At 67.2% G+C, this 113,094-nt stretch carries 112 protein-coding genes (1 of these 112 only partly in view); 61 read left to right on the top strand and 51 right to left on the bottom strand.

What is annotated here, in order from left to right:
* Nucleotides 1-150: 150 nt before the first annotated feature.
* A complete protein-coding gene (locus KO481_RS15915; RefSeq protein WP_215917940.1) occupies nt 151-489 on the top strand; it encodes a VOC family protein in 339 nt (112 codons plus the stop codon).
* Between the two features lie 30 nt (nt 490-519).
* On the opposite strand, the gene KO481_RS15920 is transcribed toward KO481_RS15915, so the two are convergent.
* Nucleotides 520-1,998, bottom strand: coding sequence for an FGGY-family carbohydrate kinase (locus tag KO481_RS15920; protein ID WP_215917941.1), 1,479 nt, complete (start codon nt 1,996-1,998; stop codon nt 520-522).
* Nucleotides 1,999-2,353: 355 nt separating this feature from the next.
* Entirely contained in the window at nt 2,354-3,277 is a 924-nt protein-coding gene (locus tag KO481_RS15925; RefSeq protein ID WP_215917942.1) for an NADP-dependent oxidoreductase, read from the bottom strand.
* 141 nt (nt 3,278-3,418) lie between these two features.
* Here KO481_RS15925 and KO481_RS15930 point away from each other — a divergent pair, with 141 nt between their 5' ends.
* A complete protein-coding gene (locus tag KO481_RS15930; protein ID WP_215917943.1) occupies nt 3,419-4,411 on the top strand; it encodes an NADPH:quinone oxidoreductase family protein in 993 nt (330 codons plus the stop codon).
* Here KO481_RS15930 and KO481_RS15935 read toward each other — a convergent pair.
* Nucleotides 4,400-5,422, bottom strand: a complete 1,023-nt coding sequence (locus tag KO481_RS15935; protein WP_215917944.1) for a sigma-70 family RNA polymerase sigma factor — start codon at nt 5,420-5,422, stop codon at nt 4,400-4,402. The two genes, KO481_RS15930 and KO481_RS15935, sit on opposite strands and share 12 nt — an antisense overlap.
* A gap of 358 nt (nt 5,423-5,780) precedes the next feature.
* Between KO481_RS15935 and KO481_RS15940 the strand changes: the two genes are divergently transcribed.
* On the top strand, nt 5,781-6,374 hold the full coding sequence (locus KO481_RS15940) for a hypothetical protein (RefSeq protein WP_215917945.1): 594 nt from the start codon (nt 5,781-5,783) through the stop codon (nt 6,372-6,374).
* Between the two features lie 6 nt (nt 6,375-6,380).
* Here the strand turns inward: KO481_RS15940 and KO481_RS15945 are convergent, their stop codons facing one another.
* The 4 genes from KO481_RS15945 to KO481_RS15960 all read right to left on the bottom strand — a co-directional run bounded on the left by KO481_RS15945 (nt 6,381) and on the right by KO481_RS15960 (nt 10,356).
* Nucleotides 6,381-7,271 (bottom strand): Sco1979 family transcriptional regulator, encoded by an 891-nt coding sequence (locus KO481_RS15945; protein ID WP_215917946.1) that lies wholly within the window; start codon nt 7,269-7,271, stop codon nt 6,381-6,383.
* Nucleotides 7,272-7,435: 164 nt separating this feature from the next.
* The gene (locus KO481_RS15950; RefSeq protein WP_215917947.1) at nt 7,436-8,332 is read right to left on the bottom strand and encodes an aromatic prenyltransferase; all 897 of its coding nucleotides are present in this window, start codon (nt 8,330-8,332) and stop codon (nt 7,436-7,438) included.
* Nucleotides 8,333-8,399: 67 nt separating this feature from the next.
* Complete coding sequence (locus KO481_RS15955) at nt 8,400-9,422, bottom strand: alpha/beta hydrolase (protein ID WP_308166635.1); 1,023 nt, start codon at nt 9,420-9,422, stop codon at nt 8,400-8,402.
* 145 nt (nt 9,423-9,567) lie between these two features.
* Nucleotides 9,568-10,356: an SAM-dependent methyltransferase gene (locus KO481_RS15960; RefSeq protein WP_215917948.1), complete on the bottom strand. Its 789-nt coding sequence runs from the start codon at nt 10,354-10,356 to the stop codon at nt 9,568-9,570.
* Nucleotides 10,357-10,551: 195 nt separating this feature from the next.
* Between KO481_RS15960 and KO481_RS15965 the strand changes: the two genes are divergently transcribed.
* Nucleotides 10,552-11,028, top strand: a complete 477-nt coding sequence (locus KO481_RS15965; protein WP_215917949.1) for a winged helix-turn-helix transcriptional regulator — start codon at nt 10,552-10,554, stop codon at nt 11,026-11,028.
* 159 nt (nt 11,029-11,187) lie between these two features.
* Here KO481_RS15965 and KO481_RS15970 read toward each other — a convergent pair whose 3' ends face one another.
* Together KO481_RS15970 and KO481_RS44770 are read right to left on the bottom strand one after the other, a co-directional pair.
* Nucleotides 11,188-13,152 (bottom strand): putative alpha/beta hydrolase, encoded by a 1,965-nt coding sequence (locus KO481_RS15970; protein WP_215917950.1) that lies wholly within the window; start codon nt 13,150-13,152, stop codon nt 11,188-11,190.
* Nucleotides 13,145-13,537: a DUF2563 family protein gene (locus KO481_RS44770; RefSeq protein WP_372452046.1), complete on the bottom strand. Its 393-nt coding sequence runs from the start codon at nt 13,535-13,537 to the stop codon at nt 13,145-13,147. Before KO481_RS44770 ends, KO481_RS15970 begins: the two co-directional genes overlap by 8 nt.
* A gap of 277 nt (nt 13,538-13,814) precedes the next feature.
* Here KO481_RS44770 and KO481_RS15980 point away from each other — a divergent pair, with 277 nt between their 5' ends.
* Together KO481_RS15980 and KO481_RS15985 are read left to right on the top strand one after the other, a co-directional pair.
* On the top strand, nt 13,815-15,257 hold the full coding sequence (locus KO481_RS15980) for an MFS transporter (protein ID WP_215917952.1): 1,443 nt from the start codon (nt 13,815-13,817) through the stop codon (nt 15,255-15,257).
* A 116-nt stretch (nt 15,258-15,373) separates the two neighbouring features.
* On the top strand, nt 15,374-18,169 hold the full coding sequence (locus KO481_RS15985) for an ATP-binding protein (RefSeq protein WP_215917953.1): 2,796 nt from the start codon (nt 15,374-15,376) through the stop codon (nt 18,167-18,169).
* Nucleotides 18,170-18,286: 117 nt separating this feature from the next.
* On the opposite strand, the gene KO481_RS15990 is transcribed toward KO481_RS15985, so the two are convergent.
* Nucleotides 18,287-19,171: a helix-turn-helix domain-containing protein gene (locus KO481_RS15990; RefSeq protein ID WP_215917954.1), complete on the bottom strand. Its 885-nt coding sequence runs from the start codon at nt 19,169-19,171 to the stop codon at nt 18,287-18,289.
* Nucleotides 19,172-19,274: 103 nt separating this feature from the next.
* Between KO481_RS15990 and KO481_RS15995 the strand changes: the two genes are divergently transcribed.
* From KO481_RS15995 to KO481_RS16010, 4 genes are all read left to right on the top strand, one after another.
* Nucleotides 19,275-20,705: a hypothetical protein gene (locus KO481_RS15995; protein ID WP_245401038.1), complete on the top strand. Its 1,431-nt coding sequence runs from the start codon at nt 19,275-19,277 to the stop codon at nt 20,703-20,705.
* A 98-nt stretch (nt 20,706-20,803) separates the two neighbouring features.
* Nucleotides 20,804-21,826: an iron ABC transporter substrate-binding protein gene (locus KO481_RS16000; RefSeq protein ID WP_215917955.1), complete on the top strand. Its 1,023-nt coding sequence runs from the start codon at nt 20,804-20,806 to the stop codon at nt 21,824-21,826.
* Nucleotides 21,823-23,397 (top strand): ABC transporter permease, encoded by a 1,575-nt coding sequence (locus KO481_RS16005; protein WP_215917956.1) that lies wholly within the window; start codon nt 21,823-21,825, stop codon nt 23,395-23,397. The genes KO481_RS16000 and KO481_RS16005 overlap by 4 nt, the downstream gene beginning before the upstream one ends.
* Nucleotides 23,394-24,407, top strand: a complete 1,014-nt coding sequence (locus KO481_RS16010) for an ABC transporter ATP-binding protein (protein ID WP_215917957.1) — start codon at nt 23,394-23,396, stop codon at nt 24,405-24,407. Before KO481_RS16005 ends, KO481_RS16010 begins: the two co-directional genes overlap by 4 nt.
* 108 nt (nt 24,408-24,515) lie before the next feature.
* On the opposite strand, the gene KO481_RS16015 is transcribed toward KO481_RS16010, so the two are convergent.
* The 4 genes from KO481_RS16015 to KO481_RS16030 all read right to left on the bottom strand — a co-directional run bounded on the left by KO481_RS16015 (nt 24,516) and on the right by KO481_RS16030 (nt 27,476).
* Nucleotides 24,516-25,343, bottom strand: a complete 828-nt coding sequence (locus tag KO481_RS16015) for a sterol desaturase family protein (protein WP_215917958.1) — start codon at nt 25,341-25,343, stop codon at nt 24,516-24,518.
* A gap of 6 nt (nt 25,344-25,349) precedes the next feature.
* Nucleotides 25,350-26,063 carry a FadR/GntR family transcriptional regulator gene (locus KO481_RS16020; protein ID WP_215917959.1) on the bottom strand — a complete coding sequence of 238 codons (714 nt, stop codon included), beginning with the start codon at nt 26,061-26,063 and terminating at the stop codon, nt 25,350-25,352.
* 163 nt (nt 26,064-26,226) lie between these two features.
* Nucleotides 26,227-26,589: a hypothetical protein gene (locus KO481_RS16025; RefSeq protein WP_215917960.1), complete on the bottom strand. Its 363-nt coding sequence runs from the start codon at nt 26,587-26,589 to the stop codon at nt 26,227-26,229.
* A gap of 155 nt (nt 26,590-26,744) precedes the next feature.
* The gene (locus tag KO481_RS16030) at nt 26,745-27,476 is read right to left on the bottom strand and encodes an SDR family oxidoreductase (protein WP_215917961.1); all 732 of its coding nucleotides are present in this window, start codon (nt 27,474-27,476) and stop codon (nt 26,745-26,747) included.
* Nucleotides 27,477-27,583: 107 nt separating this feature from the next.
* Here KO481_RS16030 and KO481_RS16035 point away from each other — a divergent pair, with 107 nt between their 5' ends.
* Nucleotides 27,584-28,396 (top strand): helix-turn-helix transcriptional regulator, encoded by an 813-nt coding sequence (locus tag KO481_RS16035; RefSeq protein WP_215917962.1) that lies wholly within the window; start codon nt 27,584-27,586, stop codon nt 28,394-28,396.
* An 84-nt stretch (nt 28,397-28,480) separates the two neighbouring features.
* Here KO481_RS16035 and KO481_RS16040 read toward each other — a convergent pair whose 3' ends face one another.
* Nucleotides 28,481-29,407, bottom strand: coding sequence for an SDR family NAD(P)-dependent oxidoreductase (locus KO481_RS16040; protein ID WP_215917963.1), 927 nt, complete (start codon nt 29,405-29,407; stop codon nt 28,481-28,483).
* 79 nt (nt 29,408-29,486) lie between these two features.
* Here KO481_RS16040 and KO481_RS16045 point away from each other — a divergent pair, with 79 nt between their 5' ends.
* Nucleotides 29,487-30,152: a TetR/AcrR family transcriptional regulator gene (locus KO481_RS16045; RefSeq protein WP_215917964.1), complete on the top strand. Its 666-nt coding sequence runs from the start codon at nt 29,487-29,489 to the stop codon at nt 30,150-30,152.
* Nucleotides 30,153-30,211: 59 nt separating this feature from the next.
* On the opposite strand, the gene KO481_RS16050 is transcribed toward KO481_RS16045, so the two are convergent.
* Nucleotides 30,212-30,916 carry a DUF2306 domain-containing protein gene (locus KO481_RS16050; protein ID WP_215917965.1) on the bottom strand — a complete coding sequence of 235 codons (705 nt, stop codon included), beginning with the start codon at nt 30,914-30,916 and terminating at the stop codon, nt 30,212-30,214.
* Nucleotides 30,917-30,979: 63 nt separating this feature from the next.
* Between KO481_RS16050 and KO481_RS16055 the strand changes: the two genes are divergently transcribed.
* The gene (locus KO481_RS16055; protein ID WP_215917966.1) at nt 30,980-31,555 is read left to right on the top strand and encodes a TetR/AcrR family transcriptional regulator; all 576 of its coding nucleotides are present in this window, start codon (nt 30,980-30,982) and stop codon (nt 31,553-31,555) included.
* Between the two features lie 15 nt (nt 31,556-31,570).
* On the opposite strand, the gene KO481_RS16060 is transcribed toward KO481_RS16055, so the two are convergent.
* The gene (locus KO481_RS16060; RefSeq protein ID WP_215917967.1) at nt 31,571-32,374 is read right to left on the bottom strand and encodes an oxidoreductase; all 804 of its coding nucleotides are present in this window, start codon (nt 32,372-32,374) and stop codon (nt 31,571-31,573) included.
* 53 nt (nt 32,375-32,427) lie between these two features.
* On the opposite strand from KO481_RS16060, the gene KO481_RS16065 reads away from it, so the two are divergent.
* The gene (locus KO481_RS16065; RefSeq protein WP_215917968.1) at nt 32,428-32,736 is read left to right on the top strand and encodes an ArsR/SmtB family transcription factor; all 309 of its coding nucleotides are present in this window, start codon (nt 32,428-32,430) and stop codon (nt 32,734-32,736) included.
* A 110-nt stretch (nt 32,737-32,846) separates the two neighbouring features.
* Here KO481_RS16065 and KO481_RS16070 read toward each other — a convergent pair whose 3' ends face one another.
* Nucleotides 32,847-33,872: an NADP-dependent oxidoreductase gene (locus tag KO481_RS16070; RefSeq protein WP_215917969.1), complete on the bottom strand. Its 1,026-nt coding sequence runs from the start codon at nt 33,870-33,872 to the stop codon at nt 32,847-32,849.
* Nucleotides 33,873-34,184: 312 nt separating this feature from the next.
* Between KO481_RS16070 and KO481_RS16075 the strand changes: the two genes are divergently transcribed.
* Together KO481_RS16075 and KO481_RS16080 are read left to right on the top strand one after the other, a co-directional pair.
* The gene (locus KO481_RS16075; protein ID WP_308166636.1) at nt 34,185-35,042 is read left to right on the top strand and encodes an alpha/beta fold hydrolase; all 858 of its coding nucleotides are present in this window, start codon (nt 34,185-34,187) and stop codon (nt 35,040-35,042) included.
* 4 nt (nt 35,043-35,046) lie between these two features.
* Nucleotides 35,047-36,132, top strand: a complete 1,086-nt coding sequence (locus tag KO481_RS16080; protein WP_245401041.1) for a GlxA family transcriptional regulator — start codon at nt 35,047-35,049, stop codon at nt 36,130-36,132.
* 31 nt (nt 36,133-36,163) lie between these two features.
* On the opposite strand, the gene KO481_RS16085 is transcribed toward KO481_RS16080, so the two are convergent.
* Both KO481_RS16085 and KO481_RS16090 read right to left on the bottom strand, forming a co-directional pair.
* On the bottom strand, nt 36,164-36,790 hold the full coding sequence (locus KO481_RS16085) for a hypothetical protein (protein ID WP_215917970.1): 627 nt from the start codon (nt 36,788-36,790) through the stop codon (nt 36,164-36,166).
* A 33-nt stretch (nt 36,791-36,823) separates the two neighbouring features.
* The gene (locus tag KO481_RS16090; RefSeq protein WP_215917971.1) at nt 36,824-37,180 is read right to left on the bottom strand and encodes a hypothetical protein; all 357 of its coding nucleotides are present in this window, start codon (nt 37,178-37,180) and stop codon (nt 36,824-36,826) included.
* A gap of 61 nt (nt 37,181-37,241) precedes the next feature.
* Between KO481_RS16090 and KO481_RS16095 the strand changes: the two genes are divergently transcribed.
* Nucleotides 37,242-37,694, top strand: a complete 453-nt coding sequence (locus tag KO481_RS16095; protein WP_215917972.1) for a MarR family winged helix-turn-helix transcriptional regulator — start codon at nt 37,242-37,244, stop codon at nt 37,692-37,694.
* Nucleotides 37,695-37,794: 100 nt separating this feature from the next.
* On the opposite strand, the gene KO481_RS16100 is transcribed toward KO481_RS16095, so the two are convergent.
* Nucleotides 37,795-39,213: an MFS transporter gene (locus tag KO481_RS16100; protein WP_215917973.1), complete on the bottom strand. Its 1,419-nt coding sequence runs from the start codon at nt 39,211-39,213 to the stop codon at nt 37,795-37,797.
* A 61-nt stretch (nt 39,214-39,274) separates the two neighbouring features.
* Nucleotides 39,275-40,474: a M20 metallopeptidase family protein gene (locus KO481_RS16105; protein WP_215917974.1), complete on the bottom strand. Its 1,200-nt coding sequence runs from the start codon at nt 40,472-40,474 to the stop codon at nt 39,275-39,277.
* Nucleotides 40,475-40,599: 125 nt separating this feature from the next.
* Between KO481_RS16105 and KO481_RS16110 the strand changes: the two genes are divergently transcribed.
* Nucleotides 40,600-41,658 (top strand): Lrp/AsnC family transcriptional regulator, encoded by a 1,059-nt coding sequence (locus tag KO481_RS16110; protein WP_215917975.1) that lies wholly within the window; start codon nt 40,600-40,602, stop codon nt 41,656-41,658.
* A 94-nt stretch (nt 41,659-41,752) separates the two neighbouring features.
* On the top strand, nt 41,753-42,361 hold the full coding sequence (locus tag KO481_RS16115) for a TetR/AcrR family transcriptional regulator (RefSeq protein WP_215917976.1): 609 nt from the start codon (nt 41,753-41,755) through the stop codon (nt 42,359-42,361).
* A 47-nt stretch (nt 42,362-42,408) separates the two neighbouring features.
* Here the strand turns inward: KO481_RS16115 and KO481_RS16120 are convergent, their stop codons facing one another.
* Together KO481_RS16120 and KO481_RS16125 are read right to left on the bottom strand one after the other, a co-directional pair.
* Nucleotides 42,409-43,158 carry a DUF8020 domain-containing protein gene (locus tag KO481_RS16120; RefSeq protein WP_215917977.1) on the bottom strand — a complete coding sequence of 250 codons (750 nt, stop codon included), beginning with the start codon at nt 43,156-43,158 and terminating at the stop codon, nt 42,409-42,411.
* A 27-nt stretch (nt 43,159-43,185) separates the two neighbouring features.
* Nucleotides 43,186-43,902, bottom strand: coding sequence for a DUF8020 domain-containing protein (locus KO481_RS16125; RefSeq protein WP_215917978.1), 717 nt, complete (start codon nt 43,900-43,902; stop codon nt 43,186-43,188).
* A gap of 399 nt (nt 43,903-44,301) precedes the next feature.
* On the opposite strand from KO481_RS16125, the gene KO481_RS16130 reads away from it, so the two are divergent.
* From KO481_RS16130 to KO481_RS16140, 3 genes are all read left to right on the top strand, one after another.
* A complete protein-coding gene (locus KO481_RS16130) occupies nt 44,302-45,240 on the top strand; it encodes a formylglycine-generating enzyme family protein (protein WP_215918408.1) in 939 nt (312 codons plus the stop codon).
* Between the two features lie 38 nt (nt 45,241-45,278).
* Nucleotides 45,279-46,724: a sulfatase family protein gene (locus KO481_RS16135; protein ID WP_215917979.1), complete on the top strand. Its 1,446-nt coding sequence runs from the start codon at nt 45,279-45,281 to the stop codon at nt 46,722-46,724.
* Between the two features lie 89 nt (nt 46,725-46,813).
* Complete coding sequence (locus tag KO481_RS16140; protein WP_215917980.1) at nt 46,814-47,479, top strand: DUF3159 domain-containing protein; 666 nt, start codon at nt 46,814-46,816, stop codon at nt 47,477-47,479.
* Between the two features lie 51 nt (nt 47,480-47,530).
* On the opposite strand, the gene cyaB is transcribed toward KO481_RS16140, so the two are convergent.
* Nucleotides 47,531-48,097 carry a class IV adenylate cyclase gene (gene cyaB / locus KO481_RS16145; RefSeq protein ID WP_215917981.1) on the bottom strand — a complete coding sequence of 189 codons (567 nt, stop codon included), beginning with the start codon at nt 48,095-48,097 and terminating at the stop codon, nt 47,531-47,533.
* Between the two features lie 9 nt (nt 48,098-48,106).
* A complete protein-coding gene (locus KO481_RS16150; protein WP_215917982.1) occupies nt 48,107-49,027 on the bottom strand; it encodes a hypothetical protein in 921 nt (306 codons plus the stop codon).
* Nucleotides 49,028-49,506: 479 nt separating this feature from the next.
* On the opposite strand from KO481_RS16150, the gene KO481_RS16155 reads away from it, so the two are divergent.
* The 5 genes from KO481_RS16155 to KO481_RS16175 all read left to right on the top strand — a co-directional run bounded on the left by KO481_RS16155 (nt 49,507) and on the right by KO481_RS16175 (nt 54,897).
* On the top strand, nt 49,507-49,806 hold the full coding sequence (locus KO481_RS16155; protein ID WP_215917983.1) for a hypothetical protein: 300 nt from the start codon (nt 49,507-49,509) through the stop codon (nt 49,804-49,806).
* A 371-nt stretch (nt 49,807-50,177) separates the two neighbouring features.
* Nucleotides 50,178-50,735 carry a hypothetical protein gene (locus tag KO481_RS16160; RefSeq protein ID WP_215917984.1) on the top strand — a complete coding sequence of 186 codons (558 nt, stop codon included), beginning with the start codon at nt 50,178-50,180 and terminating at the stop codon, nt 50,733-50,735.
* A 25-nt stretch (nt 50,736-50,760) separates the two neighbouring features.
* Nucleotides 50,761-51,192: an NUDIX domain-containing protein gene (locus KO481_RS16165; protein ID WP_281066118.1), complete on the top strand. Its 432-nt coding sequence runs from the start codon at nt 50,761-50,763 to the stop codon at nt 51,190-51,192.
* Nucleotides 51,193-51,383: 191 nt separating this feature from the next.
* On the top strand, nt 51,384-53,453 hold the full coding sequence (locus tag KO481_RS16170) for a thioredoxin domain-containing protein (RefSeq protein ID WP_215917986.1): 2,070 nt from the start codon (nt 51,384-51,386) through the stop codon (nt 53,451-53,453).
* Between the two features lie 838 nt (nt 53,454-54,291).
* Nucleotides 54,292-54,897: an LGFP repeat-containing protein gene (locus KO481_RS16175; protein ID WP_308166638.1), complete on the top strand. Its 606-nt coding sequence runs from the start codon at nt 54,292-54,294 to the stop codon at nt 54,895-54,897.
* A gap of 202 nt (nt 54,898-55,099) precedes the next feature.
* Here KO481_RS16175 and KO481_RS16180 read toward each other — a convergent pair whose 3' ends face one another.
* Nucleotides 55,100-56,632, bottom strand: coding sequence for an adenylate/guanylate cyclase domain-containing protein (locus KO481_RS16180; protein ID WP_215917987.1), 1,533 nt, complete (start codon nt 56,630-56,632; stop codon nt 55,100-55,102).
* A gap of 121 nt (nt 56,633-56,753) precedes the next feature.
* Entirely contained in the window at nt 56,754-57,455 is a 702-nt protein-coding gene (gene trhA, locus KO481_RS16185) for a PAQR family membrane homeostasis protein TrhA (RefSeq protein ID WP_215917988.1), read from the bottom strand.
* A gap of 124 nt (nt 57,456-57,579) precedes the next feature.
* Between trhA and KO481_RS16190 the strand changes: the two genes are divergently transcribed.
* Nucleotides 57,580-58,368 carry an isoprenyl transferase gene (locus tag KO481_RS16190; RefSeq protein WP_245401042.1) on the top strand — a complete coding sequence of 263 codons (789 nt, stop codon included), beginning with the start codon at nt 57,580-57,582 and terminating at the stop codon, nt 58,366-58,368.
* Here KO481_RS16190 and KO481_RS16195 read toward each other — a convergent pair.
* The 9 genes from KO481_RS16195 to KO481_RS16235 all read right to left on the bottom strand — a co-directional run bounded on the left by KO481_RS16195 (nt 58,356) and on the right by KO481_RS16235 (nt 67,859).
* A complete protein-coding gene (locus KO481_RS16195; RefSeq protein WP_215917990.1) occupies nt 58,356-59,324 on the bottom strand; it encodes an adenosine deaminase family protein in 969 nt (322 codons plus the stop codon). The genes KO481_RS16190 and KO481_RS16195 overlap by 13 nt on opposite strands.
* Complete coding sequence (locus KO481_RS16200; protein WP_215917991.1) at nt 59,324-60,748, bottom strand: aldehyde dehydrogenase family protein; 1,425 nt, start codon at nt 60,746-60,748, stop codon at nt 59,324-59,326. Before KO481_RS16200 ends, KO481_RS16195 begins: the two co-directional genes overlap by 1 nt.
* Before the next feature lie 29 nt (nt 60,749-60,777).
* The gene (locus KO481_RS16205) at nt 60,778-61,551 is read right to left on the bottom strand and encodes an SDR family oxidoreductase (RefSeq protein WP_215917992.1); all 774 of its coding nucleotides are present in this window, start codon (nt 61,549-61,551) and stop codon (nt 60,778-60,780) included.
* 1 nt (nt 61,552) lies between these two features.
* Entirely contained in the window at nt 61,553-62,443 is an 891-nt protein-coding gene (locus KO481_RS16210; protein WP_215917993.1) for a dihydrodipicolinate synthase family protein, read from the bottom strand.
* Nucleotides 62,440-63,237, bottom strand: coding sequence for an enoyl-CoA hydratase-related protein (locus tag KO481_RS16215; protein WP_215917994.1), 798 nt, complete (start codon nt 63,235-63,237; stop codon nt 62,440-62,442). Before KO481_RS16215 ends, KO481_RS16210 begins: the two co-directional genes overlap by 4 nt.
* Nucleotides 63,234-64,433 carry a CaiB/BaiF CoA transferase family protein gene (locus KO481_RS16220; protein WP_308166639.1) on the bottom strand — a complete coding sequence of 400 codons (1,200 nt, stop codon included), beginning with the start codon at nt 64,431-64,433 and terminating at the stop codon, nt 63,234-63,236. The genes KO481_RS16215 and KO481_RS16220 overlap by 4 nt, the downstream gene beginning before the upstream one ends.
* Nucleotides 64,430-65,809 carry an FAD-dependent oxidoreductase gene (locus tag KO481_RS16225; protein ID WP_215917995.1) on the bottom strand — a complete coding sequence of 460 codons (1,380 nt, stop codon included), beginning with the start codon at nt 65,807-65,809 and terminating at the stop codon, nt 64,430-64,432. The genes KO481_RS16220 and KO481_RS16225 overlap by 4 nt, the downstream gene beginning before the upstream one ends.
* Before the next feature lie 7 nt (nt 65,810-65,816).
* Entirely contained in the window at nt 65,817-67,106 is a 1,290-nt protein-coding gene (locus KO481_RS16230; protein WP_215917996.1) for an MFS transporter, read from the bottom strand.
* A gap of 114 nt (nt 67,107-67,220) precedes the next feature.
* Entirely contained in the window at nt 67,221-67,859 is a 639-nt protein-coding gene (locus tag KO481_RS16235) for a helix-turn-helix domain-containing protein (RefSeq protein WP_245401043.1), read from the bottom strand.
* Between the two features lie 249 nt (nt 67,860-68,108).
* On the opposite strand from KO481_RS16235, the gene KO481_RS16240 reads away from it, so the two are divergent.
* The gene (locus KO481_RS16240; RefSeq protein ID WP_215918412.1) at nt 68,109-68,663 is read left to right on the top strand and encodes a hypothetical protein; all 555 of its coding nucleotides are present in this window, start codon (nt 68,109-68,111) and stop codon (nt 68,661-68,663) included.
* On the opposite strand, the gene coaA is transcribed toward KO481_RS16240, so the two are convergent.
* Nucleotides 68,664-69,596: a type I pantothenate kinase gene (gene coaA / locus KO481_RS16245; RefSeq protein ID WP_215917997.1), complete on the bottom strand. Its 933-nt coding sequence runs from the start codon at nt 69,594-69,596 to the stop codon at nt 68,664-68,666.
* 220 nt (nt 69,597-69,816) lie between these two features.
* Between coaA and KO481_RS16250 the strand changes: the two genes are divergently transcribed.
* Together KO481_RS16250 and glyA are read left to right on the top strand one after the other, a co-directional pair.
* On the top strand, nt 69,817-71,013 hold the full coding sequence (locus KO481_RS16250) for a DUF885 domain-containing protein (RefSeq protein ID WP_215917998.1): 1,197 nt from the start codon (nt 69,817-69,819) through the stop codon (nt 71,011-71,013).
* Between the two features lie 449 nt (nt 71,014-71,462).
* Nucleotides 71,463-72,758 (top strand): serine hydroxymethyltransferase, encoded by a 1,296-nt coding sequence (gene glyA, locus KO481_RS16255; protein WP_215917999.1) that lies wholly within the window; start codon nt 71,463-71,465, stop codon nt 72,756-72,758.
* A gap of 3 nt (nt 72,759-72,761) precedes the next feature.
* Here the strand turns inward: glyA and KO481_RS16260 are convergent, their stop codons facing one another.
* The 3 genes from KO481_RS16260 to KO481_RS16270 form a co-directional block, all read right to left on the bottom strand.
* Nucleotides 72,762-73,070, bottom strand: a complete 309-nt coding sequence (locus KO481_RS16260) for a glutaredoxin family protein (protein WP_215918000.1) — start codon at nt 73,068-73,070, stop codon at nt 72,762-72,764.
* 81 nt (nt 73,071-73,151) lie between these two features.
* Complete coding sequence (locus tag KO481_RS16265) at nt 73,152-73,418, bottom strand: YciI family protein (RefSeq protein ID WP_215918001.1); 267 nt, start codon at nt 73,416-73,418, stop codon at nt 73,152-73,154.
* 68 nt (nt 73,419-73,486) lie between these two features.
* Nucleotides 73,487-74,203: a GbsR/MarR family transcriptional regulator gene (locus KO481_RS16270; RefSeq protein WP_215918002.1), complete on the bottom strand. Its 717-nt coding sequence runs from the start codon at nt 74,201-74,203 to the stop codon at nt 73,487-73,489.
* 224 nt (nt 74,204-74,427) lie between these two features.
* Between KO481_RS16270 and KO481_RS16275 the strand changes: the two genes are divergently transcribed.
* The 5 genes from KO481_RS16275 (at nt 74,428) to KO481_RS16295 (ending at nt 78,387) form a co-directional block, all read left to right on the top strand.
* Nucleotides 74,428-75,615, top strand: a complete 1,188-nt coding sequence (locus KO481_RS16275) for a cytochrome P450 (protein ID WP_215918003.1) — start codon at nt 74,428-74,430, stop codon at nt 75,613-75,615.
* A gap of 14 nt (nt 75,616-75,629) precedes the next feature.
* On the top strand, nt 75,630-75,827 hold the full coding sequence (locus tag KO481_RS16280) for a ferredoxin (RefSeq protein ID WP_215918004.1): 198 nt from the start codon (nt 75,630-75,632) through the stop codon (nt 75,825-75,827).
* Between the two features lie 214 nt (nt 75,828-76,041).
* Nucleotides 76,042-76,974 (top strand): fatty acid desaturase family protein, encoded by a 933-nt coding sequence (locus tag KO481_RS16285; protein WP_215918005.1) that lies wholly within the window; start codon nt 76,042-76,044, stop codon nt 76,972-76,974.
* Between the two features lie 239 nt (nt 76,975-77,213).
* Complete coding sequence (locus KO481_RS16290) at nt 77,214-77,573, top strand: nuclear transport factor 2 family protein (protein ID WP_308166640.1); 360 nt, start codon at nt 77,214-77,216, stop codon at nt 77,571-77,573.
* Between the two features lie 34 nt (nt 77,574-77,607).
* Nucleotides 77,608-78,387 carry a helix-turn-helix domain-containing protein gene (locus KO481_RS16295; RefSeq protein ID WP_215918006.1) on the top strand — a complete coding sequence of 260 codons (780 nt, stop codon included), beginning with the start codon at nt 77,608-77,610 and terminating at the stop codon, nt 78,385-78,387.
* Nucleotides 78,388-78,642: 255 nt separating this feature from the next.
* On the opposite strand, the gene KO481_RS16300 is transcribed toward KO481_RS16295, so the two are convergent.
* From KO481_RS16300 to KO481_RS16310, 3 genes are all read right to left on the bottom strand, one after another.
* Nucleotides 78,643-79,629 (bottom strand): LLM class F420-dependent oxidoreductase, encoded by a 987-nt coding sequence (locus KO481_RS16300; protein ID WP_215918007.1) that lies wholly within the window; start codon nt 79,627-79,629, stop codon nt 78,643-78,645.
* Nucleotides 79,630-79,767: 138 nt separating this feature from the next.
* Nucleotides 79,768-80,040: a DUF4276 family protein gene (locus KO481_RS16305; protein WP_215918008.1), complete on the bottom strand. Its 273-nt coding sequence runs from the start codon at nt 80,038-80,040 to the stop codon at nt 79,768-79,770.
* Nucleotides 80,037-80,309: a hypothetical protein gene (locus tag KO481_RS16310; RefSeq protein ID WP_215918009.1), complete on the bottom strand. Its 273-nt coding sequence runs from the start codon at nt 80,307-80,309 to the stop codon at nt 80,037-80,039. The genes KO481_RS16305 and KO481_RS16310 overlap by 4 nt, the downstream gene beginning before the upstream one ends.
* 68 nt (nt 80,310-80,377) lie before the next feature.
* Here KO481_RS16310 and KO481_RS16315 point away from each other — a divergent pair, with 68 nt between their 5' ends.
* The 4 genes from KO481_RS16315 (at nt 80,378) to KO481_RS16330 (ending at nt 84,647) form a co-directional block, all read left to right on the top strand.
* On the top strand, nt 80,378-80,749 hold the full coding sequence (locus KO481_RS16315; RefSeq protein WP_215918010.1) for a DUF488 domain-containing protein: 372 nt from the start codon (nt 80,378-80,380) through the stop codon (nt 80,747-80,749).
* 861 nt (nt 80,750-81,610) lie between these two features.
* Nucleotides 81,611-82,903, top strand: a complete 1,293-nt coding sequence (gene phoH2, locus KO481_RS16320; RefSeq protein ID WP_245401078.1) for an RNA 5'-3' helicase PhoH2 — start codon at nt 81,611-81,613, stop codon at nt 82,901-82,903.
* 261 nt (nt 82,904-83,164) lie between these two features.
* Nucleotides 83,165-83,695, top strand: a complete 531-nt coding sequence (locus tag KO481_RS16325; RefSeq protein WP_245401044.1) for an LGFP repeat-containing protein — start codon at nt 83,165-83,167, stop codon at nt 83,693-83,695.
* 94 nt (nt 83,696-83,789) lie between these two features.
* On the top strand, nt 83,790-84,647 hold the full coding sequence (locus KO481_RS16330; protein ID WP_215918013.1) for an acyl-ACP desaturase: 858 nt from the start codon (nt 83,790-83,792) through the stop codon (nt 84,645-84,647).
* Nucleotides 84,648-84,756: 109 nt separating this feature from the next.
* Here the strand turns inward: KO481_RS16330 and KO481_RS16335 are convergent, their stop codons facing one another.
* Both KO481_RS16335 and KO481_RS16340 read right to left on the bottom strand, forming a co-directional pair.
* Nucleotides 84,757-85,200 (bottom strand): limonene-1,2-epoxide hydrolase family protein, encoded by a 444-nt coding sequence (locus KO481_RS16335; RefSeq protein ID WP_215918014.1) that lies wholly within the window; start codon nt 85,198-85,200, stop codon nt 84,757-84,759.
* 165 nt (nt 85,201-85,365) lie between these two features.
* Nucleotides 85,366-86,115, bottom strand: a complete 750-nt coding sequence (locus KO481_RS16340) for a TetR/AcrR family transcriptional regulator (protein WP_215918015.1) — start codon at nt 86,113-86,115, stop codon at nt 85,366-85,368.
* 95 nt (nt 86,116-86,210) lie between these two features.
* Between KO481_RS16340 and KO481_RS16345 the strand changes: the two genes are divergently transcribed.
* Nucleotides 86,211-87,401 carry an FAD-dependent monooxygenase gene (locus KO481_RS16345; protein WP_215918016.1) on the top strand — a complete coding sequence of 397 codons (1,191 nt, stop codon included), beginning with the start codon at nt 86,211-86,213 and terminating at the stop codon, nt 87,399-87,401.
* Nucleotides 87,402-87,756: 355 nt separating this feature from the next.
* Here KO481_RS16345 and KO481_RS16350 read toward each other — a convergent pair whose 3' ends face one another.
* Genes KO481_RS16350 through KO481_RS44775 form a run of 3 tightly spaced genes read right to left on the bottom strand, consistent with a single transcriptional unit; the run spans nt 87,757 to nt 90,763 of the window.
* Nucleotides 87,757-89,163, bottom strand: a complete 1,407-nt coding sequence (locus KO481_RS16350) for a class II fumarate hydratase (protein WP_308166641.1) — start codon at nt 89,161-89,163, stop codon at nt 87,757-87,759.
* A 26-nt stretch (nt 89,164-89,189) separates the two neighbouring features.
* Nucleotides 89,190-90,557 (bottom strand): tyrosine-type recombinase/integrase, encoded by a 1,368-nt coding sequence (locus KO481_RS16355; RefSeq protein ID WP_215918017.1) that lies wholly within the window; start codon nt 90,555-90,557, stop codon nt 89,190-89,192.
* Nucleotides 90,539-90,763 carry a helix-turn-helix transcriptional regulator gene (locus tag KO481_RS44775; protein ID WP_215918018.1) on the bottom strand — a complete coding sequence of 75 codons (225 nt, stop codon included), beginning with the start codon at nt 90,761-90,763 and terminating at the stop codon, nt 90,539-90,541. Before KO481_RS44775 ends, KO481_RS16355 begins: the two co-directional genes overlap by 19 nt.
* Before the next feature lie 369 nt (nt 90,764-91,132).
* Here KO481_RS44775 and KO481_RS16365 point away from each other — a divergent pair, with 369 nt between their 5' ends.
* From KO481_RS16365 to KO481_RS16400, 8 genes are all read left to right on the top strand, one after another.
* Entirely contained in the window at nt 91,133-91,294 is a 162-nt protein-coding gene (locus KO481_RS16365) for a hypothetical protein (protein ID WP_215918019.1), read from the top strand.
* Between the two features lie 352 nt (nt 91,295-91,646).
* Nucleotides 91,647-92,861: a cutinase family protein gene (locus KO481_RS16370; protein WP_215918020.1), complete on the top strand. Its 1,215-nt coding sequence runs from the start codon at nt 91,647-91,649 to the stop codon at nt 92,859-92,861.
* The gene (locus tag KO481_RS16375; protein WP_215918021.1) at nt 92,858-94,738 is read left to right on the top strand and encodes an MFS transporter; all 1,881 of its coding nucleotides are present in this window, start codon (nt 92,858-92,860) and stop codon (nt 94,736-94,738) included. Before KO481_RS16370 ends, KO481_RS16375 begins: the two co-directional genes overlap by 4 nt.
* A complete protein-coding gene (locus KO481_RS16380) occupies nt 94,735-95,619 on the top strand; it encodes an acyl-CoA thioesterase (RefSeq protein ID WP_215918472.1) in 885 nt (294 codons plus the stop codon). Before KO481_RS16375 ends, KO481_RS16380 begins: the two co-directional genes overlap by 4 nt.
* 337 nt (nt 95,620-95,956) lie before the next feature.
* A complete protein-coding gene (locus KO481_RS16385; RefSeq protein WP_215918022.1) occupies nt 95,957-96,865 on the top strand; it encodes a hypothetical protein in 909 nt (302 codons plus the stop codon).
* Nucleotides 96,866-96,876: 11 nt separating this feature from the next.
* Nucleotides 96,877-97,248 (top strand): hypothetical protein, encoded by a 372-nt coding sequence (locus KO481_RS16390; protein ID WP_215918023.1) that lies wholly within the window; start codon nt 96,877-96,879, stop codon nt 97,246-97,248.
* 40 nt (nt 97,249-97,288) lie between these two features.
* Nucleotides 97,289-98,647 (top strand): FAD-dependent oxidoreductase, encoded by a 1,359-nt coding sequence (locus KO481_RS16395; protein ID WP_215918024.1) that lies wholly within the window; start codon nt 97,289-97,291, stop codon nt 98,645-98,647.
* A 1-nt stretch (nt 98,648) separates the two neighbouring features.
* The gene (locus KO481_RS16400) at nt 98,649-99,860 is read left to right on the top strand and encodes an oxygenase MpaB family protein (RefSeq protein ID WP_215918025.1); all 1,212 of its coding nucleotides are present in this window, start codon (nt 98,649-98,651) and stop codon (nt 99,858-99,860) included.
* A 4-nt stretch (nt 99,861-99,864) separates the two neighbouring features.
* On the opposite strand, the gene KO481_RS44350 is transcribed toward KO481_RS16400, so the two are convergent.
* Entirely contained in the window at nt 99,865-101,094 is a 1,230-nt protein-coding gene (locus KO481_RS44350) for a cytochrome P450 (protein ID WP_215918026.1), read from the bottom strand.
* A gap of 658 nt (nt 101,095-101,752) precedes the next feature.
* Here KO481_RS44350 and KO481_RS16410 point away from each other — a divergent pair.
* Entirely contained in the window at nt 101,753-102,187 is a 435-nt protein-coding gene (locus KO481_RS16410) for a hypothetical protein (protein WP_215918027.1), read from the top strand.
* Between the two features lie 55 nt (nt 102,188-102,242).
* Here the strand turns inward: KO481_RS16410 and KO481_RS16415 are convergent, their stop codons facing one another.
* Nucleotides 102,243-102,716 carry a helix-turn-helix domain-containing protein gene (locus KO481_RS16415; protein WP_215918028.1) on the bottom strand — a complete coding sequence of 158 codons (474 nt, stop codon included), beginning with the start codon at nt 102,714-102,716 and terminating at the stop codon, nt 102,243-102,245.
* Nucleotides 102,717-102,982: 266 nt separating this feature from the next.
* Between KO481_RS16415 and KO481_RS16420 the strand changes: the two genes are divergently transcribed.
* The 11 genes in view from KO481_RS16420 to KO481_RS16470 are tightly spaced (at most 41 nt apart) and all read left to right on the top strand, a layout consistent with a single transcriptional unit that may run on beyond the window.
* Complete coding sequence (locus tag KO481_RS16420) at nt 102,983-104,764, top strand: hypothetical protein (RefSeq protein WP_215918029.1); 1,782 nt, start codon at nt 102,983-102,985, stop codon at nt 104,762-104,764.
* Nucleotides 104,765-104,800: 36 nt separating this feature from the next.
* Nucleotides 104,801-105,892 (top strand): hypothetical protein, encoded by a 1,092-nt coding sequence (locus KO481_RS16425; protein WP_215918030.1) that lies wholly within the window; start codon nt 104,801-104,803, stop codon nt 105,890-105,892.
* A gap of 21 nt (nt 105,893-105,913) precedes the next feature.
* A complete protein-coding gene (locus KO481_RS16430) occupies nt 105,914-106,594 on the top strand; it encodes a DUF8176 domain-containing protein (RefSeq protein ID WP_215918031.1) in 681 nt (226 codons plus the stop codon).
* Between the two features lie 31 nt (nt 106,595-106,625).
* Nucleotides 106,626-107,279 (top strand): hypothetical protein, encoded by a 654-nt coding sequence (locus KO481_RS16435; protein ID WP_215918032.1) that lies wholly within the window; start codon nt 106,626-106,628, stop codon nt 107,277-107,279.
* On the top strand, nt 107,279-109,108 hold the full coding sequence (locus tag KO481_RS16440; protein ID WP_215918033.1) for a cutinase family protein: 1,830 nt from the start codon (nt 107,279-107,281) through the stop codon (nt 109,106-109,108). Before KO481_RS16435 ends, KO481_RS16440 begins: the two co-directional genes overlap by 1 nt.
* A gap of 9 nt (nt 109,109-109,117) precedes the next feature.
* Nucleotides 109,118-109,783: a hypothetical protein gene (locus tag KO481_RS16445; RefSeq protein WP_215918034.1), complete on the top strand. Its 666-nt coding sequence runs from the start codon at nt 109,118-109,120 to the stop codon at nt 109,781-109,783.
* Nucleotides 109,780-110,061: a hypothetical protein gene (locus KO481_RS16450; protein WP_215918035.1), complete on the top strand. Its 282-nt coding sequence runs from the start codon at nt 109,780-109,782 to the stop codon at nt 110,059-110,061. The genes KO481_RS16445 and KO481_RS16450 overlap by 4 nt, the downstream gene beginning before the upstream one ends.
* A complete protein-coding gene (locus tag KO481_RS16455; RefSeq protein ID WP_215918036.1) occupies nt 110,058-110,306 on the top strand; it encodes a hypothetical protein in 249 nt (82 codons plus the stop codon). The genes KO481_RS16450 and KO481_RS16455 overlap by 4 nt, the downstream gene beginning before the upstream one ends.
* An 18-nt stretch (nt 110,307-110,324) precedes the next feature.
* The gene (locus KO481_RS16460; RefSeq protein WP_215918037.1) at nt 110,325-110,912 is read left to right on the top strand and encodes a DUF8175 domain-containg protein; all 588 of its coding nucleotides are present in this window, start codon (nt 110,325-110,327) and stop codon (nt 110,910-110,912) included.
* Between the two features lie 41 nt (nt 110,913-110,953).
* The gene (locus KO481_RS16465; RefSeq protein WP_215918038.1) at nt 110,954-111,760 is read left to right on the top strand and encodes a DUF8175 domain-containg protein; all 807 of its coding nucleotides are present in this window, start codon (nt 110,954-110,956) and stop codon (nt 111,758-111,760) included.
* Between the two features lie 29 nt (nt 111,761-111,789).
* On the top strand, nt 111,790-113,094 hold the 5' portion of the coding sequence (locus tag KO481_RS16470; protein ID WP_215918039.1) for a hypothetical protein. 456 nt of this gene lie beyond the right edge of the window; the window shows 1,305 of its 1,761 coding nt (coding positions 1-1,305); it begins with the start codon at nt 111,790-111,792; its stop codon lies beyond the right edge, outside the window.

A 113,094-nucleotide genomic window follows, 5' to 3' on the forward strand; every position in this document is an offset into this window, starting at 1 on the left:
CATCCGGTGCGAGACTTACGGCCCCCGCACCGGCCCGACAGATCAAATTAAGGACAACCCAGCAGGGCGTCAGTCGGACCCAGAGTCACGACCAGCGCAGGAACACGCCTTACATCATCAATGTCGGTCCCCCTGGTTATCCTCTGGTCCATGTTCACCATCGATTTCGTGGAGTTCCCGTCCGGATCGGCGGGCGCGTCGAGCGCCTTCTTCGAGAAGGCCTTCGGTTGGACTGCCACCGCCTACGGACCCACCTATGCCGACGTGCAGGGCGGCGGCATCACGCTGGGCTTCCAGGCCGATGCGGCCGAGCAGGCCGCCGCACCGCTGGTCACCATCCGCACCGATGATCTGCCGGAGGCGCGCGAGACGATCGAGGCCGCGGGCGGCGTCGTCACGGTCGAACCCTTCGACTTTCCCGGCGGCCGCCGGTTCCACTTCCGCGAACCCGGCGGCGCCGAGTTCGCCGTATGGTGCCCCGCTTCCTGACGGGCGCTTACGGATTCGGCGCGGAGCCGCTCAGCCGAATGCGGCCAGCCGATGTATCTGCTCGCGGGTCGCCGGGTACAGCTCCCGCCAGGTCGCGTAGAGCTCGTCGTAGCGCGCGCGGGCGGCCGGATCCGGCGCTACCTCTCGCGCGATGCGGGCCCAATCCGTCTCGGGGGCAACGAGTCCCACCCCGATCGCGGCGAGCAGCGCGTCGCCGTAGCTGGCGCCGATGGTCTGCTCCGGCAGCAGCTGGGTCAGTCCGGTGATATCGCTGAGCGCCTGCGTCCATACCGTGCTGTGCAGCCCGCCGCCGACCCCGACCGCGCGGACGGCCGGTGAACCCGCGTCGTCGAACATCTCGAGGATCTGGCGGATGCCGAACGAGATGCCCTCGTACGAGGCGCGGAAGAGATGACCGCGCCCGTGCCGCAGTGTCAGCCCGGCGAACACACCGCGGGCGTCCGGATCGAAGACCGGGGTGCGCTCGCCGGCCAGGTACGGCAGCACCATCAGGCCCTCGGAGCCCGGTGGCACCGCCTCCGCCTCGGCCATCAGCTCCTCGAACGGCGCCCCGCCGGTGACCTTCTGCAGCCACTGCGTGAGGCTGCCCGCGGTCGAGGTGCCGGCCGCGAACGTGAACGTGCCCGGTTCGACGCCCGCCGTCGTCCACAGCGCCGGATTGGTGTGGTACTTCTCCAGCACCTGCACCAGGAACATGGTGGAGCCGTACATGAGCATCAGATCGCCGGGATTGCGCACCCCGACGCTGAATGCCTCGGCGTAGGCGTCGACCGTGCCCGCCACGACCGGGGTGCCGGCGGGAATCCCGGTGTGCGCGGCCGCGTCGGGGGTGAGGGCGCCGACGGTCTCGCCCGGCCACACCAGCCGGGGCAGCGGCAGACTGCCCAGGATGCGCCCGGACCACTCCGCGTGCCAATCGAAGTCGCGCAGGGCGTAGAGCGGATCGCACTGGCTGGCGGTGTGATGATCCTGGATGTATTCACCGGTCAGCTTGGCCACGATGAAGGAGTTGGAGCCGTACCAGCGCCGGGCACGCGCCATCGCCTCGGGCTCGTGGCGGCGCACCCATTCGATCTTCGGTCCCACCGCCTGGCTGGACAGCGATTTGCCGGCCGACCGCAGGATCTCCTGCGCGCCGAACTCCGCGGTGAGGGCTGTGATCTCGGCCGAGGCCCGGGAGTCGATGCCGTACAGGATGGCCGGCCGTACCGGATCGAGGTGCTCGTCGCAGAGCACCAGGCAGGGGCCGACGCCGCTGACGCACAGTCCGGCGATGTGTGCCGCACGCGGCGCGGCGGCCACCAGGGCCCGGCTGATCGCGCCGACCTCGGCCCACCACATCCCCACCGGATCCACCTCGGCCCATCCTGGCCGGGGAAGCGAAATCTCGTGCGCTATTTGATGTTCGGCGACCACGACCCCATCCGGCCGGACCAGGACCCCCTTGCTGCTTCCGGTCCCCAGATCGATACCAACCAGCAAGTCCACGGTCGCCAGCGTATGCGCTCGCTCCGGATCTCACGCCCGATACGTGAATCGCACACGATCCGAGAATTCCGGCGAGACCGGACGGCCGCGCCGCGACCAGCGCCGCACATGCAGCGGCCGATCAGGCGTGGCACGGTGCGGCCGGCCGGGGTGCCCGCGGCCCTCGCGATGAACCCCGCGAGGGTGGTCGAGCGGGTCGATCGGGGTGCAGCACGGTCTGCTGGCTGGGTGCCCGCGGCCTTTGCGATGAACGCCGCGGGATGGTCGAGCGGGTCGATCGGGGCGTGTCACGGTCTGCTGGCTGGGCGCTCGTGGCTTTCGCGATGAACGCCCCGACGGCGGTCGAGCGGGCCGATCAGGGACGCAGTACGGTCCGGCCGGGCAGGCCGCCCGCCGCCTTCGCCGTGAACGCGGCGACGGCGTCGGCCAGCGGGTACACCGAGCCGGGCTGCGGGCGCAGGTGCCCCTCGTCGATCAGGCGGGCGAGCTCGCTCAGCTGCGCGCGGTCGGCCACCTGGACGAAGACGACCTTCGTGATGTCGTCCCGGTCGGTCGGGAACTCCGCGGCGGCCTTGATCGTGACCAGTATTCCGCCGGGGCGCAGCAGGACCGACGAGCCGGTGAGCACCTCCCCGCCGACGGTGTCCACGACCAGGTCGGCCTCGCCCGCGACATCTTCGAGGCGATCGGCGGTGTCCAGCGCGAGGTAGCGGTCGGCGCCGAGTTCGATTGCCAGGGAACGGGAATGCTCACGTCCGGTGCCGATCACCCGCGCTCCGGCCCACCGCGCCAGCTGCACCGCCATCGACCCGACCGCGCCGCCCGCGCCGTGCACGACCACGGTCTTGCCCTTGGTGAGGGCGCCGTGATCGAACAGGGCCTGCCACGCGGTGAGGCCCGCGCGCGGAACCGCCGCGGCCTGAACGTGATCCAGGGTGCGCGGCTTGCGGGCGAGGTTGCGGGCCTCCACCGCAATGTATTCCGCGGCCGCGCCGTCGCGCAGCTGGTCGGCCAGCCCGAAAACCTCGTCGCCAACCGCGAATCCGGCCGTGCCGTAGCCCAGCGCGGCCACCACTCCCGATACCTCGTGGCCCGGAATGATTCCCGCGCGCGGGTGACCGGCCCGGCACTTCCATACCGGCCAATCGAGCTCGTTGTGCGTGATGCCGCACGCCGCGACCTTGATCAGCACGTCGTTGAGGCCGGGCTGGGCGTCGGGCACGTCCTCGTAGACGAGTCCCTCGATGCCCGTCGGTGCGTGCAGGCGAATGGCCTTCATCCCGGATCCTTTCGCGTCGTTCGTGGCCCGGCCGCCGCCGGAACCCTTTTGTAGTGTCGTCTGTACGACGCACCACGAGGGCCGAAATCGACAATCGGCTCGGCGTCGATTCCTTTCGGGGACGGTTCGGGTCCATACGTCATGAGCATCCCCACCACCATGCGCGCCCTGCGGCAGATGTCGCTGCACGGCCCGCAGGACATGCAGCTGATCACCGACGCCCCGGTACCGGTCCCCGGACCGGGCGAGGTGCTGATCCGCGTCGCCGCCGCCGGAGTCAACTACCGCGACGTCTCCCAGACCCGCGGAGCGTCCGGGAACAACCCCCGGCCGCCCTATCTGGCGGGCTTCGAGGCCGCCGGTGAGGTCGTCGCCGCGGGCGAGGGAGTGACCGGAATCGGGCCCGGCGCCCGAGTCATCGGCATCGGGTACGGCGCCTTCGCCGAGTACATGACGATGCCCGCCGCCGCGGCGGTGCCGGTGCCCGCGGGCTGGACCGCGGAACAGGCCCTGGGCCTGACGGTGAGCTGGCCCACGGCGCTGGCCGCGCTCAAACCGCTGGGCGGCATCGCCGCCGGGCAGACCGTGCTGATTCATGCCGCGGCGGGCGGAACCGGCCAGGTCGCGGTGCGCCTGGCCAAGCACTACGGCGCGACGGTCATTGCCGCCGCATCGGCGGGCAAGCACGAGATCGTGCGGGCGTTGGGTGCGGACCACGTAGTGGATTCCCGCGCAGGCGATCTTGCCGCCGAGGTGTCGCGGCTGACCGGCGGCGCCGGCGTCGATCTGGTACTGGCCTCGGTGGGTGGCTTGGGCTTTCATGCGAGTCTGGTCGCCGCCAAGCCGGTGACCGGGCGCGTGGTGGTGTTCGGCGCGGCGGGCGGTGACGCCGCGCTCACCAACTGGGAACTGGTGTACGAGTACCAGGTTCACATCATCGGCCTCAATATCGGGACGCTGATCCGGGCCGCGCCACAGGTCTTCGGCGAGGTGATGACCGAGCTGTTCGCGCTCATCGCCGCGGGGGTGATCACCCCCGGGCAGCCCACCGGATACGCCCTGGCCGACGGCCCGAAGGCACTGGCGGAGTTGGAGAGTCGCGCGACCGTCGGCAAGCTGGCCCTACTGCCCTGACCGGAGGGGCTCGACGGGATCGGCGAGCACGTCCGGGAGGCCGAACGCCGCGGCCAGCGAGCGATGGTGGAAGGCGATCACGCGGGATATGCCGGTGGCGGTGGCGGCGAGCACCACCGCCCCGTACCCGCGCAGCACGCCGTCCGGATCCCGGCGGTAGGTGAGGGCGGCGGGCTGGCCGTTGGCGGTGGTCGCGACCATGCGCCAATCGCCGGGTGCGCCGAGTACGTAGCTGTCGAGTATGTGGATGCACGCCACCCGGCCCGCCTGCCAATCGCCGAACGGCGTCGCCTCCAGGGTGGCGTCCGCGCGCAGCACGTGCTCCAGCAGGGAGGCGTCGGAGCGCTCGAAGGCGGCGATATACCCATCGAGCAGCGCGCGGGCCCGCGGGTCGGCCGGTTCGAGCAGGGTGTCGGGCTCCGGCCCGAGCTCGTCCAGCCGGGCGCGGGCGCGCTGCAGGCCGCTTTTGACCGCCGCCGTGGTCGTGTCGAGCACCTCGGCGGTCTCGGCCGCCGAGAACGCCAGCACGTCGCGCAGGATGAGGATCGCGCGCTGGCGGGCGGGCAGATGCTGCAGGCTCGCGATGAGGGCCAGCCGCACCGACTCGCGGGCGACCGTCACCGCCTCTGGATCGTCCTGCGGCGGGGCGATCCAGACGTCCGGCAGCGGCTCGAGCCACGAAACCTGTTCCTGTGCAAGAGGACTCGGTGCGCGCTCCGGGCCGTCGTACGGGCCCGCCAGCCCCGAGGGCACCATCCGGGGCCGCTGTGACCCCAGTGCCGTCAGGCAGACGTTGGTGGCGATGCGGTAGAGCCAGGTCCGCATCGATGCGCGGCCCTCGAATCCGGCATAGGACCGCCATGCCCGCAGATAGGTCTCCTGCACCAGATCCTCCGCGTCGTGCGCCGAGCCGACCATGCGGTAGCAGTGCGCCAGCAACTCCCGGCGGAACCGCTCGGTGTCGGCCGCGAAGCGGTCCCGGTCCGATGCCGCCCGCGGATGTGACGTCATGCGACCGCCTCGTGCATCGGGGCCGCGCCGGTCTCGTCCCTGTCCATGCCGTCTCCGATCGTCCGGTCCGTTCCCTCATCTTCCTCCCGTGGAAAACTGTGCGGCAGCCGGGAAATGCATATCTCGGGCGCCATCTCGACGGCGCGCGGGGTGATCGCACTGTTCGGTTGGTGCGTGAGGTCCGGGCGCACCGGGATGTGCTGCGTGTTGTCGAGCAGGCGTGGCTCACCGAGATGTGGCCGACCTGCGTGCCGGACGGCCGGCCCGTCGCGTTGCCGGGGTAACGATGCGGTTCGGTGGTGCGAAATCAGGACAATGATCCACGCGGATCTCACGCCGAACCGACCGGGGGTACACCATGACCGACCGAACCGACCGCCTTCTCGGCCGGTTTTCGCATCGAGCGGCGGCAATGCTGGTGGGAGTGTTCGCCGGTGCGGCGGTGCTGGGCGGATGCTCGACCACAACGACGCCGGCGTCCACCACGTCCTCGACCGCCGTCACCTCGTCGGATACTCCGTCCGGGCCGAATGCCTCACCGGCACCGGAGACTTCGCCCGGGCCCCCCTCGCAGGACCAGGCAATTCCCTCGGATTCCGTTGCCCCGCAGCCGATCACGTCCGTCCCGGCGACCACCTCGCAGCAGCCGGTCACGGGTCGTCCCGCGCCCGGAACCACCTTCACCGGTGAGGGGTTGACCGCCGCGCAGGCCGCCGATCTGCAAACTGCCGTGAACGGTGGCCATCAGCCGTGGCGCCTGGATCGCGTGCAGGTCGCAAAGTCCTTTGTGCAGAACCGATTCGGGTGGACCAGCGTGCAAACCAGTACCGGCGCACCGATGGTCGTGTTCGTCACCAATCAGGACGGCGGCAAGGTCGCGCTGCATCTAGTGCAACCCGCGACCCAGGGCGACCACGGTATCTGGATGGTCGACAGCGGCGTCTGGAGCTGAGCGGCGTTACTTCAGCTGCTCGGCCGCGGCGGCCAGCAGCGCGCGCGACGCGACCGGCGAGGCAGCCTCGATGCTGAGGCAGTCCATGACGTGGCGGTACGTCTCGAGATCCTGCGGCCGGTCGAGGTACAGCGCGCTCGAAATCTGTTCCAGGTAAACGATATCGGGGAGCTGTTCCTCGGCGAAGCGCAGGATGGCGAACGAGCTGGCCACGGCGGCCTGGCTGCTGTCCGCATACGGGAGCACCTGAATGGTGATATTCCGCTGATGTGACATCTTCAGCAGATGTTCGAGCTGGGCGCGCAGCACGGCCCGCCCGCCGACGGGCCGGCGCAACACCGATTCGTCCAGGATCGCCCACAGCGAGGGACCACCCGGGATGTCGAGAATGGCCTGACGCTTGCGCCGCAGCTCGACGCGGCGGATCACGTCGTGGTCGTTGTGCGCCATCGTGACGACCGCCCGCGCGTAGTCGTCGGTCTGCAGCAGGCCCGGAACCAGTTGTCCCTCATAGGTTCTGATCCATTGCGCGGCGCCCTCGAGCCCGAGATAGTTCTCGAACCAGGAGGGGAGCAGGTCGCTGTAGCCGTGCCACCAACCCTGGTCGTTGGCCATGCGAACAAGCTTCAGGAAGGACTCGCGCTGCTCGGGGTCGACGACGCCGTACAGGGTCAGCAGATCGCTGACATCGCGTTCCTTGTATCCGGTCCGGCCGAGCTCGAGCCTGCTGATCTTGGCGTGCGAGCCGCGAATACGGTCGCCGGCTTGCTGCGGCGTAATCCCGCGGGCCTCGCGCAGTTTGCGTAGCTGACCGCCGACCATGATCCGCAGTGCCGTCGGGCCGCGCTGAGCTACGGGTGAGGTGGCGATCTCTTTCCACGCCGGATCTGCCGTCATGGGACCTTCTCCGCTGTGTCCTGTGGCTACCGGCGCATGTCAGACCGGCACTTGCGCAGGCACTATCGCCTACAACATCTGTGACCATGCTAGCCTGCCGGGCCCGAAATCAGCCAACTCACCAGGCGAGATCCTCTGTCCAGTTTGTGCCGTAACGCGGCGCCTCATTGCATCGGCGGACGCGTGCCGCCGGGGAAGGTCGCGTTCAGCGCGGAGGTGTAGTCGGCCTGCACCTTGTAGTACCGGCCGGTCGGACCGTAGGCGGTGTAGAACACAAATCCGCGGGGGCCGGTGTCCGCATACGGGGCTCCGGTGACGAAGCGCTCGAGTACGGGGTCCAGGTGGGTGGGGAAGCCGGCGGCATCGCTGCGCACCGGGAAGCAGATGCGCTGGATGTCGGGCGAATTCCAGGAGAAGGTGCGATAGGCGTTGAACGTCCGGGCGAACAGGGCCAGCTCCTCATCGGCGGCCGGGGCGAAGTTCAGCTCGCGCAGGATGGTGACGATGTCGGACGGCGTGAGCTCGCCCGGGGTGAGCACGCGGGAGTACCAGTTCATGGTGTGGCTGACGAAATCTATTGCCATCATGCCGATGTCGCCGCCGTAGCGGGTCAGATGCTCGGCGTGCGTGCCCGCGGCGGCGGGTACGCCGGAGAACCCGAGCATCCGCCGCACGGTGAGCAGTTCGGGAAACACCAGCCAGATCTTCTGCACGCCGGTCGCGACCGCGAGATCCACACCCCAGCGCACCGGTACGGCGGCGGGGATCTCGGTCAGCAGTTTTTCCATCGGATGCCCGGTGAAGGTGAGCAGCCCGGCGTCGCGCAGGGTGCCCACCGGATCGGCGGTCGGACTCGAATTCATCAGCCGGGCACTGACTTCGCGCTGCCCCACCGGATGCGTGGTGGTTCGCACTCCGATCCACGAGCTGGTCCACAGCTCGGCCAGGGCGTCCAGGACCGGATCCACCGCCGCGGGCACGTAGCGCGCCTCGGACAGGCGCGCGAACTCCCGCAGATCCTGCCGGAGCCGGTCGAGTGTCAAGTCAGCGGACGTGCTCATATTTCCTCCGACCTCCAACGGTGTGATTGCGTCTTGTGCTGTGCCACTGGGGAACACCAGCCCGAGACTACTTTCCGATGGTGGAATTCGCCCAGTCGACGACGGCGGCGTGATAGGCCTGGGTGTTGCGCGCTAGGTTCACCCCGTGGCCGCTGCCGGGCAGCACGAACGTGCGCAGCCGCGCCGCGGGACCGAAGAACGGTGCCTCCTCGGCCTGCATGGTGGCCGAGCTCGCGCAGCTGGCGTAGTTCGCGCCGCAGAGCATCCGGTCCCGTGCGCCGACGACGATGAGAACCGGAACGGTGATGAAATTGGACATGCCGGGCAGTGTGGAGACCATTCCGTCCGGATATTCGGTGAGGGAAAAGACCTCTTTATCCTTTTCGTCCAGTGCGAGCACCGCCGGGTCGATATCGCCGGGATCGAAGAAGTCGTGCACGCGCGTACCAGGTCGCGTCGTCAGATAACCCGGATCCAGTCCGCGCCCGGCGAATTCGGGATCGCCGGCGGCCGAGTGATAGGTGGCGATCACGCTCAGGGTCTCCGGGACGTTCACCGCGTGCGAATAACCGGTCAGCAGTAGGCCGTCGGCATCGTGGTATGCGGTGGACTCCATGATGGAGGTGCCGGAGGTCAGCGAGTGCCCGACGGTGACGACCTTGCCGAACGGCGCGGCGCCGTCGAGTCCGTGCTTGGCGTCCTGGACGATGACGTGCAGGTCCTGCGCGGTGCCGGTGGCCGTCAACGTCTCGCTCTGCGGATGGGTGCTCGCGCCGTTGCCGAGCCGGTCCACCACGAGCGTGGCGTACCCGGCCGCGTTCATCGCCCGGCGGAAGTTGTAGATCTGCGGCTCGTACGGGAAATCCCAGTAGGTGCCATTGAAATTGGAGCCCGACATCAACACCATGACGGTGTGCGACCCGCCCGGTGGCGTGCACAGGGTCGCGGCCAATCGGCCCTGCGGCACCGCGATCGGAAAGGAGCGGCAGGAAGCCGGGGCCGAGCCGTTGTCGGCGGCCGCCACGCCGGTTGCGAAGCAGCACAGCATGATTGCGGCGAATATGGTCCGTGCCCATCTGAAGACTCGCACGCGCAGCGCTCCCTGTGATGAGATGCGAAAGAGTGAGGCCCCACCGGCGCGGGCCGCATTGGATTGTCAGGGCGCAGGCTATCGGTAGGCGGAGCGTCGTGCAACTACTTCGGCAATTTCCGGGCGTATCGATAGCGTTCGGGCCCTACGACTTTCGGCAGATACCGCCGAGTACCACCATCCGGGTGTCGGGAAGGTCGTCGCTGAGCCACTGCTGGACCGGCACGATCCCGGGGTCGAGCAGGTCGAAACCCTTGAAGATCGTGGCCACATCGGCGCGGGAGCGGAAGACGAACTGGGCGGTGCTGCCCACGGTGTCGGTCACGGTCTGCTGCACCCACGTCTTGTCGCTCTCGGTGGCGCCGTGCGTGAATGCCACGTAACTGCCCGGCGCCATCACCTCGTGGAGTCGGGCCATCACCTCGGCCGGCTTCTCGTCCTCGAGCACGAAGTGCAGGAGGCCGACGAGCAGTAGCGCGATCGGCTCGGACAGGTCTATGCCCGCCTCGGGCAGCCGCGCGATGATGTCGTCGGGCTCGCGGAAGTCGCCCAGCATCGGCGTGACACCGGGCAGATCGCAGAACATCGCGTTGGTGTGCGCGATGACGACCGGGTCGTAATCGATGGAGGCCAGTCGGGAGTCGGGATCGACCGCCATGACCGTCTCGTACACGCTGGGCGAGGCCGGTATGCCGGACCCGATATCGACGAACTGCCGAATTCCCGTCTCGGCGGCCATCTTTGCCGAACCCGTCAGAAACGCGCGGCTGAGCGTGGCCAGTGTCCGATTGTCCGGCGCGATGGACAGCATGCGCTGCGCCACCATCCGGTCCGCCTCGTAATTGTCCTTGCCGCCCAGCAGATAGTTGTAGATTCTGGCGGCGTTCGGCTTGGTCGGATCGACACCCTCCGGTGCCGGCCGGTCGTTCGACACCAAACCTCCTCGATATCCACGCCCTTCGGGTCACGACGCACCGAGAATAGCCGCCGGGATCATGCGACGTACAGTCACCGGAGGGCCTCGTTTTTCCCTGTCGCGAGGGGTGCGGTGCGCACGGTCGGCGCCTCCGGCGCGGTACTGCCCGGCATGTCACATTCATGATGCAAGTGTGCTGGTAGACTGTCGGGTGTGCTAGGGAAGATGTATGACTCGCAGGTGTGCTCGATCGCCCGCTCGCTCGAGGTGATCGGCGAACGCTGGAGCCTGCTGATCATTCGCGATGCGCTGTTCGCCGGGGCGACCCGTTACGGCGACTTCCAGCGCAGCCTCGGCATCGCCACCAATATCCTCAAGTCCCGGCTCGACGGCTTCGTCGAATCCGGAATCATGTACCGCCACAAGTATTCCGAGCAGCCTGAGCTATACGAGTACCTGCTCACCGAGAAGGGGCGGGCGCTGGCGCCCGCCCTCGTCGCGCTCACCGAATGGGGTGACCAGTGGGCGACCGACGGCGAGCCGCCGATCCTCTACACCCACTCGGTGTGCGGGGCTGGAATCACGCACCAGACCGTGTGTGCCCACTGCGGTCGCGTGGACGACCCATCCGAGATCCGGGCCACCATCGGCCCGGGTATGCCACCGGAACGAGTCACCGGAAGGGTCTGAAACCCGTTCTGCTGCACGAGGGACGGGCCGAGCGGGCCCTGGCGGAACCGGTGGCCGAGCCCGATGACCTGGACGAGCGCGCCATCTGGATCTGGCGGCACTGGTACCTCGCCCTGCATCCCGATGGCCGCCGCACGGAATTCGCCACTGAGAGTCGGCTCATTTCTCGGGGTGGTAGTGATCGTCCGTAACACCGGCCGTGGTCTCGCCCGGCACCACCACCTGCCGGCCCTCCCATCCGGCTCGGCCCGGCAGATGAAGCTGGACGACCTTGTCGGGAGTGGCGACCATGCCGTCTTGGGCCAGGTGGCCGTTGTTCGACACGATGTCGCCCATGGAAAAGAGTGACTCGCTGCCCGGATCGAAGTAGGCCAGATGGGCGTTGGGGTTGTAGTAGTGCCACGAGTTGAAGCTCGGCGGAGTTTCCGCCTTGAAGCGTGTGGCACCGTATCCCGCCGCGGTGGGGTCGGCATCACCGCCCTGGCCGAGAACGTGGCTCATTACATTCAGATAGGCGTGGGCGGGCCGCGCGAGTCCGTCGATGGATGATTCGCCGACATAGACGTGTCCGGGGGGCAGGTGGAAGTCGGCCGCCTTGTGTGCCAAGTCGGTGCTGACGGGGCCGGCAAGCACAACGTCGTTGACGTGTTGACGTGCGATGCCCGAGACCGCCGCGTCGGCGACGACGATGGCCCCGGCAGAGTGTCCCACCCAGGTGACATGGGACGGCGAGCCCTGGTGGGTGGCCGCGAGTCCGTTGGTGTCCTGAGCCAGTAGAATGCCACCGGCGCGTTCGGCTGCGGCCCCGTGGTGGGGTTCGAAAGGGGCAAACGCGACAGCGGTGAGCCCGTTGGGTGGGTCGTCATAGCCCATCCAGGCCACGACCGCGGTCTGCCCCGCGTTGGCTCGGTTCGACTCGACGTACAGATTCTGCGCCTCGTGGCTCTGCACGGCCAACCAGCCCTTGTCGGATGAGTCGCTGGCTCGCACGCTCTGACTTGCTCCAGGTACCAGAATCGCGGTATTGGCCGCGGTGTCCGGGTTGCCGATAGCGATTGCGGCGCTGCCCTTCCCGCCGAACGCGAGGGGCTGGTACTTGAACAGGTAAACCGGCGGAGTCTCCGAGGAATGCATGGCCGTGTCCGCACTGCCGTCGGCCTTCAACCCGTCCAGGACGTTGAGGGCATTGTGGGCGCGCGTGGCTTCGTCAGCCGTCAGGCCGAGCTTCGTGTAGGCGTTCGGGTTTTCCACCAGTGCCCTGAGGGCGCTGGTGTCGTCCATCGGGTTGCCGACCTTGACGCCATGGACGTTTGCCGCATCCTCCGCCCTGTGGATGTCGTTGTTCATGACCTGCTCGTTCGCGGCGCTGCGATCGACCACAGGTATTCCGTTCAGGTTCCCGATCACATCCGGATGTGTGGCCAGGATCGCCTGTTGCGCACCGGCGCCGAGTGAGTTCCACCAGGCGTTGACGTGTGCCGGGTTGGTATCGGCCGGTGGCAACTGCGTCGTCGCGGCACCGTCATCGAGATTGACCGACGGGATGTAGCCGGTCGACTCGATATCCGTCATCCGGGCGTTCAGCACGTTCTCGTAGTCGTTGACGATGCCGTTCAACTGCTCGCCGACCGTGTGCACCACTTTGGCCGCGTCCTGCTCGATCCCCTGACGCGTTTCCTCGTAGACGAGGTGGCTGTGCTTCGGTAGCGCGACGATTTCCGAATCGAACTGCTGTACTGAGCGATTGAGCGCCTCGATCGGACCGTACGTGTTGTTCTGTGCGTCTGCCAGCGCCCCCGCGATCTCCTCCAGATTGACGCCGATTCGATTGAGATTGTCCGCAGTCGGCTTCAGTTCGGTTATCGTGTCGCTGACAACACGCGAATCATTGATCGCATTACATCCGTTATCGGAGGCGTGCGCATTCTGAAAATGCTTATACGCCTGGGTGAATGCATCATCCGCTTCTTTTGTGTGCGACCCGCTCACATAGAACGTCTGCGCCAGCAAGCTGATCTGATTCGGCTTGCCCGACAGCAACTGATCCTGCAGCTTCCACGGATCTATTCCCGCGGCAGCGGTCAGCCCAGGCACGGACAGAGCAACCAGTGTCGGCTCATTCATGTTCGGCGATCGACCTCATCCGCGTGTAATCAGCCGCTGCCCGATCCGTCTCTCTGAAACCACTTCTGGAGCTGGTTGCTTTCTCGTAGATACTGGTCAGGTTTTGAAGATGACCGCCGAGCTCACCGATCTGCTGTTTGTGAGCACCGTGTACGACAACGTGGGCACGCGGGGCGGACTCGGTCTGCCCGAACATGCCGTTCATCGCTTCGGACGATTCGAGATGCTGACGGGCTGCTCGCACATGGTCAGCGGCCGTATCGGTGTGATAGCTACCGAGGGCGAGCCGATCCAGATCGGCATACATATGCGTCCTTACATCTCGGAACTCGGGCGGAAGCAAGCACGGTAGTGAGCCCCTCCGAACTGCGCATCTACACGCCATCCACCCCTGGGAGGCCCCGAGCTGCCGCCGACGTGACCAGCGAACTTCCCGCTATTGGAAGTACTTAAGACGTTCGCGTCGATCGACCAGCTCGTGGTCGTCGGTTCGCCGTTTCGTACATGGACGGAACATGCGGCGCGGCAATGCAAGTGGTGAACCACCTGTTGATGACAAGTCATCGGTACCTAACCGCGACAGATTCCCCGCCGTCCGGATCTTCCTAGCGTCGTGGTTGTCATTCACAAGCAGCCGATTTCGAAGATTCAGGACAGCCGTCATGTCGTCATCCACTCTCCAGAGCCCGGTCGCCGTACCGGCCCGGGCCACCTCCGACCACGCATCGTGGGGCACCCTGCTGGTTCTGCTCGCCGGAATCTTCATGGCAACCCTCGACTTCTTCATCGTCAATGTCGCGATTCCCGGGACGCAGGCCGATCTGCACGCGAGCAGCGCCGCCATGCAGTGGGTGGTCGCCGGGTACGGATTGGCCGTTGCGGCGGGTCTGATCACCGGCGGCCGGCTGGGCGACATGTTCGGGCGACGCCGCATGTACGGGCTCGGCATGGCGCTGTTCACGGTGGCGTCCATCGTGTGCGCGATGGCGGGCGGCGCGGGTGAGCTGATCGCCGCGCGGGTCGTGCAGGGCGTGGGCATGGCACTGGTCACGCCGCAGGTGCTCGGCATCATCAGCGTGGTCTTCGCGGGGGCACGGCAGGCCCGAGCCTTCGCGGCCTACGGCCTGACCATGGGCCTGGCCGCGGTGTTCGGCCAGCTGATCGGTGGCGCGCTGATCCAGGCCGACCTGTTCGGGCTCGGATGGCGGACCATCTATTGGATCAACGTGCCGGTGGGTGTGATCGCGCTGGCGGTGCTGCGGCGATCGGTGCCCGAGTCGCGCGGTAATGCGGGAACCCGCCTCGACCCCTATGGCGTGGGCCTGATTCTGGCCGCTCTGGTCGCGTTGGTGCTGCCGCTCATCCAGGGCCGTACGCAAGGCTGGCCCCTGTGGACCTGGCTGTCGCTGGCCACCGCGGCGGTGCTGCTGGGTGTATTCGCTTGGTACCAGCGGCGATTGGCCGCCCGCGGCGCCGCGCCGCTGGTCGATCCGACCTTGTTCCGGGACCGTGCGTTCAGCGTGGGCGTGGTGCTCTCGCTGGCCTATCAGATGACGATGGGTTCGTTCTTCCTCTTCCTGGCGCTGTACCTGCAGCAGGGCCGCGGCATGACGCCGCTGTCCTCGGGTGCGCTGTTCCTGTCGATCGGCGGCCCGTACATGCTGACTTCTTCGGTGGCCGAACGTCTGGCCGCACGCCTCGGGCGCCAGGTGATCGCGCTCGGCGCGATGATGCAGGGCGCGGGATTGGTACTGCTGGCGGTGGCTGCCGAGCGCGCGGGCGGGCAGGTGGCTCTGGAGTGGTTGCTGCCTGGTCTCGTAATCGCCGGTGCGGGAATGGGTTTGGCGTTGGTGCCGGTGCCGGGCGTCGTCCTGGCGGGTGTGGCGCCCGAGCACGCCGCCGCCGCGGGGGGTGTCCTGGCCACGGCGCAGCAGGTCGGTGGTGCACTGGGCATCGCGGTGGTAGGGATCGTGTTCTACGACCGTCTCGGCGGCACCGGGAATCCGGGACCGGCCTTCGTAGCGAGCCTGGTGCCGATGAGCCTGCTCTGCCTGATCACCGCGGGACTGGTGCAGCTGCTGCCGAGATCGCGCAGGAAGAGCTGAACCACGGCAACCGATTCACCCCGGACCCGAAAGGGCTCCGGGGTGAAGGGCTTTGGTGAGCCGCACGGACGGTCACCGGCGTACGGTTCGCTCCGGTGGCTCCGACCGTGGGAAAGATGGGTGAGAATTCCGGCACGGTCGTGCATGATGCGGTAGTGGAGCTGCTCGGCAGGCAATCGGAGCTCAGCGCGATCGGCGCAGTGCTGGACCGCGCTCGCGAGGGCGGCAGCGCGGCGCTGGTGCTGCGGGGGGAGCCCGGCATCGGCAAATCGGCCTTGCTCGACCATGCGGCGGCGTCGGCGGGATCGCTGCGGGTGCTGCGGGGTGCGGGCATCGAGGTCGAGGCCGAATTGCCTTTTGCCGGACTGCAATTGCTGTTGCTCCCGGCAGTGCGAGCGTCGCGGCCGCAGCCGGGCGCGGGCGGCCTGGCGGGGCTGCCGGAACCGCAGCGCGCCGCGCTGGAGACAGCGCTGGGGCTGGGCGCGGGGGCCGGTCGGGATCCGATGCTGATCGGGCTGGCGGTGCTCTCGCTGCTCGCGGAATACGCGGGCGAGTCCGGCGTGGTTGTGCTGGTCGACGATGCGCAATGGCTGGACCACGCATCGCGCGAGGTCATGCTGTTCGCGGCTCGGCGGCTGCATGCCGAGGGCGTGGTGATGATCTTCGCGGCTCGGGACGGCGAGGGGGCCTTCGCGGCGGACGGTCTGCCCGAGCGTCGTCTCGCCGGTCTGCCGCCCGAGGCGGCGGCCGCGCTGCTCGATGCCCACGATCTTGGACCGGCCCTGCGGTACGGACTGCTGGCTGTGGCGCGAGGAAACCCACTTGCCCTGCGGGAGTTGCCGATTGCGATGGCGGCCGAGCCCTCCCTGGACCTGCGTGCCACCGCGTTGCCCCTGACCGATCGGCTGCGCCTGGCCTTTCACGGCCAGGTCAGTCGCCTGCCCGCGGCGACCCAGGGCGCGCTGCTGGTCGTCGCGGCGGAGGAGACCGGGGAACCGGCGGTGGTGTTCCACGCGGCGAAGGTGCTCGGCGTCGATATCGACGATTTCGCCCCGGCCGAACGCGCGGGGTTGATCGGGCCGGTCGTCGGTGGCGGCGCCGATGCGGTAATTGCGTTCCGGCATCCGTTGATTCGCGCGGCGGTCTACGCACGGGCGCCGCTCGGTCGGCGGCTGGCGGTGCACCGCGCCCTCGCCGAGGCCCTCGTGGCGCCCGAATACGCCGACCGGCGCGCGTGGCATCTGGCCGCCGCGGCCGCCGGGCCCGATGCGGAGGTTGCCGATCTGCTGGAGGGCACCGCCACCCGGGCCCGCGAGCGCGGCGGGTATCAGGCCGCGGCCGCGGCCTATGAGCGGTCCGCCAGATTGACCGCGCAACCCGAGCTACGCGCGCGCAGGGAGGCACTGAGTGCCCAATCCGCGCTGGAGGCAGGGGATCTGGAGCGCGCCCGACGGCTGGCCGATCGCGCGGCCCGGCATACGGACGATATCGCCGTGCGCGCCAACCTGCTTCAGGTGCAGGCGTTGGCGAGCTTCTGGCAGCGGGACCTTCCCGCCGCGCACCGGATGCTAGTGAACGCCGCGGACCTGATCGCCGACTCGGATCCCGGACAGTCCGCGGCCCTGCTGCTTCAGGCCGTTCACCCAGCGTGGCATCTGGGCAATCCCGCGGTGGTCGAGGTACTGGAACGCCTGCGGAAGCTGACGCTGCCGCCGGAGCATCCGATCACCCCGGCCGCGGCATTCGTCGCACAACTGCTGGACACCGGGCCCGGTGCACCACCGCTGTCGCTGACGCACACCCTGGCGGAAATCCGTGTCCGAGGGCAGATTTCGGACTATCTACTGGTCTTGCTGTGTGGTGCGGCGATGGCTCGCGGGCAGGACGGTGAGGCCTACACGCTGGCGACCGCGATGGTGAGGCAATGCCGGGAAACCGGTGCGGCAGGCAGGTTGCCCACCGTGCTGGGCTTCGTCGCCGACATAGACGGATTCACCGGCCGTCTCGATGCCGGGCTCACCGCCGCGAGTGAGGCCTTGGAACTGGCTCGCGATACCGGGCAGCGGCAGTGGGGCGGCCACCTCAGTGGTGTGATCGCCTACCTGCAGGCGATGGGCGGACAGGAACAGAGCTGCCGGGACTCCGCGGCCGCCGGACTGGCCGGGGACTGCATGGGGGCCGGCGCACCCGTCACGCCGTGGGCGCATTGGGCGCTCGGCGTGCTCGAACTCGGGCTCGGGCGCGCCGAGGCCGCGCTGACCCGGCTCGAGCGCCTGACCCGGGAACCGTTCAGCCATCAGTTCAGTGCCCTGCGATCCGTCCCGGACCTGGTCGAATCGGCGGTGCGGGCGGGAGCGCCCGAGCGGGCCGCCGCTCCGCTCGCGCGGTTCGAGGCCTGGGCCGAGTCGGTGCGGCAGCCGTGGGCCGACGCGCTGGTCTTGCGATGTCGCGCACTGCTCCACGACGAGGCGGCCGAACAGCTGTACATCCGAGCGCTGGCGGCACACGATGCCGACGGCCGTCCGGTCGAATATGCCCGCACCGCATTACTTTTCGGGGAGTGGCTGCGTCGAGCGCGGCGTAAGGCCCCGGCGCGGACGCAGCTGTCCGAGGCGCTGACGATCTTCGAACGGCTCGGTATGGAGCCATGGGCGCGGCGGGCCCGTCACGAACTCGTCGCAGCCGGAGCTCCGGACAGCAGTGAGGTTCCCCGCGATCGTGCGGTAGCGGGGTTGACCCCGCAGGAACTGCAGATCGTGCGTTTGGCCGCACAGGGTCTGTCCAATCGGGATATTGCCGCGCAGCTGTTCCTGAGTCACCGCACCGTCGGCTATCACTTGTACAAGGCCTATCCGAAACTTGGTGTGACCTCCCGTGGTGAACTCAAAGGCATTGCTGCACAACTAGAATGAGCTTGTCCGGCGCTGGTCGAGCAATATGCGGATGGGGGGCATCTGTGCAGACTTCATGACATGGTCGAATCACAGTGTCCGACAATCGAATTGACAGCGCGCTCGTCGAGCGGGGGTTTACGGCAGCGGGAGCTGCCGAGCGGCGTGCGTGATCGCGCTGAGGTAGTGGTCCCGTTCGTCCCGGGTGACCGCGCTCCGGAGCGGTCCGATCAACAGTTCCGCCAGCGGCTTTCCGGAGTCGTCCAGGACCGGCGCGGAGATGTAGCTGATCGGCAGGGCGATATCGGCATCCAGGTCGGCGGGGCGGTAGGCGGCGCCGCTGATGCCACCGAGCAGGGTGACCACTCGTTCGCGAAGGGCATGGTCGGCCGGATTGTGCGTCAGGTGCTCGACGACGTCGGCGAGGACGTCGAGGGCGGCGACGCTGTGTGCGTCGACTCCCCAGACCGCGGCCCCGAGGCTGTGGATATCGGCGAGCGCGGTCCGGAATTGCTCGGCATCCGCGGGAGCCGCGTCGAGCCACTCCTGCCGGGTCCGGGCATCGGAATGCGCGATGATCGTGGCCGCCGCGGGCGGGATCAAGGGCAGGCGGGTGCCGACGGATATCCCCGCCGGGATCCGGCCCCGGTTCTGGACGACGGCGGTGAACCGGATCTCCCGCCCGTCGATATGGACAAGGGCCGCACCGCAATCGACCTCACGGGCGAGTCGCTGCAACGCAACCTGGAGTGGTGCGGGCCCGGAGAGCTTGCGGCGCTGTTGATCCGAAGTGCGCAGCAGTGCGGGCCCGATGTCGTAGGTCAGGTCGGCGTTGCGGTGCACCCAGTCCCGGGCCTGCAGGGTGGACAGGATGTTGCCGATCGTGGACCGGCTCAGCCCGAGGCTGTCCGCGATGTGGGCCGAGGTGAGGGGCCGCGGCGCCGCGGCGAGCAACTCCAGCACCGAGACGACCCGCTGAGTAGGCGGCGAGGCTTCCGCCGATTGCGTCTTGTCAGCTGGCACTCGGCCTCCTACAGTCTGTGAGCCCAATATTCGGATCTCACGATACGAGTATCTGCATCGGGGCCGTGCGACTTCGCGGGGCCCCGGAAACGAAGGGACACCCTTGCTCGCGACCTTCCGCCGAACCGCCGTCGCCGCGGGGCTGGGCCTCACGCTGCTGCTGGCCGTTGCCACCGGCACGGCATCGGCATTCGGGCCGGTGCCGCCCGCCAATCCCTATCTCGGGCCGGAAGGTACCGCGACGATGCACGGCGACTCCGAGGCCTCCGACACCACCGCGCTCCCCGGTGTCGGCGCCGGTGGGGCGCATGTCGACTTCCACGAGCAGGCCGCCGCCTGTCCGACGATTCTGCAAGGCGCGGACGGCTTTCCGCAGGCGCTGTGCACCAAGGTCATCGACCGCGCGCCCAAGGTACTGCTGCTGGACCCGAGCACCGGCAATACCCTCGCCCACCTCGATCTCACCAAGGGCAGCCTGCTCGGCGGCGTCTACGCGTATCTCGACAACCACGACGAGATGGTCACCGTCGACGGGTCGGACAACCTACTACGCATCGGGCACCAGCGCGGCGCGCTCGGTATCTGGACGCTGTCGATCAACTCGAAAACCGATCTGACACAGGCGGTTACCGCGCACTGCGGCGGCGGCTCCTGCGATGCGGTCAGTTCCGTGTCCCCCGACTACCAGGGCCGGGTCTGGTTCGCCACCGACAACGCGGCCGCCGGATTCGTCGCCACCGACGGCACCGCGCACTCGATCGTGCTCGCGCCCGGTGAGATCGTGGCCAACAGCATCGCCACCGCGCCCCAGGGCATGGCCGTGGCCACCGACCACGCGTTGTACCTGCTGAACGTCGACGGCAGTGGCAATCCGCACGTGGTGTGGCGTCAGCCCTACGACCGCGGACCCGGGCGCAAGCCCGGCCAGCTCAGCTGGGGCACCGGCGCGACCCCGACCTTCTTCGGTCCCGGTGACGGCACCCGTTACCTGACCATCACCGACAACGCCTTGCCGATGGAGAACCTGCTCGTCTACGACACCGTCTCGGGTCGCCAGATCTGTTCGACACCCGCGATCAACGGCACGGAGAACTCGCCGATCGGCTCGGGCAACAGTGTGTTCGTGGCCAGCACCTATGGCTATCCGTATCCGGCGCTGCCCCCGAACGCCGGGCCGAGTAAGCCCGCCAGCGCACCCATTTCGGGCGGCATGACCCGCATCGACGTCACCGATACCGGCTGCCACGTGGTGTGGACCAACACGGTGCCCTCCGCGGCGGTGCCCCGGCTGTCGGTGGCCGACGGCAAGATCTACACCTTCACCCGCCACGCCCTGCTCGGCAGCGGCACCGCGGGGCTGAGCGACAGATTCAGCTTCGCCGTCGTCGACCCGAACACCGGCCAGCTCGACACCGAGCAGTTCGTCGGCGCGACCACGGTGGACGACACCCTGCAGATGGTCGGCACCATCGCCCCGGGCCCGGTCCAATACCAGGGCACCACAACCGGATTCTTCCGAATCACACCGAAATAGAACTGAAGGTCGGGCCGCACTTTCCCGATGTTTTAGGTAATGCTAACCTCCGCTTGTGCGGTGATACTGCCGCGGAGCAGTGTCCATCGGAGGTTCTCATGTCCCGCTCCCTTCGCACCGTCGTGGCGCTCGCCGCGGCCTCGGCGGCGGTGCTGTCCATCGCCGGATGCTCCAGCAGCAAGTCCTCGTCGGACTCGATCACCCTCTACAGCGGCCAGCACGAGCAGACCGTGACCGCACTGGTGAAGGACTTCCAGCAGCGCACCGGCGTGACGGTGAACGTGCGCTCCGGCGATGAGGCGGAGCTGGCCAACCAGATCCTGCAGGAGGGCGACGCCTCCCCGGCCGACGCCTACTTCGCCGAGAACCCGCCCGCGCTGACCCTGCTGGAAGGGAAGAACAAGCTCGCCAAGGTCGACGGCGCGACACTGTCGGCCGTCCCGGCCGAGGTCAGCTCCGACAAGGGGGATTGGGTCGGGGTGTCGGCGCGCTCGGCCGCGTTCGTTTACAACACCGGCAAGGTCCAGGCCGCGCAGGCGCCGACCTCGGTGAAGGATCTGGCCGGACCCGCATGGAAGGGCCGGCTGGGTGTCGCGCCGAGCGAGACCGACTTCGCCCCGATCGTATCGCGCATGATCGCCGCCTCGGGTGTCGATGCCACCCGCACCTGGCTGCAGGGGCTCAAGGACAACGGCAAGGTCTACCAGAGCAACGAGGACCTGATCGCCGCCGTCGATCGGGGCGAGGTCGAGGGCGGTGTGGTGGACCACTACTACTGGTACCGGCTGCGCGAGGAGAAGGGCGCGGCCAACATCCACAGCGCGCTGTCCTACTTCGCGCCGGGCGATCCCGGTGCGCTGGTCGATATTTCGGGCGCGGCGGTGCTCGCGTCGAGCAAGCACCAGGCCGCGGCGCAGAAGTGGCTGGCCTATTTGGTCAGCCGGCCCGCCCAGCAGATCATCGCCACCTCGGAGAGCTTCGAATACCCACTGGTCTCCGGCGTCAGCGATGCGCGGCTGACTCGTTCGCTGCAGGACTCGGGCCCGATCGCCAAGGCGAGCGATCTCGGCGACGGCAAGCAGGCCATCGAGCTCATGCAGGAAACCGGTCTGCTGTCGTGACCCTCCCGGTGGTCGAGCGAGCGCGCGCATTCCCGCTCCGGGGATGGGCGCGCCGCCCGCTGCCCGGACTCGGTCTCACCGCGGGCCTGATCACGCTGCTGGTCACCAGTCCGCTCATTTTCGTTGCGCTGCAGGCATATCAGTCCGGCTGGCCCGCCGCACGCCGACTGCTGCGGCGGCCGCTGATGGTGACGCTGCTGTGGCACACGGTCAGCCTGGCGGTGGTCGTCACACTGATCACGATGGTGATCGGATTCGGTGCCGCCTGGCTGGTGGAGCGCACGGATCTGCCCGGAAAGCGGTGGTGGACAGTCGTTCTGACGATGCCGCTGGCGGTTCCGGAATTCGTCCACGGCTACTGCTGGGTGTCGCTGTTCCCTGCGGTGCACGGCTTCTGGGGCGCGGTGTTGATCGAATCCGCGCTGTATCCCTTGGTTTTCCTGCCCGTCGCCGCGGTGCTGCGCCGCGGCGACGGCTCGGCCGAGGAGGTCGCACGCAGCCTCGGTCACGGGCCGCTGTCCACGATGTGGCGGGTCACCCTGCCGCTGGCGCGACCCGCGCTCACCGGTGGCGCGCTGTTGGTCTCGCTGTATCTGCTGGGGGAGTACGGGGCGTTCGCAATGGTGCGGTTCACGACCTTCGCCACCGCGATCTACACCCAGTACGCCACCGCCTTCGATACCGCGTCGGCGAGCATGCTCACCCTGGTCCTCGTCGGGCTGGCGCTGTTGGTGGTGGCCGCCGAGGCCCGCGTCGGGCGGCGTGGACGGGTCGTGTCCGGGGGTGCGACCGGCCGCCCGTGCCCGCCGGTTGCCCTGCGGCGAGCCAAGATTCCGGCGTTGCTCGCGCTGCTGTCCGTGGTGGCGATCACCCTCGGCGTGCCCGTCTACGCGCTCGGATACTGGCTGGTGCAAGGCAATTCGAGCACGCTGCCACCCGGGTCGATCTGGGCGCAGACCGCGACGACCATCGGCTATGCGCTCGCTGCCGCCGTCACCGCGACGCTGGCCGCGGTTCCGGTCGCCCTGTATGCCTGGCGCCGCGACACCAGGCTGGCGCGGGGTGTCGAACGCGTCGCCTATCTGACCCGGGCGCTGCCGGGTATCGCCGTCGCACTGGCGGTGGTGTACTTCGGCATTCGCTACGCCGAGCCCCTGTACCAGCAACCGCCCATGCTCGTCGCGGGATACGTCATCCTGTTCTTTCCCCTCGCGCTCACCGCGGTCCGGGCGTCCCTGGCGCAGGTACCTCCCGGCGTCGAGGAGGTCGCTCGATCGCTCGGTGTCCGATGGTGGGCGGTGCTGGCGCGAGTCACGGTGCCACTCATCGTTCCCGGGCTCGGCGCCGCGTTCGCGATGGTGGCGCTCACCGCCACCACCGAGCTGACCGCGACGCTGCTACTGCGACCCATCGGAACCCAGACCCTTGCCACCCAATTCTGGGTCTACACCACGGGATTGGCGTGGGGCGCCGCCGCGCCCTACGCCGCGGTGATGACGGCGCTGTCGATTCCCGCCGTCCTGATGGTGGCCACCCGCACCCTGCGCTCGGCGAACGGAGGCGCTCGATGACCGGCGTGAAAATCACGAATCTCACTGCGACCCATGGACGCAACCACGTCCTGCACGGCGTGGACCTCGCCGTCGACGACGGGGCGCTGGCCTGTGTGCTCGGGCCCTCCGGCTGCGGCAAGTCCACCCTGCTGCGCGTGATCGCCGGGTTCCATCGTGCCGAGCAGGGGACGGTCGCCGTGGGTGGCCGGGTGCTCGACGACGGTCGCACCCATATCCCCGCCGAACAGCGTCGCATCGGTTACGTTCCCCAGAACGGTGCGCTGTTCCCGCATCTGAGCGTCGCCGCGAACATCGGTTTCGGCCTGCCCAGGGCGGGACGGAAGACCCGCGTCGCCGACATGCTGGATCTGGTCGGCCTCAACGGATTCGGCGATCGCCACCCCCATCAACTCTCCGGCGGCCAGCAGCAACGCGTCGCGCTTGCTCGCGCTCTCGCGCCGCGACCGGACCTGCTGCTGCTCGACGAACCGTTCTCCGCGCTCGACGCCGCCCTGCGCGCCGACCTGCGCACCGAGGTCGCCGACCTGCTCCGGCAGGCCCGCGCGACCGCGATCCTGGTCACCCACGACGTGGACGAGGCACTGGCCTTCGCCGATCTCGTTGCCGTCCTACGCGACGGACGCATCGCCCAGGCCGGTGAGCCGCACGAACTGTTCCAGCGTCCCGTCGACGCCGGCGTAGCTCGAGCCCTCGGCGAAGCCAACCTGATCCCCGTCGAGTCCGCGGGCGCGCTCGGCCTCGAATCGCCCTCCGTGTCAGGGGGATACGTGCTGGTGCGCCCGCAGCAGCTCCGATTCGTCACCGAGCCGGCGCCGGCTTCGGTCCCCTGCCGCATCGTGCGCAGCCACTTCCGCGGGTACGACCACCGCGTCGAACTCGCCCCCGACGCCGGGAACGGGCTGCCGGACAGGCTGATCGCCTACACCAGCGCCGAGGACGCGCCACCCCCGGCCGACAGCGTTGTCCATGTCGGCGTCGCCGGGAGCGGACACCTGCTTCACAACTGAAACTGTTTGTGTCGTAATCATTTCGGCCACAGGACGCCGGGCGCCGAAATGCGCAGGGGCCGCGGGCAAGCGGGATCCCGAGACCGGTACCCGAGCCGGCGCGGTGCGCTATGGCTCTGGACTCCAGCCGGGCCCGCGGAACACGTAGCCGAATGCGGCGCCCCAGCTGTGCGCGCGGCGGAGATCGCCGAGGATCGCTGCGAATTCGTGGGTCGCCACGCGCAGCGGATTGAAGGTCTCGATGTTCTTCGTCAGGCCGTAGACGACGCGCTCGCCCTCGGGTTCGAACGTGCCGAACAACCGATCCCAGATGATGAGGATGCCGCCGTAGTTCTTGTCCAGGTACTGGGTGTTGGAACCGTGGTGCGCGCGATGGTGGGACGGGGTGTTCATGACGAATTCCAGCGGGCGCCACAGCATTCCGACCCGTTCGGTGTGGACGAAGAACTGATACAGCAGGCTGATCGACTGCTGCAGCAGGATCATCCAGGGCGGGAAGCCCAGGAGTGCGAGCGGCGCCCAGTAGGGCAGGGCCGTGAACGGCGTCCAGGGCTGCCGCAGCGCGGTCGAGAGGTTGTAGCGCCGGCTCGAATGGTGCACGACGTGACTGGCCCAGAACAGCCGAATGGTGTGATGCGTGCGGTGGTACCAGTAGTAGGCGATTTCGTCCGCGAAGAACAGCCCGACCCAGGTCAGTGGATTGTGCGTCGGAAGATGTACCGGCGCAAGCAGATACAGTCCGGCGTAGGTGGCCACCACCACCAGTTTCCAGCCGATGTTGATGATGGAGCTGCCGATGCCCATGGCCAGACTGGTTCGGGTGTCACGGGATTCGTATCCGAGTTCGTCGTCGTCGGCGAGATATCGGAACGACAGGGCTTCCAGTACGACGCAGAGCACGAAAACGGGAATGGCGTGCAGGATGAGGTCGAACATGATCGATCAATTCTCCGGGGCCGACTGGTTCGATCTGGCGACGAAATGGGTGAGCAGGCTCTCGGCCTGCCGATAGGCGCCTTCGCTGTCTCTCGCGGCGATCAGGTCGGCGAGCGCGATGCGGCCGGCGCGATCGGTGTACTCGTCGTCGATCCATTCCGCGATGAGCGGCAATCCGAGATCGTCGAAGGTGGCCACCAGTGAATTGAGCGCCAGCCGATAGGCGAGATTTCCCGAGCCGTCGATCACCGCGATCCAGAATTCGAGGTCCGCCTCGCCGTACTCGGCGGCCGTGCCCTGTTCGGGGAAGGTGTGCGCGATATCCGCGATCCGCTCGAGCCGCTCGCTCGGGGCGTTCACCGCGCACAACCGCGCCGCGTCGGCGCCGATTGAGCGGCGCATGACGGCGACGTCGCGGACGATCTCGAGTGGAGGAACAACACCGGCGGCAACGATGTCGCTCAGGGTTTCCAGGCGCGCGTTCTCGCGCCAATCCAGCACGCGGGTCTTGCCGCCGTGGGTGATCCGAATCAGGCCGGCCTGCTGAACCCGCTTGAGCGCCTCGCGGATCGCGTGCCGGTTCACCTGGAACGCCAGCGCGAGTTCGCGTTCCGCGGGCAGCGCGTCACCGGGCGTCACCCGGCCGCTGAGGATCTCCTCGACGATCCGAACGTACGCGGCATCGGGGACGGCCACGCGGCTGATGGGTGCGATATCCACGCGTCGACGGTAAGTCATCAACTGGATACATATCAACTGGTTTGACCAGTTTTGTGCAGATGACAGCGCGGATGGACGCTTCACCACCGACGGTGAGGTCGGGCCCCACCGAACGACAGCGGCGCCCGGGTCTCCGACAGGACCCGGGCGCCGCCGTACGAAATCAGCCCGGGATCTGCGCGCCGATGGCGCCGCCAACGCCCGCACCCACCGTCGCGCCGACGACCGCACCCGTCGCCGCGCCGATGCCGATACCGATGCCGATGCCGGCGACCGTCCCGACGGGGCACGCGACCGTCGTCGCGACGCACCCGGCCGCGCCGCCTACCACCGCACCGAGACCCGCACCCGCAACCGTGCCGACCGCCCCACCGACGACGCCGCCGACCGTCTGCCCGGGAAGCGCCTGGGTCTGTCCGGCGGCAACCGGCTGCACGGGCACCGGCGCCGCGGCCTGGGAAATTCCGGCCCCGGCGCCGATCATCGCGGCCGAAACGGCCACGGTCATGGTGAATGTACGAATCATGGTGTTGCTCCCTCATCTAGCAGAACCGCATACGCGCTTCCCCGAACAGCCTGACAGAATCCCGCAATCCTCGCTGGACGGTCCACCGGAATCGCTGGCGGCCACCCTCGGATACCACGTCGGCGGCACCACGACAGTGGCCGCTTTCCGGGTACTCAGGCCTGAGCGGTAGGTCTGATGACGAGTTCGCTGACATCGACCGATTCGGGCTGATCGATGGCGAAGGCGATGGCCCGGGCGACCGCGTCGGCGGGCAGGCCGATACGGTCACTGGTCTGCTTGATCGCGGCGCGCACGCGGGGGTTGGTGGACGCCTCGGCGAACGGGGTGCGGACCGGTCCCGGGGAGACCAGTGTGACGCGCAGGTCCGCACCGGCCTCCTGGCGCAGGCCCTCGCAGATGGCCCTGACGGCGAATTTCGTTCCGGCGTAGACGGCCATATCGGGAACGATCCGGTAGGCGGCGGTGGAGGCGATGGTCACGAAGTGCCCGCTGTGCTGGGCACGGAAAATCGGTAGGGCAGCGGCGATTCCATGTAGCACGCCCTTGATGTTGACGTCCACCATCGCATCCCAGTCGTCGACGCGCAGATCGTCCAGCGGTGAGATGGTGCCGAGTCCGGCATTGTTCACCAGCACGTCGAGGCGCCCGAAGTGATCGGTGGCGAGCGCGGTCAACGCCCGCAGGTCCGCGGCCGCGGTCACGTCGGTCGGCAGGAAAACGGCGCTACCGCCATCCCTTTCGATGTCCGCCGCGACCTGGGCGAGGCGGTCGCCGCGGCGTGCGCCCAGCACCAGTCGCGCACCGCGGGTGGCGAGCAACCGCGCTGTCGCCTCGCCGATCCCGCTGCTCGCTCCGGTGATCGCTACGACCTTTTCGTCCGGCATCGGAAGTCCCTTCGTCAGGGGAGCGGTCGCCCCCGGCAACGAGTCTGCGCGCCATTTACCCTGGTATCCAGAATCTGCTTATTCTGGAATCCGAGGTGCCACCGAGCATGACCGACTCCGCCGATCGACGTCGTGAACTGGGCGTATTCCTGCGCAGCCGACGGGAACGAGTCGCGCCCGCGGATGTCGGCATGCCGAGCACGGGCCGCCGCCGCACGCCGGGTCTGCGCCGGGAGGAACTGGCCCTGCTGGCCGGCATCAGCGCGACCTGGTACACCTACCTCGAACAGGGCCGTGACATCGGGGTATCCGATCAAGTGCTCACAGCCCTGGCCAGGGCGCTGCGCTTGACCGATCAGGAATCGAATCATCTCCTCCGTCTCGCGGGCCGGGTCGTCGCGGCCGATATCGATGCGGGCGAACGACTTCCGGCCGAGGCGGCGGCCGTACCCGGCCTGCTGCAACCGCATCCCGCCTACATCATCGACGCCACCTACGAGGTGCTCGCCCACAACAAGGCGGCCGAGGAGCTGTTTCCGAATCTCGTGTCCCGGCAGGAAGATCCGGCCAATTTCGTGCGCTGGGTCTTTCTGGAGCCGGAGGCCCGTCGCGTACTTGTCGACTGGGAATCCGAGGCGCGAGGACTGCTGGCGCGACTGCGTGCCGTCGCCGCGCGCCACGCCTCCGACCCGCGGTTCGACCGGCTCATCGACGACCTGAACGCCGGCAGTCCGGAGATGCGCGCCTGGTGGCCCCGCTACGACGTGCAGTCCCGCCGAGGCGGGCGAAAGCGCCTGCGGCGCGGGAACGGCGCGGTGGTCGAGTACGCGTACACGGCTTTCCACCTCGCCGAACATCCGGACCACACCCTGGTCATCTACTCGGCAACGCGGCAGGAAGGCCGCGACGGCGGATCATGAGCGAGGGAACCGCCTGCCAAGTGGTGTACACCGGTTCGAATCCTGTTGCGGCCTCAGGGAAATCCCTCCGCTGGAGTCACCGCTTTACCGCACGGGAAACGTTACCCCGGTGAGCTCCTCGGAGACGGCCCACAGGCGCTGCTGGGTGGCTTGGTTGTGGGAGTCGGGGCTGGAGGTGACCAGCTTCGGGTAGCCGCGGATCTCGCCGCGGTTGCCGGGGCCGTAGTACTGGCCGCCGGTGACGGCCGGATCGGTGGCGGCGCGCAGGCTGGGCAGGGCGCCCATCTCGGCCTTCTGGGTGAGCAGCGGCGCGAGCCAGGTAACGGGCACCCGGATCGCGGCGGGCGTGTTGCGGATGAGTTCGGTGTTGGACACGCCGGGATGGGCGGCCACCGCGATCGTGGTGCTGTGCGGGGCGAGCCGGCGCTGTAGTTCGTAGGTGAACATCAGGTTGGCGAGTTTGGACTGGCCGTAGGCGGCGGCGCGGCTGTACGAGCGCTCCCACTGCAGGTCGTCGAAGTGGATGGCGGCCCGGATGCGGTGGCCGGTGCTGCTGACCGTCACGACGCGGGAGCCGGGAACGGGCAGGAGCCGGTCCAGCAGCAGGCCGGTCAGGGCGAAGTGGCCGAGATGGTTGGTGCCGAACTGCAGCTCGAAGCCGTCGGTGGTGGTCTGCCGCGGGGTGTACATCACGCCCGCGTTGTTGATCAGGAGGTCGATGCGCGGGTGGGCGGCGCGCAGGTCGGCCGCCGCGGACCGGATCGAGTCCAGGGAGGTCAGGTCGAGGGCCTGGACGGTGACGTCGCCGGTGATGCGGGTGGCTGCCTGCTTGCCCTTCTCGACGTCGCGGACAGCCAGGACCACCGCCGCCCCGCGTGCGGCGAGCATCCGGGCGGTCTCGAAGCCCAGCCCGGTGTTGGCGCCGGTCACGATCGCCACCCGGCCGTGCTGGTCAGGGATGTGTTGCTCGGTCCAGTTGTCGCTCATGGCGTACTCCTCATTAAGAACCATCGGTCTTTTATGAGGACCAACATAAAAGACCGCCGGTCTTCTGTCAAGGGACCGGTGGTCTTTAAGCTAAAGTGAGGGCGTGACATTTCAGCGGGCGCGCAGCGAGGAGCAGCGGGAGATCCGCCGCCGGGCGATCCTGGACACGGCGGCGGCGATGCTCGACGAGATGCCCGTGGCCGAGGTGAGCCTCAACGAGCTCAGCCGGCGGGTGGGCCTGGCCAAGTCGAACGTCCTGCGGTATTTCGAGTCGCGCGAGGCGGTGCTGCTCGAACTGCTGGACGTCTTCCTGGGGAGCTGGCTCGCCGATCTGGCGGACGAGCTGGCCGCGGGCGTCGAGGCGCAGGCGGCGCCGGAAGTGCGGGCGGGTCAGCTGGCCGAGATCCTCAGCCGGTCGCTGGCGGAGCGGGTGGTGCTCTGCGACCTCTTGGGCGGGCAGGGTGGCGTCCTCGAGCACAACGTCTCGGTCGAGGTGGTCAAGCGGCACAAGCGTTCCTCCCTCATGAGGCTCGCGGTCATGGCCGATCTCGTGCGCCGTCACCTGCCTGAGCTCGGCGACGGCGCGCAGCTGTTCTGCCTGATGAGCCTGGTCTCGGCGGGTGCCCTGTCGGCGTATGCCCCGCCGTCGCCCAGCCTCGTCGCCGCCTACGCGGACGAGCCCGCGCTCGGCGTGTTCCACATGGAGCTGCGCGACGCCCTGCGGTACTCCTTCACCGCGGCGCTCGTGGGCGTGCTGCCGCGCGCCTGAACCTTTCCGTTTGCTGTGAGGGAAACGGCCCTGCGTATGACGCGGCTGGTACACCCTGGTCATCTACTCGGCAACGCGGCAGGAAGGCCGCGCCGGCGGATCATGAGCTCGGCCACGGCAAGATTCGGCAGCCAGCACAGGAACGGCAGCGGCGCATAGGCATTCGCGGTGATCGTCGACATGCCCGCGTGGACGAACGGCAGTTGCACGAGGATGAGCGCGCCGAATTCCAGGCGCAGGGTGACCGCGGCGTAGGTGAGGGCGAAGCAGCGGATCATCCACGCCTGATGAGCGGCGATGTCGCGCTCGCGGACGGCGCGGTAGGCCCGCCATCCGGTCCAGAGCCAGAGCGCGGCGAGCATGGCGAATCCGAAGAAGCCCAGTAGGCCAACGGAATTGAAGGGTGCCATGATCAGGGCCGCGACGCCGCCGAGCAGGACACAGAGCAGGTAGGCCCGGCCGATCGTGCGATGAACGGTGATATGCCGCAGTCGAATTCGCCGCGCGAACTGCCAAGGCCCCAGGGCCAGCGCCAAACCGGCGAAGACGATGTGGAAGTAGAACGCCACCTGGATCGGCCAGGGGCGGACGGCGTAGGTCTTGGCAAGTCCGACATGGGAGTGGGCGAGCGAATCCAGTGAGCCCTGGGCGTATTGGCCGACGAAGTAGGCGGCGATCGCTACCGCGGAGAAGGTGACCCAGGCCCAGCTCCAGCGAGCTCGGGCGGGTGATCGACGGGGCGCGGCGGTGGTCGTGACAGCCATCGGTGATCCTCGACTAGAAGAATGTAAGTAGTTCTAACATAGCAGAATGTTAGAGTTTCTTACATGGCGAAGAAGACCTACCATCACGGGGCGTTACGTCAAGCCCTCGTCGATGGGGCCAAAGAGATCCTGGCCGAACGCGGGCACGAACAGTTCAGCCTCAACGAGGTGGCCCGCCGCGCCGGCGTCAGCACCGCGGCGCCCTACCGTCATTTCGCCAATCGTGAAGAATTGCTGACGGCGGTCGCGGTCGAGGGCTACGACCTGCTCTACCGCACTCTCGGGGACGCGGCGTCGGGTTCGGACGATCCCCGCGAGCGGCTGCTGCGCATGAGTGGCGCGTATGTCCGCTTCGCGCACGACCACCGGGATTTGTTCGTGACGATGTTCCACGACGAGCGCGGTGACGGCCCCCTCGGCATGGAATCCTTCGAACTGCTCGTCACCGCCGTCGCCTCTGCTCAGCGCGCGAAGGTGCTGTCCGCCAACGCCTCCGCCGAGCTGATGGCCCGATCGATCTGGGCCGCGCTGCACGGCATCGCCGAACTCATGCTGCGCCAACCGAACAAGCGATTCGGATTGGACGCGCCGCCGGAGGAGCTGGCGGTCACCACCCTGACGACCCTGCTCGGGCTCTAGGCCCGCGGCCGCCGCTCACAGTGTCGGCAACACGCCGCCGTCGATGACCTGCACCGTGCCGGTGATATAGCGGGCACGATCGGAGGCGAGGAAGGCGACGAGTTCGGCGACGTCCTCGGCCGCGCCCGGGCGGCCGGCGGGAATCCTGAAGGTTTCGGCGAATTCCCTTCGCGCGGCATCGATATCGTCACCGGACTCGGCGGCCAGCTCCCGCAATCGGTGGCTCAGTCCACTGGTCTCGATGACACCCGGCGATACGACATTGACCCGGATGCCGTGCGGGGCCATCTGGGTGGCCAAGCCTTTGCTGTAGGTGTGCAGTGCGGCCTTGGCCGCGGCGTAGGCGACGGCGGCGGGCTGTGGCCAGCGGGCGGCGTTGGAGCCCATGTGGATGATCGCTCCGCGGCCGCGAGAAATCATGCCCGGCAGCACTTCCCGGTCCAGGCGCACGGCCGAGAGCAGGGAGCCGCTGAGATCGGCCAGCCACTGCTCGTCGGTCATCGCGAGTACACCCTCGGGGACGCGCGACTGGCCACCGGCATTGTCGACGAGTACGTCGATGCCGCCCAATCGATCCAGCGCCGCCGCGGCGAGCTCGCGTGGGCCGTCCGGAGTCGATAAATCAGCGGCGATGAAATGTCCTGCGGCACTGTCGCTTCCCGGCCCGCGCGCGGCGACGACCACCTGGGCTCCGCCCTCCGAGAGCCGGCGGGCGATCGCCGCGCCGAGTCCGCGGGTGCCACCTGTGACAAGTGCGCGGACGCCATCGAACTCGCGCTGTTCGGTTCGGGCGGAGTCCTGGGTGAGGCCGGAGGTCATATCCACTCCTTGTTCGATGATCGACGATTGTCGATCAAAGCTACGATAGCCGTATGCGCCGCTCTCTGCATCCGGACATCGAGGACACCACCGTCGCCGCTGTGCTCTTCGCCCTGGGCGATCCGATTCGCCTGGAGATCGTCCGCGTCCTCTCCGACGGCCACGAACACCTGCGCCCCGACTTCGACGTCCCCTGCGGACAATCCACCCTCAGCCATCACATGAAGACCCTCCGCGAGGCCGGCGTGGTGTTCAGCCGCCCGGAAGGCACCCGCTGTTTCGTCTCCCTGCGAACCGAACTCGACCAGCGCTACCCGGGCCTGATCGCCGCCGTCCTCGCCGCCGCCGACCGCGACGGCTGACCAGCGCGGTCACGCCGCTCGGCGACGCCGTGCCCGCGATGAGCCCGGCCGCCACTTCGACCCGTCCAGTGCGCGCCCGACCGGACCGCATTCACCGCCTCGGGTTCGGCTTATGACCGGTCTTCAACGCCGGGTGCATGTGACGTACTCGCATGCCGATGGGTCTCGGGCGCGTTCACGATGATCGCGGCCTTGCCGAAGCCGCGCCGATTCTCGACCCAGCGCTGGGCCTCGGCGGCGTCCGAAAGCTCGAACTCGGCACCCACAACGGCCCGGACCGCACCTGCATCAACCAGCTCCGCGACCGCCGCGAGTGCCACCGGATCGGGTTCGACCAAGCATGAGGCCACGCGGATACCCCGCTCCGCCGCAGCGTCTCGGTATCCGTTGATCGACCAGGCGGTCGACAAGGCGATCGCCCCGCCGGGCATCACGCGGTCGAACAGGGCGGCGCCGAAATCGAATCCCACCAGATCGAGCGCCGCGTCGACCTTCCCGATCGCCGTGACCGCATCCTGATCGGTGTAGTCCACGCAGGTGTGCGCGCCCAATTCGTGCAGTGTGGCATGGTGATCGGGCCGCGACAACGCCGTGACCGTAGCGCCGCGTGCGGCTGCCAGTTGCACCGCGACGTGACCCACGCCGCCGGAGGCCCCACTGATCAGCACGTGCTGACCGGTCCGTGCCCCGACGGCGTCGAGCATCTGCCACGCCGTCAGCGCGGCCATCGGCAAGCAGGCCGCCTCCGTGAAGGACGCCGATTTCGGCATGGGCACCAAGTGATATGCGGGAACGGTCAAGTATTCGGCGTACGTGCCCGCAGGGTAGGGAAACCAGGCCAGACCGTAGACGCGGTCGCCCACGGCATGGCGAGTCACTCCGTAGCCGACCGCATCGACCACACCCGCGACGTCCCAGCCGGGGATGCAGGGCAGCCGCATGGACTGCTCATAGCCGGAATTCCGGCCGGTGTGCATGTCGATCGGGTTCACGCTGGTCGCCTGCACCGCGATGCGCACTTCCCCGGCGGCGGGCTCCGGCCGCGCGACGTCGGCGATCTTCAGTGGCGATCCCCAGTGTTCGTGCAGCGCCGCACGCATGGTCGTAGTGCTCGGCCGGCGAGCTCCGACGATCATGACTTGCGAACCAGGGCGGTAGCGCCGGTGCCGCGCGGGCGCATGTCGTGGGGATCGGTCGAAGGTGCCTCGAGCACCTCGTCCAGGGCCTGCGCATCCATGTATTGCTCGCTTTCGACACGTGTTGTCGCGACTGATTTGTCGCGATTTCACGTTATCGCGGCGTTGCGAGAGTCTCGAGCCGCGGCGGGTGACGATCTCTGCCGCTTCGGTGACCGGGTCTGCCGCCATCCTCGCCCCCGGCCTCGTGCTCCCGTTCAATTCGGTCGCAGTGAGTCCCTGATCCGCGGGGATTCGAGGAAAGGCAGCGAAGTGACCGATTTTGTGGAATTGACCGGTGGCCGGATCGCGTACGACGTGCTCGGCGAGGGCCCACTGGTGCTGCTGGCGCACGGTATCGGCGACCACCGCCAGGCATACCGGGCAGTCGCGCCGCGGCTGGCGGCGGCGGGCTATCGGGTCGTCAATATGGACATCCGCGGCCACGGCGAGTCGTCCATGAACTGGGCGTCGGAGACCGGGCGGGCGGCTATCAGCCGGACCGATGTGGCGGGGGACATGGTCGAGGTGATCCGGCACTTCGGCGGTCCGGCCGTGATCGTCGGACACTCGATCTCCGGGGGCGCGGCGACGATTGCCGCTGCCATCGCACCGGAGTTGGTCGCGGGCGTGGTGGAGATCAACCCGTTCACACTGGTCCAGAAGTTCGATGTGGCGGGATTCTTCCGGGTGCGCCGGTATCGGCAGGGGATGCTGCGGCTCGGCATGACCACAACGGGAAGCCTGCGGTGGTGGCTTCGCTACCTCGACCTCGCCTACCCGAGCAAGCCGGCCGACTACATCGCGTACATGGCGGCGTTAGCAGCCACCTTGCGGGAGCCGGGGCGGATGGCGGAATTCATGAAGACCGGTAAGTCCACACCGGCCGACGCGCAGGCGCAATTGCCCAATGTCGCCTGCCCGGCCCTGGTGCTGATGGGCACATTGGATCCAGATTTCGTCGATCCGGTTGCTGAGGGCGAGGCGGTCATCTCCGCGATGCCGCCGGGCATCGGACAGCTCGCGACCCTCACGGGCGGCCATTACCTGCATGCGGAAAAGCCCGATGCCACAGCGGATCTCGTTGTCCGGTTCCTCACAACTCTGGCATCCGAACACCGGATCGGTTGACCGGATGACCACGTCGTTTTTGCTGCTCATGCGCCGGCGTGCCGCCGGTCAGGTGAGTGCCCGCCATTCGCCGTGGTATCAGCACGTGTCGGACGGTGACAATAATGTCGGCGTGTTAACTCGTACGGTCGTGCTCGTTGTCTACGACGGTTTCCAGCTGCTCGACCTGGCAGGTCCGCAAGACGTGCTGGCCGCGGCCAATCACGCAGTCGGTGCTCCGGCCTATCGGCTGATCACGGTGTCGCCGGGCGGCCGGACAATCGAACTCGCGGGCGGGGCGCGTTTCGCTGTCGACCGATCGCTGGAGGAGGTGGCAGCCGGCACCGAGATGATCGACACTCTGCTGGTGGTCGGGGGTGCGGGGGCCTTCGTGCCGAAGACGTCGTCCGAGGTGGCGCAGCAATTGCCCGCACTCGCGCGCAGATCCCAGCGGATCACCTCGGTGTGCGCGGGTGCGTTGGTGCTGGCCGCCGCGGGGCTGCTGGACGGGTACCGAGCCACCACACACTGGGGTGCCTGCGATCATATGGCCCAGGCATTTCCGCTGGTGGAGGTGGAGACGGACCGGATTTTCGTGCACGATCGCAATCGGTGGACATCGGCTGGGGTCACCGCCGGCATCGATATGGCACTGGCCCTGGTGGACGCCGACCTGGGCACCGAGGTCGCCCAGCTTATCGCCCGGCAACTGGTCATATTCGTCCGGCGGGCGGGGGGACAGGAGCAGTACAGTGCGGCGCTGCGAAGCCAGCCCGCCCGGACGCCGTCGATCCGCGCTGTGCAGCACTGGCTGCCAGAGCATCTGAACGGGGATCTGAGAATCGCAGCGCTGGCCGCTCGAGCGGGGATGAGCGAACGTACCTTCGCGCGGACGTTCCGCGCCGAGACCGGTACCACCCCTGCGCAATTCATCGAGACACTGCGGCTCGAGGCGGCTCGTAGATTGCTGGAAAGCACCGACCTCACCGTCGACGCGATCGCTCGCACGGTCGGCTACAGGCACGGCAAGACACTGCACCGGGTTATCGCGCGGCGGCTGTCCACCACCCCCGATCGATACCGGCAGCGCTTTGCCGTCACCGCGCATTGATCGCGTCCTCGACTGAGGTGTGGATCAAGGACTACCGAGCTGTGTTTTCCACTGCGGACCCGGTGATGTCTCGGCTCGTCCACGCAATAGCTGGAACCCAGATCAGCAGGACGATCCCGGAGATGTAGGCGGCCGGTGCGAGAGTGGTACTGAGCAGCAGGTATCCGATGCCGGAGATCGAAATGGTCACGGCCAGAGCGATACCCGTCCGGTGTATCCAGGCACGGCCGATGTGGTCGCGCAGGGCGGGAACCGACACGAGCAGGGCGGTGGCGGCGAGTAGCAGCATCTTCATGCCGTCCAGTCGATTTACCAGGGCGAAGAAGGTATGCGAGGAGTCGGCGGGACCCGTGGACAACCATCCCGACAGGTGCACGCCCAGCGCGCACTGGGTCAGCGAGACCGCGGCGGCCAGTAGGCCGGTGATGCGCGACCAGCCGGTGAACGTCGAAACGACGACGGCGAGTGCGACTCCCGCGATTCCTTGGGTGCAGACGTACTGGGCGATCGCGACCGGAACGTGTCCGTGCAGGGCGGCGAGGATCTGCGGGCCGGTCGCTCGCACGGAAGGATTCGTGGGCCAGACGGACAGCCCGATGATCCAGGCGAGCAGGTAGACGAGTCCGGCGGCGGCAACGATGCGGCGGGTGAATGTCATGACAGTTCCTCTGCGACAGCTGTTTTCGATTGATCAGGACAGGGCGAGCCAGGCGGCGGTGCCCAGATGTACGGCGGCGAGTCCGACGCACGTGGCGGCCATCGGGTAGTTGCGCAGCCGCAGACCCAGTGCGGCATCACCGACCTGGGCCAGGCCGGCCACGATCAGGACCGGGGCCACCGCGGTCCGGTTCCCGGTCGCCAGCACGGCGAGGGTCACGCCGCACAGCGGCAGGGCACGGGCGGCATAGGCGCCGAGGAGAAACGTGATGCCCGGCGTGACGGACTCGCCCGCGGGCAGCGCCAAGCGTGGACGCAGCAGACCTACCAGGCAGGACACCCCCGACACCACGGCTACCAGCGCGTTCAGGGTGGCGATCGCAGTCAGCATTTACTTCTCATCTCGAATCGTTCGTATGATGAATCATTCGAGTAGATATATACTCGGTACCGTGTCCAGAGTCAACAAGAAGACGGCGATCCCGAGCACCGTGGCCTACCGGCTCGGCATCCTGGGAACCATTGCGGCGGACCGCTTCTCGGCGGAGATCGAATCGCTGAACCTCAAGCCCAAGCAGGTGGGCCTACTTGCCGCCCTCGATTACGGAGTCGCTGCCTCCCAGCAGGAACTCGCGGCCCGTCTCGGCGTGGTCCCCAGCCTCGTCGTCGCACTCGCCGATCAACTGGAACTGCGCGGAGCCCTTCGCCGTGACCGTGACCCCGCCGACCGCCGCCGCCAGATCCTGACCCTCACCGACGAGGGCCGGGATCTCCTCGCGCAGGCCACCGCAGCCGCCGAGCAGGTCGACCGCGCCCTCACTGCACGCCTCACCGAGGCCCAGCTCAGCGCCCTGCAGGAAGCGCTCACGGTCCTCGCCGCCGACGCCGGACTACCGGGAAGCTGAACTCTCGCCACGGCACAGGTCTGCCCAGGTGTGCAGGTGTTGGTTGCGGGCGCAGATTGGTGCCCCCGAGTTGGTTCCGAATGAGTATCGGGGCGTCGGTTCAGCGATCCGGCGGCGCAACCAAGGTCAGCGCGGCGGCGATCACCGCGCCGGTCGTGCAGAGTCCCCACACGAGCAGGTACGCGGTCAGCGTCGGAGCCGCGGTCCCGGACACGACCATCGCGCCGAGTATGGCCGCGAAGGCCGCACCGGCGATGCTGCCGCCGAGTGTCTTGATGTTGTTGTAAACGGCTACGGTGCCGGCAGAACGATCGGCCGAGCTGGATTCGACGATGACCGCCGGCAGTCCCGCCAAGGCCAGGCCGATGCCGGTTCCGGTGACCGAGTAGCACAGCAGGAACAGCGGCAGCGAGGCGTGCGCCGCGATCACCCCCGCGTATCCGATCGCGATCAGTGAAAAGGCGAGAAAGAGCATGCGGCGCATGCCGATTCGAGCCGCGACCGCCGCCGCCCCGGTCGCGCTTACGAAGGCCAGCAGGTGCGGGATGCCGCCGCACACGCCGAGTTCCCAGGCCGACAGCCCGAACCCGTAGCCCGTCCGTTCGGGACGCGCGTCGAGATAGGCGATGGCGACCACGGGCGCCGCGAGCATCGCGGTGCCGAAGATGAACGCGGACAACATATGTGGGGCCACCGCCCGGCTGGTGGCGGCGCGCACGTCCACCAGCGGATCCACCCGGCGCAGTTCCAACCGGACCCATACCGCGAGCAGCACCGGCACCGCGGCGGTCGCGCCGAGGGCCGGCATCGAGAACCAGCCCCAGGAACCGCCCTTGGCGATCACGACGAGAGCGAGCACGAGCGGCACGCTGAGCAGTACCGCTCCGGGCCAATCCATCGTGCCCGCTGCTCGGATCCGGCTCTCGGGAACGGCCGTGCAGACCACGGCCAGGCACGCCCCGGCCAACGCGGCCAGAACCCATAGGACAGGGCGGATCCCACCGAATCCGTGATAGATCGGACCCGAGAGCGCCGAGCCCAGCAGGGATCCCAGCGCCAGGGCGGAGACCAGCAGCCCGACCGCTCGACGATTGGCCTCGGGATCCAGGCGATCTCGGCACAGTCCGATCTCCAGCGGCAACAGCGCGGCCAGTGGTCCCTGCAAGACCCGGCCCGCGAGCAGAATCGGCAAGGTCGGTGCGAGGGCGATCACGATCGCGCCGACCGTCACCGACACCAGGGCGACCCGCACCATGCGACGGTGGCCGTGCAGATCACCCAACCGGCCGAAGATCGGAACGCAGACCGCCGCGCCCAGGAACTGGACCGCGGTGATCCACTGCGCCTGCGCGGTGCCGACTTCGAGCATGTCGCGCATGCCGGGGATCAGGGGGACGGTACCGCCCTGAATGAAGCCGCTCGTCAGCTCGACCAGAACGAGCAGCCCGACGACGGCGCGCACATGATTACCGCCCGCCCGGGACTCGGTGGCGGAGAAGATGGGCTGGTCGATATTCATCGACAGCACCTTTCTTGCAAGGAGATTGAGCGAATCGCGCGGTCGGGTCCGAGCCAGGCGATCAGGCCGCGGTGCGGGCCAGGCGGTCGACCGCGAGCTGGGCGAGCACCGCTGACTGGCGCGACAGCACCGCGTCGTCGAAGACCGCGCGCGGTGAGTGATTCATCGGCGCGTTCCGATGGTCGCTGCCGGCGGGTACCGCGCCGAGCATCAGCATCGCACCCGAGACCCGTTGCAGGACAAAGGCGAAGTCCTCCGACCCGGAGGTCGGCTGCGGGGCCAGCCACACCCGATCCCCGCCCATGATTTCCCGGGCCGTATCCAGCGCGAAGGCCGTCTCGTCCGGATCGTTGACGGTGACCGGATACATCAGCCGGTAGTCGACCTCGGCCTCGAGCCCGTGTGCGGAGGCGATGCCGCGAATCAGACGCGGCAGACCCTGCGCCAGGCGTTCCCGGTTGGGGTCGGAGTAGCTGCGGACGGTGGCCTCGATGGTCGCGGTGTCGGGAATGACATTGTGCTGCGTCCCGGCATGCAGGGTTCCGACCGACACCACGACCGGGTCGAGGACATCGAAGGTCCGGGTCACCCAGCTCTGGACGGCGGTGATCATCTCGCACGCCACCGGGATGGGATCGAGCGCCGAGAACGGTGCGGAGCCGTGACCGCCGCGGCCGACCACGGTGACGCGCAGGACATCCGAGGCGGTCGACACCGTGCCGGGCCGGCTGGCCAGCATGCCGTGCGGCAGCCGATTCGCGGCGACGTGAATGGCGTAGGCGGCGTCCAACGGCTTGCCCGCCGCGTCCAGCACACCCTCCTCGATCATCAGGCCCGCGCCGTTGTGGCCCTCCTCGCCGGGCTGGAACATGAGCACCACATCTCCGTGCAGTGTCGAGCGGCGCTCGCACAGCAGTCGTGCCGCGCCGACCAGCCCGGCGGTGTGCAGATCGTGGCCGCAGGCATGCATCCGCCCGGCCACCCGGGAGGCGTAGTCGACCCCCGACGCCTCCTGCACCGGCAGGGCGTCCATGTCGCCGCGCAGCAGCACCGCACCACCCGGCCGTTCGCCGCGCAGGACGGCGGTCACCGAGCTGAGGTTCTCACCGAGGGTTATCTCCAGCGGCAGCCCATCCAGCGCCGACAGCACTTTCTCCTGCGTCCGGGGCAGGGCCAGGCCCAGCTCCGGCTCTTGGTGCAGGGATTTGCGCAGCATGACGAGTTCTTCGTGGAGAGCGTTGGCATCGTCGAGAATCGACACCTGGTCACGACCTTTCCGATGGACGTCGGTCGCGGCTGTCTCGCGGCCGACCATTCCGCCCACCCTCGGGCCACCGCACCGGGACTGGCCAGAAGCCGCCGGAATTACGCAATATGATGGCGAATATGAAGGATTTCGGCCGTCTCGACGAGGTGGACGCCGCGATCGTGAACGCGCTGCAGATCAGTCCGCGGGCGAGCTGGGCGCGCGTCGCGCAGGTGTTGCAGCTGGACGCGGTGACCGTGGCACGCCGTTGGAAGCGGCTCGCCGACGCCGGGGCGGCCTGGGTCAGCGGCCACCCGGGCCCGATGCTGGCCGGTTCCGGCCAGGGATGCATGGCCTTCATCGAAATCGACTGTGTGAACGGCCAATTGCCGGAGGTCGCCGAACATCTGACCCAGGAACCCACGGTCGTCACCGTTCAGCACGTCACCGGCGGGCGGAATCTGCTGATCACGGTCATCGCACCGGGCCTGGGTGAGTTGTCGCGATGGATCAGCGGCGCACTCGGCTCGCTCGGCGGCGTGATCGCCGCGCGCACCCATCTCGTCGGCGCGATCCACACCCATGCCAGCCGGTGGCGTTTGCATGCGTTGGCTTCGGATCGTGCGGCGCAGCTCGCCCCGGGAAAACCGGCGCGGAGGTCGGCTGTCGGGCAACGGCTTTCGACGCAGGACCGGGAACTTATGGTGGCCTTGTCCGAAGACGGCAGGGCCTCCTACACCGATCTCGCGGCGCGGTGCGGAATCGGCGTGGACACGGCCCGGCGGCGCACGGCGCACCTGATCGACTCCGAGGCCGTGCTGATTCGCTGCGATATCGCCAGACCACTGATCGATCGCCCGGTGGCGGTCGTGCTGTGGGCCGAGGTCGCGTCGCACGCGCTGGAGCGGGCGGCTCAGGCGGTCGCCGGTCTGCGGGACGTGCGGTTGTGCGCGGGCATCGCCGGTCGCCACAATCTGCTGATCATCGCCTGGGTGCGCGCGCCCGATGACATTCAGCGGTTCGAGACCCGAGTCTCGCAGGTGGCGCCCGGCATCGTGATCGGGGATCGATCGGTCGTGCTGTCGTCGTTCAAGGTCAATGGTCACCTGCTCGACGAGGACGGCTATCGGGTCGGATGCGTTCCCATCGATCCGTGGAATCGATCGGCCGACCATGATGACCGGGCCGGACGTGGGTGACCACCGTCCGATCATGGACGCGCTGTACGAATTCGTTCACAGTGTCCAGGGCTGGTTACGATGGCGTGAGCATTGGTGAGGAGAAAGGGGCGTTGTGGCAGGGGAAGACCGCCGGAAGCGGCGCAGCCGCAAGCTGTTGCGTGAGGCGTTCCTGTCGTTGGTCCTCGAGCGCGGTTATGCCGCGATCACCGTGGAAGACATCACCGAGCGCGCTGATCTGGGGCGGGCCACTTTCTATACCCATTACTCCGATAAGGATGCGCTCCTCGATCAGATCGTGACCGATCTGATCGAGGAGATGCAGCGTCGGCTCGAGCCGCTGTTCGATGTTTCGGCTCAGCCGTTCACCGGCAAGGCCGTGCGGGAGTTGTTCCGTCACGCGGCCGAAGAGCGCGATGCGTACCGTGTCGTCCTGCGTGGGGAAGGCGACGGACGTGCATTGCGGCGGTTCGTCGAGGATCGAAGTGCCGCAGCGGCTCATACTTTCGCCGCCCGTGCGGTGGCGAACGGGTCGGAATTGCGCGTCGACGCGGAGGTTCTGGCGCGTGCCTGGGTCGGGCAGCTGCTCATCACGCTGTCGTGGTGGCTCGAATCGGAGTCCGCGATGAGTGCCGACCAGGTCGCCGCGCAACTACTCGATATCTCACTGCGTGGCCGCTTCTGGGCATCGGGCTTCGACGGCGAACCTCCTGCCCGCAGCTGATCGAAATCCGGTGTCTGACAGTAACTCTCGGTCGGACACCGGATTGTTCAGTGGGCGGATCCGCTGGCGGATCCGGTGATCAGCGGTTTGAGTGCCAGGGGAGGGATACGGAGGTTGGCGTTGGGGACGCCGGTGCCGTCGGGATCGAGCAGGCCGTCGTGGTTGGCGTATTCGCTGTGCCCGGGAGCGGCCTGCAAGGTCGTGATGTATTTCCACAGGCCGTAACCGAGCGCGCCGCCGCCCAGCGCGAGAGTCGCGGCCAAGCTGCCGCCACCGGCGAAGGCCAGGATGGCGGCTGGAGCGGTCGCCAGACAGCCGGGGCCCACGAGGAGGCAGGAGCCGAGTCCGATCACCGCCCCGACGAGTGCGCCGATGACGAAGCCGCCGACAGTGGCGGCCAGCGACGCCTTGGTCATGTTTCCGGCGAACTCGTCCAGCGCCAGCTGATTCTCCAGCGGTGACGCGATCGGGCGCAGAGTGTCGGGGGCGAGAACCAGCGTGTGGCCCGCGTCGAGGATCTGCTGGTTTATCGGATGCGCGACGCCGTCGAGTTCGAACACCAACGGCAGGGCCAGGACCAGCTGTCCGACGTCGTCGTGCGCCAGGACCGATTGCCGATCGTCGGCAAGGGTGAAGGACGCGGCATCGAGGGTGGTGACCACGGTGCCGTTCACAACCTCGGCCTGATAGCGCGCCGTGCTGCCGGGCTCGGCCGCGGCGGGGGTTGCGGCAATGGTCAGTGCGGAGGCGGCCGCTGCTGCCGTGATCGCCGTGTAAGCCGTTGTGCGGAGGCTCATTCTGGATTCTTCCTCGATCGCGAAGACTTAGTTGGCGGCCTCGGCGGGAACACCGCCGGGCTTGCCCTGGACCTGTGGGGCGTACTGGCTCCGGCTCGGTTCGGTGCGCAGGATCGACCAGTAGTTGAGCGCTGCTGCCGCTGCGGTGGGTCCCCCGGCGAGGACGAGGCCCGCGATGCCGCCCGCGGCGGCGGCCAGGCTCACGATCGGCAGCACGGTGACGACACAGCCCAGGCTCAGCACCAGGCAGGACGCACCGGCCAAGGCGAGACCCACACCCACGCCCGCGACGGCCCCGATGGCGGTGCCGATGAGGCTGCCGATGGAGGTGCCGAGGCTGACCGCGTTGATGAGGTCGTTCATGGCCAGCTGGTTTTCCAGCGGCGAGGCGACCGGTTGCGGTGCGGTGCGGTCGAGCCTGGTCAGATCCGGTGTCAGTCGCAGGGCGTGGCCCTCGTCGACGATCTGCTGCAGCAGCGGAAATCGCTGTCCGTCGAGAGTGAAGGTCAGGGGAAGTGAGTCCAGGATTCGCCCGGCGTTGTCGCGGATCGCGACCGACTGTTCGTCGTCGGCCAGGGTGAATGCGCCGTGTTCGAGTGTGGTGACCACGGTGTCGTTGGACAGGTTCGTGTGGAAGCCGACCGCCTCGGGCGCGGCTTCGGGGGCGGCCGTGGCGGTCGCGGTGCTGGCGATGACGCTGGCGGCCAGCAGGCCGACGGTGAATGTCGCGCGGCGGATGGTCATGCGTGTGTCCTCATCTCGAAACCGGGCCGATGCGACTGTGAATGGGCGTCGGGTCCGGGGTGTTCTCGGGCTGTCGCCGCAGCGTATGACCATTTAAGACGTAGTGTCTAGAAATAAACTCATAGTCTGTTAACGGACGACACGTCGGACTGTAGTTGTGAGATACCGCACTCGTCAACCAAGAGTGTGATGTGGCGCACCCGTGTTCACTCTCACCGTTTATAGACACAATGACTAATTGTGGTCATCATGTCTAGTGAGACCTGACGTCGCGACCGCGGTGACCGCCGCCGCGTTCGCGACCAGCCTCGGTTTGAGCCTGTGACCACCAGATTCGAAAGGAAGGAGCCGTCCGTGCAATCACCAGGTCCCCGGCCCGCGGATGAACCGGTCGTCAGTCTGGATCCGGGCGTTCGGCGTTCTGGTTGCTGTGCGCCTTCGCGCTTCGAGGCCGCGCTCCCGCCGCCGACTCTTCTCCCCGGCGTGTCTGCTCATGTCTCACCGCTGATCCCCCTGTCGGGAGTCGAGTTTCGGATGGGCAGTGAGGACGCCGATTGCTACCCGGCCGATGGGGAGGGTCCGGTGCGCCCGGTCCGAGTCGCGGATTTCGCGATCGCGGCGCACACCGTCACCAACGACCAGTTTGCCCAATTCGTCACCGCCACCGGATATCGCACCGACGCGGAACGCTATGGCTGGTCCTACGTCTTCGCGGGGTTTCTACCCGCGGTGCTGCGGCGCGGCGCCCGCCGACCCGAGGCGACGCCGTGGTGGTGTGCGGTTCCCGAGGCCAGGTGGCGGGCACCCGAAGGTCCGGGCAGCACCGTCGACGAGCGTGGCGATCATCCCGTGGTGCACGTGTCCTGGCATGACGCGCAGGCGTATTGCGCCTGGGCGGGCGTGCGCCTGCCCACCGAGGCCGAGTGGGAGTACGCCGCACGCGCCGGTCTGGACGGTGCCCGCTATCCGTGGGGAAACCAACCTGAATCCGGGGATACGTATCGCGCCAATATCTTCCGGGGTTCATTTCCCGTGCGGAACACCGCCGCTGATGGATATGCGGGGACCGCGCCCGTGAATACCTTCGCGCCCAATGCTTTCGGTCTCTACAACATGGTCGGCAATGTCTGGGAGTGGTGTGCCGACCGGTGGAGCGCCGATCACTCCCGCGAACCGGTGATCGACCCGCGCAGCCCCGAGACGGGCGACACGCGCGTGCTGCGCGGCGGGTCGTATCTGTGCCACGACAGCTACTGCAACCGGTATCGCGTCGCCGCGCGCATCCACAACTCTCCCGAATCCAGCAGCGGCAACACAGGATTCCGCGTGGCCCGCTGACCGACGACCTGCTCATATCACAGAAAGGCGAGACCGCCATGACCGAACAGTCGATGAACGTGCTGGTCATCATGTCCGACCAGCACAACCCGAAAATCCTTGGCGCGGCCGGTAATCCGCTCATCCGGACACCGAACATGGATGCGCTGGCAGCGCGCGGCACGCGCTTCTCCTCCGCCTACTGCCCGAGCCCCATCTGTGTGCCGTCGCGCGCCTCGTTCGCTACCGGGCTGTACCCGCACCAGACTGGGTACTGGGACAACGCGATGGGCTACGACGGCGCGATCCCAGGCTGGGGGCACGAACTGCAAGCCGCCGGACGACGGGTCGAGTCGATCGGAAAACTGCACTACCGCAACGAATCCGACCCCACCGGGTTCGATGTCCAGCATCTGCCCATGCATCTCAAGGACGGAGTCGGGCAGGTGTGGGGCTCGGTGCGCGACCCGCTGCCACGCCGCGACAACGCGCCGCTGATGGTGTCGATCTCCGGTGGCGCGGAATCGGATTACACCCGATACGACGCCGCGGTCACCGAACGCACCTGCCAATGGCTGGCAGATCCGGCCAACCGCGACGAACCGTGGGTGCTATACACCGGCCTGCTCGCCCCGCACTTCCCGTATTTGGCCCCGCCGGAGTACTTCGAGATGTACGACCCGGACCAGATGCCCACGCCGACAATGCGTCCCGAGCACGGGCACGCCCGCCATCCGTGGGTGGAGACCTTCGCCGGAGTCCTCCCGGGCCTCGACAACACCAACTCCGAGGAGGAACGCCGCCGCGCAGCTGCCGCGTACTACGGACTGGTCACCTACCTCGACCACAACCTCGGCCGCATCCTCGGCGCGCTCGAGGCCAGCGGCCAGGCCGACAACACGCTCGTTGTCTACACCAGCGACCACGGCGACATGGTCGGCAGTCGCGGCCTCTGGGGCAAATCCCTGATGTACACCGAATCCTCCGGTGTCCCATTGATCATGGCCGGTCCGGGCGTGCCCGCCGGAGCCGTGTGCGACACCCCGGCGAGCCTGGTCGACCTGTACCCGACCATCCTCGACGGCGCCGGTGTGACTCCGGCCGGGGAACCGCGTCCGGGCGTCTCGCTGCGCGAACTCGCCACGACCGGCCTCGACCCGCAGCGGGTCGTGTTCAGTGAATATCACGCCATGGGCGCGCCCAGTGCGGCGTTCCTGATCCGCAGGGGCGACTTCGTCCTGCACCACTACGTCGGCTTCGCCCCCGAGTTGTACAACGTCACCGCCGATCCTGACCAGGTCCAGGACCTGGCCGCCGATCAGGACCACGCCGAGGTGCTCACCGAGCTGACCGCTGAGCTCATCGGCCTGCTGGACCCGGAGACGACCGACGCCGTGGACAAGCGAGCCAAGGCCGACCAAGCAGCACTGGTCGACCGATTCGGCGGACCCGAAGCCGCCGCGAAGCTCGGCACTCCCGGAGAGACGCCGCCTCCGGCGGTCTGACCGTTCGACCCCGCGTCCACACGGCCGCGTCCGGTGCGCCGGCGTGGTGTGTGGACGGCATATTCAGGATCACCAAAGGCGTTGAACCCATGAACAATTCATCGCAACCAGATCTACCGGCCGATGTTCCGGCGTCCGGCTTCGCCGAGTTGCGTGCGAAGATCCGCGACCTGGGCGGCGTACGCCATCTCATCGACGGAGCCACGCCCATCCTCGGCTACATCCTCGGCTTCACCCTGAGCGGCATCGTCGCCGGCATCCTGGTCGCCGTCCTGACCGCGCTGGTCCTCGCCGGGCTCCGGCTGTGCCACGGCGACCGCCCCAATGTCGTCGCCGTCTCGACCACCCTCGTCCTGATCTTCTCCGCAATGGCCGCGATCACCGGTCACGGCCGGGACTTCTTCCTACCTCCGCTGATCCTCTATGCGGCCCTGTCCGTGGCCTTCGGTCTCAGCCTCGCTACTGCCACCCCGCTGACTCTGCCGATCTGCCGCAGGATCCGATTCGAACCCGCTGACACCACCGACCCGGCCGCCCGGGTACGGCTACACCGCCGGGTCACCGCCGCGTGGGCAGCGTTCTGCGCGCTGCATGTATTGGTCATGGGACCGGCGTATCTCGCAGGAAACGTCGTCCTACTGGGCACCCTCGCCCTGATCCTCAACAAACCAGCACTGCTCGCCGCCATCGCCTGCACCTGGGTATGGCTACGCCGCACAGCTCGGACGCCGTCGTCGAACATTGATTCGTACTGAGGACCACAAAATGCAAAAATCCCGTGGGGCTCGTCGGACAGCGTAGATGGCTCAGTTGGTGGCGGCCATGACGAGATCTCGGTATGGGAGACTCACGACCGCGTGGTCGGCGATTCCGAGTTCGGTTTCGACTTCTTCGAGGTGAACGGTGGCCGCGTCTGGATCGACGGCGGTGACCTCGGTCTCGACGAAGGTTCCGGTGTGGGTGACGGAATCGATGCTGACGATGATGTTCTCGTGCTCGGGGTGGCGGTAGGTGGTGCGGTCCTTCTCGACACGGATGAGCTGGATCATGCCGATTGCCTCGAGGAGTTGGCTGGCGGCGTCGGCCTGATCGGGGCCGCTGAGGTTGACGTTGGTTTCGCGTTTGGCGATCACATCAGCGTCGCTGTGTGTGGCGGAGGTGGACGGCGGCTTGTAGGTGACCTCGGCGAACCCGTCTCTGCGTCGGATGCGAAGGCATTCAATGGTTTTCATGTAGTCGACATCGGGCCGGCTGTAGTAGGTGTCGACCTCGGTCAGGTGTTCGGCCTCCTGATAGCCGAGTTCGGCGAGTCGCTGGCGCAGCGGGTTGGGGTCGTGGAGTTCGCGTTTGCGCTCGACCTCGATCAGGTGCATGGGTTCGGATCATCCTCTCGTGTGTATGGAGGTATGCGGGCGAGGTTGAGCTTGGAGCAATGATGGCGCATCGTGCGGAGCGCCTGCTGAAGTGCCTCGGCATCGGTGAGCGGACTCGATGATGTCGGGACTTCCGCTGGAAACGATTGTGCCGTCAGCGGCGCGCAGGTTCCAGCCGTAGGGAGGGGCAGGTTTCCGGTCGACCTTGTAACCGACCGGAATGCGAGTATTCAAGGTGCACAACCGCTCTCGGATCGACTCCGGCTCATCACGGTAATCGGGACGGGCGTTTGTGCGTGGTTCGGCAAGTGCCTCTAGAACGTCGATCAGGGTTTGCGCATCGGGGCCGACGACAGCATGATGATCGTTGTTGGCGATGGGGAACGGTAGCCCGCGCGCGGCGGCCCGCTCACGCGGACTGGCAGTTGGAGGGATGACCTTGCCTGCCTTGACCAGGCATCCGAGCGCACTGGCCTTCCGGGGACACAATGCAGCGCGACATGCTCTGTGTTGCTGCATGATTCGATGCGATTCCGGCACGGTTAAAGCGCGGTCGGGGCGAGCGTGGGCAGGGTCGTTCGTTCCATCCGACGCGGCGGCCCAGGGGGTAGGCGGGCAGGCCGTTTCCAGGTTGCATGCATCGCAGACGCGCGCCGAGGTGTTGTCCACGGTTTCCGGGTCGTAGATGACGATTGCGGCGGCGTGCACCGCGAATGCGATGCTGAGCGCGTACCCGATCGGGTCGGGATGATCATCAGGCGGCCTGACCGTGTACAAGTAGCGATAGCCGAGTTGTTCCGCATGACGGCGGATATCGATTGCGCGCTGCGGGGCTGTCAGTCCGGACTTATCGGTGCGTACCAAGCCGACGGCCTTTGGTTTCATGTCGTCGTACTCCGTCACGGTGCTGGTCCGGTGCGGAATGTGCATAGCGGAACCCCCTGGATGCTGTCGGATGTCAGGAGGTACGGGTCGGTATTACAGACAGCCGGACTACGAAACCTCCTGCATTGATCACAGCAGTGGTTTCGGCGAAGTCACGTGACAATCTGTCACGCCGAGCTTGTGCTCAGCGACCCCCGCGGAAGGATGCCCAGGCGTCGTTGATGATCGTGTCGATGTCTGAGGAGGTTGGTGACCAGCCCAATTCATGGTGGACGGGTCCGGGCTGTGTCCCGGTGTCGGTGATGAAGTACTCCGACGGCTCAGTGTGGGGTATCGAGAACTGCGGTGGGCTCGAACAGCGCGTCTTGCTCGGCCACGCCTGATAATTTACCCGAGAGACAACCCGTGTATCCATGAGCGTGCGGATACACGGGCTCGGGTAGGATAGTGGAATACGGTGAATCATTCCCCTGAGACGGTCGAAGGAATAAACGTTGATTACCAAGATTTAGATCATCGCTGAAGTGAGTGATGCCGACTCCAACAGTCGTTTCCTTCGGCTGACGGAGGATGTTCCAGCGCCGCCCACGCTGGCCAACCTCACCCGCAAGTATGGCGTCAGCGGTAGCGATGACATGGAAATAGAATTGTTCGATGGCTTCGGCATGAAGCAGCGGGTTTCTCTCGCGCCTTTCGCGGAGTTGGACCCTGACACATACATCAAAATAATGTTCCTCAGCGCGCCCGCCGAGCGGGAATTCCCCGAACTTGAGCCTGGCGCAGTCCTGCTCAAGGAGTATTTGGTCGCTGGTCCGGACGAGTAAACCGCGCGGCATGCTGTCGGCGTCAGTGGCGGTTCGGCTCTCCCATCCTGGTTCTGCACCGGGGTGTCCCGCCCGGGAGCGCAGCGGTAGGGCGGGCGCACCGGGCGGCGCGCGCAGCGCGCCGCTCTTGATTCTGTAGAGAGAAATTGGGCAAGTCATTTTTTGGGGCTACCGTTTCTCTTTTTCTTCTTCTCTTTCGGGGGATACAATCTTCCTGTCTGCTACATGAGTCATCGAGACTGTGGCGCCGCAGCTTTCGCGAGATTGACTGGTGATACCGCGTCGCGAAACTACTCGGCGAAACCGAAGAGTCGCTGTGGCCCACCGCACGGCCGGACATTCAAGCCGGGGCGCCGGCCACGGCGGAGGTCTTGGGAGCTTTTGCACATCGGTCGGAGATACCTAACGATCTGTGGGTTTCATTGGTGCACAAGGCAACCGAACGCATCGACATCATGGGCTACGCATACCCGTTCGTGTTCGAGTTGCTGCCCAACGCCTCGGAGATGATCGCGGCCAAGTGCCGCGCCGGGTGTGCAGTACGACTAGGGTTCGCCGATCCGGACTGCGATCACGTCACGGAACGAGACACACTGGAACAAATGGGTGGAACCCTGCCAGGGCGGATACGCAACGCGTTGTCGATGCTGGGTCCGCTGGCCGACACCCCAGGATGCGTGATCGGCCTCCACGCCACGCACTTGTACAACTCGGTGTTCAGGTTCGATGATCAGATGATCGTCACCCCGTACTTGTTCCGCGCCCGGGGATACCAGCACACAGCGTTGCACCTGCGAAAAGTGTCCCCATACGGGATATTCGAATCGTTTGCAGACCAGTTCGAGCAGATATGGGGAACGGTCACCTCGTACGAGAGCTCGAAGGGGTCTACCTCGAGACAAGGAACTGCTGATGAGCTCTCGGCGTGACTACTACAGAGATCCGGCAGCACCGATGCCCAACTCGCTCAAGCCGGGAGCCTCGGCGCTGGTTGTCGACGATTCCGGCCGCGTGCTCATGCAACGGCGTGGCGATTCGGGGAACTGGTCGTTGCCCGGCGGAATCATGGAAGTCGGAGAAACTCTCGAAGAGTGTGCTGTCCGCGAGACGAAAGAGGAAACCGGGCTCGATATCGAGATAACCGGACTGCTCGGCATCTACACCGATCCGGAACATGTCATCGAATATTCCGATGGAGAGGTCCGGCAAGAGTTCGCGATCGTCTACTACGGCCGGGCGACGGGCGGAACGATTGAGGTATCACACGAATCCACATCGGTGAGGTTTCTGAGCTCGGCGGAACTCGAATCCGTCCCAGTGCATCCGACCGTGAGGCTCCGGCTACGACACCACGCCGAATACCACGGCACTCCGTACCTTGGGTAAGGAGCCACTGCCTCGCCTCGATCCGCGGCGGTTCCCAGTACAGGTCGGCAGCCAGTGCGGTGAGAACGTGGCGATTCTGGTTGAGCGCCCGCCGCGCGAGTAGCGTGCACGATGCACACAATTGCCGTCAGTGCTGAAGGCGCCCGGGTGCGTATCGGCTTCGTGCCGATCGGGTGTGGGAGGCTGGGGGCATGAACCGCCTCAGCAGCGCGACATCGCCTTATCTGCGCCAGCACGCCGACAACCCGGTCGACTGGCGTGAGTGGGATGCCGAGGCGCTGGCGGAGGCGGCGGCGCGGGACGTGCCGATCCTGCTGTCGGTGGGATATGCGAGTTGCCATTGGTGTCACGTGATGGCACACGAGTCCTTCGAGGACGAGGCGGTCGCGGCGGTGATGAACGCCGATTTCGTGTGCGTGAAGGTGGATCGGGAGGAGCGGCCCGATATCGACGCGATCTATATGTCGGCGACGGTCGCGATGACGGGGCAGGGCGGGTGGCCGATGACCTGTTTCCTCACTCCCGCGGGCGAGCCGTTCTACTGCGGTACCTATTATCCGCGGACGCCGCGAGGTGGGATGCCCTCGTTCACGCAGCTGCTTGCCGCCGTGGCCGATACCTGGCGCACGCGTCGCGCCGATGTGGATCAGGCGGCGGAGCAGGTGGCAGCGGCGCTGCGGGAGCAGTACGCCGGTCTGCCGGACAGCGGGCAGGCGGTGGGGCCGGATCTGCTCGACCACGCGGTCGCCGTGGTGCTGCGCGATGTGGATCCCCGGCATGCGGGATTCGGTGGGGCGCCGAAGTTTCCGCCGTCGGCGCTGTTGGAGGGGCTGCTGCGGCACGTCGAGCGCACGGGGGACGACGTCGCGCGGCAGGCGGTCGTGGACACGGCGGTCGCGATGGCCCGCGGGGGCATCTACGACCAGCTGCGGGGCGGATTCGCCCGCTATTCGGTCGATGCGGGTTGGGTGGTACCGCATTTCGAGAAGATGCTGTACGACAACGCCCAATTGCTGCGCGTCTATGCGCATCTGGCGCGCAGCGGATCCGATGACGCCACCGCCGAGCCTCTTCCGCTGCGCGTAATGGCGGAGACCGCCCAGTTCATCATCGACGACCTGGGTACCGCAGAGGGCGGCTTCGCCTCGGCGCTGGACGCGGACACGCACATCGATCCGGACGGCCCCGGCGTCGAGGGCGCGACCTACGTCTGGACGCCGGAGCAGTTCACCGAGGTCCTCGGTCCGGACGACGGCGCCTGGGCAGCAACGGTTTTCGGGGTGACCGCCGAGGGCAACTTCGAACACGGCGCCTCGGTGCTCACGCTGCCGGGCGCCGGCCTGTCCGGTCCGCCCGAACCCGAACGCTTCGAGCGGGTGCGGAATTTGTTGCGGCAGGCCAGGGCCGAGCGCCCACAGCCCGCGCGCGACGACAAGGTGGTCACCGCCTGGAACGGCATGGCGATTACCGCCCTGGCCGAGGCCGGTGCCGCACACGGCCGCGCCGAGTGGGTCGCCGCGGCGGCTCGGTGCGCACGAATGCTGTTGTCGCAGCACGTAATCGATGGTCGCCTGCGTCGCGCCTCACTCGGCGGTGTCGCCGGCGCGGCCCCCGGCGTGCTCGAGGATTACGCTTGGCTGAGCACCGGCCTGCTGGCCCTGCATCAGGCGACCGGCGACCTCGACTGGCTCGAACACGCCCAGCGCCTGCTGGACATCGCGATCACCCATTTCGACGACCCGGCCGCGCCGGGCAGCTGGTTCGACACCGCCGCCGATGCCGAATCGCTGATCTCGCGACCGCGCGACCCGCTCGATGGCGCCACCCCGTCCGGCGCGTCCGCCTTCGCCGAGGCCCTGCTGACGGCCTCCGCGCTGAGCCGCCCGGACCCCGCGATCCGCTACCGCGAACTGGCCGACGCCACCCTGTCCCGCAGCGCGGTCGTGCTGGCCCGCGCACCCCGCTCGGGCGGTCACTGGCTCACCGTCGCCGAAGCGGCCGCGGCGGGACCGTTGCAGATCGCGGTCTCCCTGCCCGAGGATTCCGTGACAGACGAATTGGTCACCGCCGCACGCAGATATGCCCCCGGCGGCGCGGTAGTCGTTGCGGGCCCGCCGAATTCGGCTCCGCTGCTGGCCGATCGTCCGCCCGTGCGCGGCGTCGCGGCCGCCTACGTCTGCCGCGGCTCGGTCTGCGACCTTCCGGTCACCCACGCAACCGATCTGCACGCCGCCCTCGGAATCAGCGCCACCCGCGACTAATGACCCGCTGGAAGTAGCGCCGCCCGCGGTTGGTGACTTGCTGGAGGTAGCGCCGCCCCGCGGTTGGTGACTCGCGGCAGGCAGCGCCGCCCGGCGGCTGGTGAGTTGCTGGAGGTAGCGCCGCACGCGGCTGGTGGCTCGCTGGAAGCAGCACCACTCCTAGCGGGTGACGCGCTTGCGGAAATGCTCGACGCGCACCACGTTCGACGCGCCTGTGTAATTGGTAGCGCGCAGCCAAGCCCGCGTCGGCCGGTACCGGCAGGGCTGCAGCCGCGAAACCGCATCGGCGGGTCCATCCGCCGAGCGCGGGAAGTTCCGGCCGCTCGAGAAGGTGGGTGAGGCGCAACCGCCGGCCCTCCGCACTGGATCCCGCTGGTTGGGAGTCTCGCAGCCCGATTCCACTGGCGCGGTCGAAGGGACCGGACGGCGCCGAGGAGCCGCCGTACAGCCGCGCGTCGCATTACTGACCGCGGCGTCGGATGTGATCCTCGGGCCGAGGAGGAACGACCGCGACCCGTGGCCGTGCGGGCAGGCGTGTCCTGCCGGTGGTGAGCAGCGGTGGATCCGAAGTACCGGGCAGTTCCGGCTGGCGTCCATGAGACAAAGAGAGCGGTAACGAACGACGGTCGACCGGCGAACGCCCGCCCGCATCGCCGAAATATTGCCCGCTCACCCACGGTTCTCGAGAACTCCCTGGCAGCGGCAGTTAATAGCGAAACCGTATGGCCGAGGCCCCGCTAGGCTGGCGGGGCTTGCCTACCGCGACAGCTCCCGGGACTATGGCCTGGGCGGCGGTGTCCGCCAGGCCTTCGATCAGCCGCTTATCCAGGGAGTTCACGTGAGGTTGCCAAGTCGTTGGAACCGTGTTTCCGCCCGGTCCGGGCGTGGCGCACTGGCGCTCGCCGCCGGTGTCGCCGTGGTGGCGTTGACCACCGTGAGCGGCGCGGGACCGGCCGCGGCCGAGCACATCGGCGCCTTCGACGTCGGCGGCGCGATCGACAAGGCCTACGTCCGCGGCGGCGGCCAGGCCTTCTTCGGCAACCCGACCACTCCCGAGTCGGCGGCTCAGGGCGGCAAGTTCCAGGTGTTCGAGCGCGGCTGCTCGATCTACTGGTCCGTCGGCACCGACGCGCACGACGTCTGCGGCCTGATTCGCGACAAGTACGCATCGCTGGGCTGGGAGAAGAGCCCGCTGGGCTTCCCGGTGTCGGACGAATCCCCGGCCGGTACCGACGGCCAGGGCCGCTACAACCTGTTCCCGGGCGGGGTCATCTACTGGTCCCAGGAGACCGGCGCGCACGCGGTGTGGGGCAACATCGCGGGCGTCTGGCAGGGCAACGGCGCGGAGAAGGGCCACTACGGCTACCCGACCAGCGACGAATACGACTATGAGAACGGCAAGGCCCAGGACTTCCAGGGCGGCAGCATCACCTGGCACCCGTGATACGTCGACCCGGTGTGCGCTGGCCGGGGCAGACCTTGATCCGTCTGCGCGTCAGTGGATTCCGGTCGGCAGCACGCTGGTGTGACGGCGATCTGGTCCAGTCCTGAGAGGCGCAGGACGGGCTGACCGGGCGCCGGATCGGCATGTGCGTCAGTGCATCCGGCCATTGTGCCGGAACGACAGCCCGGCGCCGACTCGCGCATCAGGTCCGTGAGGTGACCTCGGAGGTCGAATCGGGCTGCCCGGCAGGGACTTCCGAGACCGGCGCGATATCGGTCCAGCAGTCCGTAGGATCCGTGCGCCCGCGCAGCGCGATCGTCTCGTAGTGCTCCCAGCCGGTGCTCTCGTTGCCCGAGGCCGCCTCGATCACCGCCTGGCTCACCAGGATTCGCCGCGACACGTGCTTGGCCTCGGTGGTCAGCCGGGACGCCTCGTTGACCGCGTCGCCGATCACGGTGAACTCCAGCCGGGTGTCGGTGCCGACGTCCCCGGCGAAGACCGAGCCCCGCGCGACCCCGATGCCGATATCGAGTTCACCGCCCGCGGCCACCTCGTCGCGGATGCGGCGGGCCGCGCGCAGGGCGGGAGTCGCGTTGTCGCGCAGGGCGATCGGCGCACCGAAGATGCACAGCGCGGCATCGCCCTCGAACTTGTTCACCAGCCCGCCGTTGTCCTCCGTCGCCGACACCACGATCGACAGCAGCCGGTTCAGCTTGGCCACGAACTCGCGCGGCGCCAGGCCCATGGACATTCCCACCGACCCGATGACGTCGACGAACAGCGCCGTCACCACCCGCACATCGCCGGTCAGATCCACCCCACCCGCCAGCGCCCGTTCGGCCACCTCGGCACCTACGTGGCGGCCGAACACCTCGCGCATCCGCTCGCGCTCGGACAGGTTCTCCGCCAGCTCGTTCACCGAATGCTCGAGCCGCCCGATCTCACTCGCGCTGCCGACCGGTACCCGCACCGCGAGGTCGCCATGCGCGATGCGGTCCAGGGCGCGGCGCAGCACCAGCAGCGGCGCGGCGACCGCGCGGGCCAGCGCGGCGGTGGCGATGGCGCCGACGCCCAGGCCCACCAGCGACATGTACACCGCGGTCCAGATCCGGTCGTCGGCGTGGGCGACCGGATCGGCGAGCACCGTGATCAGCATCAACAGCGGCATCGCCCCGGACACGATCCACGACACCACGACCCGGTTGAGCACCGTGGAACTCCAGTGCATGGTGCCGCCGAGCACCGAGGCGACGGTCGGTATCGCCGGGCGCACCAGCCGATCCACGATGAGCAGGGTGAATCCGGCCGATTCGAAGGCACCCAGCGCGAACATCGCCGCGACCACCGCGATCGCCCGCGACGGCACGACGTTCGCGAAGATCACCGTGGCGATGACGACGCCGGGCAGCCAGATGGCCAGCGCTCGCAGCGTGATCGCCAACGGCAGGTTCAGCAGCCGCCGCGCCTCCGCCTCGGTGGGTTTGCGTCCGGCATCGAGCCAGCCGAAGTAATGCGACCGGTCGCGCACGGCCAGCCAGATGCCGGCCACCGCCCCGATCGTTGGATAGATCGCGGTGCGTCCCATCGCGGTGATCCACTCCGGTCCGAGCCGGCCCAGAAAGCCGCTGAGCCACAGCTCGGTGACGATGACCGCGAGCCCGCCGAGGTTGGAGACCATCACGATGAGCGACAGTCCCCACCGGACCCGAAGCGCCCAGAGGATCAGCCGGTTCATCGCGGCGTCGGCAGGCGAGGGCCGCGCATGCCGGGGCGGATCGGTTCGAAGAGCACGAACGAGCAGCATAGAACGTGGGCCGCGGGCTTCTGCCGTTTCGCGGTGATCGTTTCCGCCAGGATTACCGGACAACCACCAGCCACACCGCGAGGTAATGGCACAGCGCCGCGAGAACCGTTGCGGCGTGGAAGAATTCGTGATGTCCGAAGACCGCGGGCCAGGGATTGGGCCATTTGGTGGCGTAGAGGATCGCGCCGCCGCTGTAGGCCAGCCCGCCGATGAGCAACAGCACCATCGGGGCCACGCCGACGTTGTGCGTCATCGCCGCCGCGACCGGCACGATCGCCCAGCCCAGCACCAGATAGAGCGGGACGCCGACCCAGCGCGGGGCGCGCGGCCACAGCAGCTTCAGCGCGACCCCGGCCAGCGCCCCGGCCCACACCACGATCAGCAGCGTCGTCCCGGTGTGGCGCGGCAGCCCCAGCAGCGCGAACGGCGTGTAGGTGCCGGCGATGAACAGGAAGATCATCGAGTGATCCGCCCGCTTCATATGGGTGCGGGCCCGCACGCTCGGCCACGTCACCCGGTGATAGGTGGCGCTGACGCCGAAGACGCCGCAGACGGTCAGGCCGTAGACGAGCGTCGACCAGCCCGCGGTCGCGGACACCCGGGCGGCGACCGCGACCAGCACGACGACCGCGATCGCGGAGACGCCGACGGCCCAGGTGTGTATCCAGCCGCGCATCCGGGGCTTGAGCGGGACGCTCGCCGCCTGTTCCAGAGCCGCCGGTACGGCGTCGGTGGGCATGACCGAGTCGGACATAAGTTACCTCCTGAGTAACCTACGGTACCGTAGGTTAGGGCTGTGGTTACTGTACCGGTGCCGACACCTCCGCGCCGGGTGGCCACAGAGCGAATACCCACCCCGCACCGCCCGGGGCGTAGGGTTGGCAGCCGTGAGGCTTGCAAGTCAGGTGCGTGAGCTGCCGTACCGCATCTACGAGGCGCGGCTGTCCAGACAACTCGCGGGCAGGCAGCATCCGCGCCACGTCGCGGTCGTCTGCGACGGGAACCGCCGATGGGCCCGGGAGAACGGCTTCACCGATGTCAGCCACGGGCACCGGGTCGGCGCGCTGAAGATCGCCGAGCTGGTCGGCTGGTGCGAGGCCGTGGACATCGAGATGGTGACGGTCTACCTGCTGTCCACGGAGAACCTCAACCGCGATCCCGAGGAGCTCGAGACGCTGTTCGAGGTGATCACGGACGTCGTGGAGGAGCTCTCGGCGCCCGACAAGAACTGGGGCGTGCGAATTGTCGGCTCCCTCGATGGCCTGCCCGAGGACGTCGCGCGCCGCCTGCGCAAGGCCGCCGACGAGAGCCACGGCCGCGGGGGCGTGCACGTGAACGTCGCCATCGGTTACGGCGGTCGTCAGGAGATCGCCGACGCGGTGCGCTCGCTGGTCCGGCAGGAGATCGTGGCGGGGGAGACGGGCGAGGATCTGGTCCAGTCGATCACCGTCAATGCCATCGGCCAGCATCTCTACACCTCGGGACAGCCGGATCCGGATCTGGTCATCCGCACGTCCGGTGAGCAGCGGTTGTCCGGATTCCTGCTCTGGCAGAGCGCGTATTCGGAGATCTGGTTCACCGAGGCGTACTGGCCCGAATTCCGCCGGGTCGACTTCCTGCGCGCGCTGCGCGACTACGCCGCCCGGCATCGGCGTTACGGGGCCTGAGGCATATCTGCGAGAGCGGCCGAGCGCACCTGGGCCGGGCACAGTGCGTAGTCCCATGCCGCGGCGCTCAGACGCACGATTTCATCGTCGGACAGGTCCCATGCCAGGGCGCATCGCCGCAACTCCTCGACGAGGTCGTACCCCAGGAAGTACGGAATATCGGTGCTGAGCGAGACCGGTATTCCGGCTCGAAACAGTTGTGGCAGAGGGTGTTCCGGTAAGGACGGGACCAGTCCGAGCAGCACGTTCGAACTCGGCGCCAGATCCAGGCAGATACCCATCGCCTTGATCCGGGCGAGGGTGAGGGCATCGTCGGCTGCCGCGAGTCCATGGCTGATGCGTCTGGGGCAGAGGTGGTCGATCCCCTCATCGACCCAGGATCGTTCCCGGCCCTCGCCCGCATGCGGGACCGCGGGGATCCCGGCCTCGGCGGCCGCGGCGAAGAGATCCTCGAAGCCTGCGGCGGGATGTCCCGCCTCGTCGCCGGCGAGCCCGAGCGCGACCACGCCGCGCCCGTGCCAGCGCTTCGCGAGCTTCAGGGACTGCCATGCCGCTGTCCTGGACAGCCCCCGATTAATCCCCAGCACGATCCCGGCGGCGTCCGGGCCGCCGCCGCTGCGCAGCCCGTCGACCACGGTCTCCACCAGCGCGTCCGCACTGCCCAACCGGTCGCCGTAGGTGGCCGGAATGAAGTACACCTCCGTCCACCGGACCCCGATCGCGCACTGCCGTTCGGCGAGATCCTTCGCCACCGCATGCAGATCCGTGAGGCTGCCGATCAGATCACGCACCCGCTCGTAGTCGCGCACGAAGGTGGCCTGGTCCGGGAATGGCCCCCGTGGTGGTTCCGGAAGCTGGTATCTGGCGGCGAAATCATTTGCGAGGTCGCGTGAAATGGCGCTCTCGAGGTGAATGTGCAACTCGGCCTTGGGGAGTGCGACGAGGTCGACCGCCATTACGCGTGGCCCATGTACACGCTCTTGGGCCAGGTGTAGAAATCGACTGCGCGAGCGCCCTGTTCGCGGAAGGTATTCGTCGAGGATTCCCCGATGCCGCCGAACGGTACGTTCAGATCCAGTCCGGTGGTCGGCCGATTGACCTTCACCACACCGGCCCGGGCGCGGGCTGCGAAATCGTGAGCGGCGCTCAGACTTTCGGTGCAGATGCCCGCCGTGAGCCCGTACGGCGAGTCGTTGACCTTCGTCAGGCCGTCCTCGTAATCCTCGGCGTCCACGACCGCGACGATCGGCCCAAAGATTTCCTCGCGCGCAATCCTGCTGTCGTGCACGGCATTCGACACCACCACGGGTGCGAAGAACTGGCTCGGCAGTTCGGTCCCGCACCCGATGTCGAAGCCCGCCGCACCGGCTTCGGCGACGGCGGCCCGATCCTGTTCGAGCTGCGCTGCCGAGACCACGGGGCCGATCGTCGTATCCGGGTCGAGCCCGTTGCCGACCCGCTGCGCGCCCGCCTGCTCGCGCAGAGCCTTGACGAAGGCATCCCGCACGCCGGGCGTCACATACACCCGCGAGGTCGCGGTGCACGCCTGGCCGGTCAGGCCGAATCCGCCCGCCGCCACGATCGCCGCGGCCCGCTCGGGATCGGCGTCGTCCAGGATGAGGTAGGCGTTCTTCCCACCCATTTCGAGCTGGACCCGCGCGTGCCGGTCGTTCACGGCGGCGCGGATGCGATTGCCGACGGCGGTCGACCCGGTGAACGAGACGGCCGCGACGTCCGGGTGCCGGACCAGCGCGTCGCCGACGATCCGGCCGGATCCGTGCACGACATTCAGCACACCCGGCGGCAGGCCCGCATCCAGCAGGGCCTGGGTCAGGTGGTACACCGACACCGGAGTCAGTTCCGCGGGCTTGAGCACCACGGCATTGCCGGAGATGAGTGCGGGCGCCATCTTCCAGGCGGGGATGGCGATCGGAAAATTCCACGGGGTGATCAACCCGACGACGCCCAGCGGTTCGGCCCGGGTATACACCGTCGTGCTGGGGAAGGCGCTGGGCAGGACCTCGCCGGTCGCGCGCCAGCCGCCGGCGCCGAAGAAACGGAGCACATCGATGGCGCGGCGGACCTCTCCGCGCGCCTCGGCCAGCGTCTTGCCCTCCTCCCGGGTCAGGTCGGTCGCGACGGCCTCGTGCCGCTGCCGCAGCAGATCCGCGGCATCGAGCAGCACCGCGCCGCGGGCGACCGGAGTCATTGCAGCCCAGCGCATTTGCGCGTGGGCCGCGGATTCGACGGCGGCCGTGACATCAGTGACGGACGATGCCGGGGTGCGGGCGACGACGTCGGAGGGATCGGCGGGGTTGCGCCGCTCGATGTCGGGGTCGCCGACCCGCTCACCGCCGATGAGGTTCTGGATCGTGGTCATGGTGATTCTCCCTGGGATACGTTCTGGACTCAGAGGTTGGCGAGAAGGCCACCGTCGCAACGGATCATGCTGCCGGTCACGTACGACGCCGGTGCCCCGCAGAGGAATGCGGCGACCGCCCCGAATTCGTGTGGTTCGCCGTATCGGCCGATCGGGATCTTGGCCTGCGAGGCGGTGCGTACGGCATCCACGGATGTCCCGGTCCGCCGGGCCGCTGCCGCGTCCAGCGATGCGACGCGATCGGTGCCAATGCGACCGGGCAGCACCATGTTGACCGTGACACCGTCGGCGGCGACCTCCGCGGCGAGCGTCTTGAGATAGGCGGCCAGCGCGGCACGCCCGAGGTTGGATGCCGCCAGCATCGGCAGCGGCGCCTCGACACCGCTCGAACCGATCGCGACGATCCGCCCCCACCGGCGGGCACGCATGCCCGGAAGGACCAGGTTCACCAGCTCGATGTGGGTTGCCAGCAGCGCATCGATCGCGGTGCGCGCCCCGGCCGCATCGAGGGCCGCCGCCGTGCCCGGGGACGGGCCGGGGCCGTTCAGGACGAGAATATCCGGCTCCCCGTAGGTTTCGCGGGTGGCATCGAGGATGCGCTCGGCAGTTCCCGGCTCGGTCAGGTCGCAGTCGACGCCGATCGCCGCTTTCAGTGCCTGCGCGACCTGTCGGGTGCTGGACGGATCTCGTCCGGTGACAACAACATTCGCGCCCTCGGCCGCGAGGGCGGCGGCGGTTGCGGCACCGAGCCCCGCGGTGGAGGCCAGCACGATTGCGGTGCGGCCGTCGATCCCGAGGTCCATGTCACCGCCCCCGCTCGATGATTGCGAGATGTTCGGCCAGCATCCCGTGCAGCGCGTCGGGCAGGGCACGCGCCGGCGGTCGGACCGCGGACTCGGCGATCAGGCCGCGCCGGCGCAGGCATTCCTTGCGGATCGCGAGTGCGATCCCCGCTTGCTGCTCGAAGGTGATCAGCGGCAGGTAGTCGAGCAGTTCGGCGCGGCTCTTCGCCGGTTCCTGCGCGAACCACGCACGGACGCAGGCGACCAGGGCCTCGGGGTACGAGAATCCGGTCATCGCGCCGGCGGCGCCCGCGGCCAGTTCGTCGAGCAGATTGATGCCGCCGAGGCCGCCGAACACCGGAACGTCGCACCGCGCGGTCACCTCGGCCACGGCCACCGGTGTCGGCGGCGACTCGGCCTTGACCGCCGCGACGAAGTCGCAGGCGGCGACCAGATCGCCGAGCATCGACGGGGAGACGGCAACGCTGCTCACGGCCGGGTAGTCCTGGATGACAATGGGCGCACCCGAGGCCTGGTGAACCGCGCTCAGATGCGCGTGCAGGGTGGCGCGGTCACCGCTGTTCGCGTGCACCATGACACCGGCGAGCCGATCGCCCGCCACCTCCACGGCCATCCTGGCCTCGTCGACGACCGGCGCGGTCGCCAGCGCCGTACAGCCGACAACCAGGGGAAGATCGGTGCTGTCGAGCACTGTCTCCAGGACGATCCGGCGTTCGGCCCAGGACAGTCGCGCCGCCTCGCCGAAGACACCCAGGACGGTCAGACCCGTGACACCCGCGGCCTGCGCATGCTCGGCCAGACGGGCGACGCCGGTGTTGTCGACATCGAGCGCCGACCCCGTGAACGGCGTCGCCAGGACGCCCCAGACACCGGGCCGGACGGTCGTGGTCATCGATCGCTCCAGACCGGCCGCCGCTTCTGCTGGAAGGCTGCCACGCCCTCGGTGGCGTTCGGGCTCTCCAGCGCCTCGATCAGGGCGGGCAGCCGGGTCGCGCGGGCATCGGCCGCGGTCATGTGTTCGGTGCGGTTGATGATCTGCTTGATCGCGCGCAGCGAGGTCGGTGCGCAGGCCAGGATGTCCTCGAGCCAGCGGTCCACCGCCGCATCGAGTTCCGTCGCCGGGACGACCTCGTTGACCAGCCCGGCGTCGCGCAGCGCCGCCGCGGTCGTCCGTCGCCCGGTCAGCAACATCGCCATCGCCTGCGTGTGCGGGATGCGCCGGACGAGGTTGACGATGCCGCCGTCCAAGGGGAGCCGCCCGACCCGGGGTTCGGTCAGCCCGAACTGGGCGGTGTCGGCGGCGACGACGATATCGGCGCCCAGGACGATCTCCATTCCACCGCCCAGGGCGAATCCGTTGACCCGGGCGATCACCGGCACATCCAGCGAGCGGCGCAGGCTCAGCCCCGCGAAGCCGTTCGGGTCCAGGTCGGCCCAATACGCGACGCCGGTCTTGCCCACTCCGGATGTCGACATATCGGCGCCGACGCAGAATGCGCGCTCCCCGGATCCGGTGATCACCACCGCCCGCACGCGGGCATCGTTCTCGATCTCGGTCCAGATCTCGTTGCACCGCCGGTGAGATTTCTCGTCGATCGCGTTGAGCACGTGCGGCCGGTCGATCGTGATCCGGGCGACATGGCCGTCCAGCTCGTAGCGGATCTCGTCGCTGGTGATGTCGATCATCGAATCGCGCCTTCCTGCAGCAGTTCCGCGATGCGCTCCTCGGAATAACCGAGCTCGCGCAGCACCTCGGCGTTGTGCTCACCCAGGCGGGGCGCCGAACGCCGGGTGGTGTTGGGCGTTCCGGACATGCGGATCGGGCTGTTCAGGACCCGGACTGTGGAGCCGCGGGGACCGGGCATCTCCATGACCATCCGATTCACCTCGGTCTGTGGATCGGCGAGCGCCTGCTCGAGCGACCGCACCGGGGCACACAGCAGATCCTGCTTCTCCAAGCGCTGCAGCCAGTATTCGGTTGTGCTCGAGGCGAATCGGTCACGAAACAGCGCCTGCAGCAGCGACCGGTTTTCGGCCTGGCCCTCCTGGGTGCCGAGGCCCGGGCGCTGCGAGAGGTCCTCACCGAACTCCAGTGCCACGCTGATGTCGGCCAGCGGGTTCTCCTTGAACGCGCCGACCATGCACACGGCGCCGTCCTGGGTCGGGAAGACACCCGAGAGCGGCATGGCCGCCCAGTTCACCTCGTTTGCGCGGTTGAGTTGCATGGCCGCCTCCTGCATCTGCATGTGCAGCATCGAGTCGTACATGTTGACTCGGACCTGCTGCCCCTGGCCCGTGCGGGCCCTGGCCAGCAGCGCCAGCAGAATTCCCTGACACAGATGCATTCCGGTGGTGTAGTCGCACAGCGTCGTCGGGTACACGGACAGGGGGACCGATTCGTCGGCTCGCCGCCACATCACGCCGGTATATGCCTGGGCGACGACATCCTGCCCGCCCTTGTGGGCGTAGGGGCCCTGTTCACCGAATCCGGTGCCGGATGCCCAGATCAGGTCGGGCTTGAGCGCGGTGAGGTCGTCGTATCCGAAGCCCAGCCGCTCCATGACGCCGGCGCGGAAATTGCTGACGACCACGTCGGCGCGGCGCACCAGATCGAACACGACCTGCCGCCCGTGATCGGATCGGGTGTCGACGGTGACGCTTCGCTTGTTGCGGTTGATCGAGATGAAGATGGGATTGTCGCGGCCGTCCTCGTCGGGGATCGAGTTGCGGCTCAGGTCACCCGCCCCGGGCCGCTCGATCTTGATCACCTCGGCGCCGTAGTCGGCGAGCATCTGAGTTGCGCTGGGGCCCATATATACCTGGGTGAAATCGAGAACGACGATGCCGTCCAAGGCTCCCAGGCTCTGCTCGGTACTGGTCACTGTGATTTCTCCTCGATATCTGTCCGGTCGGTGGCCGGGGGATCGATCGTCGCGTTCGGCGCCGGGCGGTCTCCCGGGTCGCCGCCCTGCGCGCGCATGCCGCGTTGGATCGCGGCGGCGGGCACCTCGCGCACGGTCACCGAATCCGTGATCGCCAGCGCGGCCGCGATACCCGCGGCCTGCCCCTGCGCCATGCACGGCGGGATCTCGCGGGACATCCGCTGCGCGTCGGGCGTGGCCGAATAGTGCCGTCCGGCCACCAGCAACTGGTCGACGTTGCGCGGGAGCAGTGCGCGATAGGGCGTGTAGTAGTCACGCCCGCGGGACACACTGTCGGCGAAGTGCCGCCGGTTCACGACATCGTCCTTGGTGACCACGTACTCGCCCTGCAGCAGGCGGGTCTGTCGCACGCCGATCTGCTGGGCCACGTCGACGATGTACGCGTTCTCGAAACCCGCCAGGTTCGAACGGATCTCGCCGAGCGAGCTCTCGATTCGATCGCGCGCCTCGAACTCCGCGTTCGTCAGCGATTCCGGGTCGGCGCCGTCGAATCCCGTCAGATGCGGTGTGTTGCACCAGACAACGCCCGGCAGCGGAGTCTTGAGCCACCACAGATCCCAGGCGCCGCCGAGCGAGCGCTTGATCTTCCGGTTGATGGCCCTCGCCTCGCGCGGATTCTCCTGTTCGAACCGTTCGGCGGCGGCGGTGTCCACCCCGCCGAGCCGGAATACGAGCGTGACGAGATACTTGTCGGCGGTATACGGAGCCCCCGCTCGCGAGGCGACGTCGATATCGCCGGTGGTGTCGATGACGACGTTGCCGAGGATCGCCTGGGGCCCCTGCTTGGTCTCCACGACAACGCCCTTGACGACCCCATCGTCCACGATCGGCCGCGAGAACCAGCTGTGCAGGCGCAGGTGGACGCCGGACTCGCGGACCAGAGCGTTCGACGTCGTCTTCCATCCGTCCGGATCGAAGGCGACCGCGTAGCAGATCGGCTTCGGGTCGGTGTGGCTGTGGAAGTCGAAGGTGCCCCAGCGCCCCCACTTGTTCCACATCTCGCGCGACGAAACGCGTTCCTCGACAGGTGGATACACCGCGAGCCCCTGCTTGGCCATGCGCTCGACGTATTCGTTCACGATGCCCTGAACGGAGATCTCGTCGCCGTTGATCATGTCATCCAGGACAAGGACCATGCCGCCGGAGGCGAGTCCGCCCAGCGCGGAATACCGTTCCACGAGTGTGACATCGACACCGCCGCGTGCGGCCGCGACGGCCGCACTGACCCCCGCGGGGCCGCCGCCGACGACGATGACGTCGGATCTCCGCACGATGGGAACGTCGAGATCATCGGTGGTTACAGCTAGATTTTTCATGATTTCCTTACTCCCCCAGGAAGATTCCGCTGCGCTTGCGAGCAATGAGGTAAGCGACAACGCTGATCACCGACAGTGCCGCGATGTAGGGCGGGAACAACCACCCGGCGTGATGCTGGTTGAGCCAGACCACGAGATAGGACGCAGTACCACCGAATCCGGCAACCCCGAGGCCATAACCGATCCCGGTACCGGTGGCGCGGCAGTACTTCGGCATCAACGACGACGAAATGACGTTGTAGAGGGTCATATTGGTAGCGAGCACCACGCCGCCGGCGAGTACGACGAAGGTGAACATCCCCAGACCGTGCCCCACGTAAAGCAGGCTCAGAAATACGGTGGGGATCGCGATGATCCGGGTGATGAGGTAGGCGCGGGACAGCCTGATCCGATCCGCCCACCACCCGGTCAGGATCGATCCGAGGAGCAGGATCAGCCCCAGGACCGTTGTCACCGCGAAGATCTCGGTGGGATCCGCGCCGTAGGCGCCGCGGGCGAGGGTGGGCAGGCCGACATTCCATGCGTAGCTGTAGGCCTGGACGGCTCCGACCACGACGATGATCGCCAGCACGCCGATCCAATGTTTGCGCACGCCGCCCCATACCGCGCCGGTACTGTCTTCGGCCTCCTGCGGGCCGAGCGATTCGGGCAGGGACCGGCGCAGATACAGCACGACGAAACCCATCACCGCCCCGAACAGCACCGGAATGCGCCAGCCCCAGGTGGACATCGCGTGACCGCCGATCGCGTAACTGGTGAGGAAGCTGACGAGCGAGGCCATCAGGATGCCGAAGTTGACGAAGAAGCTGATGTAACCGGCCGCGCGTCCCTCGTGCCCGGACGGCATCAGCTCCACGGCGTAGGCCGTCGAGAGTGGCGCCTCGACCCCGGTGGACAAGCCCTGCAGGATCCGGCAGATCAGCAGCGCGACACCGGCCCAGGCGCCGAGGTATTCGTGCGTGGGCAACAGCCCGATCACCGCGATGGTGACGGCCATGGTGCCGACGGACCACAGCATGACCCGGCGGCGGCCGAGCCGATCGGCGACGGTGCCCAGCAGCACACCGCCCAGCGGGCGGGCCACGAAGCCGACCGCGAAGACCGCAAGCGCATCCAGAGCTGCGGAGACCGGATCCTTGGCGGCGAAGAACGACGGTCCGATATAGGCCGCCAGCAGACCGAAGATCTGCCAGTCGTACCATTCGAGGGTGTTTCCGAGCCCCAGGCCGGCCATGGCCTTACGGGGTGGAGTAGTGGTGGTTGTGACAATCGGGACGGGATCTCGTGTATCGGTCATCAGGTAACTCTCGGAGCACGGTGGCCGGTCGAGGACGCACTCGGCCGGCCCCCTTTTTTCGATTGAATTCGATGGGGGCTGGTTTTCGGTTATGAAGCGGGGCTTGGCTTTTCGCTACCAGGTGGGCGGCGTGCTCACCCAGATCGCGACGCATTCCTCGTCCGCGGACGGATTGGCATACCAGTGCGGGATGGTGGAGGGGTAGCGGATCGAGTCGCCCGCTTCGAGTCGATGGCGCACGCCGTCGAGATAAACGTCCTTGGTACCCGACAGGACGATGCCGAATTCCTCTCCGGAATGCTGGTATGGGTGGTCGCTGGTGTCGTAGCCGGGTTGGGTCACAACCCAATTGGCCTCGAGGGCACCGTTCAGATCCGGGGTCAGTAGTTCATAGCGGCCTCCGTCGTTGCTCGTGCCGTGTCCGTCGAGACGGCGTCGTTCGTGCTTGCGGACGACGACGTCCTTGGATTCGAGCGGAGTCAGGAGTTGGCCCACCGGAAGTTGCAGGCCGTGCGCGATCTGCACGAGGGTGGTGAAGGATGGATTGCCCATCCCGCGTTCGATCTGGCTGATCACTCCGGCGCTGACACCGGCGATCTCCGCGAGCCGCTCGGTGGTCAGTTCACGTTCCTTGCGGAGGGTGCGGATGCGGGCGCCGACGTCGCTCAGCATCGAGGCGAGATCGGTATTGTCGCCGCGATCCGGCTTGTTCTGACCCAATGGAACCTCCATGGTGGGCTTCGAGGTGGTCATGAATCTAAGTGAGCTGCTTCACTATGTCAACAGATTCTTCATTATGATGAAGATCCGCTCGGCAGGGCTCCTGACGTGCAGTGCGGGCGTGCGAGGGCCGGCTCGCGTACCGTCCAGTACATGAGTGAGTCCGGGCAGCGTGGCGCGGAATATGGACAGCGCGGTATCGCAGAACAGCAGCGTGGTAGCGCCGCGGAGTCGGGTGGTGCCTCCGATGGGCGGCGCGGTACGGCCGAGGTAGCGGCCGCCATGCCGTACATCAGCTATGAGGAATTCGGGCGGCGTTTTCTCGAATACGCCGCCTCCGAGCAGCGGATCGCCGCCGCATTCGCCCAATTGACGGGGGCCGCATTCGATTTCGGCCCGATCGGGGTGGGGCCTGGCCGAATTGCCAAGGTGAGCGCGCAGGTTCAGCTCGGTGAGCCGACGCTGCAGCGGAACACCGACGGGCACATCACCTTCGAACTCGCCATCCCGCTGAACGTGGACCTGCTGCTGGATCTGGCCGTCGACCGGCATCGCTTCCGGGTCGACGGCGCGGTACACGTGCACCTGACGGTCCGCACCGCCGAGCCGCTGCGCGTGATCATCGACATCGCCGAGCCCCGGCCCAGCGATGTGCGCATCAACGTCGCCACCGCCACTCGGCGCGGCCAGCTGCTGCGCATTCTGGCCAGCGTCGACCACGAGATCCGCCGGTTCGTGGCCCGCTATGTGGCCCGCGAGATCCGCAAACCGCACATCGCAGCGGTCCGCGAGATCGATGTCGCCACTCGACTGGATGCGGCCTGGAAGATCCAGTAATTACAGCTTGCGCAAGCGAATTCGGTTGATGCTGTGATCGGAATCCTTGCGCAGCACCAGGGTTGCGCGGGGGCGGGTGGGCAGAATGTTCTCCACCAGATTCGGCCGGTTGGTGGCGTACCAGATTTCCTGTGCCGCGCTCGTGGCGTCCTGGTCGTTGAAATCGGCGTAGTGGTGGAAGTGTGAATTCGGATTGGCGAACGCCGTCTTGCGCAGGGAGAGAAAGCGATCCACATACCACTTCTCGATATCCTCGATCCGCGCGTCGACGTACACGGAGAAATCGAACAGATCCGAGACCATCAGCCGCGGCCCGGTCTGCAGTACGTTCAGGCCCTCCATGATCAGGATGTCGGGCTGGCGCACGCAGTGGAACTGATCCGGCAGGATGTCGTAGGCCAGGTGCGAATAGATCGGCGCGCAGACTTCCGCCGCCCCCGATTTCACCTCGGTGACGAAGCGCAGCAGCTTGCGGCGGTCATAGCTCTCCGGGAATCCCTTGCGGTGCATGATGCCCCGGCGGGTGAGCTCCGCGGTCGGGTACAGGAATCCGTCGGTGGTGACCAGGTCCACCCGGGGGTGATGGTCCCAGCGGGCCAGCAGCGCCTGCAGCACGCGCGCGGTCGTCGATTTGCCGACCGCGACGCTGCCCGCGATGCCGATGACGAACGGCACCTGATGATCGGGATGGGTTTCACCGAGAAAGGTTGCGGTGGCGGCGAACAATCGCTGCCGCGCGGCGACCTGCAGGTGGATCAATCGGGCCAGCGGCAGATAAACCTCCGCGACCTCCTCGAGATCGATCTGCTCGCCCAGACCGCGCAGCCCGATCAGTTCTTCCTCGGTCAGCACCAGGGGCGTCGACTTTCGCAGGGTGCGCCATTGTTTGCGGTCGAATTCCACATAGGGACTCGGCTCACTCATCCGTGCCATCTAACACTCTCGATTCGGCATACACGATGGTGCAGGTGCACGCGGCGTGGCGAATGAAGTCTCACCATTGCCCTCGGTGGCACGGTGAGGTCCGGTGGCCAGTCCTCGCATAGCCGAATTGTCCTCGAGGGCAGGGCCACCTCGAACGCGGGGGTAAGCTACTGGCCAGTAACTATGAGTGACATTTCTCTCTTGCCCCGTCGCGGTATCGTCGGCTCTCATGGATGCGCACCCGCTCGTGACGGACTATCTGCGGCTGGGCCTGGCCTTCGATCGCCTCGAGGACGGGTTCGTCGACGCCTACACCGGCGATCCGGCACTGCGCCGCGAGCTACGGGAGGGGCCCGCCCCGGCACCGCACGAGTTGGCAACGCGCGCGGCGGCATTGCGCAAGGAGCTGCCCGAGTCCGATCTGCCGGACGAGCGCATCGAATTCCTCGATGTGCACCTGCGCGCCCTGGAATGCTCGGGCCGCAAGTTCGCCGGCGAGCAGATCTCGTTCATCGACGAGGTGCGCGCGTATTTCGATGTGGATATCGCGCCGGGCGAGGTCGAGGATTACCGCGACGCGCACCGGCAGATGGACGAGGTGCTGGCGGGCCAGGGTTCGCTCTACGACCGCGTGACCGCCCACCGCAAGGCCGACGAGATTCCCCCGGAGCGGCTGCGCGAATGCGTGGACGCCTTCTCCGGCGCGCTGCGCGAACTGGTGCGGGCGCGCTATCCGCTGCCCGATCACGAGCGGGTGGAATACGAGGTCGTGGGGGACAAGCCGTGGTCGGGATTCAACTACTACCTGGGCAATTACCGCTCGCGCGTGGCGATCAACTCCGACCTGAAGCAGCACATGGCGCACCTGCCCACGCTGATCGCGCACGAGGCCTATCCGGGGCACCACACCGAGCACTGCCGCAAGGAGGCCGGGCTCGTCGGGGCCGGACAGGACGAGCAGACGTTGTTCGTGGTCAACACCCCGCAGTGCCTGATGGCGGAGGGGCTCGCGGATCTGGCGCTGCGCTCGATCGTCGGCCCGGGCTGGGGGCGGTGGGCCCAGGAGATCTACGCCGATCTCGGGATGCGCTTCGATGGTGAACGGGCGGAACGACTTTCGACCGCCTCGGCGAAACTGCTGGGCGTGCGCCAGGATGCGGCGCTGCTGCTGCACGATCGCGGCCGCGACGCGGACGAGGTGGCCGAGTTCCTGCAGCGCTGGAGTCTGGCCTCGCCGGAACGGGCCCGGCAGTCGCTGCGATTTCTGTCCTCGCCGCTGTGGCGGGCGTACATCAGTACTTACGTGGAGGGTTACCGGCTGCTCGGCGGCTGGCTGGATCGTGCCGTCGATGAGGACGATCGCGCCGATCGTTTCCGCCGCCTGCTCGACGAACCGCTGACCCCCGGGGCGGTCCGCCGAATGTGACCCAGCTGACCGGAGCTGCTCGATCACGGATAAATGGTTCGGCCGGTTACCAGTGTCCGGCGGAGATGCTCCACAAGATCGTTCTGATCAGGTCGATGAGATTATCCGGAGGTGGCACGAAGACCATAGGATTCTGCTTTCTATGCGTTTCTATGCGTCACATGGGCGAGATGCAGTGGCCGCCGGAGGAGATCGAGCAGAACAGGCGTGAGAGCTCGAGTAGCAGGGCCTGAAACGGGTCCGAAGGTATGTAGATCGGTTGCAAAGCGGTTCCTTTGATCGTTGGAGATGTTCCGCGTTTCAGTCTCGGAGCACAGACGACCGTCCGGTACCCCTGAGTTCATGGGGCACGCGGGGGTGGGGGTAAATCCGACTCGGAGTCCGGTGCCGCGGCGAAACTTGCCCGGAGCCCGTTCGATCGTGATATTGGGGCCACATACACTGTGGTCGTGACCCAGACGACCGCCTCTGTCAACTCGCAATCACTCGCCGAACTCGATCCGGAGCTCGCTACCGCGATGGCGGGTGAGCTCGCCCGGGAGCGCGACACCCTCGAAATGATCGCCTCGGAGAACTTCGTGCCGCGGGCGGTGCTCCAGGCCCAGGGCAGCGTCCTGACCAACAAGTACGCCGAGGGCTACCCCGGCCGCCGCTACTACGGCGGCTGTGAGCACGTCGACGTCGTGGAGAATCTGGCCCGTGAGCGGGTCAAGGCGCTGTTCGGCGCCGAATTCGCCAACGTCCAGCCGCATTCGGGCGCGCAGGCCAACGCCGCGGTGCTGATGTCGCTGATGAACCCGGGCGAGAAGTTGCTCGGCATGGACCTGGCGCACGGCGGTCACCTCACCCACGGCATGCGGCTGAACTTCTCGGGCAAGCTGTACGAGGTGCATGCCTACCAGGTGAGCAAGGAGGATCACCGGGTCGACATGGACGAGCTGCGCAAGCAGGCGCTGGCGGTGCGGCCGAAGGTGATCGTGGCCGGCTGGTCGGCCTACCCGCGGCACCTGGATTTCGCCGCGTTCCGCGAGATCGCCGACGAGGTCGGCGCCTACCTGTGGGTCGACATGGCGCACTTCGCCGGGCTGGTCGCCGCAGGGCTGCACCCCTCGCCGGTGCCGCACGCCCACGTCGTGTCCTCCACCGTGCACAAGACCCTCGGCGGTCCCCGCTCGGGCCTGATCCTGGCCAAGCAGGACTTCGCGAAGAAGCTCAACAGCGCGGTGTTCCCGGGCCAGCAGGGCGGTCCGCTGATGCACGCGATCGCCGGCAAGGCCGTGGCGTTCAAGATCGCGGGCACCGAGGAGTTCAAGCAGCGTCAGGAGCGCACCCTGGCCGGGGCGAAGATCCTCGCCGAGCGCCTGACCGCCGCCGACGTCAAGGACAAGGGCATCACGGTGCTCACCGGCGGTACGGACGTGCACCTGGTCCTGGTGGACCTGCGCAACTCGGTGCTGGACGGCCAGCAGGGCGAGGATCTGCTGCACGAGATCGGAATCACGGTGAACCGCAACGCCGTTCCGTTCGACCCGCGTCCCCCGATGGTCACCTCCGGCCTGCGCATCGGCACCGCCGCGCTGGCCACCCGTGGCTTCGGCGACGCGGAGTTCGCAGAGGTCTCCGACATCATCGCCACGGCGCTCGCGGGTGGTACGGACCTGGACGCACTGCGCGCCCGGGTGAGCAAGCTGGCCGCCGATCGCCCGCTGTACGAGGGCCTCGAGGACTGGCGCCTGCTGGGCTGAGCTCTACCAGAGCACGAAACGACGCGCGCCGCCGGTGAGCTCCGGCGCATCGGCGGTGATCGTCGCGATCAGCTTGCGCGGTGCCGGATTCACCCAATGTCGTTGGGATCCAGCGGTTTTCAGAACCACGGTCGGTACCGTCTCGTTCCCGTCGGCGACCGAGCGCACGAAGGCCGCGGCCTCGGGATCGCCCCAGATATCGACCTCGCGGTGAACGATCCCGTGCCGGTTCAAGACCCGCCGCAGCCGGGCGCAATAGGGGCAGCCCGGCCGGCGGTAGACAACCAGCTCCGGGGTGGGGTTATCGGCCATACACCGGGAGTGTATTCGCCGACGGGGCAGCGCGGATGCCGGCGAGCCGTCCCGAGAGCTACGGGCTGCCGAGATCGGCCGCTAACCGGGGAGCAGCGAGTCGTCCCAGTCCCGAATCCGGAAGGACTTCACCAGGCCCTCGAGGATGAAGGGATCCTCCCTCGCGAACTCCTCCGCCGCCGCCCGCGTGGTGAAGATCGCCATGTTTCCCCGGTCGGTGAAGGGGCCGATGCCCAGCACGACGCCGCGAGCGACGAACTTGTCGACCACTTCCTTGTGGCGCGGATAGACCGCCATGATCTGCTCCATGGTGGCGCCGGATGGTTCCCCGAGAACGACGGCCTTCATGCGACCCCTCCATTGGTGTGGGCTCCGAAGACCCGCAGTATCGCACAGGTCGTGACCGGCGGCTGCGCTCACAGCGGCGATCCGGCGTCCACCTGTCGCGAGAATTCCTGCCAGCGTTCGATGGCATCGGCCAGTTCGTGGCTGACGTAGTCGAGGAAACGGGCCATCTCGTCCAGGCGGGCGCCGGCCGGGGTGTGTGCGCCGAGGATTTCCGCGCCGTGCCGACCGGCCGTGACCAGGCTGTCGTTGGCCCGAATGCTGGCGATCGTCGCCCGGAGCCAGACGTGGTCGTCGACGACGTAGCGGTCGCGGCGACCCGTATCACGTTCGCGTCGAATGAGATCCTGTTCCTCGAGCGAACGCACGGCGGTCGATATCGTGGCCGGGCTGACTCGTAGGCGCCGGACGAGTTCGGCGGCCGTGCAGCTGCCGGAATCCCGGGCGTACAGGCAGGCCATGATCCGGGATGTCATGCGGGACATGCCGGTCTGCATGAATACCTCAGCCAGTTCGTCGGTGAAGTCCGCGACCGGCCCTGTGTTGTCGCCGAATTCTGGTGCGGTGGAAGATATTTGCGATCTGTTTCGGCGTTGAGAGCGTAATTGTGTTGCGCGGTGGGCACGTTCGGCCCGGTAGCGGCCCGGGCCGCCGTTGCGGGCGACCTCGCGGCTGACGGTCGAGGTAGGCCGGTCCAGTTGCCGGGCGATCTCGGCATAGCCGATGCCCTCGGCCAGGCCGGTCGCGATGCATTCGCGTTCGGTCAGGGTCATCCTGCCTCCGGGCATCGGAGCACTCCCTATGTAGTCGTATACGTACAAGTATGCGTTCATCGTCAGGTCATTGCAACCGACCGGGGGAATCGTTGCGTTTTGCCGCAGGTTCATTGCTCTGATGATTCGGCGTCTACCTGGTACTTGATGGTCAGAATCCAGATTTGGTATTGAGCACTCCGGCGAGTGAACCGTAGCTTTCGGCGCATAGTGAAAGTTTCCAGTGAGGAGTAACCGTCATGACCTCGTCGTCCGATCCGGTGGCCATGCCCACCGCCCGCCCCGTCGGCCGCCCCTTCGATCCGCCCGCCGGCTTCGCCCGGCTGCGCGAGCGGGGACCGCTGATCCGCATGCGGTTCCCGGACGGGCACCTGGGCTGGCTGGCGACCGGCCATGCCGCCGCGCGCGCCGTTCTGGCCGATCCGCGATTCAGCTCCCGGCACGAGCTCATGCACTACCCGCTCGCGGATCTCGGCGAGCTGCCGCCGACGCCGCCGGGCGACTTCCTCGGCCTCGACGGCGCCGACCATGCCCGCTTTCGCAAGCTGCTGACGGGCAAGTTCACCGTCCGGCGGATGCGGCTGCTCGGTGAGAGGGTCGAGGAGTTCACCACCGAACGACTCGATGCGATGGAAAAGCACGGCGGCCCAGTCGATCTCGTCGAACACTTCGCACGCCCGATTCCGGCCATGATCATCTGCGAACTGCTCGGAGTGCCCTACGCCGACCGCGGACGGTTCCAGGACGATGCGGAGGCGGTGAACGACAATGCCCGCACCATCGAGGAGCGGTACGAGGCATTCCAGCGAATTCTGGACTACATGACGGAACTTGTTGCGGCCAAACGCGCCGAGCCCACCGACGATCTGCTCGGCGATCTGACCGCGTCCGATCTGACCGAGGAGGAACTGGCTGGAGTCGGGACCTTCCTGCTGGGCGCGGGCCTGGACACCACGGCGAACATGCTGTCCCTCGGCACATTTGCACTGCTGCGGCATCCGGACCAGCTCGCGGCGCTGCGCGCGGATCCAGATCTCGCCGACCGGGTGATCGAGGAGCTGATGCGCTATCTGACCATTGCTCACACCACGTCCCGGGCGGCGCTGGAGGACGTCGAGGTGGCGGGGCGGTCGGTGAAAGCCGGTGAGACGGTGGCGATCTCGCTGCAGGTAGCGAACCGCGATCCGGAGAAGTTCGACGACCCGGACACCCTCGACGTCCTGCGCAGTGCCGTCGGGCACCTGGGCTTCGGCCACGGCGCCCACCAATGCCTCGGCCAGCAGCTCGCCCGCGTCGAGATGCGGGCCGCCCTCCCCGCGCTGTTCGCTCGTTTCCCGTCGCTGCGGCTGGCCGTCGCCGCGGACGAGGTCCCACTGCGGGAGGATGGGGACGTCTACGGCGTGCACTGCCTGCCTGTCACCTGGTAGAAGGAGTAAATCCCATGAAGCTCATAGTGAATCGCGACATCTGCATCGGCGCCGGGATGTGCGTGCTGACCGCCCCGGCACTGTTCGATCAGGACGAGGAGGACGGGAGGGTGCGGCCATTGGCTACGGCCGAGTCTCCCGAACAGCAGGCGGCGCTGCGTGAGGCGGTCGCCGTGTGCCCGTCGGGGGCGATACGCCTGGCGGATGACTGATCCCGCTCAGTCGCGAGGACGGCCGAGGCGCCCCGCCCACCGATTGCCTTACGTATCGGTATCGAACGATCCGCGCAGGTGAATCGCGCCCGACCAATGGATGACGATATCGGGAGTTCTTGGTAGGCACCGCATTCGACCTGGGCCGATGTCTCCGGGCAGTGGCACGATGAGCTCGGAATGGCAGGCTCGACCGGGGATGGGGACAACAGCGATGACCGAGGTGGGGATTCGCCGCACGAAGCACAGGTCCGGCGAGCGGCCGGTGCGGGCGGTCAATACGTGGTTGATCGGGTCGGCGGTCGCGCTCGGAGCGTTTGAGCTGTTCATGCTGCCATTGATCCTGCTGCCGCGGGATGCGGCGTGGGGGTGGGCGCTGGTGGTTCCGGTGCTGCTGACCACGCCGTTCTGGTCGCTCATCCACGAGGCTATCCACGGCACCTTGATCCGCAGGCGGGCAGTCAATGACGCCTGCGGGCGGGTGCTCGCGGTGCTGTACGGTTCGCCGTTCGCGATGCTCAAGATCGGGCATCTGCTGCATCATCGATACAGCCGGACGCGGGAACGCACCGAGATCTACGACCCCGCGACGTCCAGCTGGGCGAGAACGGCGCGGGGGTATTACCTGCGACTGTGCGGTGGTCTGTACCTGCTCGAGGTCACGGCACTGCTGCTGGCCCTGCTGCCGGTTCCGGTGGTGCGTGCACTGGGTCGACGGGTGGACGAGCCGAATTCCGTTGCGGGACTTCTTTTCGAACGTATCGTGCAGGCTCGGGTGCTGTGGCAGTTCAGGTTCGACGCCACCACAATCGTAATGCTGTATACCGCAGCATTTCTCGCCTATGGCGTGCACGGCTGGATGCTGCTCGCCGCACTGGCCGGGCGTGCGTTCATCGTCTCCCTCTCGGACAACGCCTATCACTACGGCACCGACCTGGACGCGCCGCTGGAGGCGCTGAACCTGCGCCTGCCCCGCGCACTGGAGCAGGCCGCCCTGAGTTTCAACCTGCACGGGGTGCACCACCGTCATCCGGGACTGCGCTGGTACGAGCTGCGCGAAGAGTTCCTGGGCGAGGGCGGGAAGTACGACCTCGGCTGGGGCGCCGCCGCCGCACGTCAGTTCCAAGGGCCGATCGAACTCACCTAGGGATCTGCGTTCCCCAGGGCTCGCGGGCTCGACGGCGCCGTGAGCGTCGAGTCGGTCTGCCGCCGGGGCATGCTCGGTCGAACGCAGTCGGATGAGTTGGGGCATGTGCTGATCGCCGAGGTGCCGCCGGGGTTGGGCGCGCCTGCCGCATTACTTCCGGGGTAATCGCGCGGCGTCGTTCTTCCGGGCACTGTTGGTGACGTTCCGATCACAACAGATCCGAAGAGGGAGAACCCGATATGAGCATGTACGACGACGCGGCCCAGCGCTACTTCACCGCGTGGAACGCGACCGGCGCCGAGCTGGCCGACGCGGTCGCCAAGGCGTGGACCGAGGAGGGCAGCTACGTCGACCCGCTGACCGACGTGCGCGGCCACGAGCAGCTGACCGCGGCCATCGCCGGCGTGCACGAGCAGTTCCCGGGCTTCGTGTTCCGACCGCTCGGCGCGGTGGACGGTCACCACGACACCGCGCGCTTCAGCTGGGAGCTGGTCGCCCCCGACGGCACCGCGCCGGTTGCCGGGTCGGACGTTATCGAGCTGGACGAGGACGGCCGCATCCGCGCCGTGCTCGGCTTCCTCGATCGTGTCCCGGCGTGACTGAATGACCCTCGCCGCGCGGTACGGTCATTTCATGACCACCGCCCCGCCGGGAGTCGGCCCGCTACTGCGCGAGTGGCGCAACCGCAGGCGGTTGAGCCAGCTCGATCTCGCGCTCGCGGCCGACTCCTCGGCCAGGCACATCAGCTTCATCGAGACCGGCCGCTCGCGGCCGAGCGTCGAGATGGTGCTGCGCCTGGCCGACCACCTGGATGTGCCTGTGCGCGAGCGCAATACGCTGCTGGTCGCCGCCGGCTACGCGCCACATTTCCCCGAGCACTCCCTGGACGACCCGCACATGCACGAGGTCCGCGCCAACCTGGAGCAGCTGGCCAGGGCCCACGAACCGTTCCCGGCCCTGATCCTGGACGGCGCATACGACGTCGTCGCGGCCAATTGCAGTGTGGGGCTGATGCTTTCGGATGTCGCACCGGAGCTACTGAACCGCCCCAATGCCATGCGCCTGACACTGCACCCGCGCGGCATGGCGCCCCGCATCCGCAACTACGCCCAATGGCGCGGCCACCTCCTGCACCAGATGCGCCGCCAGCTGGCCCTGACCCGCTCGGACCGCCTGCGCGACCTTTACGAGGAGGTCGAGCGCTACCCACCACCGCACAACTGCGGCGAGGAACTGGCGCCTGTCACCGCCGCACCCGCCCTGCCGCTGCTGTTCGAATCCGACGGGCGCGTACTGGCATTCATCTCGGTGATCGCGACTTTCAATACACCGATGGACATCACAGTCTCCGAGCTTGCGCTGGAGACGTTCCTCCCCGCCGACAGCGAGACCGCCGCATACCTCGCCGAATAGCGCTCGCGGGCAACGTAATCCCGGTCTTTACACGCCGGGGCCCGAGGCTGTCAGCGGATGGGGGCTTCGGGCTGCGGCGATGGTCGGCGAGCCGGGTGGAGCAGGACCCAGCCGAGCCACCGCCACCGAGCACCGACATGCGGCGCCTTCGCGTCAACCGTACGCAGCAGCACCGCTGGAGGACGAGATCGTCATGAGATGGTTGGACGGCCGCTCGGGCAACTACTGTGGCCTGCGCGTTCAGCGGAGCGGGCCTCAGTCCTTGTGCACCAGCGGGCTCAGCGCCTTACCGGCGAGCTCCAACACGCCGGGCTCGTGCCCGTTGGCGATCATGTTGACGATGACCCCGTCGATGCCGTGATCCAGGACGCGGCGCTGAATCTGCTCGGCGACGTCGTCCGGGGTGCCGACGAACTGGCGGTCTGACAGGTCCATCGAGGCCTTCGCCTGGTGGTCGGCCTGGAATTTGCGAGCGCGGTCGCCGTCCTCGTCGACGATCGCGAAGGCCAGGAAGCTGGTCTCCAGCGTCTTGGGATCGCGCCCGTTCTCCTCGCAGCGAGCGTGCAGTGCCTCGACCTTGCGCGGCAATTCGCTTGCGTTGCAGATGATGTTGAGATGATCCGCGTACCGAGCGGCCATGGAGAAGGTCTTCTTCTCCCCGCCGCCACCGAGCATGATCGGCAGATCGTCGCGAATCCGCGGCTCGTTGATCGCCTCGCGGGTGTGGTACCACTTGCCGTCGAAGGTGGGCCGCTCACCGTGCAGCATCGGCGAAATGATCTGCAGCGCCTCCTCCAACCGCTCGAACCGCTCGGTGAAGGTACCGAACTCGTACCCGAAGGAGTTGTGCTCGAGCTCGAACCACCCCGCCCCGATCCCCAGCACCGCACGCCCACCACTCACCACATCCAGCGTGGTAACGGTCTTGGCCAGCATTGCCGGATTCCGATAGGTATTACCGGTCACCAAGGTGGACAACTGAATCCGCTCGGTCGCCGTGGCCAACGCCCCCAGCGCGGTGTAAGCCTCCAACATCGGCTCATCAGGCGCCCCCAGATTCGGCAACTGATAGAAGTGATCCATCACGAACGCGGCATCGAATCCCGCCGCCTCCGCCGCCCGAGCCTGCTCGATCACCGACGGGAACAACTCCCGAGCCGACGCCGCATGACTGAAATGCGGCATCTGATACCCCAACCGAATCCGCCGCTTACCCGTCCCGGAACCCTGTGCGTTCGTCATGCCGACAACGCTATGACCTGGAGTGCACTCCAAGTCAACGCCACCGAACCAAGTTCGCTGTGAGCGAATCACCGCTTCATGCGGGGTGGGTGCCCGCCCAGAACGTGTATAAGGTACTGCTGGCCTGGGCTGACCGACTCACTCCACCAGCTTCGCCAGCCATGCATCCGTATGTGGGCACTGGGCTCGAATCGCATCAATGCCCAGCTCGGCGACCGCCAGCGGTCCGTCGGTAACCTTCACGTACCCCGGCTGATACCGCAGCAGCCGCTTGGAGGGTGCGGTGGCTGGGTCATACAGCTCTCCGAGTTCGGCGTGGGCGGCGAACACCCAGGCCTCCGGCTCGTGCAGGACCAGGTGAGGGAGGAAACGCCGGTCGCCGACACATGTGGCGACGGATGTTTCCCTCAAGCGTGCTTGGTGAGGTACTCCACGTACAACGGTCGCAGCACCTCGGCGATGTCCCCGTCTCCGGCGTGCAGGTAGTCGTCCAGCATGGGCAGGACGTATTTGATGTCTGCTGCGCTTTCGTTCAGGTTGCCGATGGCTGCCTCGGCGGCGGGGATCTGTTCCAGGAGCTTCCAGAGGAAGCGGACGTCGCCGTGGCGGACGGCGTGTTTGACGGCGCGGTCGTGGAGGTCCTTGGAGGAGAGCTTTTCCAGGTCGGCAGCTTCGGGCATGAGACGACTCTATCGTTTTCGGGCGCGGGGTCCTCGTGCTGTGGGGGAAATCGTGCTGCCATGGAGGTATGGCGCAGCAACCGGCGGTGGGCTTTCGGGTGAAGCGGGTGTATGACGAGCCTGATCCGGAGGATGGGTATCGGGTGCTTGTCGACCGGCTCTGGCCGCGCGGGGTCAGCAAACAGCGGGCGCGGATCGATGAGTGGATGAAGGCGGTGACGCCCTCGGAGGATCTGCGGCGGTGGTTCCATGCGGATCCGGATCATCGGGCGGCCGAGTTCGCGCGCAAGTACGGCGCCGAGCTTGCCGACGATGAGCACCAGGAGGCGCTGGCGCGCCTGCGGGAACTGGGCGAGGCGGGGCCGGTGACGCTGGTGACCGCGGTGCGAGACCCGATCCACAGCCATGTGACGGTTCTGCTCGAGCAACTTCGCTCCTGAGGATCGCGGCCGGAGACATCGCTGGCGTCGCGGACAGCCGGTCACAGACAGCGCGGCCGTCAGCAGCGCCGCCGCCAGCAGCGCCGTTCCAGCGCGCGCCTCGGCAACGATCCGACCGGCGTCAGCTCTCATGACATCGGATGTCTCGGTGAGGGATCCGAGGGTGCCGGTGGCGATTACCGCCGAGTCGAACCATCGGCCGCCGAGACCGGCAGGGCGCCAGCACAATCCGGCAGGGTCGCTCGCCGCCGCAGCTGCCCGGTGACGGGGCGGGCTAGGCATGGATCGTCTGCGCTGGACCGCGCTGTCTCCCGCCGACGTGCCCTGCACGAGATCCACCCCGCCCCAGTTCTTCCCGACCAGCCGGTCTGTCCGGCACGCACTCCTCATCGGCGCGGCGAGTCACCGCTAATTCTCGGCGTGTCGCGCAAATCACAGACCCTCGATGTCCCCTTCAAGGACCTGCCTGACCTGCGAAATCTCCGCCGCCGAAACCTCACTCCGCCCGTAGACCAGCCCGAGGCGTTAACGGGATCTTCACCAACATGCGAACAAACCGGCGAGCCTCAATCGGGAAACCGCAGTAACGTCGGATGTGCGGGCTGCGAAGGTGTGGCTCGTACGGGAGGTCCTGATCGTGACTGAGAACTTCAGTGCGAGGGGGCCGGCACCCGGCCTCCGGGTCATATGACCCCGGGGCGGACCGGCCCAGCGAGATAGGTCTGTACGGGTGTAGTACGGACAACAAAGGAGCCCACCGTGACTGATGCACGCTCCGTCATCGCTCCCTCGAATGCCCGCTCCACCACGAGCGGCGGCTCCGGAAAGGGAGCCCACACCTCTGGATCCGGCGCCACCGGATTGAAAACCTTCGTGATCGACACCTCCGTTTTGCTGTCGGACCCCTGGGCCGTCACGCGTTTCGGCGAGCACCGGGTGGTGCTGCCGCTGGTGGTGATCAGCGAACTGGAAGCCAAACGTCATCATCACGAGCTCGGCTGGTTCGCCCGCGAGGCGCTGCGGCTGCTGGACGATTTGCGCATCGAGCACGGACGCCTCGACGAGCCGATCCCGATCGGGACTGTCGGCGGCACCCTGCACGTCGAGCTCAATCACACCGATCCGGAGGTGCTGCCGGTCGGATTCCGTACCGACACCAACGATTCCCGCATCCTGGCCTGCGCGCTCAATCTCGCCGCCGAGGGCCAGACGGTGGTGCTGGTGTCGAAGGATATTCCGTTGCGGGTCAAGGCTGGTGCGGTCGGTTTGCACGCCGAGGAGTATCACGCGCAGGACGTGATCACCTCGGGATGGACCGGCATGACCGAGCTGGACGTCAGCGCCGAGACCGTCGACCGGCTGTACTCCGACTCGGTGATCGACCTCGACGAGGCCCGGGACATTCCCTGCCACACCGGAATTCGGCTGCTGGGCGCGAATGGCAGTGCGCTGGCACGGGTCACGCCGGACAAACGGGTCCAACTGGTGCGCGGCGATCGGGAGGCGTTCGGGCTGCACGGGCGCTCGGCCGAGCAGCGCATCGCGCTGGATCTGCTCCTGGACGAGAGCGTCGGCATCATCTCCCTCGGCGGCAAGGCCGGAACCGGAAAGTCCGCGCTGGCGCTGACCGCCGGCCTGGAGGCGGTGCTGGAGCGGCGATCTCAGCGCAAGGTGGTGGTGTTCCGCCCGCTCTACGCGGTCGGCGGCCAGGAGCTCGGCTATCTGCCCGGATCCGAGAGCGAGAAGATGGGGCCGTGGGCCCAGGCGGTCTTCGACACCCTCGACGGGCTGGCCAGTCCGGAGGTGTTGGAGGAGGTGCTCAGCCGCGGGATGCTGGAAGTCTTGCCGCTGACCCACATTCGCGGCCGATCGCTGCACGATTCATTCGTGATCGTCGACGAGGCGCAGTCGCTCGAGCGCAATGTCCTGCTCACGGTGCTGAGCCGGCTGGGCAGCGGGTCGCGGGTCGTGCTCACTCACGACGTCGCACAGCGCGACAACCTGCGTGTCGGACGGCACGACGGGGTCGCGGCGGTGATCGAAAAGCTCAAGGGGCATCCGCTCTTTGCGCACGTCACACTCACCCGGAGTGAGCGATCGCCGATCGCCGCACTGGTGACGGAGATGCTGGAGGAGTACGGCCCGCACGCCTGATCCGTTGCCCGGCTACCTACTTGGAGCCGGAAAGTGGCGCGCCCTCGCTCCTGATCGGCTCGATCGGGAGCGAGGGAGTTCACCGGATATGGCAACTCTGTAGCATTCGCAATTCTCGGGAGTCGGCGAGTATATTTCGCCGAGATACCTGTTCGGCGAGGTTTCTCCGAGCCCTCAGTGGTTCGCCGAAATTTAGCCGGACACCGGCTTCGGGTTGTCGGCGACACGGCATCGCCGGCAGCCTCTCTCGAGAGGATGGACATGCACCACCTCGCTCGACGCACGGCCGCGACCACCATGACCCTCGCCGCGGCGACCCTCTTCTTCACCGCCTGCAGCAGCAACAACGACGGTTCCTCGTCCAGCTCATCGTCCAGCATGACCACCGCTGCGGCCGCTGCCGCACAGAGCAGCGCGGCCGCCGGTCCGACCGAGACCAAGATTCAGACGCCGAACGGCGAGTTCACCATCACCGGACATCTGATGGCCAAGTACAACGAGATGGGCGGGGCGTCCAGCCCGCTCGGCGCGCCGACCGGCAACTCGGTCAGCGGCCCGAACGGCGGCTCCTGCCAGGAATTCACCGGCGGCGCCATCTGCTGGAGCGAGCCGACCGGGCCGCACGTGGTCTGGGGCGAGATCCGCAAGGCGTGGGACAGCGACGGTGGCGTCAACGGCAAGCTCGGCTATCCGACCACCGACGAGAAGGACGTCGTCGGCGGCAAGGAGAGCGACTTCAGCGGCGGCACCATCAGCTGGGTGAACGAGAAGACCACGGTCACCCCGAAGTGACCGAAAGCTCGTCGAGGCGGCCCGGGGACGCACTGTTCCCGGGCCGTTATCGGGTACGCTCCCGTTTTCTGAGAACAATCTGTAGGTTAGCGGCGTGCAAACACTTTTAACCGACCGTGAGCTGCTGGAATCGCTTGCGCCGACGGTGGAGGACAATCTTCGGCGTCACATCGACGCCGCCGACGGCTGGCAGCCGCACGACTACGTGCCCTGGGACGACGGCCGCAACTTCGGGTTCCTCGGCGGAACCCACTGGGAGCCGGAACAATCCGAGCTCGGTGAGGTCGCGAAGGTGGCGCTGACCGTCAGCGTCCTGATCGCCGACAACCTGCCCTCGTATCACCGCGAGGTCGCCAAGTATCTGCGCACCGGTCCCTGGTGGCGGTGGATCGGCCGGTGGACGGCCGAGGAGAACCGGCACGAGATCATTATCCGCAACTACCTGATGGTCACCCGCGCGGTGGACCCGGTGGAGCTCGAGCGGATGCGGATGGCGCACATGACCACCGGATTCCGCCGCCCCGCGCTGCATCTGGTGGATGTGCTGGCCGCCTGCGCCTTCGAGGAGCGCGCCGCGGCGGTGCGGCACCGCAATACCGCCGAGCTGGGGGAGAACCTGATCGTCACCGCGATCGCCGACCGCATCGCCGCCGACGACGAGCTGCAGTCGGAGTTCTTCGCCAACCTGGTGTCCGCCGCCCTGGATCTGGCGCCGGATCAGGCCGTGCGGGCGATCGCGGATCAGGTGGCCGCCTTCGCGGTGCCCGAGCTCACCCTCGCCGACGGCCGCAGCAGCACGGCGGTCCTGGCGGAGGGGGGCATCTATGATCCCGCGCGCGAGCCCGAGCTGGTCTTCGCGCCGCTCCTGGCCCGCTGGAACGTCTTCACTCGCACCGATTTCGGCGAGGAGGGGGAGAAGGCTCGCACCGAGCTGTCCCACCTGCGCCGGTAGACGGTTGCCGGGGTGCGGGTGCCTGTCTCCGCATCCCGGCCCAGCCGGGAATGCACACCCGGCCTCGGGCAGGTGTGTGGATGACGACGTCGCGTGTGGCGATACCGGCTCAGCGGCGGCGCACAGCGTTCCAGAGCCCTGCCGCGGTGCCGCGCACGAAATTCTCCCAGCTGAAATGGTCGTGCCAGAGGGTGATGCGGCCGTCGACGAGTTCGAATGTTCCGCACACCCAGAACGCGATCTCGACGGGCCCGGCGCGCAGATAATCGGTGCGCTCGGTCAGGACGGTGTCGCCCTCGGAGACGGGGCGGCCGTCCGATTCCATGGCGATGTGGTGCATGTCGGCGCGGAAACCGAAGGAATCCCGGTTGAGTCCGCGCAGCAGCCCGCGGACGCGGCCCAGGCCGCGGACATCGGGCAGTGAGGTGTTTTTCCAGACGATATCGGGGTCGAGCAGATCGAGCGCCTCGTCCACCGCGCCCATCTCCAACGCCGCGAAGAACTCGCGCACCGTGGTGATCGCATCTTGCCGTAGCTCGGGTTTCTCGGACATGCTCCGACTCTAAGCCGCCTATGCGTCCGAAACGGTGGAAACGGTCCCGCCTCCCCGCGCCTTCAGCGTGTCGTTGCTTGCCGCTGGCGTTGCTCGTCGGGCCGGCGGATGATGGCCTGGTTGCGGTGGGCCCGTCCCCGGCGAGTTACCCATGTCCTTGCGAAATCAGTTGTCACGGTGAGTGGCGGCTCTGCGGGTGGCAATCAAGGCGGCCAGGCCGTCGAGAATGCGGTCGATGCCGAAGCGCAGGGCGTTGTCGCGGGCCTCGGGCGGGCCCGGTTCGGTGAACGCGGCGAGGGTGTGCGGGAAGTCTGCGGCCCGGCTCGCCAGGGTCTCGGTGAGCTGGCGGGCCATCTCGTCCTCCACGTCGCCGGTGTTGCCGCCGATGGCCGCCTGGGCCAGGGAGCGGGCGTGGCCGGAGAACAAGACCAGCGCGTCGAGGCGCTCGGGGCCGGTGAGGCCGCGTTCGGCCAGCGGTGCCAGGGCGGCCAGCGCCGCCTCCATCCAACCGATCTCGTTGGGGCCGAACAGCCGTGAGCGCAGGGTGACGTCGAGCGTCCACGGGTGCGCGCGCTGCCATTCGAAGGTGGTCACCGTCCAGGCGCGCATCTGGGCCCGCCACGGTTCTTCGGTCGAATTCTTCGCCACCGCAACAAGATCCGGAGCATTGCCCATCGCTTCGTCCAGCATCAAGGCGATCAGCTCGGCCTTGCCCGGCACATAGCGATACAGCGCCATCTTCGTGCAGCCCAGCCGTTCGGCCAGCCGCTGCATCGAAAGACTGTCCAGCCCTTCGGAATCCGCGAGCGCGATGGCCTCGGTGACGATGCGCTCCAGCGACAGCGAGGGCTTCGGCCCGCGCCTGGGCCGCTGCTGCGCGCCCCAGAGCAGTTCGAGGGCGGTCTGTCCGGTCATGTCTCCATCCTTCCCGAATTCGGGCTTGACGCCAAACTGTGTCCATCGTACGCTAAATCGCGTCCGACAGACACAGTTAAGAACCGGAGCTCACCATGCATAACAAGACCGTTCTCATCTCCGGCGCCAGCATCGCCGGCCCCGCCCTGGCCTACTGGCTGCACCGCTACGGCTTCGATGTCACCGTGGTTGAGCGGGCGCCGCGGCTGCGTCCCGGCGGCCAAGCCATCGACTTCAAGGGGTCCACGCACCGCGCCGTGCTCGAGCAGATGGGAGTGTGGGATGAGATCGTGCGGCAGCAGACCGGCAAGACCGATGTGGTGTTCGCCGACGACGCGGGGCGCGAATTGGCCGTGCTGTCAGGCGATTTCACCGGCGGTGATGTCGAGATCCTGCGGGGCGACCTGGCCCGGATCCTGTACGAGCAGACCGCCGGGACCTGCACCTACCTGTTCGGCGATTCGGTCGCCGCGCTCACCGATACCGCCGATGGCGTGCACGTCGAGTTCGAGCACGCTCCGGCGCGCACCTTCGATCTGGTGTTCGGCGCCGACGGGATCCACTCGCGGGTGCGGCGCCTGGCATTCGGGCCCGAGCGGGACTACGTCCACCACCTGGGCTACTACTACGTCATCGCCGGGGACGCCGGACGGGGATACGACCCCGAGGAGCCGCGCGTGCGCAGGCGGGGGCAGGGCTACAACGAACCGGGGCGGCTGGCGGTGCGTGGCGGTTTCAAGGCTGCGCAGCACTATATCTTCGCCTCCCCGGAAATCGGCATTCCCCGCGATGACGTTGCCGCGCAACAGCGTATCCTCGCTGACGCCTATTCCGAGGTCGGCGGTCCCGTGCCGGCCATGCTCGCCGAACTGCCCGGGCTGGACGACTTCTACCTCGATTCGATCAGCCAGGTCCGGATGAAGGGTCGGTACACGAAGGGCCGGATCGCGCTGATCGGTGATTCCGCGTACGGAAATACGCTGGGCGGCTTCGGAACCGGTCTGGCCGTCGTCGGCGCCTATGTGCTGGCCGGTGAGCTCGCGGCGGCCGGGGGCGAGCATGCCGGGGCCTTCGCTCGCTACGACGAGATCATGCGCCGTAACGCCAAGATCGCCGGGAACTCCAATGCCGGGCGGTTCCTGGCGCCACGAACCGCGCGTGGCATCGCGATGCGTAACTGGTTCCTGGAGTCGCGAACCTTCGCGCTGATGACGAAGTACGCGGACAGCGCGGCCAAGGATGCCGGCCTGAAGGACTACCCGGCGCTGGCGGCCGCCGCCGTGTAACCGGTCTTCTCGAGGGTGGCACAGGAATTTCCGGGCCGCTGACGGTGCATTCTGTCAGCCGACTGTGAGAATCGAAAATCCTGAAACAACCTGGCTGTAGCCCTCGATTAACTGGATGACCGCACAGGGCGGCACTCAGAAAGGAAGAACAATGGCTATCAGCGACATCTCCCAGGTCCTCGACTTCATCGTCCAGCTGTTCAGCCAGGGGCGTTCCATCTTCGGTCTGTAATCTCGGGGCGCGGATCGAGCCGCGCCGCGCATGCCCCCGCCGGGGATCCGGTTGTTCCATTCGATTGCTGACAAATTGCTATCGTTAATGGAAAATCGGATCCCGGGCAGGAAAATCAGTTCTTTATTCGGAATCCTCCACCTTCGCCATGGACAGCACGTCCAGGCGGCGATCGAGCTCTGCGAGGGAGAGTTCGTCGCCGATCAATCCGCGGTCGATGACCGTCTGGCGGATGGTTTTGTGTTCCTTCAATGCCTGCTTCGCCACGGCGGCCGCCTCCTCGTAACCGATCGCCGAGTTCAACGGCGTGACGATCGACGGGGAGGATTCGGCCAGGTGGCGCAGGCGCTCGGTATCGGCGGTCAGCCCGCTGATGCACTTGTCCGCGAACAGCCGGGATACATTGGCCAGCAGGCGAATCGACTCCAGGACGTTGCGCGCCATCATCGGGATGTAGACGTTCAGCTCGAACGCGCCGTTGCCGCCGCCCCAGGTGACCGCGGCGTCGTTACCGATGACCTGCGCGGCGACCTGCGTAACTGCCTCGGGCAGAACGGGATTCACCTTGCCGGGCATGATCGACGAGCCCGGCTGCAGATCGGGCAGCTGGATCTCCGCCAGGCCCGTCAGCGGGCCCGAGCCCATCCAGCGAATATCGTTGGCGATCTTCGTCAGTGAGATCGCGACCGTGCGCAGCGCGCCCGACAGCTCCACCAGGCCGTCGCGCGCGGCCTGCGCCTCGAAATGATTACGTGCCTCGGACAATTCGTCCAGTCCGGTCGAACGCTGCAGTTCCGCAACGACCTTCGTGCCGAAACCGGCCGGAGCGTTGAGTCCGGTACCGACCGCGGTGCCACCGATGGGCAGCTCGCCCAGGCGCACCAAAGTCGCTGTGAGCCGGTCGATTCCGGCCTCAACCTGCCGGGTGTAACCACTGAACTCCTGGCCGAGGGTCACCGGGACCGCGTCCATCAGGTGGGTGCGCCCGGACTTCACGACCGTGCGCCACTCGGTTGCCTTGTCCAGCAGGCGGAGTCGCAGATGGTCCAGGGCCGGAATCAGATCCTTCACCACGGCCTCGGTGGCGGCCAGATGCGTTGCGGTGGGAAAGGTATCGTTCGAGGACTGCGACATATTGACGTCGTCGTTGGGGTGCACGGTGACCCCACGGGCCGCGGCCAGGCTCGCGATTACCTCGTTGGCATTCATGTTCGAGCTGGTACCCGAACCGGTCTGGAATACGTCGATCGGGAACTGCTCGTCGTGCCTGCCGTCCGCGATCTCCCCGGCGGCGGCGATGATCACCTCGGCCTTGGCGGAATCGAGCAGCCCCAGCTCCCGGTTCACCGCCGCGCAGGCCGCCTTCAGCAGGCCCAGCGCCCGGATCTGCGCCCGCTCGAGCCCGCGCCCGCTGATCGGGAAGTTTTCCACCGCCCGCTGCGTCTGTGCCCGCCACAGCGCGTCCACCGGAACCTTGACCTCGCCCATCGTGTCGTGTTCGACTCGGTAGTCGGCATCTGTGCTGTTCACGAGTGGTTTCCTCCTGCGGATGGCTACTAGGAAGCATTTTTTTCCAACTTCGTTCCAACTTTGGCGGTCCGTCCTTTGTTCCGCCGCCGGTCGATCCAGATCCGGTGCTTACGGTACGCCGTCGGTGTCCAATCCAGGGCAAGTGTCTCCAGTGCATCGGCGTTGTCGACAGGCTCGATCGGGCGCCCCTTTGGGTCGATGTAGTGCCGTTGCGCAATCGTTCGTCGAAGTGCCGATGTGTGGCCCAGTTGCGCACTGGCCTTGTCATCGTCGCCGGTGACCACGGCAACGACGGTTGCGACCGTATCCCGAAGGTTCGTCCAGATGAACCACTCGTATTCATTGTCACGGAATGTGCGCAAGGTCTCAAGAGCTGCTTGCACCGTGGAGGGGTGTAGCCAATCGCCGTTGCCGTAGGGCGGCAGAAATATGGCTTGTTCGTCAGATGCTGGCTGGTCGAACTCTCGCCAAGCTCTGAGTATTGTCGTTAGCCATCGGGGCGCAACGACGTAATAGTGGGGGCCGCGCTTGCGCTTGTTCTGTCGGTGGAATGGTTCTGCGACAATAGTTCCGCAGACATGAATGATTGCCCGTTCTTCGTCCAGGTCGAGGACGTCGCGCCATCGCACTGCAATTGCCTCGGAGGGCCTCATGCCGGTCCCAAGCAGTAAGAGAAAGTAACAAGGAAGATACTCGCTGGGGCTGTAGCCGTATTCGAGCCAACGTGTGATGGCGTTCAGTACACCCGTAGGCTCGGCGCCGACCAGCGCACGAGGTTCGTAGCCTCCAGGTTTGGGTTGGGGTATACCCTGCATAGGGTTCACTTCGATGGGAGCACTGGTCATCAGCATCTTCCACACGTTCTTGAGTATGACGTGGTGGAGCATCGCGGTGTTGGGGGCAACTTCGAATACTTCGTCGAGGTAGTCGACGATATCCAACCGGTTGCACGCCTCTCCGATCGTCAATCCGCCAAATTCTTTCTCCAACTTGTAGGCATTCGGCTTTCGGTTTCGTGCGTTCTTAGGGGCAGGTTTGATACCTCGGTGGTAATTGTTGTAAGTGCGTTGGACTATCTCGCCCTTGGCAACTCGCGCCGACTGGAGTTTCAGCCAATAGTCGAATACGTCGATCATCTTGTCCGTGAGCGCGAACCGCCGGCGCTGTGAAAGTCTCCGTCGATTGCTTCCTTTGGTGTTGTTTTTATCGAAGTTGTGCCAGAAGTCATCGAGGCATTCTTTACGAGTCCTGCCTTTGCCGCTGCTGCGAGGATAATCGCCGTTGAGGGCGCGGTGCCTGACCCGAGTCAATCTCCAGATGCCGTCTGGACCTTTCGTCGGGTTGATTTTGTCTTGGTCCGGTGGTGCGCCGGGGACTAGTTTGTCTTGCGACATGCCGCCTTCCTCGTTCGGTCTGTGTCGAGCGCATCTTGTGCCCAAGCGTCGAAGTCCTTGCGGGGGTAGCGGACTTCACCTCCGCCTAGACGCCTGCATGGAGGCCCCTTGCCCGCGCTTGCCCAATTGGCAAGCGTCTTAGGGGCGAGCCGTAATCGCTCGGCGACTTCGGCTCGGGTCAGGTATGTCGGCTCGGTTATGGCCATGTGGACTCTCCATGGACTCTGTGGCTGGAACAAGACCTCGCCGGTTCGCCGGACGGTAGCCGAAGGGGATTCCGGCCGCTTGGCTGAACGAGTGGACTCGGTGTGCACGATCACGCGGGCCTGGCGGGTCCGCACCGAGGTTGCGGGTGTTGATCGCAGTCCAATACGACCTGGACCGATCCGTCGACTGGACGCCCGTGTACTGCAGGTCGTTCGTTGCGGCGCTGTCCGTGCGGATCGCTGGGTACATGGGGGATACAGTAGCGCATGAAGAGAACAGATTCTATTGAAGTTCTATTGACAGTCGGATGATGTTCTATCTAGATTCCTCATCGAGGGGTGGGAGTCCGGCTCCGAGAGCCTTCGTCAGTGCGCACCGACGCGCTGGATCGGCTGTCACGTCCTCGATCCCGGCCCGCACTGTGCGGCTCGATCGATGAAAGGAACGAAATGGACATCATTGGTACGGCGATCAACCTCTGGCACGGCTTTCTCGACGTGATCGCCCTTGCCTCGTGGTTCCTTCCCTGATCCTGTCCCGCGGGGCCGCGCAACTACATTGCGCGGCCCCGCTTTTCGATAGCCGCCGATGGGTCGCACCCGGGCGGGCAGTTCTGAACGCGTCCGGTCCCGGTCGAGGTCCGTGCGAGCGTCGATGATCACCAGCCATCGCAGCGGTGCACGCCCGCGGCCTGGACGCCAATTGCGAAGGGCAAGTGAGCATGACCATCTCTTCTCTCGGCGATCGCGTCGAGTTGACAAGCAGCACAGCTCAATTGAATGACTACGGCACATCGTCGCCAGTTGGGGCATTGACCGATCGGCGAGGTCCCGCTGCATCGGGCGAAAGCCCGGAAAGGGCAGTTCGGTCGGAGGATGCGCGGTGAGCCGAGGAAAGTTCGGAGGGGTGCTCGGGTCGGCCGCCCTTGTCGCCGCGGCGTTGGGCGTGGGCACCGGAACGGCGGCCGCGGATACCGGTGCCGGACCGCTGCCAGAGGGCTGCCGCGCGCTGGTGGTGATCGGGATCCAGGGGACCGGCCAATCTTCCCCGGATCCGCAAGCCGATACCGGCATGCTCGGCAGCATCCTGGGCCCGCTGGCCCACGACAACGACATGGCCCAGGTCTTCATCCCCTACCCGGCGAGTTTCGGCAGCGTGCCTGGCACCCCTCCCGGCCCGACTTTCGCCGCGTCGGCCCTCCAGGCGCAGACGCGGCTGGACGTCACGGCTGCGGACGTTGCCGCGCAGTGCCCAACCTCGCGGATCGCGGTTGTCGGGTACTCCCAAGGGGCCGGTGCTGCAACAGATTTCGCCCGTCGGGAGGGCGCAGGGACGGGGCCGGTGCCTTCGGATCGCATCGCGGGCATCGCTGCGATATCGGACTGGACCCGCCCACCCGGCCCGAATGCTGTCCCGGGCCGCCCCGGGCAACAATCCCCGGACCCGGTGCCGGGAACATCCGGAACCTCGACCAAGTCCGTGCGGCTGGCGCCGGTGCCCGCCGATGGTGGAATCGCGTCGAATCCACAGGATTTCGGGACCGTCAACGGGAGGGTTGTGGAGATCTGCGCGGACGGGGATCTCGCCTGCAATGCCCCCGACAACGCCGATGCAGTGAAATTCGCGGCAGGAGTCGCGGCGCATACCGATTTCCGCGACCCGATTACGGCGGTCACCTCGGCGGGAGCGGCAGTGTCGGGGGCGTTGTCCACGGCCACGACCCAAACATTGCTCGACGACGTCAATGTCCAGGGCGGCCAAGTCGATTATCTGCCGGGTCGCAGCATCTCTGACCGCGTGGCGCAGGCGGCGGTCTCACCTGACCCGGCGCCGCCGGCACAGCAGGCGCAGGCCGCCGCCGCGAAGATGCAGCAGGTGATCGGGGCGGTGGTGGCCGATCCGATCGGACAACTGCCGCACCTGGCGGCCCAGCTCGCCGCCGCAATCGGACCCAATCTCGCGGCGAACGCCGCCGACGGAACGGCACTGGTGCGCCTCGCCGGCTCGATCGGCCCCCACGATTCATATACCGCTAATCCTCAAGTGACACAGTGGATGTCAGCGTTGGCCCACGATGCCGTCGGAGGGCGACGATGATCAGCCCGGCGGCGCGATCCGCCCGCGCGGTCGCGGTGGTCAACGTGATCACCGGCCCCCACCGGCTGGAAACATGGATCACCGACGCGTTCTCGGCCACCCTGTCGACCCTCGACACAGCGGACGGGCTGAAACGATTCGATCTCGTTCGTGTGTCCGCCACGGATCGTGCGGTCCTGGCCTCCATCACCGTATGGGACGACATCGCCGCATTCGAGCGGTGGCGGCTCAGCCCCTCATTCGCGGCAGCACATCCACACCGGGGGGAGCACGCTGCAAAGTTCGCCGAACTACGGGCCGAGCGCCTCGAATTCCCGGTGCGGACGCGGCGCTACGGCCACGACCTGACTACCGAGCAGATCATCGCCCAGGTACGGACAGCGCATCCTGATCTCGTTCCCTCGCGCGGGCAGTTGGTTCACGAGCTGCACTGGCCAGACTCGGGGCGCGCAAGCCCGCCGCGAGCTTCCTGGATTCTTCTGATCGCTTGCAGTGCAACATTTCTCGCCCTGCTCGACGCCACTGTAGTGAATCTCGCGTTCACCGCGCTGGCGATGCGGTTTCCAGCGGCCGGGCCGAATTTGGCGTGGGTCATCAGTGGGTTCGCGACCGCTTTCGCGGCCGTGCTGACCGTCGCAGGCCGATGGGCCGACTCCATCGGGCACCGCCGCGTGCTGGTGGCAGGGGTGCTCGGATTCGCGGTCACGTCGTTGGGGTGCGCACTGGCGCCGAACGCCGGCGTGCTGATCGCAGCGCGGGTCGCTCAAGGCGTCGCGGCGGCGCTGATGCTGTCCCCGGCCTTGGGAGCGGTGCTGGCCAGCGTTCCGCCGGACCGCGCTGGGGCCGGAATCCGCGCGTGGGCGGCAGCCGGAGCGCTGGCAGCCGCGCTCGGCCCGGCCGTCGGCGCGGCGGCAGTCACGTGGTGGGGGTGGCAAGCGATCTTCCTGCTCAACCTACCCGTCTGCGCGATCCTTATCCCTCTGAGCGTGATAGCGCTGCCACCAGATACCCGGCATCAGCGTGGGAGGCCGGATCTGGTCGGGGCGCTGCTATGGAGTGGCGGCGTCGCGATGCTGGTCGCGACCCTGACCGAGGGCCACTCCTGGGGAACGGCCAGCGCGGCCACGGCCACAATGGCGCTGACGGTCGCTGGGCTGCTGGGCTGCGCGGCCGCGTGCTGGCGCGGGGCTACCCACACCCGGCCGGGGCTGCCGGTACGGCTGTGGCGCAGGTCTACGCCGTTCGCTATCTCGGGCGCGGTCCAAGCCGCACTCGGCGTCGTGATGGGCGTGGTGCTCCTGGCGATTCCCGTTTTCCTGCAGCAGGTTTGGCGTCAATCACTGCTGCATACCGCGGGCTGTATCGGCGTGATCGGGGTGGCGGCGATGCTGTCGGCCCCGATCTGCGGTCGAGGTGTGCCCGCGCGGCGCCCCGGATGGCTGTGCGCCGCCGGAATGGCACTCATCGCCGCTGCCTGCGCAGTCTGCACAAGCGAACACTTCTCCGCCACCACCGATCTGCCGTTGTGGTGGCCGTTAGCGATCGCGTTCGGCGTGGGGGTCGGCGCTACGGTCACCGGCCTGGCGATCATCACTGCCGCCACAGTGCCCGAGGCAGATATCAGCGCCGGGCTGGGCATGGGCCTGACCCTGCGCCAGACCGGGTCCGCGCTCGGCGTCGCGATCGTGGCCGCGGTCGTGGCCCCCGGCCCGCAGTACATCCCCTCGATACACCGACTCTTCGCGATCACCAGCGTCGTCGTGCTGCTCGGCGCGCTCGCCGCGGTGGCGATTCAGCTCCCCGCGCACCGACCCGCCCGCCGGAGCGTCCGCACTGCACCCGGAACACCCGTCCAGCAGACTGGAGAACCTCTGTGACCTACACGCAGACAACCGATTTCGAAGAACTACTGAACCTGCTCGCCCTCGACCCGACCGACGCGGACACCTTCACCGGCCACCATCCGACCAAGAGTTGGAAGCGTGTCTTCGGCGGTCAATTCCTGGCGCAAGCCGTTATGGCCGCCGGGCGCACTGTTACCGACTATGAACGGCGGCCGTTGCACACGCTCAGCGCGCATTTCGTGCGGGCCGGCAGCCTCGATGAGCCGGTGTCCTATCACGTCGAGCGTTTGCGCGATGGGCGTTCGCTGGCCAGCCGCGCCGTGACCGCCTACCAGGGTGAGCAGGTAGTGGCGGTGTTCCTCGCCGGATTTCAAGCCTCACGGGCAGGGCTCGAACATCAGGTCCCGATGCCGAGGGTGCCAGCCCCGCAGGGCCTGCCGCAGATCGCCGCATCCTTCGCGGACCGAGAGGGCCTGGAAATGTTCTCGGAGTCGCTGATGCCGCTGGACATTCGGTACACCGATGCGCCCCCGTGGGTGCTGCAGAAGCAAGGCCGTCGCCCCACTGTGTGCCGGGCGTGGATGCGCGCGGACGGCACACTGCCGGACGCCCCGCTCATCCATGCCGCGGTGCTCGCGTACGCCAGCGACCAGACACCGCTGGATCCGATCGTCACTAGATACGGCCTGGCCTGGGGTGCGGACCGGATCGTTCCGGCCACGCTCGACCATCACCTGTGGATCCACCGGCCACCGCGGATGAACGCCTGGACCCTCTACGCGACCCAATCGCCTACCGCCGCAGGCTCCCGGGCACTGGTTACCGGACAGCTCTACACCGATGACGGAATGCAAATCGCCACCGTCACACAGGAGGATGCGGTGCTCGCCTATCGACGCGGGACCGCGTCGTGACCGCCGGTTCCACGGTCTTCGACGTCGCCCGTCCATCGGCCCCAGAGCCTGCTCCGGTTACCCGCACCTGGGGCGTGGCGAGCCTGCGGCGAGACCTCGACCAGCTGCCGGACTTCTGGCCACGGCGCGGCGGCGAGACCGGGCGAAAGCGAGATTTAAGGCCAGACCGTATGAGCCACAACACTATTGCCGCAGTCATCGCATCTTTCATCGGCGTGGCCGCGACGGTCATGACATGCATCGGAATCCGAGATCCGCAGTGCAAACACGGTGCAGAACAACAAGTTCCGAGCGCATCGCACAATCCGGAGAAACAACCGAATATCCAGGAGGGGACATGACCCAGCAATCCAGAGCGGCTTGGCTGCAGCAGTACGGGCTGACGCTACCGCAGCACCGGCCCGAGATCGACGTCGATGATCCACTCGACATCGAGCAACGTCGGGCCCCTGCGAACGTCCGAGTTCATCTCGAGCTGATGATCCGGGCGGCCGCGGTTGCCAGCCTCTCCGAGAGCGAGTTCATCGCGCGGATCCGGTCTACCAGCACCGAGATCTGGGCAGCCTCGGGCGCGACCCCGATCACCCGGTACGCGCTGGCGCACGACGGAAGGCTCTACCGCGATATCGACCTGGGCAGGGACCTGGCGCTCACGGTGCTGCGCGGCGCCTGGGACACCAGCTACGCCGCCCAAGCCCACGCTGCGATGATGTGGCAGGCGCAGCACGTGCGCGGCGCGCACGACCGCGGCGATATCCGGCTCAGCCATCCGGTCATGTGGGCCCGGATGATCACTGCGGCCGGGCAGATCGGTGCCACGCTGCGGCCCGTCCCTCCGGCCGCGACGGGAGTGTGGGCGCACGCTGCCGCTCGCACCGCGGGAGTCCTTGCGCAATGGTCTCACCGGGCACAGCCCGCCATGACCGAGCGAATCGCGGGGGCCGCACTGGATTTGGGACGGTCTGCGCAGACCGCACCGCCAGAGACGACCAGACGCGAGATCGGCGCGTGCACGGCGCGCGTCGCGTATGGACTCGCCCAACTCGATCGCGCGGTGATCGATCCACCTCGGGAGCAGTTGCTCTTGCTGGCGCAGCTGATGGGCGTGGTCCTGCTGATCGCCAAGGCACACCGGGACCGGGGCGAGATCCACCCGGGGCGCGGCCTCGAGGCTGCTGCTGCATCGCTGTCGATGGTATGCCGAGACCTGCACACGCAGGCACAGCGCCGGGGATCGGCACAATGAGCGCCCGAGCATTGCCGATCTCGATCGAGGCCGCTCGCGGTCTGGCCGAAATCAGCGACGGACTGGTTCTGGTCTTGCTGCGCGACCAGCAGGTGGTCGGTGTACTGCACGTCGAGGAAGGCGCCGCGGATGCTGTCGGGGCCGCGGCGACAACGGTGCTTGCCGACCAGGCAGTAGTTGTCGTCATCGCGACTCTGAAAGCCGCTGGCCGTCTGATACTCCTGGCAGACCAGATGCGAAAGATATTGGCTGCCAACGGTGTCGAGGTGACAGCCAGTGTGCACGTTCCCAGTCTGAAGCCGGGGGCGCGGTGGACGGACCTGGCGTTGGTCGACGCGCGGGACGGCATTCTCGGCCGCATGATCGGACGACGACGCCGATGACCACGCCAAGCAGGTCGACGAGCGAGCCCAGGTGCACAACGTGAGCACCACCGGGGCCCGGGAGCGTGGAACTGCGGTGGTGATCGGTGGCGGGCTGGCGGGCATGCTGGCGGCGTGGGCGCTGCGCGGCGCCGCGCAGCGGGTGATCGTCGTCGAGCGCGACGTATATCCGGACCAGCCTGTTTTCCGGCCAGGGGTACCGCAGTCGCGGCACGCCCATTTGCTGCTGGAGGGCGGGCACCGCCGCCTTGAGCAGTTCTTGCCCGGCGTGCGCTCCGAGCTGTTGGCCCGTGGTGCGGTCCTGGTCGCGATGTCCGGTGGGTTGCGCTGGCTGACCTCGGCGGGGCCGATGGCCGAGCACCATACCGACCTCGCGTTCCTGAGCTGCCCTCGACCGCTGCTCGATCACGTTGTGCGCTCCCGCGTCTGGCGCCCGCCGTCACGGACTGTCGACGGCACGGTGATCGAGGTTGTGCAGGGAGCGGAGGTGGTCGGGCTGCTCGGGTCCGATCGCGCTGTGACCGGCGTGCGGATCCGCAGGCGTGGGCGGGTCACCGAGTCGCGGCAGCCTGCCGAGCTGGTGGTGGACGCCTCGGGCCGGGGTACTCGACTGCCGCGATGGCTCGCCGCCCTGGGATGTGCCCCGCTGCCGGTCGACGTCGTCGACGCCGGCGTGGCCTACACCAGCCGCATCGTGCACCGCCCTCCAGATTCGCGACTCGGCTACTCCGCTCTGTACGTGCAGGCCACCCGCGAGCAGCCCCGGACCGGGGCGGTGCTACCGATCTCGGAGGATCAGTGGATCATCTCGCTCGGCGGGATGCGCGGACACGAACCCGATTCCGGCGCAGAAGGATTCGCCACGATGCTCGCCCAGCTCCAGGAGCGCGAACCGCTGCTGGAGGATATGCTGCACACGGCTGAGCCTGTAGGGGAGGTCTGGGGCTTTCGCCCGGGCCCGAGCGTGCGACGACACCTCGAAGCTCATAACACCCCGGACGGACTTATCGCGCTCGGGGACGCCCACACCTGCCTGAATCCGGTGTACGGGCAGGGCATGTCGACCACGATCGACGCCGCGATCGGACTGCGCGCGGCCGCGCAACGCCACCGCGACATCGGCCCCCGCACCGCCCGCGCGGCGCGCGCAGCGATCACAGCCGCATCGGCGGCACCGTGGATGATGTCGACGGCCGAGGACGGCCGCTACAAGGGCACCATCAATGCACCGACCGGACCGCTGATCCGCGCGCAACACCGCTACTTGGATCAGGTCTTGGCCCGAGCCACCACCGACCCCCGCGCCGCGCACGCATTCGAGCGGGTGATGTCCCTGATCGCCCCACCGGCCAGCCTGTTCCGGCCCAGCATCCTGGTCCCGATCGTGCTGCGGCATTGACATGACCAGTGGATATCCCGAACCTCAGCCCGAGCGGCCCCCGGCCCAGATCCCGTTCCCAGCCCTTCGGCACCTGGCTCCCGGCGATATCCGCGCCACCGCCGCGCAGCGCACCGCGTATCTGCGCCGCTACCCCCACCTCGGCGACCCGCCCGCCGATGCCGTGGTCGCGATGATCCAGAGGCTCCCGCCCGGCCGAGGCCGCGCCCTGTTCGACACCGCCCTCGAGTATGGAATCACCGCGGTCTCCGACCCGCCCGCCGAACTCCGGGACTTCTTCGCGGCCCTGGAGGAGCCCTACTGGATCGATGCAGACCAGCTCGACCTGGCCTGCCGCGTCACCGCCCGCACCGGGCTGATCGGCCTGTCCGCCCTGGCCATGCTGGCGCTGTGCGGCGGCTACCTGGCATACCGCGCCACCAAACCGCTCGTGCGTACCGGAAACCTGGAGCGTATGGCACCTCGACGGCTGGCCGAGACCGTGAAGTGGTGGATGGATGTCACCACGCCCGGCGGGATGCATCGTTTTGCCCCCGGATTCAAAGGCGTCGTGCAGGTGCGCCTGACTCACGCGCTGGTCCGTGCAGGGATGGCCCGGCGTCCGGACTGGGACAGCGAGGCTTGGGACATTCCGCTCAATACCTCACAGCTCGCGGGGACGGTCATGCTGTTCGCAGTTGCGCCGCTGGCTGGATCACAAGTCTGCGGACTGCATTTCACTGCAGGCGAGAGGAACGCGGTCTACCACCTCTGGCGCTACGTCGGACACCTCATCGGCGTGCGCCCGGAACTTCTGCCGAGCACCGAAAACGACTACTGGCGCATGCTGGGGATCCAGGCGGACTACGAATTCGGTGCCCCCGACCAGGATTCCCGACGTCTGGCACAAGCGCTCATCCACGCCATCGGCCCTCTCGTGGTCGGTGACGGCCACGGTCCGGGGCAGCGAGTTCACCGAGCAGCAGCCACCGATCTCCTGTGCGCCTACGGCCGCCTGGTCCTGGGGAAGGACAACGCTGATCTGCTCGGACTACCCGATCGAAAGTGGGCCCAGGGCACCGTGATAGCTGGCGCCGCTCTCGTCACCAGCCTCGATGGGGCGCGTCGCCTGCTACCTGGGATGACGCGTTGGTGCGAATTCGCCGGACGGCGGAGTCAGCGAGCGGCAACCCAGCGGATGATGTCTTTCCGTCAGGACCGAGGTTGGTTGTAGCGGGTCATCGCAGGATGACGGGCATTTCCACGATGCGCCGGAAGAAGATCGCGCGCCGCCACCGCAGCTCGTCCGCGCCTGTCGCCAGCGCGATATCAGGGTACCGGTCCAGGAGCCGAGTGACCGCGATGCGGGTGAGCGTGCGCGCGAGTGGGGCACCGAGGCAGTAGTGAATGCCGTGACCGAACGGCAGAGATCGTCGCGGCTTCCGTGTCGAGTCGAAGGCATGCGGGCACTCGTTGGCCCGGGAATCGTAGCCAGCAGCAAGCAAGGAGATCCAGATCCATTCACCTGCACGAATGTCTTGACCGGCCAGCGTGATCGGCTCGGTCGCCACACGCAGTGTCGCCACCGGTTGCGGCGTGTACACCCGTAATGCCTCCTCGATCACGGCATCGAGGGACTTGGGATCCTCGCGCACCCGAGCCATCTCGGCGGGATGGGTCAGCAGGGCAAACATGCTGGTCAAGATCATCGAGGTGACCGCCTCATGTCCGGCCAGCAGAATGATCGATGCCGTCGAGGTGGCCTCACGGAAGCTTATCTCCCCGCGGCGGTGAGCGGCAGCGAGCGTGCTGAGGATGTCATCGCGCGGTGCGAACCGCCGCGCGAGCATCAACGGTAAGATCATCCGGGCGTAATCGATGACCCCACTGCGCAGTTCAGGCACGCTCGAGGTTAGGTAGTCGCCGAGCACGGCCGAGGACCGAGTGATCGTGTCCGAATACTCGACCGGAACGCCCGTGATCTCCGCTGCGATCTGAACCGGCAGCGGCACAGCAAACGCCGCCGATAGATCGAATTCAGCTGTTGCTGCGGAATCCATCCGGTCCAGCAAGTCATCGGCAAGTTGCGTGATACGAGGGACGCGGGCGGCCAGGCCACGCTGGCTAAACGGCTCGGCGACGACCGCGCGCAACCGCTCGTGGTCGGGCGGCTCGGACCCGAGCATATGCGTAATCAGATGTGCATTCGCCCAGCGGTTGAATCTTGAGCGCCGCGACAGGTTGCTGACGTCCAAGAGGTAGGAGCCGTTCATGGTCTCCGGCGTTTTCGCCACATGGGGGTGGGTGAAAACCTCGCGAGCGAGCTCATAGCCGGTGATCATCCAGCCGTCGATGCCCTGCGGCGCCGAAAAACGATGGATGGGCCCCTGCTCGGCCAGCTGATGCATGACCTTCTCTGGCGCCGCGTAGTAGTCGTCATCGAACGTCATGTGCACAGGCGTCGTCACCTGCTTGGTTCTACCAGTGAACCTCATTCGGCGCGAGCGGGATACGCCTGTGCACCCGATGTCGCCCCGTAGTCAACCCAGTTCGAAGGCATGAAATATGTTGCGCTACCGCCAAATTCACGACTCGATGTCAGCAGATGCGATGGCTTCCCGCTGTGCTTGTCTCTAATCCGGTGGCTAAGTGCAGGTTTGACATCGCCTCGAAGAGAGAACGCGATCTCATCTGTGATTGCGGGTTGCGCAGCAACCGATTAGAGTCGGCTGGTAACGCACTTGTTCCATACGGAACAAGGTCCTGTCGGCACTGCTCAATCATCCGGCTTGATGCGTCCGCAGCCCTTCGGAGACGGCATACGCCGTCAGCGGGGGAGGGCTCCGTTCGACGTGAAAGCAGCCTGATGAGAATCGAAGTCCGCCGTGTGCTTCTCCACAATGGCCGCCGTTCTGTGCGGTGCCGCGGTCCTCCTGAACGCGCAGCCGGCGCAGTACGCCAGCGGCGACGTGCTGCGCATGTACTCACCCGTCAAGAGAACTCTTCTATCAGGTGCTCGGGGGAAAGAAGTAGACATTGGCCGTATTACCAGACCAGTCACGGTGCCCACACGCTCGACGATTCGGGGAGATCGCCGAACAGCTGGCACTGCCGACCGATTGGACCATGGCAGATCTGTCTGAGGCAACCGAACGCCAAGTAGGGAAACCGATCATCTGGCTACCGTTGCCAGAGGGCTTTCCATCAGGATTGTGCGGCCTGTTGTTCGACCGCGGAGATGACATCGTCGCGCTCCACCGCCACGCCGAGTCTCCAGCGTCCTGGCGGCGAACGATGGTGCACATCGCTGCGCACCTATTGCAGGGGCACCACCGCGAACGTGCAGTTTCAGTCGCGACCGCAGCAAACCAGCTCACCGGTGTCAGCGGCAACGGGCTCGCGGTAGGTCCAGGGCTCGATCCGACCAGCTTCCGGAAAGTGGAAGCCGAGGCCGACGCGCTCACTGCTCTGATCCTCGCCCGGCACACGAACGGTGGCCGGCGCGGCGCGACCGCCGGATGCACGAAACGTGGCGTATTCGGAATTCCTGCCCCAGGTTGATCAGCGTTCCTCGGGCCGAGGGCGCAGAGGGCGACGCCCGCGGCCCGAGGAACGCTCAATCCTCGGGCGGTGGGGTGGCCCGAGGAGGGAGGGAGTTCAACAGATCGGTGATCTCCTGCAATCGCCCGGGAGGCAAGACGAACATGTCGTCTCGTTTGAAGATCGCCATCTCGTGGCTGTGTCGGAGCATGGCCCGCTCGAACTCGATGCGCTGCTCCACCTCTTGTTCGGAGTAGTACACCGGCTCGGAAGGGTACGGAATGACCCTGCCGTCCTCCAGTACGAGATCTGTGTCGTTCTTCAGTGATTCCTTGGCGGTGCCCTTCTTGAGGCCCAAGGCATTCTCAAGTCGAGCCAGGACTGCGTCCCCCGGCAACGTCCCTGTGCCGTTCTCCAGCGAGACCATGCGACCCCGAGACGGTCCGCCGGCATCGGCGACTTCAGCGATCGTGAGATCCCGGATGTCTTCCCGCACGTTTCTCACACGCGTTCCGAATCGCGCCCGCTGCGCCGACACCGCCATGCTCATGCAGCGGATGGTACCGCCAACTACGTCGACATCGGCCATCGACAGTCCCCCCAATCCTGTGGGCGGCGCGTGGTTGCGGCATCGCTCAAAACGGACACTGAATAGAATGCATTCCTATTGACATTCTATTCATATTCTATCTAAGTTCTATCTGTTAGTGGAACTTGCCTGTCCGCTGATCTGGCTACCCGGGGGGCGAGGCACCGCCCGCGACGGCCGGACGCCGATCGCCGCAGTCACGAAGGCTACGAACCGGGGAGGGCTAAATGCCGAGCGAGAAGTCGCCGACCTCGACCACAACGGGCAGCGAAGTACTCGCGGTCGTGCTTGGTGCAATGCTGCTGGTAGTCATCGCGCCGGGCGCAGTGATCATCGGGCTGGCATGGCTGGCGGGACTGCGAGGGTATGCCGCAGCCAAGCATCGCCGGTGGTGGATGTTCCTGACACCGGAGCGGTGGTGGATGGTCGCAGGTGCGGCCACTGGCGTCGCGGTCGTGTTGGGCTCGCTGGCGTGGGCAATAGCGCTGATGCGGGCAGGCCGGTTCGAGACTCTGGTCGCTCCCGCGGTGGTGTCGCTGGCGGCGGGGGCCCTGGCTGCGCCGGGGACCTTCGTGCTGGCGCGCAGGCATCTGCGGCTGCGGGTGCTCGAGGGCCGCACCGATGACGTCCTGGCAACCGCGCAGATCGCGGAAGCGGTGCGCCGCGCGGACGACGAGCTCACCGCGAGGTCGGTTGGGGTCAGCCTCGACGAACACACCGTGGACCTGCGGGTGATCGATCCCGAGCGGCGCATGACCGCCCCCGTGCCGGTCGAGGTCGACACGGCCATCCGATACGGCATCGGGATCGTGGTGCCCGAAGACCGGCTCACCGATGTGGAGCGTTCCTCGCACTTCACCGCACCAGGGTGCGATCTGCTACTGGCGCCACAGGTGGCCGGGCAGATGCGGGCATTGATCCTGGCCGGATCGGGCACCGGCAAGACCGAATTGATCGCGGGATTCCACGCGACCGCCAACCGGGTCGGTATGACATCGGTCTTGATCGACCTGAAGGCCCAGGCGTACGACGCGAACCGGTTCGGTGAGGACGCCCGCCGCCAGCGTGAGTATGTCGGGTCGGCCGCCGATGTGCGCGTGGTGCGCGGAGGCTGGGACTTTTTCGACTGCCCCCGTGAGCAACTGCTCGAGCGCCTGATGTTCATCGCGCCCAAGGCGAGCAGTACCGACTTCTACAGCCAGCGGATGCGGCGCGTGCTGGACCTTGTGATCGACGGCCGCGGCACCAAGCCGCTAGTCCGCTCGCTCGAGGAACTGACCGACCGCTTGGCCGATCCGGTGAAGGTTCTGGGCCGCAGGCTCGCGGGACCGATTGTGGAAGAGGATCGCTTCGGCCAGACCGACGCGGGCATGGTAGCCGCCGATGTCGATGCGATGTTCGCTCCGCTGAGGAAATATCTGCCGAAAACCGGTGAAGGATGGTCATTTTCGCGGCTAGCGCCGGGGTCGGCGACGATCGTCTCTCTGAATCCGGTGCTGGCGCCGGAGCTGCTGCTGGCGAACCTGATCTTGCGTGATCTCCGGGACTTTCTGGCCTCGCGGGCAGAGTCGCCGATCGACCCGGCACGCCAACAGCCGGTCGCGGTGATCGTCGATGAATTTCCTCAGATGGTCGAGCGTGAGGTCGATGCCGCCGAGGAGGCCGCGAAGGTTCTCGAGACCGCACGCGCGGCGAATGTCGGACTGATCTTGGCCGGTCAAAGCATCGAGGGCTATTCGCGGGATCCGCAGATGCAGCGACGGCTGCTGGGCGCAGGCGTGGCTATCTTCCTTGGCCGTTCAGCGCTGCCGGACACGGTGACCGAGGCCGCAGGCACCCGCTGGCAGCTCGAGGTCGGTGGCGACCCGTGGGGCTTTTCCATCAATACCGCGCACGCGAAATGGGTGTTCCAGGTGCTTCCGCAATACGTGCGCCGGATGCATGTCGGCATGTTCTGGGTGATTCATGAAGGGGCGGCGATGAGGTTCCTGACATTTCAGACGGCGTGATGTAAGCGGAAATCAACTGGTAGGAAAGGAATTTCGATGTACAGAAGACTCACGGTGGCCGCGGCAGCCGTAGCGTGCAGCGTCTGCGTGGGGGTGAGCGCGGCTGCGGATCCGGCGCCCTCGCCCTCGCCGCAGGCGCCGCACGCCGCGGCGCCGTCTCCGCAAGCTGCCCCGCCACCCCCACCCCAGCCGCAGTACGTGCCGGTGCAGGATCTGCCCATCGTGCCGCCGCGCCCGCGCCCGCAGCAACAAGAGCTGGTCACCGTCCAAGCCCCCTCCAACACACCGAATGCCAGCCCGCACAAGGGTTCCGCGCCCGTGCCCGCCAAGGTGCCCGCTCCAGTGGACCCGCATCTGATTCGTTTCGGCGATGCCCGGATCGAGGCACCGGGGTTCATTCCTCCCGGTGTGGTCTTCGCCGCGCAGGCGGGCGCCGATGAGCTGGAGTGGGGCACCGCATGGGTTTTCGACGCGGTCGGGTATCCGCGCCAGTCCGCCGATCACGCGGCCGCCGCCGCGCTGGCCGCAGGGATCACCGGCAGCTATACCGGCAGCCTGATCGTGACGCCGATCGCGGCGATCGGCGGATGTTTCGCGGGACTGGCGATCGGGGCCGGGGTCGGTGCGGCGGTCGCGGGGATCCCGACCCTGGGCTTGGCCGCTGTGCCCGCCGCGCTGGCCGGCGGCCTGATCGGGTGCACGGCGGGCTCGCTGATCCTCGGCGTGCCCGCCATGGTCGGCGCGGCCGCGGTCGGCGCGATGGCCGGCTCGGTGATCGGCGGCGCGCTGGGCGGCAAGCTCGACCAGCACCCCGCCACAGCGCCAGTCCCCGCACCCCGGCCTGCGCCCGCACCGGCCGCCGCGCCTGCTTCGGATCCGGTGCAGGCGGTGGCCGCCCAGGTAGGCGGCGCGGTAAACGGGGTCGCAGCGCAGGTGAACGGCACAGTGAACGGGGTGTCGGCCCAGGTGAGTGGCGCGGTCAATGGGGTTGCAGCCCAGGTGAATGGGGCGGTCGCCTCGGCGCGGCACGCGGTGCAGGCAATCGCGCCGGTGTCCCCGCAGCAGGCCGGACTGCTGGCCGGGCCGATCAACGGAGTTCTGGGCGCGGTGCAAGCCGCGCTGCGATAACCGAATTGAAGGATTTTGCCGATGACCGAGACCGAGCTGTGGCGGCGGTGGCTGGAGGACCCAGTCATCACCCGCGACCCTGATACTCCGGTCTCGGTCCGGCGGCGACGCCGCCGCACCAAGGCCGGAGAGCCCGGCCGGCCACGCACCGCAGCGCGGCGGCGCCCGGTGAAGGCAAGGCGTGGTTCGTGGTTCGCGGTCACGGCCATAGCGGTCGTCATCGGGGTCGTCGTGCTCAGTGTCGTGCGGGGTGGAACCCGTCACGATTCCGCCACCGCGGATTTGTATCCGGTGGTCTCGACAGCCGCGCCGACGACCACGGTGGCGCCGTTCTGTGCAGTCGGCTCGGTCGGAGGGACGGTGGTCACCGACGGCGCCGGGGACCGCGGCTCCGGCCCGGGCGTGATCGCCGCGTACGAGCATGCATATTTTGATGCCCGAGACCCGAAAGCAGCACTGGACCTCACGGATCGCGGCCCGGGCTTGCCTGCAGAACCACAACTGGCCCAAGGTATTTCGTCGACACCGCCGCAAGTGCCGTGGTGTGTGTCGATCACCGATCACGGCGGAGGGGTGTACGAGACCGCCGTGCGGTATCTGCCCGCGGCCGGGCAGCCGCCGGTGCTGTGGCTGCTCGACATCACCGTGACCGGCCAGGGCGGGGTGTTCACCATCATCCGCATTCAAGACAAAGCGGCATGAATTCACCACCAATCATGAAGGAGCACAAGCAATGCCGAAATCAGAGTGGGAAATCGCAGCCGCTGCTGTCAAAGAGAACGCAGCCACGCTCAGGGCGATGACCAGCCACACCGAAGTATACGAGTGGGTCAAAGCCCACGACCTGAACACCCGCACCCTCTTCCCCAAGTTCAAGGCCCAGCTACGCAAACAGCTGGGCATCGACTATGACCGGCTGCGCTCGGCAACCCTCGCCCACCAAGCCCAGGAGCTGGCCGTCGCCGCCGCCCGTGCGCCGCGGATCGTGTTGTGGGCAGCGGGAGACGACGAGGCCGGCGCGTTCGGTATCTGCGATGTGGAGGGGGAAGCCTTGTGGTACGGCACTTTTCACCCTAATGACTTCCACCATTACCTGCCCGGAGATCAGGTCAGCGCATCGACCTCGGCTGCGATGAAGGCAGTTTTCGTGGCTGGGCAGACTCGCCGTGAGGCCGAACTGCCGGTACTCGCGCTGACGGTCCAGGTGTCCGATCACCGCATCGATGCCGACACCTTGCTGCATGCGGGGGCTTCTGATCAGGTCGCGGTCACTCTCGAGGTCACCCAGGAACAGAATCCGGCGCTGGAGTGGTGCCGGATGCCAGGGTTCAAGACCTGGCACGAGTCCGATCTGTCGAAGCTGCTGGCAGGGTCGGAGACGAGCTGATGATCCTGTTACGGGCCGTCGCTGAAGTGCTGGCCGGCGCCGTGCTGGCGGCGGGGGCTCCGGTGGCGGTCGCGGACGCTGTTGCGGGGCAAGGGTGTCCGGACATTCACATGCTCGCGGTGCAGGGCACCGCTGAGTCCTCGGTGCCCGCGCCGACCGGCGCGGACACCGGCGAGCTGGCCGGGGTGATCATCCCGGTCGTGAATGCCGCCCGGGCAGATGGGTTCACCATGGAGCGAACCTATATTCCGTATCCGGCCGCTCCCGCCGGTCAGCAACTGGAGGCCGCTTACAAATCCAGTGTGCTGGACGGATTTCAGCGATTGTCGCAGGTCGCCGCGCGGGTGATCTACCAATGCCCGAACACCAAACTCGTGGTGCTGGGCTATTCCGAGGGCGCAGAGCCGGTGTCGCTGTGGGCGCAGCAGGTCGCGGCGGGCAAGACCGAGGGAGTTAGCGCCGACGATGTCGCATTGACGGTGACCTTCGGGGACCCGACCCGCGGCGACACCGCACCATTGTTCGCCGGGAAGCCCGGTCAGCTCGCCCCGGCGGCGTGGCCGGGCCTGAGCCAGGACAAGAAGCCCTCGGTCACCAAATTCCCGGACATGTATGTCTCACCCAAGGGGGAAGGCATCGGGCCCGAACGTGACATCGCGACGAGCTTCGGCCCGCTGGATGGGCGAGTGGCCCAGTGGTGTCTGGGCGGGGACTTGTCGTGTTCGGCGCCGAAGTCGATTTCGCTGGCCCGCGCCGGGTTGGGGATCGCAGCGCAGTCGTCGCTGGATTTCTCGCACGATCCGTTCGGGGTGGTCGGTGAGCTGGCATCCGCGACCGCCAACACCCTGATCAACGGGGCATCTACCTTCGCGGACAAGGATATTCAGGGTAGCGATTTGGCCGATGCGACGTTCGCGCCGGGGGCCTCGATCTCGCAGCGCCTGGCCGAGGCCGCAGACCCGACCAACACGGCCCCGCCGACTGATCCGCTGCAGGCGGTGCTCAAGCTCGGGCAGATCGCACTCACCTCGGTGACCTCGTTTCTAGGGCAGGTGCTCAATCCGGCGGTGCTGGGGTCGCTGGTGACCGCCGGGGTTCAGATCGCGACGTCCGCGGCCAGCGCCGCGATTCCGGCGCTGGTGGGTGGACCGGCCGCAGCCCTGGCTGCCGGAGCAGCAGGCGCGGCCGCGGGCGCGGCGGCCGCCGCGCCGTCGCTGGTGCTGCCCGCGATCACTCTCGGCGCCAGCGCAGTGAATGCCGCGATGACTGTCCTGCCGCCCCAATCAGCGGTGCAGAAGGTGTCGAGCATCTTCAGCTTGCTGACCACCGAGGTGCAGAAGAATTCGGATCTGCCAGCGCTGCTGATGGATTCGCGACTGTGGACCCAGATCTCCGACGGCGGGTACCGCACGGTCCGAGTGGCAGCCGATGGATCCACCCCCGCCGACATCACCGCGGACTGGATCATCGCAGCGGGCCGGGACTACCACGCCGCGAACCAGAATGCTTCGGCGGCAAAGAATTCCGATGCCCCGGCCCCGGATGCACCGTATCAGCGGACCCCCGACGGCGCGATCGCCACACCAGTGCAGGATCGTCCCGACCTGGGCGCGGTAGCCAAGACCGACACCCACGGCGACGTGCGGCTGTTCGATGCTCCACCCACCCCGGGCACCACCACCCCGGCGCCGGTGGTGTGGCTGCCCGCCGGGGCCTCGTCGATCGCCGACCGCCTCGTCACCGCCATCGCTGGGACCGGACCCGCCGCTGTGGTGCTGCGCAACGGATCCCCCGTAGTGGTCGCCACGACCGCCACCACGAGAACCTAGGAGGAATACGTGAGCAACCCCTTCAGCACCGAGACCACCGATACGGCCGCCGACATCGCACCCGCCGCCGAACTAGACACCGGCGACGGCGCGGCGGCCGCGGATACCGGGCCCCAGAACGCGCCGGACTCGCAGTCCAGGCCGGACCCGGAGGCGGTGCCGCCCCTGTGGTCGGTCATGGCAGCGGAGCCAGGCAGCGGTGCCAGCACGCTGGATGGTTGGTGCGCCTGCTCGCGGGAGATCACACGCGATCCGGCGTGGCGCCCGGCACCGGGGGAGAGCCCGTATCTGGTACTGACCACAGTTCGCTCAGTCGAGGGGATCCGGCGCGGGCGCCAGCTCGCGGGCGCGCTCACCGCCACGGCCGGGCTGGGCGCGCGGGTAGTCGCCATCGTGGCCTTGGCCCCGGATCCGGCAACCCGCCCCAGCGGCAGCGGTATTCAGCTCAAAGAGCTGATCGTCGCCGCCGAAGCGGCCGGCGTGCCGATCCTGCCCCTGGACCACGACCCCGCGCTCGCCGCCGCAGCCATCCCGCTCGGCGGGGCACTGGGCTGGTCCCCGCAACGCGCCGACAACACCAGCGTCCCAACGATTCTCGCGCGCCTGTACACCCGCATCTACTTCGCCATCGCTGACGCCGCCACAAGCGGGCCGTCGGCCAAGGAGGCACCATGAGAGTTACTGCGCAGGTGGCGGTGCTGGCGATCAGCCAGCCCACCCCCGACGGCGGCCCATTTCAGCAGGTCATCAGCAAAATGCTGAACCTGCTGTACTACTTCACCGGCGCCATCGCGGTCGCCGCCCTGATCGGCGCGGTGGGCATCTACTACTACCAAAAGATGGTGATGCAGAAATCCGAAGTGCTGTCCTGGATCTTTATGGGGCTGTGCCTGACCTTCGTCGCGGCCCTGGCGGCAACGATCGTCAATTGGGCGATGGGCAGCAGCTCATGAAGCAGATTGCCGCATTCGAGCCACTGCCGCCGCAAGTGGTCGACCCGATCATGCACCTTGCGGGACAGCTGATTTCGTTATCCGGATACTTCGCGGTGGCCGCGATCATCGTGGTAGCCATCCGGGCCTGGCTGCGGTACCACAACGGCGCCGACGCCCTCGATCTATGGCGCGAGCTTTTGATCATCCTGTTCCTGGCGGCCGTGGCCGCCAAAACATTCGACATCGCGAACTGGTTTCACTGAAACATGGAGGAGAACAGCATGATTCGCCGCCTGCTGGGTGTTGTCGTCGTGGTGATGCTGGCTGGAGTGTCCAGCGCGTGTGGTGCAGGCGGGCCGGGCGCAGCGCGGCTGTCGATCATCAGCTACCGCGGTGCGGACTGGCTCACCGACGGCGCCATCAAACCTCCGGCCTCCCTGGAACGTTCGGACCGAATCCATTACCCGCACAACATGAACGGGGTGGTATTGGCCTCGACAGACTCCCAAACCCTGCTCGATCTGGCCGGGGACGATCAGTACGGCGAGGTCACGCGCGATTATTTCGCCGCAGGTGCCGGATTGAAGGCATATCTGGCCGCACGCAGCCAACTGCACATCACCGGGGACCCGAATCCTGCGCGGCTGGCGCACATCAAGGGATTCCGGTTCCTGGCCTACAGCCCCGAGGCCGCGACGGTCGAGGTGGTGTACATCGAGCCGGACCAGTCGGTCACTGGGGTGACGCGCACAGTGGTGTGGCTGGGCGATACCTGGCTGATCCAGCTGCCCGACCCAGCCTCTCCCACCTCGCCGGTGAAGGCGTACCCGACGATGCCGACCAATATCAACGCCCTCCCGCAGACTTGACCCTGAACCCGAAACCTCTGTCGCTCAAAGGAATACCGCCAGTGAAGATCCGCCACTACATCCTGATCACCGCTGCCGCCGCACTGACCGTCGCCGGAATCGCCGTCTCCTGCGGACACACCAGCTCGGGCCCCCGCCCGGGTGCCGCACCAGCGCCGACGACCGGCCCGAGCGGTTCTTCCCGGCTACAGGACAGCGAGTGGTTCAAGAAGAACTTCGGAACTCCGCTGGTGGTCGACACCGAAGTGACCCCCAAAACCGTGGAACAGGCCAAGGATCCCGCCGGGGTGGTGTTGCCGCAGAACCACGCGACGGTCGACGGGCCGGTGCTGTGGGAGCGGGTGCGCTGCGAGGCGCTGCCGTTCACCACCGCCGACGGCCCCACCCACCTGCGTGGCGACACCATGTACGGCGGATTCGCCGACAGCAGACTGGGTGCCGCGGTGGCCGCCTATCACTTCATCTCCTTCGGCAACTACGCCCACACCGCCGCGGCGATCCCGCTGATCGCGGTGCCCGCCGACCGCGCCGGACTGTGGCCCACACCGATGCCCTATTCGATCCCGCCCTCGCAGTCCGACCCCGGCTGCCTGGCCCGCAAGAACCCGATCATCCGGCCTTCGCTGTGGACGACGCAGGACATGGGTGCCGGGGTGATGCAGGTGGGCTTCTACTATCCGCCCCTGCCCGGCGACACGCAGGGCTCCACCTACTACACGTCGGTGGTGTGGGCTGCGGGTGACTGGTATCTGACCGATCAATCGGTCGACGATGTCGCGTTGATCGGCGGGCACGAGCCCAGCCGCCCGCAATACGCGCCGACCCCGGTGGGCTGGTCATCGTGGTAGCTCGCCGGGTCGGCAGTCTCGTGGGGGCCGTGGCGATCCTGATCGCGCTGGTCGCCGGGCAGGCACACGCCCAGACCTCGGTCCCTCCGGCGATACCGCTCCCCGCCTCACCGTCCGCGCCGTCGCCGGTGCCGGCGGTGCCGACGATCTCACCGTCGGCGGCGCCGCCGATCATGCCGTTCGGCCCGACCGTGTTTCCCGGTACCGAGTCACCCACCACGACGCCATCCCCGGCACCGTCCTCGAATCCGTCGTCGAATGATCCGACGTGGAAGGTCAATCAGGGCTGTCCGGACGGGATCAGCGTGCTGGGACTGTGCACCTCGCTCAAGACCCCGAACCAATACATCAAGGACGGGGCCGGTGACGCGGTCAACTCGACGCTGGCAAGCATCGTCAACTGGGTGCTGGCCGGGTACGTCTGGTTACAGAAGTACGCGTGGCAGCTGTTCATCAACGTAAACATCGACGACTCCGGAACCGCGCAAGTGACCGCAGTCCAAAAGATGAACGACATGACCAGCGAACTGCAGGTCGTCGCGTGCGGTCTCGGACTGCTGATCGCGATCATGCAGATCCTGGCGCAGCGGATGCTGCTCTCGGGCGATAATGCCGCCCCGGAAGCTTTCTCCGGATTTCTGCGATGGGCGCTGGCCGCGACGCTGGCGGCACCGACGCTGCTGGCTTTGTCCGGCGCCAGTGAGGCTCTGGCGCAATGGATGTTCATGTCCGCGGCCGGGCCAGCGGGCCCGACACATGTGGTTGACGCGCTGTCCACCGCGCTCTCGGGCAAGGACGCGCGTCTGAAGACCGCGGACGTCATCTCCGTGGCGCTGTGTCTGCTGGGGATGATCGCGTTCCTCGAGCTGGCGATTCAGCTGTTCCTGCAGAAGGCATGGTTGGTGTACATCGCTGTCGCGCTGCCGATCGCGGGCGCGGCCTCGGTCACCGGCGCCGGAAGAGCCGTCTTCTCCGCGATGCTGCGTCTGGGCGTCACCGTCGTCCTGTTCAAACCCGTTGCTGCACTGTTATTCTCGGTCGGATTCTTCCAAATCCAAGCACTCGACTCCGGCGGCTTCGCCTCCGGTGACGACGTGGTGATGGCAGTGCTGATGATGGCCGCCCCGAGTTTCGCTCTGCCGGTCCTGACCAATCTGATTGGGAACACCAGCGTGGGATTCGCCGGCACTCCCATGTTGCGCTCCATCAGCCAAGTCGCCCGCTCGGGCCGCTCGATGGTTCAGAACGCCGGACGTCGCACGTCGGGCTGGGCCGGTGATTGGGACGCCCGCGCCCGCGGCAACGGCAGCAGCAGCGGCGACAGAAACTCTTCG

It is taken from the genome of Nocardia albiluteola (assembly GCF_018860155.1).
Classification (GTDB): Bacteria; Actinomycetota; Actinomycetes; order Mycobacteriales; family Mycobacteriaceae; genus Nocardia; species Nocardia albiluteola.

Excerpts from the sequence above, each read along its gene's own strand:
- KO481_RS16375 (WP_215918021.1), top strand. The coding sequence starts at position 92,858 with ATGATCAGCCCGGCGGCGCGATCCGCCCGCGCGGTCGCGGTGGTCAAC.
- KO481_RS16195 (WP_215917990.1), bottom strand. The coding sequence starts at position 59,324 with ATGGCGGTCGACCTCGTCGCACTCCCCAAGGCCGAGTTGCACATTCAC.
- KO481_RS16060 (WP_215917967.1), bottom strand. The coding sequence starts at position 32,374 with ATGACCTCCGGCCTCACCCAGGACTCCGCCCGAACCGAACAGCGCGAG.
- KO481_RS16335 (WP_215918014.1), bottom strand. The coding sequence starts at position 85,200 with ATGTCCGAGAAACCCGAGCTACGGCAAGATGCGATCACCACGGTGCGC.
- KO481_RS16200 (WP_215917991.1), bottom strand. The coding sequence starts at position 60,748 with ATGACCACGATCCAGAACCTCATCGGCGGTGAGCGGGTCGGCGACCCC.
- KO481_RS16385 (WP_215918022.1), top strand. The coding sequence starts at position 95,957 with ATGACCCAGCAATCCAGAGCGGCTTGGCTGCAGCAGTACGGGCTGACG.
- KO481_RS16435 (WP_215918032.1), top strand. The coding sequence starts at position 106,626 with ATGCCGAAATCAGAGTGGGAAATCGCAGCCGCTGCTGTCAAAGAGAAC.
- KO481_RS16315 (WP_215918010.1), top strand. The coding sequence starts at position 80,378 with ATGGCGCAGCAACCGGCGGTGGGCTTTCGGGTGAAGCGGGTGTATGAC.
- KO481_RS15940 (WP_215917945.1), top strand. The coding sequence starts at position 5,781 with ATGACCGACCGAACCGACCGCCTTCTCGGCCGGTTTTCGCATCGAGCG.
- KO481_RS16240 (WP_215918412.1), top strand. The coding sequence starts at position 68,109 with ATGCCGTACATCAGCTATGAGGAATTCGGGCGGCGTTTTCTCGAATAC.
- KO481_RS44770 (WP_372452046.1), bottom strand. The coding sequence starts at position 13,537 with ATGGCGTGTAGATGCGCAGTTCGGAGGGGCTCACTACCGTGCTTGCTT.
- cyaB (WP_215917981.1), bottom strand. The coding sequence starts at position 48,097 with ATGCACCTGATCGAGGTCGAGCGCAAACGCGAACTCCACGACCCCAAC.
- KO481_RS16260 (WP_215918000.1), bottom strand. The coding sequence starts at position 73,070 with ATGGCCGATAACCCCACCCCGGAGCTGGTTGTCTACCGCCGGCCGGGC.
- KO481_RS16055 (WP_215917966.1), top strand. The coding sequence starts at position 30,980 with ATGGCGAAGAAGACCTACCATCACGGGGCGTTACGTCAAGCCCTCGTC.
- KO481_RS16430 (WP_215918031.1), top strand. The coding sequence starts at position 105,914 with ATGACCGAGACCGAGCTGTGGCGGCGGTGGCTGGAGGACCCAGTCATC.
- KO481_RS16080 (WP_245401041.1), top strand. The coding sequence starts at position 35,047 with ATGACCACGTCGTTTTTGCTGCTCATGCGCCGGCGTGCCGCCGGTCAG.
- KO481_RS16460 (WP_215918037.1), top strand. The coding sequence starts at position 110,325 with ATGATTCGCCGCCTGCTGGGTGTTGTCGTCGTGGTGATGCTGGCTGGA.
- KO481_RS16015 (WP_215917958.1), bottom strand. The coding sequence starts at position 25,343 with ATGTTCGACCTCATCCTGCACGCCATTCCCGTTTTCGTGCTCTGCGTC.
- KO481_RS16120 (WP_215917977.1), bottom strand. The coding sequence starts at position 43,158 with ATGAGCCTCCGCACAACGGCTTACACGGCGATCACGGCAGCAGCGGCC.
- KO481_RS15915 (WP_215917940.1), top strand. The coding sequence starts at position 151 with ATGTTCACCATCGATTTCGTGGAGTTCCCGTCCGGATCGGCGGGCGCG.
- KO481_RS15945 (WP_215917946.1), bottom strand. The coding sequence starts at position 7,271 with ATGACGGCAGATCCGGCGTGGAAAGAGATCGCCACCTCACCCGTAGCT.
- KO481_RS16270 (WP_215918002.1), bottom strand. The coding sequence starts at position 74,203 with ATGCCCGGAGGCAGGATGACCCTGACCGAACGCGAATGCATCGCGACC.
- KO481_RS16440 (WP_215918033.1), top strand. The coding sequence starts at position 107,279 with ATGATCCTGTTACGGGCCGTCGCTGAAGTGCTGGCCGGCGCCGTGCTG.
- KO481_RS16450 (WP_215918035.1), top strand. The coding sequence starts at position 109,780 with ATGAGAGTTACTGCGCAGGTGGCGGTGCTGGCGATCAGCCAGCCCACC.
- KO481_RS16030 (WP_215917961.1), bottom strand. The coding sequence starts at position 27,476 with ATGCCGGACGAAAAGGTCGTAGCGATCACCGGAGCGAGCAGCGGGATC.
- KO481_RS16250 (WP_215917998.1), top strand. The coding sequence starts at position 69,817 with ATGGATGCGCACCCGCTCGTGACGGACTATCTGCGGCTGGGCCTGGCC.
- KO481_RS16070 (WP_215917969.1), bottom strand. The coding sequence starts at position 33,872 with ATGATCGTCGGAGCTCGCCGGCCGAGCACTACGACCATGCGTGCGGCG.
- KO481_RS16235 (WP_245401043.1), bottom strand. The coding sequence starts at position 67,859 with ATGACCACCTCGAAGCCCACCATGGAGGTTCCATTGGGTCAGAACAAG.
- KO481_RS16295 (WP_215918006.1), top strand. The coding sequence starts at position 77,608 with ATGACCACCGCCCCGCCGGGAGTCGGCCCGCTACTGCGCGAGTGGCGC.
- KO481_RS15985 (WP_215917953.1), top strand. The coding sequence starts at position 15,374 with ATGGGTGAGAATTCCGGCACGGTCGTGCATGATGCGGTAGTGGAGCTG.
- KO481_RS15925 (WP_215917942.1), bottom strand. The coding sequence starts at position 3,277 with ATGAAGGCCATTCGCCTGCACGCACCGACGGGCATCGAGGGACTCGTC.
- KO481_RS16275 (WP_215918003.1), top strand. The coding sequence starts at position 74,428 with ATGACCTCGTCGTCCGATCCGGTGGCCATGCCCACCGCCCGCCCCGTC.
- KO481_RS16125 (WP_215917978.1), bottom strand. The coding sequence starts at position 43,902 with ATGACCATCCGCCGCGCGACATTCACCGTCGGCCTGCTGGCCGCCAGC.
- KO481_RS16290 (WP_308166640.1), top strand. The coding sequence starts at position 77,214 with ATGAGCATGTACGACGACGCGGCCCAGCGCTACTTCACCGCGTGGAAC.
- KO481_RS16410 (WP_215918027.1), top strand. The coding sequence starts at position 101,753 with ATGGCAGATCTGTCTGAGGCAACCGAACGCCAAGTAGGGAAACCGATC.
- KO481_RS16325 (WP_245401044.1), top strand. The coding sequence starts at position 83,165 with ATGCACCACCTCGCTCGACGCACGGCCGCGACCACCATGACCCTCGCC.
- trhA (WP_215917988.1), bottom strand. The coding sequence starts at position 57,455 with ATGTCCGACTCGGTCATGCCCACCGACGCCGTACCGGCGGCTCTGGAA.
- KO481_RS16280 (WP_215918004.1), top strand. The coding sequence starts at position 75,630 with ATGAAGCTCATAGTGAATCGCGACATCTGCATCGGCGCCGGGATGTGC.
- KO481_RS15970 (WP_215917950.1), bottom strand. The coding sequence starts at position 13,152 with ATGAATGAGCCGACACTGGTTGCTCTGTCCGTGCCTGGGCTGACCGCT.
- KO481_RS16285 (WP_215918005.1), top strand. The coding sequence starts at position 76,042 with ATGACCGAGGTGGGGATTCGCCGCACGAAGCACAGGTCCGGCGAGCGG.
- KO481_RS15980 (WP_215917952.1), top strand. The coding sequence starts at position 13,815 with ATGTCGTCATCCACTCTCCAGAGCCCGGTCGCCGTACCGGCCCGGGCC.
- KO481_RS16210 (WP_215917993.1), bottom strand. The coding sequence starts at position 62,443 with ATGACCACGACCGTCCGGCCCGGTGTCTGGGGCGTCCTGGCGACGCCG.
- KO481_RS16345 (WP_215918016.1), top strand. The coding sequence starts at position 86,211 with ATGCATAACAAGACCGTTCTCATCTCCGGCGCCAGCATCGCCGGCCCC.
- KO481_RS15935 (WP_215917944.1), bottom strand. The coding sequence starts at position 5,422 with ATGACGTCACATCCGCGGGCGGCATCGGACCGGGACCGCTTCGCGGCC.
- KO481_RS16425 (WP_215918030.1), top strand. The coding sequence starts at position 104,801 with ATGTACAGAAGACTCACGGTGGCCGCGGCAGCCGTAGCGTGCAGCGTC.
- KO481_RS16225 (WP_215917995.1), bottom strand. The coding sequence starts at position 65,809 with ATGAAAAATCTAGCTGTAACCACCGATGATCTCGACGTTCCCATCGTG.
- KO481_RS16135 (WP_215917979.1), top strand. The coding sequence starts at position 45,279 with ATGACCGAACAGTCGATGAACGTGCTGGTCATCATGTCCGACCAGCAC.
- KO481_RS16415 (WP_215918028.1), bottom strand. The coding sequence starts at position 102,716 with ATGAGCATGGCGGTGTCGGCGCAGCGGGCGCGATTCGGAACGCGTGTG.
- KO481_RS16035 (WP_215917962.1), top strand. The coding sequence starts at position 27,584 with ATGACCGACTCCGCCGATCGACGTCGTGAACTGGGCGTATTCCTGCGC.
- KO481_RS16090 (WP_215917971.1), bottom strand. The coding sequence starts at position 37,180 with ATGCTGACTGCGATCGCCACCCTGAACGCGCTGGTAGCCGTGGTGTCG.
- KO481_RS16420 (WP_215918029.1), top strand. The coding sequence starts at position 102,983 with ATGCCGAGCGAGAAGTCGCCGACCTCGACCACAACGGGCAGCGAAGTA.
- KO481_RS16180 (WP_215917987.1), bottom strand. The coding sequence starts at position 56,632 with ATGAACCGGCTGATCCTCTGGGCGCTTCGGGTCCGGTGGGGACTGTCG.
- KO481_RS16110 (WP_215917975.1), top strand. The coding sequence starts at position 40,600 with ATGAAGGATTTCGGCCGTCTCGACGAGGTGGACGCCGCGATCGTGAAC.
- KO481_RS16205 (WP_215917992.1), bottom strand. The coding sequence starts at position 61,551 with ATGGACCTCGGGATCGACGGCCGCACCGCAATCGTGCTGGCCTCCACC.
- KO481_RS16025 (WP_215917960.1), bottom strand. The coding sequence starts at position 26,589 with ATGATTCGTACATTCACCATGACCGTGGCCGTTTCGGCCGCGATGATC.
- KO481_RS16050 (WP_215917965.1), bottom strand. The coding sequence starts at position 30,916 with ATGGCTGTCACGACCACCGCCGCGCCCCGTCGATCACCCGCCCGAGCT.
- KO481_RS16065 (WP_215917968.1), top strand. The coding sequence starts at position 32,428 with ATGCGCCGCTCTCTGCATCCGGACATCGAGGACACCACCGTCGCCGCT.
- KO481_RS15930 (WP_215917943.1), top strand. The coding sequence starts at position 3,419 with ATGAGCATCCCCACCACCATGCGCGCCCTGCGGCAGATGTCGCTGCAC.
- KO481_RS16140 (WP_215917980.1), top strand. The coding sequence starts at position 46,814 with ATGAACAATTCATCGCAACCAGATCTACCGGCCGATGTTCCGGCGTCC.
- KO481_RS16215 (WP_215917994.1), bottom strand. The coding sequence starts at position 63,237 with ATGATCGACATCACCAGCGACGAGATCCGCTACGAGCTGGACGGCCAT.
- KO481_RS16265 (WP_215918001.1), bottom strand. The coding sequence starts at position 73,418 with ATGAAGGCCGTCGTTCTCGGGGAACCATCCGGCGCCACCATGGAGCAG.
- KO481_RS16355 (WP_215918017.1), bottom strand. The coding sequence starts at position 90,557 with ATGTCGCAAGACAAACTAGTCCCCGGCGCACCACCGGACCAAGACAAA.
- KO481_RS16010 (WP_215917957.1), top strand. The coding sequence starts at position 23,394 with ATGACCGGCGTGAAAATCACGAATCTCACTGCGACCCATGGACGCAAC.
- coaA (WP_215917997.1), bottom strand. The coding sequence starts at position 69,596 with ATGGCACGGATGAGTGAGCCGAGTCCCTATGTGGAATTCGACCGCAAA.
- KO481_RS16400 (WP_215918025.1), top strand. The coding sequence starts at position 98,649 with ATGACCAGTGGATATCCCGAACCTCAGCCCGAGCGGCCCCCGGCCCAG.
- KO481_RS16300 (WP_215918007.1), bottom strand. The coding sequence starts at position 79,629 with ATGACGAACGCACAGGGTTCCGGGACGGGTAAGCGGCGGATTCGGTTG.
- KO481_RS16165 (WP_281066118.1), top strand. The coding sequence starts at position 50,761 with ATGCCCAACTCGCTCAAGCCGGGAGCCTCGGCGCTGGTTGTCGACGAT.
- KO481_RS16100 (WP_215917973.1), bottom strand. The coding sequence starts at position 39,213 with ATGAATATCGACCAGCCCATCTTCTCCGCCACCGAGTCCCGGGCGGGC.
- KO481_RS16230 (WP_215917996.1), bottom strand. The coding sequence starts at position 67,106 with ATGACCGATACACGAGATCCCGTCCCGATTGTCACAACCACCACTACT.
- KO481_RS16170 (WP_215917986.1), top strand. The coding sequence starts at position 51,384 with ATGAACCGCCTCAGCAGCGCGACATCGCCTTATCTGCGCCAGCACGCC.
- KO481_RS15950 (WP_215917947.1), bottom strand. The coding sequence starts at position 8,332 with ATGAGCACGTCCGCTGACTTGACACTCGACCGGCTCCGGCAGGATCTG.
- KO481_RS16150 (WP_215917982.1), bottom strand. The coding sequence starts at position 49,027 with ATGCACATTCCGCACCGGACCAGCACCGTGACGGAGTACGACGACATG.
- KO481_RS16040 (WP_215917963.1), bottom strand. The coding sequence starts at position 29,407 with ATGGTTCTTAATGAGGAGTACGCCATGAGCGACAACTGGACCGAGCAA.
- KO481_RS16340 (WP_215918015.1), bottom strand. The coding sequence starts at position 86,115 with ATGACCGGACAGACCGCCCTCGAACTGCTCTGGGGCGCGCAGCAGCGG.
- KO481_RS16085 (WP_215917970.1), bottom strand. The coding sequence starts at position 36,790 with ATGACATTCACCCGCCGCATCGTTGCCGCCGCCGGACTCGTCTACCTG.
- KO481_RS16000 (WP_215917955.1), top strand. The coding sequence starts at position 20,804 with ATGTCCCGCTCCCTTCGCACCGTCGTGGCGCTCGCCGCGGCCTCGGCG.
- KO481_RS16310 (WP_215918009.1), bottom strand. The coding sequence starts at position 80,309 with ATGCCCGAAGCTGCCGACCTGGAAAAGCTCTCCTCCAAGGACCTCCAC.
- KO481_RS44775 (WP_215918018.1), bottom strand. The coding sequence starts at position 90,763 with ATGGCCATAACCGAGCCGACATACCTGACCCGAGCCGAAGTCGCCGAG.
- KO481_RS16455 (WP_215918036.1), top strand. The coding sequence starts at position 110,058 with ATGAAGCAGATTGCCGCATTCGAGCCACTGCCGCCGCAAGTGGTCGAC.